A 110474-nucleotide genomic window follows, 5' to 3' on the forward strand; every position below is an offset into this window, starting at 1 on the left:
GCGCTGACGGCGCCGGCCAGGAGCAGGGCAAGAATCAGTTGTGATGGCCTATGCATGGTGGTTAGTCCCCTGTCTGAGTTGGCGCGTGATTTCAGCATAGGTGATGCTGCGCACTTCGCCCGCATTTCTTCCCTTGTCGCCGGGCGGATGGGGATTCTCCGTGAGGGCTTGCTCACTTGCCCGTTGATCGGCTACAAGAATCGAAACGGACATGAGGCTGGCTGCGATGATGGGGTGGATGCGTTACTGGTGGGGCGTGGTGAAGGCGACGGTGCGGATCTGGCTTGATGCGCAGGTGTTCATTCATGCGGCGGCGCTTGCCTTCTTCACGGTCTTTTCGGTAGCGCCGGTGGTGATCGTTGCGGTCAGCATCGTCGGGCTGGTGCTGGGCGAGAGCGCTGCGCAAGGACAGATCGCCCAGCAGCTCGAAGCGGCCATCGGGGCGGAAGCCGCCGCCGCGGTTCAGACCGCGGTGGAGGGCAGCCGGGTGGAGCGCAGCGGCATCCTGCCCACGCTGGCAGGCATTGGTGCCATGCTGTTTGGCGCAACGACGGTGTTCGCGCAGATGCAGAACTCACTCAATGCGATCTGGGGTGTTGCGCCGCGCCCGTCACGCAGCAGTTTGCGGGTATTCATCAAGGGGAGGCTGTTGTCGCTGACGGTGGTGCTCGGGATCGGATTCGTGCTGCTGGTGTCGTTGCTGCTCAGCGTCATCGTGCGTGCGGTGGTTGTGTTTGCCCAGGACTGGCTGCCAATCCCCCCCCCGTTGTTGCTCGGTGTCGATGGCGTAGTGTCCCTGGTGGTCGTCACGCTGTTGTTTGCGACGATTTTTCGCGTCTTGCCCGACGTGGTGCTGGCATGGCGGGATGTCTGGCTGGGCGCGGTGGTCACGGCGCTGCTGTTCGGCTTCGGACGGATGCTGATCGCGCTCTATCTGTCGACGACTGCCACAGCCTCTACCTATGGCGCTGCGGGCTCACTGGTTTTGCTGCTGATGTGGGTCAACTACTCGTCCCTGATCCTGCTTCTGGGCGCTGCTTTCACGAGGGCAAACCTGCAGGCACGAGGGTTTCCGGTGCGGCCCCGCATGACCGCTGTGTGCGTGGAACGTGCGGTCGTCGAGTAGAGGGAGCGAGCCGCAGGGGGCGCGCTGGCCGCATTGGCGAAGCCGATATACCATGCGAGCAGGATGGGGCAAATAATATTTGCACAAAAATTTGTGTTACAATTACAGCTTCAAAACTATTTATGCTGGCCTTCCAGGTACATATGACAAACCATGTGTGCCTGCCTGCGACCCGGCGTTACCGGTTGCCCTGAAGCCCCTCATATCGGACTTCCTCTCTGGCTTCAAGCAGAGGTAGAGCGCCACCGGTTACCCCCTGTATCCAAGTACCGTGTCGTGGCGCCAGCGCCCATTCGATGCAGGCAAAACTCGTTGTCAAGAATTTATACAAGGTTTTCGGGGAAAATCCCCGCGATGCCATGAAGCTGGTGGAGGAGGGGCTCGACAAAGCCGAGATCTTCTCCCGTACCGGTCAGACGCTCGGCGTCAACGATGCTTCGTTTGAAGTCTATGAGGGCGAGATTTTCGTCGTCATGGGCCTTTCCGGTTCCGGCAAGTCTACGCTTGTCCGTTTGTTGAACCGTTTGATCGAACCCACGGCTGGCCAGGTGGTGGTCGATGGGCAGGACATCGCCAAGATGTCCGATGTCGAATTGCGCGAATTCCGGCGCAAGCACATGAGCATGGTGTTTCAGTCCTTTGCGCTGATGCCCCATCTCTCGGTGCTCGACAACACTGCATTTGGCCTGATGCTGGCCGGCGAACCCGAGGTCAAGCGCAACGAACGCGCCATGGTCGCGCTGGAGCAGGTCGGTCTGGCGCAGTGGGCCGCAAGCTATCCCGACGAACTGTCGGGCGGCATGCAGCAGCGTGTGGGTCTGGCGCGCGCGCTGACCAACGATCCTTCGGTACTGCTGATGGACGAGGCCTTCTCGGCACTCGACCCGCTGATCCGTGCCGAAATGCAGGACGAACTGGTCAAGCTGCAGGCGGGTCAGAAGCGCACCATCATATTCATCTCGCACGACCTTGATGAAGCCATCCGTATCGGCGACCGCATTGCGATCATGGAAGGCGGGAACGTGGTGCAGGTGGGCACGGCAGAAGAGATCCTGCGCAATCCGGCCAACGATTACGTGAAGTCCTTCTTCCGCGGCGTCGACGCAACCTCGATCCTGTCGGCCGCAGACATCGCGCGCCGCACCCAGATCAACATCATCGACCATGCCGGCATGGGTGTGCGCAGCGCGCTGGAGCGACTGCGCACCCACGATCGCGAATTCGGCTACGTGGTGAGCCACGATCAGCGCCTGATGGGTGTGGTGTCGATCGATTCACTGAAGAAGGCTGCGCGCGAGAGCGAGAACCCGAAGCTGCGCGACGCGTTCCTGTCCGATGTGCAGGTTGTCGCACAGGATCAGTCGATTGCCGAACTCTATGAGCCGCTGACCAAGTACCCCTACGGTCTGCCTGTGGTGGACGAGAAGGGGCGCTATCGCGGTTCGATCACCCGCAACATGATGCTTGAGTTCCTGCATCAGCAAACCTCGGAGGCGACTCAATGAGTGAGCAGAACAGCGCCAATCCGTGGGCCGCGACAACGGAAACGCCGGCCGAAGCGCCGGCAGCAAACCCCTGGGCCGCCACGTCTGAAACCCCGGCTGCCGCACCTGCCGACAATCCCTGGGCCGGTGCCGCACCTGCGGACGCGCCTGCTGCGCCTGCCGGCGGAGAGGCCGCGAACGACTGGCTTGCGCAGTCGGTGCCAGCCTCGGATGTACCCGACAAGCCATTTGACTGGTTGCGTCCCTTCGACAATGCGGTCATTCCTCTCGACGACTGGGTCGACTCCGGTCTGACCTGGGTGGTCGATCACTTCCGTCCTGCGTTTCAGGCGATCCGGGTGCCGATCGACGCCACGCTGACCGGCATCGAGCATGGCCTGCTCGCCGTGCCCCCGCTGCTGATGATTGCCTTGATCGGTCTCATCGCCTGGCAGGCCAGCGGACGGCGGCTGGCGATCGGTTCGGTCCTGTCGCTGCTGATGATCGGCTTCATCGGTGCCTGGAGCGAAGCCATGGTGACGCTGTCGCTGGTGCTGACCTCGGTTGCGTTCTGCATGGTCATTGGCTTGCCGTTGGGCATCGCCATGGCGCGCAGCGATCGTTTGGAGTCGGTTGCAAGACCACTGCTGGATGCGATGCAGACCACCCCCGCGTTCGTGTACCTGGTTCCGGTAGTGATGCTGTTCGGTATCGGCAACGTGCCCGGCGTGGTGGTGACCATCGTGTTTGCGCTGCCGCCGCTGATCCGTCTCACCAACCTCGGCATCAGGCAGGTACGTGCCGACCTGATCGAAGCCTCGCGCGCATTTGGTGCATCGCCGTGGCAACTGCTGACAAAAGTGCAACTGCCGCTGGCCATGCCCACCATCATGGCCGGTATCAACCAGACCCTGATGCTCGCGCTGTCGATGGTGGTGATCGCCTCGATGATCGCAGTGGGTGGTCTGGGGCAGATGGTGCTGCGCGGCATTGGCCGCCTCGATATGGGACTGGCGACAGTTGGCGGTCTCGGCATCGTGATTCTGGCCATCATGCTTGATCGCATCACGCAGGCAATGGCAAGTCCGGGTCGCAAAACCGGGCGCTGGTATCAATCAGGTCCGCTCGGTCTGTTCTTTGCGCCCCGGCGCACCAACAGCACCGGCAATGCGGCGAAGAGTGCGTAATTTCGCGTCTCAATTCGTCACTGACCATTCACAAAGGAGTTACATATGCAAAAGAGAAATTTCCTGAAGCAGATTCTGGGCGGTGCAGCCCTCGTTCTCGCCACTGCCGTTCCGGTCCACGCCATTGCTGCGGAGATGCCGGGCAAGGGCGTCAAGGTCCAGCCGATCAAGAGCTCGATCGCCGAGGAAACCTTCCAGACCGAACTGGTAATGCGTGCGCTGACCGATCTTGGCTATGAAGTCGAGCCGATCAAGGAGATCGAATACGCAGCCGGTCATATCGCACTCGGCAATGGCGACGCGACCTTCATGGCCGACCACTGGAACCCGCTCCACGTCGATTTCTACGAGAAGGCCGGTGGCGACGCCAAGCTGTATCGTGAAGGCGTGTATTCCGGTGGTGCGCTGCAGGGCTACCTGATCGACAAGGCCACTGCTGACAAGTACAACATCACCAGCATCGACCAGCTCAAGGATCCGAAGATCGCGAAGCTGTTCGATACCGACGGTGACGGAAAGGCTGACCTGGCCGGTTGCAACCCGGGCTGGGGCTGCGAAAAGGTGATCGAGCATCACCTCGATGCTTACGGTCTGCGTGATCGCATCACCCACAAGCAGGGCTCCTACGCAGCCATCATCGCTGACACCATCGCCCGTCAGAATCAGGGTGAGTCCGTTCTGTACTACACCTGGACGCCGTACTGGGTGAGCGGGGTGCTGGTTCCGGGCAAGGACGTGACCTGGCTCAAGGTTCCGTTCTCCGCACTGCCGGGTGAGCGCAAGAACGTTGATACCGCGCTGCCTGATGGTTCGAACTACGGCTTCCAGGCCAACAACCAGCACATCGTGGCCAACCGCGCCTTTACTGATGCCAACCCGGCAGCGGCCAAGCTGTTTGCCATCATGAAGCTGTCGAACAACGACATCAGCGCTCAGAACAAGCGCATGCGCGACGGTGAGAACAAGGCGGCCGACATCACGCGTCACGTCGACGCCTGGGTGAAAGGCCATGCCGACACCTACAAGAGCTGGCTTGATCAGGCTCGCGCCGCTGCCAAGTAAGCGGCAAACGGCAAAATGAAAAAGGCGACCCGCGGGTCGCCTTTTTTGTCGCTGCTGCCCTGATCAGGCGGCCCGGCCGCTTTCGTCGAAGAGGCCGTCGAACAGCACCGTGCTGAGGTAGCGCTCGCCCGAATCGGGCAGCACGACCACGATGGTCTTGCCGGCATGCTGCGGGTCGCGGGCGAGGCGGGCGGCAACTGCGGTTGCTGCGCCGCAGGAGATGCCGCACAGGATGCCTTCCTCGCGCGCCAGACGGCGGGCGTATTCGACCGCGTCCTCGTTGCTGACGGTTTCGACCTGGTCGATCAGCGACATGTCGAGCACGTCGGGGATGAAGCCGGCGCCGATGCCCTGGATCTTGTGCGGTCCGGGTTTCAGTTCATCGCCGGCGAGCTTCTGCGTCATGATCGGGCTGGCCGAGGGTTCCACGGCCACGCTCAGGATAGCCTTGCCGCGGGTTTTCTTGATGAAACGCGAAACACCGGTAATGGTGCCGCCGGTGCCCACGCCCGACACCAGGATGTCGATCTCGCCGTCGGTATCGTTCCAGATTTCCGGGCCGGTGGTGGCTTCGTGGATGGCGGGGTTGGCCGGGTTCTTGAACTGCTGCAGCAGGACATAGCGATCGGGGTCAGCGGCGGCGATTTCTTCCGCCTTCGCGATGGCGCCGGCCATGCCGCGCGCGCCTTCTGTCAGCACCAGCTTGGCACCGTAGGCCACCAGCAGCTTGCGGCGTTCGATGCTCATCGTCTCAGGCATGGTCAGCGTCAGCGGAATGCCACGTGCCGCGGCGACGAAGGCGAGCGCGATGCCGGTGTTGCCGCTGGTCGGCTCGACCAGTTCCTTGCCCGGGCCGAGCAGGCCACGGCGGTCTGCGTCCTCGATCATCGCGGCGCCAATGCGGCACTTGACCGAATAGGCCGGGTTGCGCCCCTCGATCTTGGCCAGCACGGTTGCCTGTGCGCCATCAATGACGCGGTTGAGCCGCACCAGCGGGGTGCGACCAATCGACTTTGCGTTGTCGGAATACCAGTTCGACATTCTCGTGACTCCAGTTCTTCAGTGTTGATTTTTGGTCGTCGTGCATGCCCGCGCGCTCAGCCAGCGTCCGGGGTACAGCGCAGCTGCCTGCGGGACGCCATTGCGGGCAATCGCACATAGGTTAGCGAATCCAGCGGGTATATCGAAGCAAGAAAATCGAATAACGATCGGAGTTGCTGCGCTGAACTTACCTGGGAGCGAGATACTCCGAATACAGAAGCACATCAAGGTTTTCCGTTTCCGGTACGCGCAAGATCGGGAGGTGGCTGAATGATGCGAAGGTGGTTCTCGAGGGTTTTTCAGGCGGGGCTGTTGCTGTTGGCAGCACTCGTTCTTCCTGCCGGCAGCGCTGCTCAAAGCGCTGCGCCCGGTGGTGAGGTGCTGGTGCTCAGGATCGACGGCGTGATCGGGCCGGCGACGGCCGACTATGTGCAAGCCGGGCTCGCCCGCGCGGCTGAACGCAAGTCGGGGCTGGTCGTGCTGGAGATGGATACGCCCGGTGGTCTCGATACCGCAATGCGCTCGATTATCAAGGACATTCTTGCCTCACCGGTTCCGGTTGCAGGCTTCGTGTCTCCCGAGGGCGCACGCGCAGCCAGCGCGGGGACCTACATCCTTTACGCCAGCCATATTGCTGCGATGGCGCCAGCCACCAACCTGGGGGCGGCGACGCCGGTCGCGATCGGCTTTGGCGGCGCGCGTCCGGGAAGCGGTTCTCCGGACGAAGACGGCGAGTCCGCGCGTGGAGAGAAGGCCCTTGCCGAAGCAGCGAAGTCGATTCTGTCGTCCGCGTCGGACAAGGATGCCCCCGACGAGGCAACAGGGCAGGGTAGTGCTGTGCCGGGCGACGACGAAACCAAGGCGCCGGCCGCAAAGCCTGCAGCCAAACCAGCCGCCGGCGGCGACGCGATGGCGGCCAAGTCGGTGGCGGATGCGAGCGCGTACATTCGCAGCCTGGCCCAGCTGCGTGGTCGAAACGTTGAGTTCGCCGAGCGTGCGGTGCGCGATGCAGAGAGCATGAGCGCGGCGGAAGCGCTCGAGCAGGGGGTGATCGAGTTCGTCGCGACCGATCTGTCTGACCTGCTGGCTCAGGTCGACGGTCACGAGGTGAAGTTGGGTGAGCGCACGGTCGTCCTTTCTACCGCACAGGTCGCCATCGAGCGTGTTGCGCCCGACTGGCGCAATCGCATTCTCGGCACACTCGCCAATCCGCAGGTTGCGCTGATCCTGATGATGATCGGCATCTACGGTCTGTTCTTCGAGTTCACGTCGCCAGGCTTCGGGGTGCCCGGTGTGGCCGGCGCAATCTCGCTGATGATCGCGCTCTACGCCTTCCAGCTGTTGCCGGTCAATTGGGCCGGCGTGCTGCTGGTGGCGATCGGTGCGGGCCTGATGCTGGCCGAGGCCTTCGTGCCGAGCTTCGGTGTGCTCGGGGTCGGGGGCATCGTCGCCTTCGTGGTGGGCGGACTGTTCCTGATGGATACCGAGGTCCCGGGCTTCGGGGTGCCGCTGGCGCTGGTGGCCGGACTGGCGCTTGCGAGCGCGGCCGTGCTGCTCGCCATCGGCAGCTTTGCGGCACGCAGTTTCAAACGGCCGGTCGTCAGCGGGCGCGAGGAGATGGCCGGTGCGCAGGGTACCGTCATCGGCGATGCCGGAGGCGGCGAGTGGTGGGTGAGGGTGCATGGCGAGAACTGGCGCGCGCACTCGGATGTGCCACTGGTGCCGGGCGCCCGGGTCCGGGTAGACCGTCTGGACGGACTCATCGTGAACGTGTCGCCCGCCGGCACCTCACAAAACTAGGGGGAACATCATGATTGACCTGCAACTGGGCCTTGGCCCGCTCATCCTGCTTCTCATCTTCCTGATCGTCGCGTCGATCAAGATTCTGCGCGAGTACGAACGCGGCGTCATCTTCATGCTCGGGCGCTTCTGGAAGGTGAAAGGCCCGGGTCTGGTGATCGTGATTCCGGGCATCCAGCAGATCGTGAAGGTCGATCTGCGGGTGGTCACCATGGACGTACCCTCGCAGGACGTGATCTCGCGCGACAACGTTTCGGTGAAGGTGAATGCGATCGTGTTCTTCCGCGTGGTCGACGCCGAGAAGGCGATCATCCAGGTCGAGAATTTCCTCGTCGCTACCAGTCAGCTGGCGCAGACCACCTTGCGCGCGGTGCTGGGCAAGCATGAACTCGACGAGATGCTGGCCGAGCGCGAACGGCTCAATCTCGATGTGCAGCAGATCCTCGATGCGCAGACCGACTCCTGGGGCATCAAGGTGACGAATGTCGAGATCAAGCACATCGACCTCAACGAGAACATGGTGCGTGCCATTGCTCGGCAGGCAGAAGCCGAGCGCGAACGGCGCGCAAAGGTGATCCATGCCGAAGGCGAGCGCCAGGCAGCAGAGGCGCTGAAGGATGCGGCCGAGATGCTGTCACGCGAGCCGGCGGCAATGCAGCTGAGATACTTGCAGACGCTTACGCAGGTGGCGGGTGACAAGAGTTCGACGCTGGTGTTTCCGGTGCCGGTCGACCTGATCGGGCAGTTGTTCAATCAGAGAGAGAATCGTGCAGCGCCGGTCAAAGCCGAGTAAGGCGGGGATGCGCCGGCGTCTTCCGTACAAAAAGACGCCGGCACTTAAAGGTCAGCGCTTGTCGAGGCGGTAGACCGTTTCCGGATTCATCTTTGTGCTCCACGGCAGGCCGCTGTTCTGCCAGCCGTTCTGCAGGCGGAAGCCCGCCTGAGCGCCTTCCTTGATCGCTGCGCCCTGAAAGCCGTTGATCACGTACCTTGCATTCGGGAACCCGTTTTCGCGCAGGAATGCTGCACTCGGTTCGCCACGCTCACTGCCGGAACGGCACATGGTGATGATTTCGGAGTCTGCGCCGAGGCCTCGCTTCTCCAGTTCTGCCTTGATCTGTGCGACGAAGTCGGGGTTCTGGTACAGGCGGAACACACCGCGCTTCTCGTTCCACTGCGTACGGTCGACGAGCATGAAGGGCACGTTAACATGCACTTCATCGGTGAAGCCGATGAACATGATTTCAACCGGGTCGCGGACGTCGACGAACAGCAGGTTCTTTTCCTGGGCCTGAACCCGGGTATGGGTTTCTTCCGCGCTGATGCCGATGTCAAGTGCGTGTGCGCCCAGGCTCAGCAGGCTGAGCGAGCAGGCCAGCAATAGTTTTTTCATGTTGATTTCCTCCTGGTTGATGAGGCAGGCGGTCAGCGCTGGCGGCGCAGGGTTGCGGCCAGCGGCAGCGTGAGCGCCGCAGCGACAGCACCAAAGCCTGCGGAAATGGCGAACAGGTTTGCCCAGTCCACCCAGTAACCCATGTTTTCGAATGAGGATTTCGTCATCCCCGGGGTGAGCAGAAAGGCGCCGATGAGTGCGATCAGGCCGACCCCAATCGCAGGCTTTACCGCGCCACACCACGCCGGGCGACCGCGCACGATCGCAATACCGAAGAGGATGATCAGAAGGGCTGCGACGCTGATGACGACGGGCAGATACATCAAGCCAAGCTCGAAGACGATATTCATTGCAAGCCAGATTTCATACATGGTGCGTTCTCCTTATACCCGGCCTTTGGCGACCGCCATGTAGGCGGGCTTGAGCAGGCGGTATTTCATCAGCCAGGCAAAATAGCTGTCCTGCAGCGGGTCGATCATTGGCAGCGAGGGGGTCAGCCGGTTTTCGTAGTCAAACTCGACCAGCAGGGCCGCGCCTTCTCGAAGCAGCAGCGGGCAGGAGGTGTAACCGTCAAAGCGCTGCGACGGCTCGCGCCCGGCGATCACGTCCAGCAGGTTCTGGGCGACGAGTGGTGCGCTCTTCTTGATTGTTGCGGCGGTTTTCCCCTTGGGGGTGCCGTTGATGTCGCCAAGCCCGAACACGTTGGGGAAGCGACGATGACGCAGCGTCTCGCGATCGACTTCGAGCCAGCCGCCGGCGGCGAAACCCCCTTCTTTCCACGACAGGGGGCTGTTCCTGACGACGTCGGGCGCGCTCATCGGCGGTACAACGTGAATGAAGTCGTAGTCGACTTCGGTGCGCTCGCCCTCCGGACTGGCGAAGGTGGCGCGCTGGGCGCCGATATCAACCGCGACCAGCTTGCTGTTGAACGTCACCGGGATGTCGAGCGCAGCCCAGCGTTTCAGCACTTCCTCGTTGATGCTGGGAACGCTGAAGACGTTACCGAGCGCGGAGTGAAACAGCACCTTCGAGCTGCTGCGCGTTCCAGACTGCTTTAGGCGGTCGGCTACCATGAAGGTCATCTTCAAAGGCGCGCCGGCGCACTTGAGTGCAGTGGCAGGCAGGGTCATCAGCGCGGTTCCGCCTTTCTGGCGGAAGGCATCCATCGTTTTCCAGGTGGTCTGAGCTGCGTCCGGGCTGGGGTAGACGCTGGTCAGCCCGTTCTGGCCAATGGCCTTCACGTCCATGCCCTCGATCTGTTCAAAGTTCAGCTGCAGACCGGTGGCGACAACGAGATAGTCATAGCCGATGCGTTTTCCGCTCTCGGTCACCACTTCGTTGGCCTCGGGGTCAAACTCGGCGACCATCTCACGCACCCACTCGACGCCTGCCGGGATCAGGTCGGCATTGCGATCGCTGACTTTATCGACCGGCCAGATGCCTGTTGCGACAAGCGTGTAGCCGGGCTGGTAGTTGTGAATTTCCTTGCGGTCGACGATGGTGATGCTCGCACCCTCAAGCTCGCGTGCAAGCCGGTTGGCGATTGCCAGACCGCCGAGGCCGCTCCCTGCAATGACGACGCGCGCAGATGTCTGCAGCGCAGCCTTCGACTCCGGTGATACGACCGACAACCCGACACCCGATGCAAGAGGCAGGCCGGTCATGCCCAGCAGCAGACGACGCCGTCCTGCGTCATGCTCATCTGCGGGTACCTGAATGGGGTGGTTCTTTGTGTTCATACGTCCTCTCCTCCTGTCCGGAAAACCAGCTTCATGCAGGACACAGGATCAGCCACGCACTGAAGTTGTTTATTATTATATAAGTAAATAATTATTAAACGCCTTATGCCGGATGCTTGTGTAACTTTGGTTACATGAACGCGGCGAACTGGAGATGCAGATTGAAGCGCCCGATCCTTGAAACGGCACCGGATTTCGAGGGCGTCCTTCTTGCGCAGGCTTGATGCGGTTGGGACGGGCGCTTGCAAGTGCCGTCGGGATGCCACGGAGCGGACAGAACGCGTCCGCGGTGGGGCGCTCCTCAGGGCGAGGTCAGGCCATTGCGAATCGCGTATTTCGTGAGCTCGGCAACGCTGTGAAGTTCAAGCTTGCGCATGATGTTGCGGCGGTGAACGTCCACCGTGCTCGTTGCAATGCACAGGTGGTCCGCGATCTCGGGCGAGGTGTGACCTTCGGCAAGCAGCTGCAGCACTTCGCGTTCGCGGCGCCCGAGTTTCTCGTTGTTGCGGAGATCCGCGGGCGCCTGGGTACGCACGCTGTCGACCAGGGTCGCGGCGGCTTCATTGCACAGGTAGGTGCGGCCCATTGATACCGCGCGGATAGCGCGCAGGAGTTCGTCCCGGCCCGCTGACTTGACCACATAGCCCGACGCGCCGGCGTCGAGCATCTGCAGCACGATTCGTCGATCCGAGTAGGTCGACAGGGCGACGACCCGGATCTTCGGCTGTTCGGCCAACATGCTGCGTGTCGCCTCGATGCCGCCCATCACGGGCAGGCCAATGTCCATCAGCACGACGTCCGGGTGCAACTCACGGGCGAGCGTCAGTGCGTCCAGCCCGTCGCTGCATTCACCGACCAGTGCAATGTCGAGCTCGCGCTCAAGGACGACCTTGAGCGCTTCACGCAGTATCTTGTGATCGTCTACCAGCAGGACTCGAATCGTCATCCTGTTGCCCCTCCCTGAGTGTCTGCCTTTTTCTTGCGGGGAATATGATCCTGATCGTGGCGCCAGCCCCCGGTCTGCTGCTGACTTCCATCTCGCCACCGATGAATTCAATGCGCTCCCTGACGCTGATGAGCCCGAAACCACTTTCGCCTGCCGGACAGGACACCGCCTTCTCGTAGTCGAAGCCCCGGCCCTGATCGGTTACCGTAATGGAGAGCCGGTCGCCCTCCTGGCGATGGCAGTCGATGCTGGCGAGGTTGGTGTCGGCGTGCTTGGACACGTTGATCAGCAACTCCCTGATGGCTCGGAAGATGGTCGTGCGTGCGGGCTCTTCCAGAACGGGCAGGTCGTCCTCGCGCTCGATGTGGACCGCCAGTCCGTACAGACGCTCCATCTCCTCGCTCAGCCATTCGAGTGCCGGTACCAGACCCAGGGTGCCCAGAATCGGTGGGCTGAGGTGCAGCATCAGGGAGCGAACCGAGCGATGCGCCTGGTCGATGAGCTCCTCCATCTCCGACAGTGCTGCCTTGAGTACGCCCCGTCGCTCGCTGCCCTCGAGGGATGTGAGCTTGATCTTCACGATGGCCAGGGTCTGGGCAAGGTCGTCGTGCAGGTCCCGCGCCAGCAGCCGGCGTTCCCGCTCTTCACTCAATGCCAGCTCGGCCATCAGGGTCCGCAACTGCGCAGTGCGCTCGCGAACACGCCTCTCGAGCGAGGTCGCCATCGTGCGCATCGCAGCGGTGGCCTGTTCGGAGGAAATCCTGGCCTCGGTCACGTCGCTGTACGTCATCACGACGCCCTCGATGTGATGGCTCTCGGTGCGGTAGGGAATGATGCGACGCAGGTACCAGTGCTCGTCACGCGATCTGAACTCGGTCTGAACCGGCTGCAGGGTTTTCAGCACCTGCTGGGCTTCTTCGACAATGCCGGTGCCGAGCCCGTCAGAAGAAAAATCCGTTATCGGGCGGCCAACGTCGGTCGCGATGATGTTGCCGACGGCCTCCATGCCCGGGGTCAGCCACTTGATGCGAAATCCATGGTCGAGGCAGATGGTGGCGATCTCACTGCTGGCCAGCAGATTGCGAATGTCGGCGTTGCTCGTCTGAAGCTCTGTGACCTTTTCCTGCAGTGTGCGGTTGGTGGCGTTCAGCGTGTCGTTGAGCGACTTCAGTCCGTCCCTTGATATCTCGAGTTCTTCATTCGCGGACTGCAGTTCCGCGTTCATCGCGGCAACTTCCTCGTTGGAGACCTGCAGCTCATGGTTGGACGTTGTCAGTTGCTCGATCACGCTCTGCAGGTCATCGCGGGTGGCGCGCAGTTCGTCTTCCAGCTGTTTTACCTGCGGGTCGCCAGTCTTTTTGCCGCTCGCCGGTGGATTGCCCGCGTTCTCGAACACGACCAGCAGATACCGGCAGTCGCCTCCGTCGGGCTCCGTAACCGGGACGACGCTGAAACGCACCTGCCGGTAGCCGTGGGCCTCGCGTATGCGCGCATCGTCGACAGTGACCGTCGTTCTCTGCTTGAGCGCCTGCCTGAGCGCGCATCCAAGCCGTGACCGAAGGCCTTCACGGGCTTGAGCGAGCAGGTCGAGGGTTGGTGCGCCGCGGGGCATCTGCAGGAAGTGCTCTGTCGGGCCGCAGAAATAGCATGTTTCGAAGCTGGTGCTGACCAGCACGGCCGTGGGCGGAAAATGCGCCTGCAGCAGTCTGCGGGTCAGGCTCGCCACGTCATCGTCCCGCGACGCGGACGGCCTGGCGTCGGGTACGGTCACAGACCAGCTGTCCGGTTTAGTGGGCATGGGCACACCTGAAGTCTTGCAGCGATCCCGGTGACGGTAGATGCGCCATTTTCTGGAAACCGGCACGAACAGATCCGTGTGCCGGCCAGGGGTTTCTGCGCAGCCGAGAAAGAGATGGCCGCCTGGGTTCAAGGCAAAGTCAAACGATGAAAAGAGCGCCTGCCGGGTGCTGTCATCAAGGTAGATCAGCAGGTTGCGACAACAGATCAGGTCCACCCTGGATATGGGCGGATCGCTGATGACATTCTGCACGCCGAAGACCACGCAGTCGCGCACTTCCGTGCGCAGCTGATAACGGCCATCCGGGTCGCACGGGACGAAGTAGCGCGCCAGGTACGCTGCGGCGACATGATCCTTTATCTCGTCAGGATAGATCCCGCGGCGCCCATATTGCAGGGCTGCATCGTTGATGTCGGTGGCGAACACCTGAAGCGGGCAGTGTTTCTTCGCACGACGCAGCGCGTCGAGGATCAGGATCGCGACCGAATAGGCTTCTTCACCCGTAGAACAGGCGGGCACCCAGACCCGGATCGCTTTGCCTGCCACCGCGGCCTCGATCATTGGCGCAAGGACGTCGGTGTCGAGCACCTTCCATGCTTCGGGGTCGCGGAAGAACACGGAGACTCCGATCAGCAGCACCTTGAACAGCGCTTCCGCTTCACCCGGGTCCGAATCGAGCATGCGTACATAGTCCGGGAGCGCATGCAGGGCATGCAGCGCCATGCGGTGGCGGATATGGCTGATCAGCATGTCCTGCCTGAACTGGCCGAAATTGCAGTCATGACGCCGGCGGATCAGATCGAGAATCCGATCCAGACATGCGCGATCATCCCAACCGGGCGGGACGGAGGGGGATCCCGTTTGAGCGGACTGTGCTGTGCGCGCAGCCTGGGCGTTCGCGGCAGAGCGGGCGCTGGTCGAAATGGTGAACGAAGGTGCAAACGGCGGTCTGCCGTCCCCATCCTGCCGGCGTCGTGCGGATGTGACGCCATCGTGCGCTGCCTTTGCTGTGGGTAGCGAGGCGGCAGAGGGCGCTGTGTTGTTGTTTGTCACCCGGAGTCCCTTCCTGCGCTGGTCTGTTATGCGCATGAATCGCGACGCGGGCGATGCATGTGCTTGCGCTTATTCAACGAAAGTAACAAATCCAGACAAATAGCGCAGTACCTGAAATCAGGTAGCGCTTTTTCGGCCGGATTCGGACGTGCGCAGAGCCGCGTGCAGCAATCCGTGCTGCGATTTTCGCCTTGGGCTGGATGAGAGGCAGCTCGTCCCGCAACGCAGGTTTGGCGCGTGGGGACCGGGTTTGAGCACACTGCCGGTTGCCGTTGCAGATGATTTCGGCATGGCTTGCGGTCTCATGCCATGCAGGCATTGCCGCGGCGAGGACGAGGCGCAGCGCTTGAAGGGGCTGGCGCTCACTACCATCGTCCCGGTAGCCCGTATTCGACGATTCAGGTATTACCCGGGTCGGCAATGCACCGTAAGGTGAAGCTGACGGCGAGCCTGCGGGCGAGCACGCGCCACGGGGCGCCAAGCCTGCAAGGATGGGAGAGATCGGCCTGAGACCGGTTCATGTCCCATATGGGTCCGTCCGCGGACAATGGGAGGTGAGCTCATGCGTTACGGAAAACGGTTGTTGAGGCTGCTGAAGGCGGGGCCCGCTCAGGTACTTGAGGCAGGGTGTCTGATGCGCGACAGTTCGCGTGTCGATGGTGCTGATCATGTGGCATCCGGACGGACTTCGATCAGGCAGGGCTTGGTGGTGCTGACATGCAGTTTCGCTCTCCTGGCAGGGCAGGCTGGTGCAGTGATCGCCAGCCTTGACGTGCCGCCCGCCGAGTCGTGTGGGCCGGAACATGCGGCGGATGACCCCACGCGTGAGAAGGCGCCCGGGAGCGGGACGCAATGCCCGGCCCAGACTGCGGAGCCAATACCAGCGCCGACGCAAACTCCGAAAGATGTTGAGGAAGGGCGGCGCGTGGGCATGCTGATGCTCTTCCTGCACATGATCGGCGGCAGCAGGACGCAATGAGCTTCAGTGACGTCTTGCGGTGAGCGTTACTCCCACGCCCAGCTGTCTGCGGGAATCTTGAGAAAGACCTCTTCATCGGCGGCTGTGCTTGCCGAGAGCTCAAGCACGCCGCCTTCCTTGACACGCGCCCGCGTGCCGACCGCGTCGAGCAGTCCGGTCATTGTCGATGGACGCCGCACTGTCGTCGGCAGCCACCCGAAGTGCTCGCCCAGCAGCCCCAGCCAGGCGTCGAGCGATGGTTCGGACAGGCGGACGAGCTTGATGTCGATCTCACTGGTCATGGTGTTCAAGGCAGGTGACAGGCGTTCGATGCCCGCGCAGGTGTGCGGGCTGAAAACAGCGGCTAGTTGGTTGGCTGTAAAAAAATACAGTATTTCGCTGTCGACTGCAATTCCCGGCATCTTCAGTCCGATGCCGGGCGTGAAAGCGCACTCGCCCCGGCGGAAAGACGAAGCTTCTGCCGGGGCGAGTGCGCTTGCGCGGGAATGGCTGCCGCCACAGGGTCAATGTGGCTGGTCGGACTCCTCCCATCCCGTGATCATGGCCTTGATGTGGGCGAAGACCGTATGTCCGGTGGTGGTGAGATAGACGTGGATGAAGAAGAAGGCCGTGATCATGAAGGCCCCGATCGTATGCGCCAGCGCAACCGACTCGAGCGACAGGTATTGCGCCAGACCAAGCTGCCCCCAGTTGCCGTAGAACAGATACAGCAGGCCCGACACCCAGATCAGCGGTGAGATGAAGGCCAGCAAGGCCAGGTAGGCCAGGCGCTGCAAGGGGTTGTGCTTGTGGCGCGCCGTCTTGTGGAAGGGGTGCGGGCTGTTTCTGAAGATCCCGATGGTGTAGTAGTTGACCATCGCCAGCACGTTCTTCATCGATGGAAGGTACTGCCGCCATTCGCCCGTCGTGAACTGCCAGAAGATGGTGAAGGCCCACAGTAACAGCAGCGACCATGCGGCCACGGTGTGCACGCTCACGGCCTTGCCAAAGCCGAGCAGCGCGTAGCTGCCGTGTATCTCGAAACCGGTGATCATCATGATGATGATCAGCGCAGCCTGCGACCAGTGCCAGAACCGTTCATAGCGCTTGTAGATGTAGATGCGTCCGGTGCTCATTGTTCATGCCTCCTGCGACGGGTGACGATGCGGATCAGGCCATGCAGCAGGCCTGCTCCGATGGAGCCGGCGATGAGCATGCCGCCCAGCATGTCGATCCATTTGTTGTGATCACGACCCGGAATGTAGATGTCCGTGATCTCGGCAAGGCGGCCGTCAGCGGAGCGGGTGTGGCATTCCTGGCACGGAACGGCTTTCTCCTTGGGCGCGACCATGTGGGTGATGAACCAGTTCATGCGGGTTTCGATGAAACCGAACTCGCCGCTGTAGGGAAGCTCCGCGTAATCCATGCCGGCCTTGATTGACTTGGCGTAATCGAAGTTGCCCCAGAAGGCAGTGTCGTCCTTGCCGTAGACATGATTGACGACCAGGGTCTTGTTGATCTTGTCGTAGGGCTGCTTGCCGTGCATGACCTTGAACGGCCAGATGCGGGCATTGGGGTCCTTCGCCGAGCCCTCGACCGCGTTGAGCTCAAGGACTTTCGTGTCGTCGATCGTGTCGGTGATCGCGATCTGATGAACCACGCCGTTGTACCACTTGTATACCGGGCGCACGTTCTCGCCGTACTCGAAGTCGCCTTTCTCGGCAGAGTAGATCAGGTGTCCATGGTCGTTCTTGATGAACAACGGCTTGCCGTCTGGCCCCCGCTTGCCGGCAGTCGACCAGTCCCAGAGCATCTTGGTCCCCAGGCCACCACGTGCGAACTCTGGAATGTGGCAGGTCTGGCAGGCGAGTCTGTCGGCATGCCTGTTGATCCGGTCCTCCATGTGCGGCGTCACGCCATGGCAGGATTCGCATGTTGCGCGGTTGTGGTCGTCGACGGGCAGATCGAGCCCGTGCGTATCCTTCGGGTTGGCCGCGTAACGACTGCCCGAGGGCTGGTGTGCATTGAAGGTGTGGCAGTCAGCACAGGTCATGCTGGCGCCATCGACCGCCATGTGCACATCGAGCTCGCGGCTTGGCTTGATCAGTGAGCTGTCCAGGTCCCCGTGTTTCACCGCGTCTCCGCCACCGCCGTTGAAGTGGCAGGCTCCGCAGTTTTCGCGCCCGGGCTGCCCGACATGCTGGGCGATCTTCGCCAGATCCGGTGGTTGCACGATATTGCCACTGCCCTTGGGCATTTCGCGCGGTTCGTACAGCGGGTGCCCGGCGTCGGTGGCAATCTTCTTGTAGGTGCCCGTCGTATCGTGACAGGCGAGACAATCGACGTTCTCCTGATTGGTGAAGTCGAAGTCCTTGTCCTCCCAGCCATAACCGGCGTGGCAGCTGGTACAGCGTGGCTCATTGGAGATCGGCGAACCGCAGAAATTGTTCGCGGCGAACTTCTTGCCGAGCTTCTTGCCGGTGGTCGGGCTCACCGCTTCCCAGGTCCAGTGAATGCTCTTCATCACCTGGTGCCCTGCCTTGTTGTGACAGCTGAGGCAGGCGCGGGTGACATCCGGGCCCGTCGCGAAAGGGCCCTTCAACGCTTCGAGCTGGCTATGGTCCGTGGTAACAGTCGAGGTCGAGGCGGACTTCGCTGGGTGCGCAAGCGGCGCTGTCGTCGCGAGTGCGGGTGTCGGGCCGTGGAGCAGGGTGACCAGCAGACCCGCTCCGAACAGTTTTTTCCAGTGGAAGTTCACGATGTCTCCTTTGTTCCAGCGGCGTGTGCGCGTTGCGCATGTGCCCATCCCTCTACCGTCGTACAGAGGGTCCCGCGGGGGCGGTCAGCTCGCAGTGCCGGGCGGTCTGCAAAGCAGTAAATCGATCATTTCTGATTCATTGTTGAGCAGCAGGGCCTGAAACCGGAGGGCTGAGGCTTGCTGCAGTCTGAAAATGCTGGCGCTGTCGCACGATGCGGCAAGGCCAGCGCGGAAATCAGCCGAGGGTGTACAGCCTTATGGCCGCCAGCGCGACGCCGCCCAGACACGCAAGCCCGGAAAACAGCCAGCGCCAGGCGAAAAAGCGCGGTCTGAAACCGACGCCCGTCACGAAACCGGCACTCATCGCCCAGAACAGCGCCATCGCGGCCCAATGGTCGGCTCCACCGCCGGGTGCGGCGAGCGCCCCCGGCCAGATGGTGATGCCGAGCATGATGGCGATGGCGGCGAGCAGCGGCAGCAACTGAATGCTGCTGCCGGGCTGGACAACCGCCGGGTCAGTTTGCCGGTCGGTCATTGTCGGCGCCCGTCGGGCGGGATCCGCCGCCCCGGGCCTCCTCGCGTGCGGCTTCGTTCTCGCCCCACATGGCGTTCAGAATTGCCAGCAGGACGGCAAAGCCAATGCCCAGTACCCATGCGAAATACCACATCGTGTGCTCCTTTCTCTATTGGCTCAGTAGGCCGAGTGTTCGTTTTCGCGGATGTAGGCGGTCGTGACCTTGCCCGACATCACCTTGTAGGCCCAGCTCGTGTAGATGATGATCAGGGGCATGAAGATGATCGTGGCCCAGAACATGATGCCCAGTGTGCGATGGCTGGAGACGCTGTCCCACACCGTCAGGCTGGCGGCCGGCATGGTCGAGGACGGCATCAGGAAGGGGAACATCGACACCCCGGCCGTACCGATCACGCCCACGATGGCGAACGACGATGCGACGAATGCGGTGAGCGTGCGGCCACGCGCCACCATCAGCATGCCAACGGCGGTGCCGAGGTAGGCGATTGCCGGCACGATCAGGGTCAGTGGCATGTCGCGGTAGTTCGCAAACCAGGCGCCGCTTTGCTGCACAACGGTCTTCGACATCGGGTTGGGCTGGGCTGCGGCATCAACGGCAGAGGTGATCACGTAGCCGAAGTTGCCTTGCGCCAGCCAGATGCCGGCACCAGTGAAGCCCACCAGCATCAGCGCACCGAATACCAGTGCGGCGGTGCGCGCCCGGTTCTGTATTTCACCCTCCGTACGGTGCGCCAGATAGATCGCGCCATGGAAGGTGATCATCGCCGTGCTCACCACGCCGGCAAGCAGCGCAAACGGATTCAGCAGGCCCCAGAACGACCCGGTGTAGTACGACACCAAGTTGTTGTCGAAGTGGAAGGGCACGCCTTGCAGCAGGTTGCCGAATGCGACGCCAAAGATCAGCGGCGGCACCGCACCGCCGACGAACAGGCCCCAGTCCCAGGTCGTCCGCCACGTGGCGTTGTGGATCTTGCTGCGGTAGTCGAAGCCGACGGGCCGGAAGAACAGGGCCCACAGCACGGCCAGCATGGCCCAGTAGAAGCCGGAGAAGGCGGTGGCATACACCAGCGGCCAGGCGGCAAAGATGGCGCCGCCGCCGGTGATGAACCACACCTGGTTGCCATCCCAGTGCGGTCCTACAGTGTTGATCACGACTCGACGCTCTTCGTCGTTCTTGCCGACGAAGGGCAGCAGCGTGCCGACGCCCATGTCGTGACCGTCCATGATGGCAAAGCCCACGAGCAGTACGCCCACGAGAATCCACCAGATGAGTTTCAGGGTCGGGTAATCGAAGATCATGGTCTTGGCTCCTGATCAGGCTTTGGCAGCAGCGTGGTGGGTTTCGTTGAGATAACGGCCAGTACCGAGGCTGCCCGGCCCCTGGCGGGCAAAGCGAACCATCAGGTACATCTCGACCACGAGCAGCAGGGTGTAGAAGCCGATGAAACCGGCGAGCGAGCCATACAGACTTTCCACGGTCAGCGTCGACACCGAAAGGTGGGTCGGCAGTACGCCGTAGATGGTCCAGGGCTGCCGGCCATACTCGGCGACAAACCAGCCCATCTCACAGGCCAGCCAGGGAACGGGCAGGAACCACAGCGACCACTTCAGCAGCCAGGTGCGGGTGGCGAAATCGCCCTTGATCGAATACCACAGCGCAAGACCGAACAGCGCGAGCATGGCAAAGCCCATCGCCACCATGATGCGGAAGGTCCAGAACAGCGGCGCGACGCGGGGCAGGGTGTCGCGGGTGGCGCGGTCGATGATCTCCGGGGTGACATCATCCATCGACACGACGTACTTCTTGAGCAGCAGGCCGAAGCCGAGATCGGCTTTCACCTTGTCAAAGGCAGCACGGGTCGCGTCGTCGGCCGGCGCCTGACGCAGCTTCTCAAGCAGGCGAACAGCTTCGATGCCGGTGACGATGCGCTCGCGATTCTTGACCAGGATCTCCTTGATGCCGGGCAGTTCCTTGTCGAGCGAACGGGTGCCGATGATGCCCATCGCCCAGGGGATATGAATGGCAAAGTCGTTCTTCATCTCCTCCTGGTTGGGGATGGCGATCACGTTGAAGCTGGCGGGCGCCGGTTCGGTTTCCCACATGGCTTCCATCGCGGCGAGCTTGGTCTGCTGGGCTTCGCCGAGTGCGTAGCCGGACTCGTCGCCGAGCACGATCACCGAGCACACCGACGCAAAGCCAAAAGCGGCCGCAATGCGGAAGCTGCGCTTGGCAAACTCGATATCACGCCCCTTCAGCAGGTACCAGGCCGAGATCGACAGCACGAACATTGCGCCGGTGACATAGCCTGCCGACACCGTATGCACGAACTTGCCCTGTGCGACCGGATTGAACAGCACCGCCCAGAAGTCGGTGAGTTCCATGCGCATGGTTTCATAGCTGAACTCGGCCCCGACCGGGTTCTGCATCCAGCCGTTGGCGATCAGAATCCACAGGGCAGACAGGTTTGTCCCCACCGCCATCAGAATCGTCACCAGCAGATGCTGGCGGCGCGAGAGCCGGTCCCAGCCGAAGAAGAACAGACCGATCATGGTCGATTCGAGGAAGAAGGCCATCAGGCCCTCGATGGCAAGCGGGGCGCCGAAGATGTCGCCCACGTAGTGCGAGTAGTACGCCCAGTTGGTGCCGAACTGAAACTCGAGCGTAATGCCGGTGGTGACGCCAAGTGCAAAGTTGATGCCGAACAGCTTGCCCCAGAATTTGGTCATGTCCTTGTAGACGGTCTTGCCCGTCATTACATAGACACTCTCCATGATGACCAGCATCCAGACCATGCCAAGCGTAAGCGGCACAAACAGGAAGTGGTACATCGCTGTTGCGGCAAACTGCAGCCGCGACAGGTCTACGAGTTGTTCACTGACCATCGTGTTCTCCATCAATCGAGATTTGTTGTTTTGCAGATGCTGACGGTGCAAACCTGGCTGCAACGCTGTCGGGCGCCACGGGCACCTTCTCCTCGCGAACGAAAACCCACCACAGGGCGGTGATCAGAACAAGCTTGATCAGGACGACCAGGACGAGTTCACGAACGAGTTTGCGATCGGATGTGGCAGCTTGTGGCATAGGAAACTCCAGGTTTGCTTGAATCCTATCAAGATCCGTACCACACATAAAAGCAATAAAAAGTTGATTAAAATCAAATTGTTGGTTAAGTAATTGAATATTTTGATTGACCTGTTTGTGCCATAGTGGCAGATTGGTTGCGCCAACATGTCAAGAGTGACAGTCCATGTCTGCCGACCCGCGACCACTGCCAGAACTCGTTTCATTCATAGAAACGCTGCCGGAACCCCACATCCTGTGCGACCGTGACTACCGGATCATCGCGGCCAATGCGGCGTACCGAAGTTCGTGCGCCGACGGTCGCAGCGTGGTCGGTCGCACCTGCTACGACGTGTCGCATCACTACAGCGTCCCCTGCGACCGGGCAGGAGAGTCCTGTCCGCTGTCGCGAAGCCTGCAGTCCGGGCAGCGTGAGCGGGTGCTGCATCTGCATCACACACCGCGTGGCGAGGAGTACGTCAACATCGAGCTTTCGCCGGTCCGTGACGGCAGCGGGGAGATCGCCTGGTTCATCGAGAAGATGGAGCCGATGCCGGTTGCGCGCGGGGTGTCCGACAACCATGGCCTGATCGGCCGTGCGCCCGCCTTTCAGCGCATGCTGGAACTGGTGGTGCGGGTTGCGCCATCGGAGGCCAGCGTCCTGCTGCAGGGCGAGTCCGGCACCGGCAAGGAACTTGTCGCCAGTGCGGTGCATGAAGCCAGCCGGCGTGCGGATCGGCCCTTCGTGGTGGTGGATTGCTCCGGGCTCCCCGATACCCTGTTCGAGAGTGAAGTCTTCGGCCATGAGCGTGGCGCCTTCACCGGCGCGGTGGCGCGCAAGCCGGGGCTCGTCGAGGCCGCCAGCGGCGGCACGCTCTTCCTCGACGAGGTCGGCGACATTCCGCTGAGCATGCAGGTCAAGCTGCTGCGCCTGCTCGAAACCGGCACCTATCGTCGCGTCGGCTCAACCGAGTTGCGCCGCGCCGATATTCGTCTGGTGTCGGCGACCCACCGCCCCCTGCAGGAGATGATCGGCGACGGGTCGTTCCGGCAGGACCTGTACTTTCGCCTGAATACCTTTCCGATCATTGTTCCACCCTTGCGCGAGCGGCTTGAAGACTTGCCCCTGCTGGTCACTTCCTTGCTCGAACGTGTCGCGCCGAACCGCAAGCTTGAACTGTCCGCCGATGCCATGCAGGTACTCGCGGCCTATCCGTTTCCGGGCAATGTGCGTGAGCTTCGCAATGTGCTGGAGCGTGCGAGCCTGATGTGTGACGGCGACATGATTCATCCTGAACATCTGGCTGAAGAGATCAGGCAGGGGGCTGCCGCCATGCCCCCACCGGGTCGGTCTGTGCATGAGAGCGCAGCGATTGCCTTGGGCGGGCATGCCGTGCCGGATCTTGGCGAACTCGAACACCAGGTGCTGCGACAGGCGGTGATCAGCCATCGGGGGAGCCGGCGTGAGCTCGCTGCCAGACTGGGGTTGAGCGAACGCACGCTCTACCGGCGCCTGAAAGCGCTCGGGCTGGACAAGGCGCTGGACTGACGGCTGCCAGATCGATTGGCAGGTACTGCCATCATGGCAGCCGTGGCAGCGCGGTGGAATCGGGGCTGTTTTGCATCTATCTGAAAAATATAGGTTTCCTGTTTGGCACGCAGATTGCTAATTCGAATGTGAAGCGAGGCTGTATCGCAATCGTCGTCCGGTCTTCACCTCTGAGACCCCCCAACCCCTTGGTGCTGCGATTGCGTATGACAAGTGCCTGAATGGCACGACATCCGGCCTCGCTTCCTTTTTTCGAACGCATTTCAATCGCAAGAACCGAACGAGGGAGCGTCCATGTCTGACTGCCTTAAGGACCGTCGTAAACTGCTCATTGCCACAGGCGGAGCTGGTGCCGTTGCAGCCGCAGCGAGTGCCGTCCCCTTTGTGGCCAGCCTGACGCCGTCCCAGCGTGCGCGCGCCGCAGGTGCGCCTGTCGAGGCGGATGTCAGCAAACTGGCCGCCGGCGAGATGATGACCGTCGAATGGCGCGGAAAGCCGGTGTGGATTCTCCGTCGCACGCCGGAAATGCTGGCTGCGCTGGAAGGGCATGACCAGGATCTCGCCGATCCCGGCTCCAGTGAAAACCAGCAGCCGGCGTATGCGGCAAACCGGCACCGCTCGATCAACCCCGAGTTTCTGGTGGTTGTCGGCATCTGTACCCACCTGGGCTGCTCGCCCTCCGAGAAGTTCGCGCCGGGTGCGGAAAGCGGTGTCCGGGCCGACTGGCCGGGCGGCTTTCTGTGCCCGTGTCACGGTTCCACCTTCGATCTGGCCGGCCGTGTCTTCCTGAGCCAGCCGGCGCCGACCAATCTTGAAGTGCCCCCGTACATGTGGCTGTCCGATGCGGTTGTCCGCATCGGCGAGGACGAGAGCGGAACGGCCTGATCGGTCAGGTCCGCACCCTTTCCCCGGCGCCGGCGTGTGGCGCAATCGGCAAGGCGGGAGCGACCGCCTCATGTTTGAGGCAATGCACAGCAGGAGTACCCATCATGAGAGTTGCAGTCACAAGCCAGAACTTCAGCACCGTCACCGCCCATGCAGGCAAGGCGAGGCGCTTTCTGATCTACGACATCAGCAATCCGTGTTCGCCACGTGAAGTAGAGCGACTGGATCTGCCCAGGGAAATGTCATTCCACGAGTTTCACGGCGATCACCATCCGATCGACGGTGTTGACGCACTGGTGACCGGCGGCGCGGGTGAGGGCTTTGTCGCGCGTCTGGGACAGCGTGGTATCGAGGTCGTGATGTGTGGCGAGACGGATCCGCTGCAGGCGGTAAAGGACTACATCCAGGGCACAGTCAAGCCTGTTACGCCCGGCGAACAAGAGCATGGCCACCATCACCACCATCACCACCATCACCACCACAGCCACGGCAATCATCAGCACTGATCCTGATTGAACACCGCGAAGAAATACGGCGGCCTGCACAGACAGGTCGCCGTATTTACTTGTGTGGCGGTGGCGTCGGGCTCAGCTGAGCCATTCGGGTCTGAGCAGCATGATCAGGCCCAGGCCAAGCATGGCGATGCCGCTGAGCAGCTTGAGCGCCCGGCCACCCCTTTCGCCGAGTTTCGCACTGCCCAGCGCAATGACGGCCAGCGTGACCATCAGGGCATCGTCCGCGATGTAGCCGACGATGTAGAGCCCGAGATAGGCATAGTGTGCGAGGGGGCCGAGTTGCTGCTGGGTGAGGACTGCCGTGTACAGGGCAGGCAGACCGGCAGTGCACAGGAGCTCGACGAAGTTGACGATGACGGCCAGCACCGCAACGCCCACCAGCGAGGCGCCAAGACGCTCTGCCTTGAGGATGTCGCGGATCCGGGCATAAAGCCCGGGCTTCACCGAGTCGGGGATCGAAAGCGATATGCCGCGGCCCGCCGCGACAAAGTCCTTTACATTGATGATGCCGATCAGAATGGCCACGCAGGCAAGGGCGGCCCGAATCGCTGCCGACATGCCCACGAACAGAAATATGTTCAGCCACGCGGCCATGAACGCGTAGTACACCGCGCCGCTCACCAGCACGAAGGTGCCAGCGACCAGCGCCATGCGTCTGCGGCTCTTCAGACGCACCAGCAGCGACAGCAGGAACAGCAGCAACCACATTGCGCAGGGGTTGAAGCCGTCCAGCAGGCCCATGCTCAGCGTGAACAGGGGCAGGCCCAGCTCCGAGGCGCTCAGGGTGCCGAACTGCCGGGTCTCGATTGCGTCGTTTATCGGTCGGTCTCCGATCAGCGCGCGCAGTTCGGCGCCCATGTGCTCGGCATCGTCGAAGCCAACCAGAATGCGGTCTCCGATCACGAACATGGGCACACCCGGCGGCCAGATCCCGGCGCTGCGGCTCAGCTCAATCAGCGCGTCGCGCGCCGTTTCGTCGCGATCGACTTCGCGGAAGACGATGCGGAGATCAGGACGCTCGGCAGCCAGTTGCCTGAGGAAGTCCTTTGCAGCGGTGCAATGCGGGCAGCCCTCGCGTACAAAGACCGACAGCGCCGCAGGAGAGGCGTTTGTCTCCACGGTCTGATCGGCCACGCTGGCGGCGCTGGCAGAAACGGCAATGGCGGCCAGCACAAGAAGGAGCAGCACGTGTGCCATCCGGAAGAGCGCGTGCCACTGAAATACGCCGCGCCGCTTCAGGGACGTGGCGCGATTTTCGTGGGGCGCGGATGGGGCGGCTCGACTCGTCGATTGCATGGGGGGTTCACCTCCGGCCGCCCTCCAGCTTGCAGACACCTGCTGCGCTTCCCGCTGGCCCGGCGGCGGGCCGCATTTACTCGGGTACGCAGATCTGCTCCCGTTTCGCGGCGATCAGTGTTTTCCAGCTCAGCACGATCACCACCGCTGACAGCAAGGCGAGCAGGGCCCACCCAAGGCCGGCATAGAAAGCGAGGCCGCTGCGCACATGCATTTCGAAGGTGGCGATCGCCATCGCAGCCAGAGGGAAAGAGTAGGCCCAGGCCGAGATGAAGAAAGGCAGGCGCAGGAAGCGCAGGGCGTTGCTTGCCAGCAGCAGGGTGAGGAAGAGCGCAACGAAGTACAGCACGCGCGCCGCGCCATCGAGCGAATCGGTCAGCGCGAGGTAGGAGATGAAACCCACTGCCGGCGGTGCGATGAGGATGAACAGGGTGGGTGTGAGGCGTGCCGGAAGCGCTTCATGGAAGAACAGGCGATAGAGCACGATGGTCAGGAGCACCAGCCAGAACACCAGCCCGATGCTGAAGAAGAACCAGCTGATGTCGGGCGGTGCGTAGCGCACGCCGGCAATCGGCACCAGGATATTGCCCACCACCGGAATGAACCACGCGGGGTTGGCGTGCTTGATGTCGTAATGCGTATGGTGAATCCAGCTGCTCATCGCGGACAGCGTGAACAGCAGGTGGGCGATCACTCCCATGCCCCACATGTACCGCGCAACGCCGGGCGCAGTCGATGTCCAGGCGATCGACAGCAGGATGAGGCCGATGGATATGGCGGGAAAGAAGTTCAGCCGCACCGGGTGTGAGTGTTCGGCGGCGACGGCGTCCGGATGGCGGAGCAGCTTCATCGCGTACACGATGAGCAGAAAGACGTACAGACCGCTTGTGAGCAGGCGCAGCGATTCGCCGATCACCGCGGGGGCGCCGCCGACATGGGCGGCCTTGATCCAGGCAATGCTCAGTCCGGCCATCCCCATTACGGTGGAAAAAAGGGCAATCGGGAAGTGCTCAAGCCTTGATTCAGCGCCCGGATGTGGCTTGGCTGATGCAGAGGCGGTCACGGTTCAATACTCCGATTCAATGTTGACGTTCGACCCCCGGCCGGTTCGCACACGGGGGCATGCGAACCGGCTTTCAGGGCTTACAAGGACTTGGTCGAGTAGTACCAGTCGACCGTGTCGTAACCTTCGGAAGCCCGTTTGTTCGCCGCATCTGCAGTCTTTGGCGGCGGCACGATGACGGGTTTGCCCGGACACCAGTTCTCGGGTGTGGCAACACCGTTTGCATCGGAGGTCTGCAGTGCCTGCAGCAGGCGGACGAACTCGTCGATGCTGCGACCATTGCTCATCGGATAGTAGACCATTGCCCGCAGAATGCCATTGGGATCAATGAAGAAGGTCGCGCGCACGGCCTGCGTGTCGGCTGCGCCCGGATGCACCATGCCGTAGGCCCGGGCGACGTCCATCTTGATGTCTTCGATGATCGGGAAGGGGATCTCGACGCCGAATTTTTCCTTGATGTTGCGGGTCCATGCCAGGTGCGAGAACAGGCTGTCGATCGACAGGCCAAGCAGTTCGCAACCCATTTCGTCGAACTTCGGCGCGGCATTGGCGAAGCCGATGAATTCCGTCGTGCATACCGGAGTGAAGTCAGCCGGATGCGAGAACAGGATCAGCCACTTGCCACGGTAATCCTCCAGCTTGCGGTCGCCGTGCGTGGTCTTGGCTTTGAAGGCGGGCGCGGGGGCGTTCAGTTGCGGGAAGCTGGCTTGTTGTTCGTTTTCCATGATCATTCTCCTCTAGGGGCAATGCCGGCTGTCTCATCTTCCGTGCCGGCGCCTTGCGATGGCCAGGGCACACGCGATGTGCTGTGCCTCCGTCATTCCAACAGCAAGGCATGTGCCTGAATCCCCGAACCACGGCGGGGGTGCCAGAGCGCTTTGTTTCTGTGGGGAAATTCCTGAGACAGCTGACGCGCAACCCTTCGCGAGAACCGCCATCGCGCCTGATTTTCTGCCATTCGCTGCCGAAATGGCAGTGACAGCTTTCTGGTCTGTTTGCCCCTGGATTCTGCAAGTGTCTGTCGAAGAACATCTTTATCGATGACGAAGGATTGGCACGAGACTTGTTAGAAGCCTGTTGCCTGGCCGATTTACGCCGGTCTCTTTGACAGGAACCCAGCCATGAAGAACACGCTCCTCGCAGACAAATACCCCATCCACGTTCTGGAGCTCGAAAAGGCCGAAACGCCTCGCGCCCACCTCGATGAACTGTTGCGAGCCCTGAAAGCAAAGGCGGAGGCGGATCCGGGCGTCGCGATGATTGCGATCTTCGATCACTTCGCCCACACCACGGTGCAGGGAGGCGAGATCCGTTCGGACATCCTTGCTGCGAAGAACCTGATCTTCTGTTTTGGCCCCAGGTTGCCCGATCCGGCAATGATGGCGGTCCGGCCGCGCTCGATCGGTATCGCCGAACTGCCGGACCGCTTCGTCATCAGCTTCCTCGAAGCGCCGATGCCGGAAGCCAATCGCAAGATGACGGAGTGGGTCCTCGGTCTGCGCGGTGCAGCCTGAGCCAGACGACCATGATCGCGCACGGTGTTCCCGTGATCTTCAGGCCGGTCGAGGGGCACGCGACCGGCCAGATTGGCTATGTGCTGGGTGATTCCGCTGACGGAGTTGCTGTCGTTATCGACCCGCCTGCAGGCGAAACCGAACTGATCCTCGCGCTGCTCACCGAGAGCGGCCTGCGTCTGGTCATGGTGTTGCGCACCCATGTGCATGCGAACGACACCGGAAACTGTGCCGCCTTGTGCGAGCGAACCGGTGCTGTGCTGGTGAGCGGTGAAACCGCCCGGAATGGATCAGATGCGGTGCGTCGGGTGGGTCACGGCGATGTGCTGACATTCGGGGGGCAGGTCATACGTGTGCTTGCCACCCCGGGCCACACGCCGGATTGTGTCAGCTACCTGTGGCACGACCGGCTCATGTGTGGTGACACCTTCGACCTTGGCAGTTGTTCCGCTGAGGGTAGCGAGGCGAATCCGGCCGAGCTTTACGACAGCCTGACCCGACACATCTTCCCTTTGCCCGATCAGGTTCTGGTTTTTCCGGCCCACGCGATGAAGGCCCGCCGTGTTGCAATGCTGGCGGAACTGAGGGCGCGCCTGACGCCAGTGCTCGCCAGAGGGCGCGATGCCTTCATTACCGAAATGGCGTCGCGGCAGCGGAGCGGGTCGGCAGGGTCGGGATCGTCGCGCGCGTACTAGTGCAGTACGCCGCTACCAGTATTTCTCGAATGCCATCTGGCCGGGGGCGCCGCGACGGCTGGTGGCGAACCCGCGTGTGGCAAGCAATTGACGCAGCTCACGCGCCATCTCCGGGTTTCCGCACACCATCACGCGGCTGTCCTCCACCCGTATCGGTCGCTGCGCGTGCGCCTCGAGCCGACCGTCGGCAAGCAGGCGCGGAATGCGATCACTGAGTTCCGTGGCGTCGGCGTCCCGGGTCACAATGGGGATGTAGATGAGCGTTGCTCGCGCATCGGTACACAGGGCTTCGTCCGGCATCGCCGCGATCTCGTCACGATAGGTGAGTTCGTCGGCATGGCGCACGCTGTGAACGACGATCAGGCGCTCGAAGGCCTCCCACTGTGCCGGGTCGCGCAGGATTGAGATGAAGGGACCGAGCCCGGTCCCTGAGGCCAGCATCCACAGGTCGCGCCCCGGCGCGAGTTGCGGGGTGGTCAGGAAACCGAAGCAGGCCTTCTCGACGGCGATCTCGTCGCCGACTCGAAGCTGTGCCAGACGCGCCGAAAATTCGCCGCCGGGCACCAGCACCGCGACGAACTCCAGGTAGTCGTGATAATGGGCCGACACCAGCGAGTAGGGGCGCCAGACGAGGTTGTCCGCTGTGCCGAGTCCAAGCCGGGCATAGTGCCCGGGCGTGAAGCGGAAAGCGCGGTACCGGGTCGTGCGAAAAGACAGCAAGGTCGGCGTCCAGTAGTGAATCCACGTGACCCGCTCGTTTGTCCATTTGTCGGTTGCGTCTTGGCCCGTGGGTCTCGTTTCGGGCTCTGCGATGGTAATCATGTCGCGCCTCCTCACAATACCGCCCAGCGGCCCCTGTCGGGCGGCGCCGCTGCCGCGCCACCATGCCTCGCGCATCTGCGCTGGAACGAGGGTCGAGCCGGGTCTGACGATGCACACTCAAGGTGTGCATGGAATGTGGCTTTATGGTAAAGCGCTGCCGGGAATAAAGCAATATTTTACATGCAGCTTTAGGGGTGCAACGTCACCGGCCTTGAAGCCGTGTCGCTATCGATACGGATCGGGTGCGGCAGATTGCTGGCTTGTGCGGGTGCTCAGTGCCGATTCATCCGCAACGCGGATGCCGTGCAGCTGTGGCTGGTGTCAGGCGGCTTGCAGGGAAAGGTGGGAGAGAGACGAAAGGCGAGCAGGTGTTTGCTCGCCTGACTGTCGGTGCGGACCAACTGGGGTCACCCCGGACTATTTGCTCCTGGAAATCCCGAACAGGCCAAGAACGCCTTCGAACGCCTGCGCGCTGGCTTTGGGATCGTAGCGATCCAGCAGTTTTTGCTGACTGGCCCGGTTCTGAGGCGGCGTTGCATCGAGTATTGCCCTGCGCTCGAGCAAGATGGCCTGATGCATCTGCTCGGTGACGAATGCAAAAGCAATGGGCTGAAAAAGCCCGTCGCCACGCGGCAAATGAAACCGCGGATTGGCTGGAAGAATGTTTTCGTTTGTATGGCTCTTCATGGCGCCTTGATGTTGTTTGTCCCGTACAAGTTTTTATCCCTGCCGGATTCTAATTGCTTTGATGCAGGTCACGTTTCATGTAATTATAAATATTATGTATCCGCCATCCAAGTTCGCGTTGTGCGCCCGGGATGCTCATCGTATTCAAACAGACCCGTTCCGGCCTGTGCTGCCTCACAGCAGTCGCCTTGCCCCGATCTGCACTGACCACTTCTGTCGCGAGCGTGGGCCGTTTCATCGCCCCTTGCGCGCCCATTTGGCGCCTTAACGCATGCGAAGGGGGGATTCTGTCCTGACCACGACTGCACTGCGGCCCACCATGAACGTGGGCCGCAGTGCAGCAACGCGAGGCAGCTTCCCGGCGTACTCAGCCGTCCAGGCTGATACGCCGAAAATCGCCGAGTATGCGTTGCAGATGCACGAGGAAGCGCGCGGCGAGCACCCCGTCGACGACGCGGTGATCCCATGACAGGCACAGGGGCAGGATCAGGCGCGGCACGAACTGCTTGCCGTCCCAGACCGGTTTCGTCTGCGCACGCGTGACGCCGAGAATTGCGACTTCGGGGGCATTGATGATGGGCGTGAATCCGGTCCCGCCGATGCCGCCGAGGCTCGATACGGTGAAGCATCCGCCCGACATGTCTGCGGGGCCGAGCTTGCCGTCGCGTGCCTTCTTCGCAAGCGCGGCAGCCTCTGCCGCGATGTCGTGGAGGCCCTTGCGGTCGGCGTCGCGGATCACCGGCACGACGAGGCCGTTGGGCGTATCGGCCGCGAAGGCGATATGGAAGTAGCGCTTGTAGACGAGGTTCTCGCCGTCGAGGCTGGCATTGAACTCGGGGAATGCCTTCAGGGCCGAAACGCAGGCCTTGATCAGGAAGGCGAGCATGGTGAGCTTCTTGCCGCTTTTCTCGTTTTCCGAGTTGAGGGCGATGCGGAAGGCCTCGAGGTCGGTGATGTCGGCCTCGTCGAAGTTGGTTACGTGAGGGATGACGATGGCGTTGCGCGATAGGTTGGCGCCCGAGATCTTCTTGATGCGCGACAGCGGCATCGATTCCACGGGGCCGAACTTCGCGAAATCGACCTTGGGCCAGGGCAGCAGGTCGAGCCCACTGCCTGCGCTGGCTGCTGCCGGTGTCTTGCCCGGCACGATGCCGGACTGCATCGAGGCCTTGATGTGAGCGCTCACATCTTCCCGCGTGATCCGGCCGTTGCGCCCGCTGGGGCGCACTGTTGCGAGGTCGACGCCAAGCTCGCGCGCGTAGTGACGAATCGAGGGGCTGGCGTGTACCTTGCCGCCCGCCGGAAGGGCCGGCGCGGGCACGGCGGCTGGCGCTGATGACGAGACCGGCACGGCTGGCGCTGATGACGAGACCGGCACGGCTGGCGAGGACGGCGCGGACGGCGCTGCGACCACGGGCGCTGGCGCTGCGGGTGTGCTCGCCGGCGCTGTGGGGGCGTCCGTTTGCGCGGGCGCGGCGGCCGCGTCAGCGGAGGCGTCCATCGTGATCAGCAAGCTGCCTTTGGACAGGCGGTCGCCCACCTTTACCCGCACTTCGCGCACGATGCCGGTATGCGGAGACGGCACGTCCATCGTGGCCTTGTCCGACTCCAGGGTGACGATGGGTTCGTCGGCCCTGATCGAATCGCCAGCTTGCACCAGCACTTCGATCACCGGCACGTCGTTGTAGTCGCCGATGTCCGGGACAAATATTTCCAGGGCTTGGGTCATAACGGTTTCCTGATGTCGAATTGCGGCTTAGTAGCCGAGCGGGCTGGGTTTGTCGGCGTCGATGCCAAGGCGCTCGAGCAGCCCCTTCAGGCTGTCCGCGGGCAGGGCGCCTTCGGCGACCAGGCTCTGGATCGTGGCGAGGGCGATGTAGCGTGCATCGATTTCAAAGAAGTCGCGCAGGGCCACCCGGGTGTCCGAGCGACCGAAGCCGTCGGTGCCGAGCACGGTGTAGCGGCCAGGAACCCAGTTGCGAACCAGGTCGGCATAGCTGCGAACGAAGTCCGTGGCAGCCACCACCGGGCCACCACCGGCGAGCTGGGTCGTGACCCAGGGTTCGCGCGGCGTTGCCTCGGGGTGCAGCAGGTTCCAGCGGTCGCAGTCGATGCCGTCCTTGCGCAGTTCGCCAAAGCTGGTTGCACTCCACACGTCGGTGGCGATGCCGAATTCCTGCTCGAGGAGATCGGACGCAGCGATGACCTGACGCAGGATGCTGCCGCTGCCAATGAGCTGGGCACGCGGCCGGTCGTCGGCCGCGCTGCCGCGCAGGCGATAGAGGCCGCGACGGATGCCTTCTTCGGCACCGACCGGCATGGCCGGCTGGGGGTAGTTCTCGTTGTAAAGGGTGATGTAGTAGAAGCCGTTGTCGGCCTCGCTCATCATCTTGCGCACGCCGTCTTCGACGATCACCGCCACCTCGTAGCCGTAGGCCGGATCGTAGGCGCGGCAGGTCGGAATCGTCGCCGCGTAGATGTGGCTCTGGCCGTCCTCGTGCTGCAGGCCTTCGCCCGACAGCGTGGTGCGTCCGGCGGTGGCGCCGAGCAGGAAACCGCGCGCCTGCGAATCGGCTGCGTTCCAGATCAGGTCGGCGACGCGCTGGAAGCCGAACATCGAGTAGAAGATGTAGAACGGCAGCATCGGCTCGTTGCTGTGCGAGTAGGCCGTGCCGGCGGCGATCCAGGAGGCCATCGAGCCCGCCTCGGAGATGCCTTCCTCCAGGATCTGGCCCTTGACGTCCTCACGGTAGAACGCGAGCTGATCGCTGTCCTGCGGCGTGTACTGCTGCCCCCAGGGCGAGTAGATGCCGAACTGGCGGAACATGTCCTGCATGCCGAAGGTGCGGGCCTCGTCGGCGACCACCGGCACGATGCGCGGGCCGAGCTGGCTGTCGCGCATCAGCTTGTTGAGCAGGCGCACCAGCGTCATCGTGGTCGAGATTTCCCGCTCGCCCGAGTCGGTATGGAAGGGCACGTAGATATCGGGTTGTGACAGGGCGATCGGCTGCGCCTCCCGGCTGCGCGAAGGCACGTAGCCGCCGAGCGCAGCACGGCACGCTTGCAGATACTTCACCTCAGGGCTGTTCTCGCCCGGATGGAAGTAGCGCAGCTCGTCTAGATCCTGGTCGGACAGCGGCAGCCCGAAGCGCTCGCGGAAGCGTTCGAGGTCGGCGCGGGCGAGCTTCTTGGTCTGGTGCGAGGTATTGGCGCCCTGACCTGAGGCCCCCATGCCGTAGCCCTTGGTGGTCTGCGCAAGAATCACCGTCGGCTGGCCGCGATGGGCCACGGCCGCGGCGTAGGCAGCGTAGACCTTGCTGGGGTCGTGACCGCCGCGCTTGAGCGCGTCAATCTCGTGGTCGGACATGTTCGCGACCAGCGCTGCCAGCTCGGGATAGCGCGAGAAGAAATGCTCGCGGTTGTAGTGACCGTCCGTGGCGGAGAGCTTCTGGAACTCGCCATCCACGGCTTCGGCCATGCGCTTCAGAATCCAGCCCTCGCGGTCGCGGGCAAAGAGCACGTCCCAGTTGCTGCCCCACAGGCACTTGATCACGTTCCAGCCCGCGCCGGCAAACAGCGTCTCGAGTTCCTGCACCACGTTGCCGTTGCCGCGCACCGGGCCGTCGAGGCGCTGCAGGTTGCAGTTGACCACCAGCACCATGTTGTCGAGCTGCTCGCGTGCGGCCAGCGAAATGCCTGCCAGCGACTCGGGCTCGTCCATCTCGCCATCGCCGACGAAGGCCCACACCCTGCGATCGCTCGGCGCGGCAATGCCGCGGTGTTCCTGGTAGCGCTGGAAGCGCGCCTGGTATATCGCGCTGATCAGGCCGAGTCCCATCGAGCCGGTCGGGAACTGCCAGAAATCAGGCATCAGCGTCGGGTGCGGATAGGACGACAGGCCGCGGCCGATGCCGCCTGAGACTTCACGGCGGAAGTGTTCGAGGCGGTCCTCGGACAGGCGCCCTTCGAGGAAGGCGCGTGCATACACACCCGGTGAGGCGTGCGCCTGAAAATAGACCAGATCGCCCGGATGGGTGTCGGTGCGGCCGCGGAAGAAGTGGTTGAAGCCGACCTCGAAAAGATCCGCAATTGAAGCATAGGTCGCGATATGGCCGCCAAGCTCGGCATGCGCCTTGTTGGCGCGCGACACCATGGCCAGCGCATTCCAGCGGTGGATGGCCGTGATCCGGGCTTCCATGTCGATATCGCCGGGGTAGGGCGGCTGCGCATCCACGCCAATGGTGTTGCGGTACGGCGTGGTGTGCCGGGTGTGGAAGCGTCCGCCCGCGCGGCGGCCGGATTCGATCAGGCGATCAAGCAGGTATTCGGCGCGACCGAGTCCGTCGCGTTCGACCACTTCAGCGAGGCTGTCGAGCCAGTCCTGGGTCTCATCGGCATCGGCGTCGGGACCGAAGGTCTTGTTCGTGTGCGACGGGTGGTGTGACATGGGCGCGCTTCCTTTGGTGTTAACTCGGGCATCGCGATGCGGGGCTGGCCGTTTGCGCGATCGTTGATGAAATGCAGTTTAGGGGGGGTGGGATAGCCGGGCGAATGACCTAGGACACTGTGTTCAGTGTTCTTTGACGTGCGGTGGCAGTGGCTGTGGAGTGTCCCGGTACAGCGTGCCGGGATCGGCGTGGCGCAGCGCGTGCTGCGCCTGGGCCTTGCCCGGAAGGTCGCGTGTGCGCCTGTAAGGAAAAGGGGCGCCGCGGCGCCCCCTTCGGGATGACTGCCTGCAGCCTTACTTCTTGCGCATTGGCGGCAGGTCGGTACAGCTGCCGTGGGCCACTTCCGCTGCCATGCCTATCGTCTCGCCCAAGGTCGGGTGCGGGTGGATGGTCTTGCCGATATCGACGGCGTCCGCGCCCATCTCGATGGCCAGGCAGACTTCACCGATCATGTCGCCGGCCGAGGGGCCGACGATGGTGCCGCCGATCACACGGTGCGTGTCGGCATCGAAGATCAGCTTGGTGAAGCCGTAGTCGGCGCCGTTTGCGATCGCCCGTCCCGAGGCCGCCCACGGGAATCTGGCGGTCTCGACCTTCCTGCCCTCGGCCTTGGCCTGAGCTTCGGTGTAGCCGACCCAGGCCACTTCCGGGTGGGTGTAGGCCACGCCCGGGATCACCGCCGCATCGAATGACGATTTCTCGCCCGCGGCCACTTCGGCGGCCACGTGTGCCTCGTGCACCGCCTTGTGGGCGAGCATCGGCTGTCCGACGATATCGCCGATGGCGAAGATGTGCGGCACGTTGGTGCGCATCTGTGCATCGACCGGAATGAAACCGCGTTCGCCGACGATCACTCCCGCCTTGTCGGCACTGATCCTGTTGCCGTTGGGCGCTCGCCCGGCCGACTGCAGGATCATGTCGTAGCGCTGTGGGCCCTGCGGTGCGTTGTCACCCTCGAAGCTCACGTACAGGCCATCCTCCCTGGCCTCGACCGCGACCGTCCGGGTCTTGAGCATGACCGCGTCGAAGCGCTGGGCGTTCTGCTTCTCCCACACCTTGGCCGCGTCACGGTCCGGCCCCTGCATCAGGCCGTCGAGCATCTCGACCACGTCGATCCGGGCGCCGAGCGAAGAATAGACCGTCGCCATCTCGAGCCCGATGATGCCGCCGCCGATGACCAGCATCTTCTTCGGCACGAAGCGCAGTTCGAGCGCACCGGTCGAGTCGACGATGCGCGGATCCTCCGGAATGAAGGGCAGGTGCACTGCCGACGAACCGGCTGCGATGATGCACTGCCTGAAGCGGATGACCTTCTTCTCGCCGGTTTTCTCCTGACCGTCGCCGGTGGTGAGTTCCACTTCCACGTGGTTGGGGTCGAGGAAGTGGCCGTAGCCGCGCACGGTATCGACCTTGCGGGCCTTGGCCATGCCCGCGAGGCCGCCGGTGAGCTTGCCGATCACGCTGTCCTTGTGTTTTCGAAGCGCATCCACATCGACCACGGGCCTGGCGAAGCTGACCCCCGTGCTGCCCAGATGCCCGGCCTCGTCCATCACCTCGGCGACATGCAGCAAGGCCTTGGATGGGATGCAGCCGACGTTCAGGCACACGCCGCCGAGCGTCGCGTAGCGTTCCACGATCACCGTCCTGAGGCCGAGGTCGGCGGCGCGGAAGGCACCCGAGTAGCCGCCGGGGCCGGCGCCGAGCACCAGCATGTCGCACTCGATGTCGGCGGCGCCAGCATGGCTTGCCGCTGCCGGTGTGGCCGGTGCCGCTGTGTCTGGCGCTGCCGCCGCGGCGGACGCAGCCTCAGTTGCAGTCGCGGCAGCTGCCTCGACCGTGATCAGCACGCTGCCTTCGGCCACCTTGTCTCCGACGGCGACCCTGACTTCCCTGACCACGCCGGTCGCGCTCGAGGGCACGTCCATGGTCGCCTTGTCGGATTCCAGCGTGCAGATGGCGTCATCGACATTGATGCTGTCGCCGGTCTTCACGAACAACTCGATTACCGGCACGGCATCGTAGTCGCCGATGTCGGGCACTTTCACTTCAACTGTCTGACTCATTGCAAGATCTCCATGCGGACGAACGGGCGCCGCCCGGCGTGTGGGGGAGGTTGGAAGCGCCCGCGGCGCCCGCCTGCCTTGGGGGCAGTGGGCGCCGCGGGGCTCGAAGCGATTGGGAACGCTGTGGCGTGCGCCTCAGATCTTCGCCAGCGCCTGCTCGAGGTCGGCCAGCAGGTCCTCGCTGTTCTCGATACCGGCCGAGTAGCGGATGAGGCTCTCGGGGATCCCGGCGTTGGCACGTTCCTGCTCGGTCAGCTCGACGTGGCTGGTGGTGCGCGGCGGGCCGACGAGCGTGCCGACCGAACCCAGGCTGGCGGCCTTGTGCGCGTACTTGAGGTTCTCCAGCAGGGTCACCACGTTCTCGAAGCCGCCCTTCAGGGAGAAGCTCAGCATGCCGCCGAAGCCGCGCATCTGCTTCTTGGCGATGTCGTGGTTGAGGTGCGTTTCCAGACCCGGGTAGAAGACCTGATCGACCTTCGGGTGCTGCGACAGGAAGGTGGCGACCTTCATCGCGTTTTCATTGTGGCGCGCGATGCGCAGTTCCAGCGTCTTCATGCCGCGCAGGATCATGTACGCCGACTGCGGGTGCAGGGTGGCGCCGGTGATCTCGCGATAATGGAAGATCTGGTCGATCAGTTCCTTCTTGCCCACGGCCAGTCCGCCCATGACGTCGGAGTGGCCGTTGAGGTACTTGGTGGCGCTGTAGACGACGATGTCGGCACCCAGGCCGATCGGGCGCTGGTTGATCGGGGTGGCGAAGGTGTTGTCGACGACGACGATGGCACCGTGTTCGTGCGCCATCTTCGCCAGGCGCTCGATGTCGACGATCTTCAGCGTCGGGTTGGTCGGCGTCTCGAGGTAGAGCACCTTGCAGCCCTTCTTCACTTCGCGTTCGATGGCCTCGAAATCGCTGGTGTCGACCAGGCATACGTCGACCTTGAGGCGGGGCAGGAACTTGATGAAGATCTTGTTCGAACCGCCGTAGGTGTCCTTGATCGCGACCACGCGATCACCCGGCGCGAGCAGCGCGAACAGGGTGTTGCTGATCGCGGCCATGCCGGTGGAGAAGCTGGTGGCTTCCTCGCCGCCGTCCATGATGCGGATCTTCTCTTCGAGCGGACGCACCGTGGGGTTGGTGTTGCGCGAGTAGATGTGACCCTTCTTCTTGCCCATGCCGACCTGGTGCCATTCGTCCATGTCGTCATAGCCGAAGGTGACCGAGTTATAGACCGGCAGGCAGATGGCGCCCTCGGCGAAAAGGTGTTCTTCGCCAGCCCATACCGAGCCAGTACCTGCATTCTTGAATTCGTTCATGTTTCTTTCTCCTTGGGGGTGTGTTTCGGGTGCAGTTGCGGATGGGTCAGGCAACGATTTCGGCGACCACCGCGAGTGTGTCGCCGCGGGTGATCAGCCCGGGGAAGTGGCGTGCGGCAAGGATGCCGCTGCGGCGCGCGCGGTACTCGACAGGGGGTTCGCCGGTGCGGGTCACGTCATGCACACGCGCGACCACTTCGTCCTGTTCGATGCGGTCGCCGAGGTCGCGGCACATCTCGAGCAGGCCGTCGTGCAGACTGGTCACGTAGCAGTCGCCGTCGGGCATGTCGAGGGTGATGGTGTCGCGATGCTCGACGCGGCCTGCGCAGATGCCGGCGTGAATCAGGAACTGGCGCACGCCGCGGTCGGCGACGGCGGTGCTCCTGGCCGTCGCGCTGCCGCCGCCGCCGAGTTCGGTCGAGACGAAGACCTTGCCGGCGGATTCCGCTGCGGTGTCGAACATGCCGACGCTGTCGAGTTCGAGCAGGCGCATCGAGTAGGGCGCATTGAAGGCCTGCATTGCGGTCTCGCAGCGCGCCTGCTGGCCCTTGTCGTCGAGTACGTGGATGGCGGCGAAGGGCAGGAAATCCAGCGTCTTGCCGCCGGAGTGGATGTCCAGTACGTAGTCGGCGAGCGGCAGCAGATGGCGCTGCACGTAGTCGGCGATCTTCTCGGTGACCGTGCCGTCCGGCCTGCCCGGAAAGCTGCGGTTGAGGTTGCCGCGGTCGATCGGCGACGTACGCGTGCCGGCGCGGAAGGCCGGATAGTTCATGTAGGGAACGATGATCACGCGGCCACGCACGTCGTCGGCAGAGAGCGTCGCCGCGAGCTTGGTGAGTGCGATCGGGCCTTCGTATTCGTCGCCATGGTTGCCGCCGGTCAGGAGCGCAGTGGGACCGTCGCCATTGCGGACCACCGTGACCGGAATCATTACCGCGCCCCATGCGGCGTCGTCGCGCGAATAGGGCAGCTTCAGGAAGCCGTGCTGCACGCCGTCGCGCTCGAAGTCGACCGAGGCACTGATCGGGGAGGGTTTCATTGCGCTCATTCCTTGATGAAGAGTTTGCGCGGCGTGTTGCACAGGGTCTCGACGCCGGTTTCGGTGATGAGGATGCTTTCGGTGATCTCGAGGCCCCAGTCGTCTTCCCAGATGCCGGGCATGAAGTGGAAGGTCATGCCGGGGCGCAGTTCGGTACGGTCGCCGGGTCTGAGGCTCATCGTGCGCTCGCCCCAGTCGGGCGGGTAGCTCGCGCCGATCGGGTAGCCGCAGCGGCTGTTCTTCTCGATGCCGTAGCTTTGCAGCACCTTGAAGAAGGCGTTGGCGATGTGCTCGCAGGTGTTGCCGGGGCGGGCGGCATCGAGGCCGGCGTGGATGCCTTCGACCACGGCCTTTTCTGCTTCGATGAAGTGCTTGGGCGGGCGGCCGAGAAAGACGGTGCGCGACTGCGGGCAGTGGTAGCGGCGGTAGCAGCCGGCGATCTCGAAGAAGGTGCCGGCGCCCGAGCGCATCGGGCTGTCGTCCCAGGTCAGGTGCGGTGCGGCGGCGTCGGCCCCGGTGGGCAGCAGCGGCACGATGGCCGGATAGTCGCCGCCGTGGCCGTCAGCGCCTTCGATGCCGGCGGCGTAGATGCGGGCGACAAGCTCGTTCTTGCGCATGCCGGGCTCGATGGTGTCGACGATGGTCTGGTGCATGCGCTCGACGATCTTCGCGGCGATGCGCATGTACTCGATCTCGCGCGGCGACTTCACGGCGCGCTGCCAGTTCACCAGTGCGGTGGCGTCGACAAGGCTGGCCTGCGGCAGGTTCTTCGCCAGCGACAGGTAGGCGGCGGCGGAGAAGTAGTAGTTGTCGAGCTCGACCCCGATGCGCTTGCCGGCCCAGCCGCGTGCGGCGATGAGCTCGCTGGCGAGGTAGTCCATCGGGTGGCGTTCGGTCGACTGCACGTACTGGTCGGGGTAGCGCACGATGTCTGCGGCCGACATATAGACGGTGCGGTCGGCGCCGTTACCGTCCATGCCGCGGCCGAACCACACCGGGTCGCCCTCAGGGCCGACGATCACGCACTGGTGCACATAGAAGGACCAGCCGTCGTAACCGGTGAGCCAGTACATGTTGGTCGGGTCGGTGACGATCAGCACCTCGATGCCGCGTGCCTCCATCGCGGCGCGGGTCTTGGCGAGACGGGCCGTGTATTCGGCACGCTCAAACGGCAGGTTTACGTCTTGCGGCATGGGTTTCTCCTTTTCCTGGTCGCAGCGGGGTCTCCCGCGCTCATTCCTTGATGAAGAGTTTGCGTGGCGTGTTGCACAGGGTCTCGACGCCGGTTTCGGTGATGAGGATGCTTTCGGTGATCTCGAGGCCCCAGTCGTCCTCCCAGATGCCGGGCATGAAGTGGAAGGTCATGCCGGGGCGCAGTTCGGTACGGTCGCCGGGTCTGAGGCTCATGGTGCGCTCGCCCCAGTCGGGCGGGTAGCTCGCGCCGATCGGGTAGCCGCAGCGGCTGTTCTTCTCGATGCCGTAGCTCTGCAGCACCTTGAAGAAGGCGTTGGCGATGTGTTCGCAGGTGTTGCCCGGGCGGGCAGCGTCGAGGCCGGCGTGGATGCCTTCGACCACGGCTTTCTCGGCCTCGATGAAGTGCTTGGGCGGGCGGCCGAGAAAGACGGTGCGCGACTGCGGGCAGTGGTAGCGGCGGTAGCAGCCGGCGATTTCGAAGAAGGTGCCGGCGCCGCTGAGCATGGGGCTGTCGTCCCAGGTCAGGTGGGGCGCTGCGGCGTCGGCCCCGGTGGGCAGCAGCGGCACGATGGCCGGGTAGTCGCCGCCGTGGCCGTCGGCGCCTTCGATGCCAGCCGAATAGATGCGGGCGACGAGCTCGTTCTTGCGCATGCCGGGCTCGATGGTGTCGACGATGGTCTGGTGCATGCGCTCGACGATGCGTGCGGCGATGCGCATGTACTCGATCTCGCGCGGCGACTTCACGGCGCGCTGCCAGTTCACGAGCGCGGTGGCGTCGACAAGGCTGGCCTGCGGCAGGTGCTTCTCCAAGGACAGGTAGGCGGCAGCGGAGAAGTAATAGTTGTCGAGCTCGACCCCGATGCGCTTGCCGGCCCAGCCGCGTGCGGCGATGAGCTCGCTGGCGAGGTAGTCCATCGGGTGGCGCTCGGGTGACTGCACGTAGTGGTCCGGGTAGCCGACGATGTTGGCTTCGGCGATCCAGGCGGTGCGGCGTGCGCCGTTGGCATCCTGCCCGCGACCGAACCACACCGGCTCGCCCTCGGGGCCGACGATGACGCACTGGTGCACATAGAAGGACCAGCCGTCGTAACCGGTGAGCCAGTTCATGTTGGTCGGGTCGGTGACGATCAGCACCTCGATGCCGCGTGCGTCCATCGCTGCACGGGTTCTGGCGAGACGGCTGGCGTACTCGGTGCGTTCGAAAGGCAGGTTGATGTGGTCGGGCATGGGCGCTCTCCGGTCTGGCGCGGTATCAGGATTCGAATGCGGTGCCATACCCGCCGGCGACGGCCCGCGAGAAGGCCATGGTCGCAATGGCGGTGTCCTGGGCGCCGGTGCCGGTGAGGTCGCAGATCGTCACTTCGTCGCGGTGCGTGCGGCCCGGTCGCTGGCCGGCGATGATCTGGCCCAGTTCGGGAAAGTCGGTATCGGCGGCAAGCAGTCCGGCGTCGATTGCGTGGTGAAGTTCGCCGAGCACGCGCACCTGACTCAGGCGGTCGCAGACGTAGCGTGCGGCAGCCAGCGCGGCCGGGGCGATCTCGTTCTTGTGCTCTGCATCAGATCCCATTGCCGTGATGTGCAGGCCGGAATGCAGGTGGTGCGCCTCAATCAGCGGTGCATGGCTGGGGGTGGTCGTGACGGCGATGTCGGCGCCGTCGAGCGCGGCGGCGATGTCTGCGCAGGCGCTCACATGCAGGCCGAGTGCGCGGCTCATCTCATCTGCGAAGCGCCGTGCCGCTTCGATGCGCGGGGCCCACACCGTGGCCGACTCGATCCCGCGTACCAGCGTCAGTGCCTTGAGCTGCAGACGCGCCTGTTCGCCGGCGCCGATCACGGCGACGCGACTTGCATCCTCGCGGGCAAGCCAGCGTGCCGCCACCGCGCCGGCAGCGGCCGTGCGCACCGCCGTAAGGTAGCCGTTGTCCAGCAGCAAGGCCTCGGGCACGCCAGTGCGGGCGGAGAGCAGCACCATCATGCCGTTCAGGCTTGGCAGACCCAGGCTGGGATTGTCGAAGAAGCCCGGGCTTACCTTGATCGCAAAGCTGTCGATCCCTGGCAGGTAGGCCGTCTTGACGTCGACTTCGCCGTTGTGTTCCTTGATGTCGAGCCGCAGGATCGCCGGCATGACGACTTTCTCGGTGGCGAGCAGGCGGAACGCGTGTTCGACGCAGTCTATTGTGCTTGCGTCGAGCGTGACGCAGGCGCGCAGATCGGATTCGCTCAACAGGATGACTTTCGACATGAAGCCCTCTTCGGTCCGGAACGCCCCACGCAGATGCGTCGGGGATTGCGGATCAGTGTAGGAGGGCGGGTCAGGTGTTCTGCTTGTCCTAGTGCAATGACTGCCGTTTTTGCGGAATTGCCGCAGCAATGTTCAGCGGCGGCCTCGGTGCGATGGCCGCCGCGGTGCGGCGGTCGTTCACAGGTAGTGGTGCACCTGGGGATACTGGCGGAAGACGTTGGCGATCGTCGCCAGCGCGCCATTGATGCGGACATCGCTGCCATCTGCCCCGAGGCAGATCCGGATGGCGCTTGGGCGCGGCGTGCCGGGTGTCAGGAAGGGGTCGGGCGCCGTGACTGCGACCAGGCGATGGCGCAGCTGTTCGACCAGGCTGTCGAGTTGCCAGTGCTTCGGCACGCCGACCCATGCGGACAGCGCCGACGGATGGTTCGATAGCGTGAATTCGCCCAGGTGCTCCTCGACGCTACGGTGCCGCATTGCCAGGCGCTCGCGTTGCAGTTCGACCAGCCGGATGGCGGTGCCGTCGGCGATCCAGCGCGTTGCGACTTCGGCGAGCAGCGGGGTCGCCATCCAGCTATTGACGCGCAGGATGCTCTCGACCCGCAGTGCGAGTCGCCGCGGCATGCTGAGGTAGCCTGTGCGCAAGCCGGTCAGCACCGACTTGGTGAAGCTCGTCAGATAGAAACCGAGTTCGGGAAGATGACTGGTGATGGGGGGCGGACGCTGCGCGAGCAATGCTCCGAACACATCGTCCTCGATCACGTACACGCCGTAGCGTTCCGCAATTCGGGAAATTGCGCGCCGACGCGAATCCGGCATCACCGCGCCGGTAGGATTGTTCAGATTCGGGGTGCACACCAGCGCGGTGATCCGCTCATTTGCACACATGTCTTCGAAGTGGTCGGGCTGGATGCCGTATTCATCGGAATCCAGCCCCTTGAGTGTGAAGCCGAGCACCTGGGCGGAGCCGATCACGCCATGGTCGGTGAGGCTGTCGGTCAGGACCACGTCGCCGGGGTTGACCAGCGAGGCGAGGGCGAGGAATTGCGCATGCGAGGCACCGTTGGTGATCAGCAGGGTCTCGATCGAAGCCGTCATGCCCAGACCCGCAAGCCACTCCACTCCTGCCGCGCGGTGGTGCTCGAAGCCGGCAATCGGCCGGCACGCGCGCATCCACGGCTGGTCCGCCTGCGCGGCCAGGGCGCCACAGGCGCTGCGCCATGCCTCATCATGCGCATCGGTATAGACCAGGCGCGCGATGGAAAAATCGATCAGCGAACGTTCTGCTCGATCGAGCATGTAACTTGCGACCTTTTCGGTGACGCGCTTTGCCACGAAGCTGCCGCGCCCGACCTCGCAGCGGATCGCCCCATGCTGCTCGAGTTCCTTGTACGCATTGGTGACGGTCTGCACGCTGATGCCCAGCTTGTGCCCGACTTCGCGCTGCGGTGGCAGGCGGGTGCCCTCGGCAAGCGTGCCGTCGTCGATGTCGGCGGCAATCGCCTGGACGAGGATCTTGTATTTCGATTCTCCGCCGCGTGCTGCGTCCAGTGCCTTTCGCCAATGTTCCATCATGGGGTGCTCCTGGCTCTATGCCCGCGCCCGATGTCGGTTTCGGGGCAGGAGGGTTGCGGACTCAGGGCTGCGTGGCGCACTCCTCGACCTGTTCGCAGACGAGGCGACGATGCAGCGCCATGTCGATGTTTGCGCCGCTGGCGAGAACGACCGTCGTGCCGGGCGCCCGCACTCGACCAGAGAGCAGTGCGGCAATGCCGACCGCGCCACTGCCTTCCAGAATGAGCTGTTCTTCGCGATAGGCGTGCCTGATGGCCTGCGCGATGTCTTCCTCCGAGACTAGCATCGTTTCGTCGACCAGTTCGCGGGCCATGCCGAAGGTGTAGCGATTGTCGAGACCGATACCGCCGCCGAGCGAGTCGGCAAGCGTTTCCAGTTCTTCGACCTGCACCGGGTGGCCGGCGGCGAGGCTGGCGTGCATCGCGCACCCGCGCTCCATGGTGATGCCGATGACGCGGATGTCGCGCGAGGCACTCTTCATTGCGAGCGCGACACCGGCGAGCAGGCCGCCACCCGACAGTGGCACCAGCACGGTGTCGACAGCGGGAAGGTCGTCGAGAATCTCCAGTCCGACCGTGCCCTGGCCAGCGATCACGTCGCGGTGATCGAATGGTGGAAGCAGGGTGAGTCCCTCGGTTCGGACGAGCCGGGCAACCTCGTGCTCGGCTTCGTCCTGGCTTGCGCCGACGATATGGACTTCGGCGCCGAGCGCGCGGATCGCGTCGACCTTGTTCGACGGCACCAGGCGCGACATGCAGATCACTGCGCGCACGCCAGCCTGTTTTGCCGCATGGGCGAGTGCACGGCCGTGGTTGCCCGTGGATACGCCGATCACGCCGCGCGCGCGCGCGGCATCGTCGAGTGCGAGCAGGGCATTGGTTGCGCCGCGCAGTTTGAAACTGCCGGTGATCTGGTGACATTCGAGTTTGAGGTGCACCGGGGTGCCGATGTGGCCCGACAGGCTCGCGGAGGCGACGAGCGGGGTATGCAGCACGCGGCCACGGATGCGGTGGCGGGCGCGGTAGAGGTCGATCAGACGGATGTCCCAGTTCATTGCGGCGTGTGCTCCTGAAGGGTATCGAACAGCTGGCCGGGCGCGGTCGGCGCGGTGAGACCGACGAGATCCAGCGCATGCCAGACGATGGCCTGGTTGCTGGTGACCACCGGGCGGCCGAGCGCCTTCTCGAGCGCCTCCACCGCGAGACTCGCGCGCAGCGCCGTGCACGAGATGAACAGCGCGTCGGCATCGGGTGCCATTGCACGAAGACCCGCCTCGACGATCGTTTCCGGCGGGATCGCAGTCATCGCGTAATCATCGTCCATGTCGAGGCCGGACACGTTCAGCACCTCCAGGCCGCGGCTTGCGTAGTATTCGCCGAGCGCGCGGTTCACGTCCGCGCGGTAGGGTGTCAGGATCGATACCCGGCGCGCGCCGAGCCGTTTCAGGGCGGCGAGGCTGGCGGTGACCGGCGTAGTCTGGTAGTGCGACGGCTTGGAGCGGGCGATCAGCGCCAGCGTCTCGGCCTCGCCCAGCGCGAGCGTGCCCGAGGTGCAGCCGTAGACGACGACGTCGAGCGTCAGACCCGGCAGCAGATCGCGCCCGGCGCGCGGCAGGTCGTCGGCGACGCTGCGCAGGGTCTCCAGCGTCATCGGGTTGGCGTGCCTGACACGGTTGCAGTACAGCCCGATATCGGCCGGCAGCATACGGCGCAGGTCCGCTTCGCTGTTGAGATCGGTGGCCAGACCGAGCAGGCCGATGCGGGCGCGGTCCGATGCGGGCGTGAGTGTGGCGGTAATGAGCGTATCGATGCGCAAGGCAATCTCCGGGTCAGCGGTAGGCGAGTGTGGGCAGGGTCAGGGCGATCTCGGGGATGAAGATCAGCAGCAACGATGCGAACAGCAGGATGGCGATGAAGGGCGGTGTGCCGCGGATCACTTCCAGGTAGGGTTTGCGGAAGATTGCGCAGGCGGTGAAGATGTCGCAGCCGAAGGGTGGTGTGCACGAGCCGATGGCCATCTGCATGGTGACGATGGTGCCGACGAGCACCGGGTCGATACCGGCCGACTGCACCAGCGGCATGAAGATCGGCGTCATGATCAGGGTGACGACGATCGGGTCGACAAACATGCAGCCGATGAAGAATGCAATCGAGATTGCGAACAGGATGGTGTAGGGCCCGGCCTCGGCGAGTCCCAGCGCGCCGATCAGTTGTTGCGGAATCTGGGCGAAGGAAATGATCCACGAGAAGGCGGCGCCGGTGCCCACGAGGACGAACACGATGCCGGTAATCAGTCCCGTCGAGTAGGCGATGCTGGGGATGTCGGAGAGCTTCACCGCGCGGTAGATGAATACCTCCAGCACGAAGGCGTAGAGCACCGCGATGGCGGCGACTTCGGTCGGGCTGAAGAAACCGCCGTACAGCCCGCCCACGATCAGCACCGGGAAGAACGTCGCGAGCGCGGCCTTGCGCACCGCAAGCAGGCGTTCGCCCCAGCTCGCGCGCGGCAGCAGCGGAATGTTCTTCCTCCACGCGTACCAGACCGAGAACATGGTGAACAGCACGAGAATCAGCAGCCCGGGGCCAATACCGGCGAGGAAGAGCTCGGCGATCGATACCTTGCCGACGATCCCGAATACGATCATGCCGATGCTGGGCGGGATCAGGAAGGCGATGTCCGAGGCGTTGATGATCAGCGCAGTCGTGAACTTGTCGTCGTAGCCGGCCTTCAGCATGCGCGGGCGCAGCGGGCCGCCGATGGCGACCACGGTTGCCTGCGTGGACCCCGAGATCGCGCCGAACAGCGTGCACGCGACTGCTGCCGTTACCGCCAGGCCGCCGCGGATGTGACCGAAGAAGGTCATTGCGAGATCGAGCAGTCTGTTCGCGGTACGTCCTCGGGTGACGATGTCTGCAGCGAGGATGAACATCGGTACCGTGATCAGCGCCACCGGGCTGATGCCGCTGATCATCTGCTGCACCATGATGTCGGTCTTGAGACTCGGGAAGTACACGAAGAAGGCCACGAAGGTCGCGGTCAACATCGGCACCATCATCGGGAAGCCCGTCAGCATCATGAAAACCATGATGAGCAGGATTGTGAGCGCCATGATGTCGTCTCCTCAGATCGTCGGCATGTCGATTTCGTCATGCTCACGGATGCCCGGCGCGACATGGACGCTGCCGGGGGTGCGCATGTTGACGAGGGCGGTGAGCCAGAATTGCAGCGTCGCGATGGCCAGACCCAACGGAATCCAAAGCAAGGTGATCCACATCGGGAACTGCAGCGCGGGGGTGACGCGGCCCATGGCCTGGGTGCGCAGGATGTAGGTTGTCGCGTACCAGGCGAGCAGCGCGAGCACAACAGCCGTAAACGCCTGGATCGCGGCGAGCGCCCAGCGGCGGTATTCGACCGGAAGCATGTCGGTGAATGCCGACATCCGGATGTGGCGCCCCTGACGAGCCGCCGCACTGGTGCCGACGAAGGTAATCAGCACAATCAGGAACTGATTGAGCTCCTCGGAGAAGAACAAACTGCTGTTGAAGCCGACGCGCGCCACGACATTGCCCAAAGTGTTGACCGCCATCAGAATGATGGCCCAGGCAAGAAGCTGCTTTTCCAGTACGGCCAGTCCATGGTCGATGCGGCGTAATATTTGCAGGATCAAGCCCTGCTTGGGCGCTTCGTCCATCGGTATCTCCTCCATCTGCAGGAGTCATCCTGCGCAGGCGTTGCGTGCATGAATGTGGTCCCGGCCATGATTAGCCTAGTTCGATCGTCGCGTGAGTTGGTCTTTTTCGACGGGACCAGTCTATGGTGGCGCGCATGGCCGGTCGAATGCACTAGAACAATCTTGACATCGCACTATTAATGTGCACATGCACCATCGTGGGATTCCATTTTGGTGCATTCGAAAAATGTTCTAGTGCAATTGTCGAGGGACATCTTCGGCGTAGGCTCGGATCCGTGTCGAGTTGCCGCAGGGGCGGCGCCAGGCCCATTAAACCATTCAGGACGGAGAACGAAACAATGGCCATTACGAAGACCCTCAAGCAATTGCTTGCCGGTGCGGCGATCAGTCTTGCAGCCGTCGGTGTCGCAAGCGCCGAAGATTGGAAGTTCGCGGTCGAAGAGGGGCCGGGCGATGTGCAGACCCTCTACGCCGAGCAGTTCAAGAAGCTGATCGAGAAGCGCACGGACGGCAAGGTCAAGGTCACGATCTACACCTACGGCCAGCTCGGTAACGAGAATGACCTGACTGAGCTTACCGCCGCCGGCGCAGTGCAGTTTTCAAACGCCTCGCCGGGCCATCTCGGCACTTTCGTGCCCGAGGTCCAGGTGCTGAGCCTCCCCTTCCTTTTGCCCGAGGCGGACGCGCCCAAGGCGGCCGTGCTGTCGAACAGCAAGGCGCTGTACGGCTCGCTGGCGAAGGACTTCGCAGCCAAGGGGCTGAAGCTGTTCACGATCTACCCCGAAGGCGAGATGATCTGGACAACCAAGAAGGAGGTCCGCAAACCGGCTGATCTTGGCGACGTGAAGTTCCGCGTGATGACGTCGCCTATCCTCATCGAGCAGTTCAAACTGTACGGCGCGAACCCGGTGGCCTTGCCATGGGGCGAGATCTACGGTGGTTTGCAGATGAACGTTATCCAGGCGCAGGTCAATCCGGCCTTCTTCATCGAGAGCGCGAAGTTCCACGAGGTTACGGACCATCTGATCTACGTGGGCGATGTCGAATACACGACCACGGTGGTGGCCAATGCGGATTTCTACGCCGGGCTGTCACCCGAGCGCAAGAAGATGCTTGCTGAGGTTCGGGACGAGTTGCAGCAGTACATCCTGAAGACTGAGCGGGAGAAGAACGCCGCTGCGGTCGACAAGATGCGCAAGGACAATCCGAAGTTGAAGATCGTCAGACTGACCGACGCCGAGCGCGATGTCTTCCGCAAGCGGGCCGAGCCGCTGGGACAGAAGCTCGTCGACATGGTGGGTGGGCGTACCGACGTCATCCTGAAGGAACTCAAGGCTGATATCGATGCAGCGGTAAAGACGATGGCTACCAACTGATCGAGCCTCTGCGCCACGCGCGCGGATGAGATGAAAACGGAGCGGGCCTGGAAGGGCCTGCTCCGTTTTTTCAGGCAGGGGGCGCTGGACTGTTGCGTCGTGAAGGCAGGTCTTGCTGGTGCGAACGGGGCTTGATCCGGGCGAGATCGGTGAGCTGAAAACAAAAAAGCCAACCACCGTGAAGTGATTGGCTTTGATGCTGAAGCTTGGTTGCGGGGGCAGGATTTGAACCTGCGACCTTCGGGTTATGAGCCCGACGAGCTGCCAGACTGCTCCACCCCGCGTCGGAGATCGTGCACTGCTTGCGCAGCTTGAAGCTGAATCAAAAAGGCCAGTCAGGAAACGGCGACTGGCCTTTTCGTGAATCTTGGTTGCGGGGGCAGGATTTGAACCTGCGACCTTCGGGTTATGAGCCCGACGAGCTGCCAGACTGCTCCACCCCGCGTCGGAGAAGCAGCACTATAAACAACGCGGGGCTGAAAATCAAGGTAAACCTGAAAAAACCGTTTCGAAGGGATTACTTCGAGACCGTATCGAGGGCTGCCATCAGCTCGGCATCGCGGCTGTAGATGTCGGGGCGGTAGGTGATGCGACCTTCGGCGTCCGGGGCGGCGGTGAGGTAGGCGATGATGATCGGGACGGAGCCCGCGAGGCTCAGATTGCCGGTCTTTCCGCTGGCCAGCACCGACTCGAAACGCGCCACATGGGCGTCGCCGCCGTTGCCCTCGATCAGCAGCCTGGCCAGGTCGAGTGCGTCCTCAACCCGCACACAGCCAGAGCTGAATGCGCGCGTGCTGCGCTTGAACTGGCGCTGGTTGGGGGTGTCGTGCAGGTAGATCGCGTAGGGGTTGGAGAAGCGGATCGCGACCTTGCCCAAGGCTGCGCCATCGCCGGCATCCTGGCGCAGGGTCAGGCCGGACGTGTTGCTCCAGTCGACGGTGGCGGGGTCGACCTCGTCGCCGTCGCGGTCGAGAACACGGATATTGCGGCTGGCCAGGTACGCCGGGTCGGTGCTGGCCTTGGGGATGATGTCCTTCCTGAGGATGGTCGGCGGTACGGTCCAGGTCGGGTTGATGGTGAAGTGGGTGATGCGCGAGAACAGTTCCGGTGTTTCCCGCGCCGCTGTTCCGACCTGGGTTCTGGCCGACCACAGGGGGGCGCCGTCGCGGAAGTAGGTGAGGCGATAGCCCGCTATATCCACCAGCACGTATTCGCCCTGCTGGCGGGCAGCGAGCCAGCGCGAACGCTCGAGATTGATGCGGAGCATGGCCTGACGTTCCGCGAGGCTGCGGTTCAGTGCGCCGAGCGTGATCGGGCCGACCGCACCATCCGCCTCCAGACCCTGGTCGCGCTGAAATGCCCGCACGGCCTCGACCAGCGTGTCGTCCATCTGCGGGCTGAAGCTGTCCTGTGCGTCGAGATAGGCACTGGCAATGAGTCTTGCCCGCAGTTCGATGACGCGGGCGCTGCTCACGCCGGACTTGAGCGTCGGGCCGGGTGACACCTGAGGCAGGCCGGCCCCGGCCTGCTCCCGACGGGCTTCAGCCATGGCCTTGCGCAGCGCGGTATAGAGCTCCGTCTTTGGGCGAAACCGGTTGAACAGGGCCGCAAGGTCGGCGTCACCGGGCTTGCCGAGCTGGGCCGCCGGGGAGGGCAGATTCGGTGCAGGCAGCGAGGAGGTGTGCCAGTAGTGGCCTGCGCGGGCCGGGTCGAGCACGCCGCGCTGCAGATGATTCAGGGCTGCGGTACACGCTTCGCTGATCCGGATGTCGTCCTGCGCGCGCTGCACGGCAGTGCCTGACGCCGCAAGCGGTTTGCGCAGGAGCTCAGCCAGGTAGTGATCTGGGTTCAGGCCGTCATCCGCGAGGGCCTCGATCTCGGCGAGCAACTGCTGGCGCTTTGCAGGCGCTTGCCACAATGGTGCGAAGTCTCGTGCGGCATACGCGCGGGCAAGTTCTGCGCGCACCTTGCTGTCATGGGCGCGGCCCTCGATCACGGGCTGCAACTGCGCGCGCAGTTCGGCGCTGACCGCGTTGTCGTTCGCCGCTGCGACGCCGGGTAGCAGGGCGGCAATAAACAGCGGGAATAACAGGACTGCCCGGATTGGGGAGTTAATACGATTTTTCATCTGCGTTTTCTGCAACTGCCTGATAAGATGCGGTCTGTTTGTGCAAAATAAAGCGTTTTGCCGGGCTTCAGGGACGATATTGACATACAAGAAGAGCAGGGCGCTTGCTTATACCGCCTTAGTTCTAGTCAAGCCGGACGGATTTCACACAATGAACGTTTTGCTTCGAAAGGCAGCCCTCGTGCTGGGCCTGCCTCTGTTTGTGCTGTCTTCAAATGCGTCGGCGGGCTCGTCGGACGCACTTCTCGAGGCGCAGCTTTCCGCTGCTGCGCCAAATCTTGCACCCAAGGTGCTCAAACTTGCCTTGTCCGCCATGCAGTGCGCGACGGCGTCAGGGGTTGAATCGTCGAGTCGTCTGGCGGTAATCGACTACTCGCTGTCTGCCAACGTGCCGCGCATGTGGGTGTTCGATCTCGACAAGCGGCAGGTGCTGCACGAGGAACTGGTCGCACACGGTCGCAACTCCGGTGATGAGCTCGCCACCAGCTTCTCCAATCGCGTCGGCAGCAACCAGAGCAGTATCGGCCTGTTTCGCACTGGCGAAACCTACGACGGTCGCAACGGCTACTCCCTGCGCATGCAGGGACTCGAGCCCGGTGTGAACGACAACGCTTACGAGCGTGCGATCGTGATCCACGGGGCCTCGTATGTCGATCCGAACTTCATCGAGGAAAACGGCCGCCTTGGTCGCAGCCAGGGCTGTCCTGCCGTGGCGGACGGCGTTGCCCGCAGGGTGATAGACCATCTGAAGGAAGGGCAGTTCGTTTTCTCCTACTACCCTGACCGCAAGTGGCTGGCCTCATCGCGCTACCTGCGTTGCAACGAGTCTGCCGTGGCGGCCGCCCGCGCGACGATGCAGGATCTGGGTAGCTGAGCGCGGGCTTGACTCCGCTCGATCATGAAACGGCGCCGCGTGCGCCGTTTTTTTCTGGCGACGGCTTCGCGCGCCGGATGTGCTGGCTGTCGCCTTGGCGCTGCGCGCAGGCGGGCCGATATCCATCGCCGCATTCCTTGCCGTTTGCATGATCGCCGTCTATGTTCCCGGTAACCAATGCCTTGCACAGAGGGGACAGGAATGGCGGTTGAGAGAAGGTGGCGGCTACGGACAGGGATCGTGGCGATGCTGGCGGCAAGTTCGCTGGTGGTGCTGGCGCCCGCCATGGCAGAGGATCTGCCCGCATACGTGCTCGACTTGCCGCAAACGACGGTGTCCGGCATTTCTTCGGGCGCCTTCATGGCGGTGCAGTTCGGTACCGCGCATGCGGCCACCATCAGCGGGGTTGCTGCCACAGCGGGCGGTCCGTACTTTTGCGCCGGACGCGATTCATGGGCAGGCAGCGGGGTGGGCAAGGTGATGGCGCGTTGCATGCAGGGCGACCCGTCCTACCCGGCGCAGCCGATTACCGATATCAACCTGAGTGACATGCATGCCGCTGCCCGCGCATGGTCTGCCCGTGGCCTGAACGACGACGTGAGCAATCTGCAGCGTCAGCGGGTGTGGATCTTTCACGGTTACAACGACGGCATCGTCAAGCGTCCTGTCAGCGATGCCTTGCACACCTGGTACGCAGGTCTTGTTCCAGAAACCCAGATCTTCTACAAGAACGAACTGCGTGCGGCGCATGCGCAGGTCTCGGCGAGCTGTGCGGACGTCAGTGGCGCGGCGTGCAATCCGTGTGCGACGACGGGCGGGATATTCATCAACAGCTGCCCCGACGGCGATGCCGGGGCGCCCACTTACGACGCCGCAGGCGCTGCGCTGCAGCTGTTCTACGGGCCACTGGCACGCAGCGCATCTGCCAGTCTCAAGGGGCAGGTACGCGAGTTCGACCAGCGCCCCTTCATCCAGCGTGGTGGCCAGCCGCTGAACCCGATCCGGGCGTCGATGGCGGACACGGGCTATCTGTATGTGCCGGCCGAATGCGCTGCTGGTGAAGCCTGCCGCTTGCATGTGGCTTTCCACGGTTGCGAGCAGCAGGCCGGACTGATCGGGAAAGACTTTGTGACCCGCGCTGGCTTCAACGAATGGGCCGATGCCAACCGTATCGTCGTGCTCTATCCGCAGACCGCCGCCACCAGCGCGGTACCGATTACGCCCTTCAATCCGAAGGGGTGCTGGGACTGGTGGGGTTACACCGATTTCGGCTACGACATGCCCGGCCACTATGCGACCCGCGACGGGGTGCAGATTTCCGCGATCTGGCGCATGGTGGAAAAGCTCGCCAGCGGTGGCGCAGGACGCGTTGCGCCCGTCGCGACGCAGATGCCCGACTTGAGGGTGGTCGACCGTTCTGCGGATCAGGTTGCGCTGGCATGGACGCCGGTTGCCGGTGCTGCCGGCTACCGGATCTATCGTGGGGAAGGCGCGGACGCGGGCGTCGGCAGCGTCATGCATGCGGTGACGGCGGTGACGCTCGATGGACCGTCCTGGGTGGATCGCGGGCTGCAGCCGCAGACCACGTATCGTTATCTCGTGCGTGCGGTCGATGCCAGCGGCACCGAGGGGCTGTCTTCCGCGCAGCTCATGGTCAGCACCGGCGCGACGCCACCTGCCTGCGATCCGTATTTTTCGCTGGCGAAGGATCGTGTGGTGGGGCGCAACAACAGGCCGACGAGTGCGGTTTGCCCGTGATCAACTGAGACGGCCCCGCGATATTTCGCGGGGCCGTCCTCACTTCAAGGCACTCACTTGAGGGCTGAGCCGATCAGTCCATTGCCTCGTACAGCGGCAGGGTCAGGAACTCGGGGAAGTCGGGCGTGAGGCTCATCTTCTCGAAGATGCCTGCGGCCTGATCGTAGGTCGCGGTCTGTTCGCCCTGCGCCGACACCGTGGCCTTCACCTTGGCCAGCTCTTCCGGAATCATGCTGCGGATCAGCTCGGCCGTCACTTCACGGCCATCGTCCATGCGTCCCTTGGGCGACACCACCCACTGCCAGATCTGCGAGCGTGCGATCTCGGCGGTAGCCGCGTCCTCCATCAGGTTGTGGATGGGCACGCAGCCGTTGCCGGCCAGCCAGCTGCCGAGATAGTGGATGCCGACGTTGATGTTGTTGCGCACGCCAGCCTCGGTGATCGGCTGCTCGGGCTGGAAGTCGAGCCAGTCGCTGGGGCCGTAGTTGCCGCCGACCTGCTTGTCCCACTGGTTGGGGCGGTCGCCCAGCACCTTGGTGAAGGCTTCCATCGCGATCGGCACCAGGCCCGGATGTGCCACCCAGCCGCCGTCATAGCCGTCGTTGGCGTCGCGATTCTTGTCGTGACGGATGCCAGCCATGGCTTTTTCGTTGGCTTCCGGATCGCTCTTGATCGGGATCAGCGCGCTCATGCCGCCGATGGCCGGGGCGCCGCGCTTGTGGCAGGCCTGCACCAGGGCGAGCGCATAGCTGCGCATGAAGGGCACTTCCATGTTGATCGTGGCGCGGTTGGCGAGGCAGAAGTCGGTGTTCTTCTTGAACTTCTTGATGCACGAGAAGATGTAGTCCCAGCGCCCGGCGTTGAGGCCGGCGGAGTGTTCGCGCAGTTCGTACAGGATCTCTTCCATCTCGAAGGTGGCGAGAATGGTTTCGAGCAGCACGGTGGCCTTGATCGTGCCGCGCGGCAGGCCGATCTCGTCCTGCGCCATGCAGAAGATGTCGTTCCACAGACGGGCTTCGAGGTGGCTCTCGAGCTTGGGCAGGTAGAAGAAGGGGCCGAAGCCGCGCGACAGTTGCTCGCGGGCGTTGTGGAAGAAGAACAGGGCGAAGTCGAACAGGCCGCCGGACACGCGCTCGCCATCGACCAGCACATGCTTTTCGTCCAGATGCCAGCCGCGCGGGCGCACCTGCATGGTGGCGATCTTGTCGTTGAGGCGGTACTCCTTGCCGGCTTCATTGGTGTAGCTGATCTTGCGGCGCACCGCGTCGAACAGGTTGACCTGACCCTGGATCTGGTTGGACCAGTTGGGGCTGTTCGAGTCTTCGAAGTCGGTCATGTAGGAGTCAGCGCCCGAGTTGAAGGCGTTGATGATCATCTTGCGCTCGACCGGACCGGTGATCTCCACCCGGCGGCATTCCAGCGCCTTCGGCAGCGGGGCAACCTGCCAGTCGCCATCGCGGATGTGCTGCGTTTCGGGGAGGAAGTCGGGCATCTCGCCGGCGTCGATGCGGGCCTGGCGGTCGATACGTGCCTGCAGCAGTTCGCGGCGGCGGGGCTCGAAGGCACGATGCAGCTTGGCGACGAAGGCGAGGGCTTCGGGGGTGAGGATTTCGTCGAAACGGGCTTCGATCGGGGCGTTGATCTGCATGCCCTGGGGCAGGTTGAGGCTCATGTGGAATCCTTCAGTTAAGTGAGCAGAAATCGGTAAAGGGTTTCAGGCGGTTTTGCCGAAGTAGTAAATGGTCAGCACGGCGCCGATCAGGATGACGAAGCTGCGGATCAGGGCGGCAGGCAGTTGCCGAGCCACACGGGCGCCGAGGTATCCGCCCAGCGTGCCGGTGACCAGCATCACCACGGTGTGCGGCCAGGACACCGCGCCGGCGATGGTGAAGGTGGCGACGGCCACGCTGTAGATCACCGTGGAGAGCCAGTTCTTCAGCGCGTTGATCTCATGCATGTCTTCAAAGCCCTGGATTGCAAGCGCTGCAATCATCAGGATGCCCATGCCCGCACCGAAGAACCCGCCATAGATCGACACGGCCAGCTGGAACACAAAGCCGCCACGGCCGATGCGGTGTGTGTTGCCCGCAGTCGGCAGCGGGCGAAACCGTTTCAGTGCGCTGGAAATCTGCCGGCTGAAGGCGAACAGCAGGGTGGCGAGCAGCAGCAGCCACGGAATCAGCCGTGCGAAGGCTGCGTTGGAGGTGGCGAGCAGGAGCAGGCCACCGACGATTCCGCCGGCGAAGGCCACCACGGTCAGCATCGGCAGGCAGCGGGAGAAACGTGCCAGCTCCCGTCGAAAAGCCCACGCACTCGCGAGGCTGGCCGGCCACAGCGAAACCGAGTTGCTTGCATTCGCGACAACTGGCGGCACGCCGATGGCGAGCAGGGCCGGAAAGGAGAAGAAGGTCCCGCCACCGGCAACGGAGTTCACCGCGCCCGCAGCGAGTGCGGCGAAGGCAATGATTGCGATATCGGTGAGTTCCATTGCTGTCCTGTGAAACGGCTTGCTGCAGGGTGTGTGGTGCGCTGGCTGCTCCGGGGGAGGGGTGCCCCCGGGGCGCAGCGTCCTGGATCGGGTTTGTCTCCTCCCCGAATGAGCTGCAGTCTATGGAACTCTTATATAAAACTGAATAAGCGGTATGATCACTTTATCTTTTACTAAAAGTATCAAATGGACCAGCTCAAGCAGATTGAAAGCTTCGTAAGTGTCTCGAGTCGAGGCAGCCTTTCGGCTGCTGCGCGCGCCGAGGGTGTGACCCCCGCGGTGATCGGACGCCGGCTTGATGCGCTGGAGCAGCGTCTCGGCGTCAAGCTGCTGGTGCGCACCACGCGCAGCATCACGCTCACCTTCGAAGGCAGTGCCTTTCTCGAAGACTGCCAGCGCATCCTCAATGACCTCTCCAACGCCGAAGCCTCGGTCAGTCTGGGTGGGGTGAAGCCGAGCGGACATCTGCGCATCTCGGCGCCAGCGGGTTTCGGGCGTCGCCATGTGGCACCGCTGGTGCGCAACTATCTGCACGACAATCCGGACGTAAGCTGCACGCTGGACCTGACCGACCGCCTGGTCGACCTCGTCAATGAAGGCATCGACTGTGCGATCCGCATCGGTGAGCTGGCCGATTCCAGTCTGGTGTCGGTGCGGCTGGCAGAGAACCGCCGGGTGGTGGTCGCCAGCCCGGACTATCTGGTCCGGCACGGTGTTCCGGCTTCACCTGACGATCTGGACAATCACGTCTGCCTGTCGCTGGGGCAGCAGCGCGGGTGGCTGTTCTCCGACGGCAGCGGGAACACCACGATGATGAAGGTCGACGGTCGTCTGGACTGCAACGACGGCGCCGTGCTTCACGAGTGGGCGCTGGCGGGCGAGGGTCTTGCGTGGCGCTCGCTATGGGAAGTGGCGGCAGATCTGCGTGCTGGCAGGCTGGTGTCGGTGCTGGACGACTTTGCCGCGCCTGCCAATGGGGTGTACGCCGTGTTTCCGCACCGCCGTAATCTGGCGCTGCGGGTGCGGGCTTTTATCGATTATCTGAAGGCGTGCTACGGCAGCGCCGGCTACTGGCTGGGCGCAGGCACGGGGGACGTCACGATGACCTGGTAAGGTCAGGCCGGGCGCCAGACTCGGCGCGCAGCCTCCGCTCAGAGTGCTGCGACACCCGCGCGCGCGACGATCGCATCTTCGCCTGCCTTCACGCCGGACACGCCGACAGCGCCGATCACCGTGCCATCGACAATGATCGGCTCGCCGCCTTCGAGCGGCACGACTGGCAGTCGCAGTGCAGCGTAGCGCCCGTTATTCACCATGTCCTCATAAACCTTGCTGGGCTTGCCGGTAAGCACGCAGGTGCGGGCCTTGTCCGGTGCGATCGTCGTGCTCATCAGCGGGGCGCCGTCCATGCGTTGCAGCCACAGCGGGTGTCCGCCGGCATCGCAGATCGCGATGGTCACGGCCCAGCTTTTTGCGACGGCCTCGGCCTCGGCCGCAGCGGCAATGCGCTTTACGTCTTCAAGTGTGAGTTGTTGAATTGTTCTCATGGTCTCGTCCTCTGTTTGGGTGTTGTTGGGCGCGTCAGGTGATCAGGATGGCGCGGAAGTCATTCACGTTGGTGAGTGTGGGGCCGGTGACGAGTGCATCGCCAAGCGCCTCGAAGAAACCGTGGCCGTCGTTGTTGTCGAGGCTGTCGCGCGGACGGATGCCTTTCTCCCACGCCCGGGCGAGGGTGTCGGGGCCGATGAAGGCGCCGGCAACTTCTTCCTGCCCATCGACACCGTCGGTGTCGCCCGCCACTGCGTCGATACCGGGTGCCGCATCGAGCGCAATCGCCAGCGCCAGCAGAAACTCGACGTTGCGCCCGCCACGGCCGTTACCGCGCACGGTGACGGTGGTTTCGCCGCCGGAGAGCAGCACGCAGGGCGGCGGTACGGGCTGGCCGTGGGTGCGCACCTGCAGCGCGACTCCGGCCAGCACCTTGCCCACGTCCCGCGCTTCGCCTTCAAGACGGTCGCCGAGCAGCACAGGGGTGATGCCGGCCGCGCGTGCCACGTCAGCTGCCGCCTCGAGCGCCTGTTGCGGCGTCGCGATCAGGTGCGTACTGACACTGGCCAGGCGTTCATCCGCGGGTTTGATGGTCTCGCCCGCGCCGGTTTCGAGCAGGGCTCGCGCCGCATCCGGCAGTTCGATGCCATAGCGCCGCACGATTTCAAGCGCATCCGCGCAGCTGCTCGAGTCGGCCACGGTCGGGCCGGACGCGATGTCCATCGGGTTGTCGCCCGGCACATCCGAGATCAGCAGATTCACCACGCGTGCAGGGTGGCAGGCTGCCGCAAGTCTGCCGCCCTTGATGGCGGAGAGGTGGCGTCGCACGCAGTTCATCTCGGTGATGCTTGCGCCCGATCTGAGCAAGGCGCGACTGATGGCCTGCTTGTCCTCGAGCGTGACGCCTGCGCCGGGCAAGGGGAGCAGGGCCGAGCCGCCACCCGAGATCAGGCAGATCACCAGGTCGTCGGCACTCAGCCCATCCACCATGGCGAGCATGCGGCTGGCGGCCTCGCGACCGGCGGCATCCGGCACCGGATGCGCGGCTTCGACGATCTCGATGCGCTCGCAGGGCACGGCATAGCCGTAGCGGGTGACGACCAGCCCTTCGAGTGGACCCGTCCAGTGCTGCTCCAGTGTGCGTGCCATCGCCGCCGATGCCTTGCCGGCGCCGATGACGAGGGTGCGTCCCTTCGGGGGGGCGGGCAGGTGAGGCGGAATGCAGTGTTCGGGCTGGGCGGAATTGACGGCGGCGGCAAACATGGCCGCGAGCACTTCACGGGGCGTGGCGTTCATGCGGGCGGGTCCGGTCGCAGGCTCAGCGCTCGCCGAGATCGGTGAAGGTGATCTCCTGCGCGCCCTTCCACAGCACGGTACGGCCCATCTCCATGAGCAGTTCGTTGCCCTCGATGACGGTCAGGAAGTGGTTGCCGGCCAGCTGCCCCATCTTGCTGGCGAACTGGCTGCTGCCATAGGCGAACAGGATCTCGGTTTCGGAGAAGCCGCCGGGGTAGAACAGCACATCGCCGCGCGAAGGGTGGTTGGTGTGGTTCTCGAAGTCGAGTCCGGTGTCGAACTCGCCCATTGGTACCCAGACCGCCTCGCCGCTCCAGCGCGAATGGATGACCTTGCTGGTGAAAGGCAGCAGCTTGAGGAAGGCTGCGCTGGTGAGCGGCGCTGCGGCCTCTTCGAGGCGGGCGACAAAGTGAAAAGAACCGACATCAATGGCAATGTGACGCATGAAAATTCCCCGAGTGTTGGATTGGCGAGCCCGCTTTCGGTCGGCTCACCGTGAATCCGCGAGAATACGCGACTGAACGGATTCGCCCATCAGGGCTTGCCGCAGTCAGTCAGCAAGCGCCTTCATCCAGCCCAGCCCTTCGACCGTACCGGCAGCCGGTTTGTATTCGCAGCCGATCCAGCCCTGATAGCCAAGCTGGTCGATATGCCGGAACAGCCATGCGAAATTGATCTCTCCGCTGCCCGGTTCGTGCCGCCCCGGTGTGTCGGCAAGCTGCATGTGGGCGATCTTCGGGAGATGACGGGCGATCGTGTTGCCCAGTTCGCCCTCCATGCGCTGCGCGTGATAGATGTCGTACTGCAGGTACAGGTTGTCGGAACCGACCGTTTCGATGATGTCTATTGCCTGCGCGGTGCGGCAAAGATGAAAGCCGGGGATGTCCCAGGTATTCACCGGTTCGATCAGCAGGCGGATACCCGCCCGCTTCAGCGCCTCGGCGGCAAAGCGCAGGTTGTCGACGAAGGTCTGGTGCACCGTCTCGGCGGGCACGCCTGCCGGCGCAATGCCGGCGAGGCAGTTCAGCTGCTGGCAGCGGAGGGCCTGAGCGTATTCGATTGCGCGACCGACACCGTCCTGAAACTCGCCAACCCGCGCCGGATCGCAGGCAATGCCGCGCTCACCCGCGTCCCAGTCGCCTGCGGGCAGGTTGTGCAGCACCAGCGGAAGCCCGCTGCGATCCAGTCGCTCCGCGACCGTGTCCTTGTCGAAGGCATACGGAAACTGGAGTTCGATCCCTTCAAATCCCGCACTGGCAGCAGCCTGGAAGCGGTCGAGAAAATCGTGCTCGTTGAACAGCAGGGTGATGTTGGCGGTGAACCTGGGCATGGTCTCGTAATCTCGTTCAAGCACGTGCGGGGCTGACGTGCGTATTCCGGTTGTATCGACAGGCAGTTCGGGCATGTGCCGGCAGGGGTTTTCAGCACGTGACCGCAAGGAGCGATACGCAGCATAAGCGTTCGTACATTGTCAGGTCACTGCTTTGTGGGCAAGCTCGGCCTCATCGGCGGTTGAGCATGATGCGTCATCTGGCTCGGCGCTTCGCAGCCAAAGTGTCATGGGTGCTGCCGGCCTGTTTTCGATATGCTACAGGCGATGTTTCCTGCGCCGGCCGTGTGCCGGCGTTCCTTTTTCGGCGGACCCGGCCCGCATGCTGTATGCGGGTGTCTGCCGCTTTCGCGAGTAATGCAATGCTTTCGGTTCGTCCTGCCAGGCTGGCAGTCTTGGCGCTGCTGTTGATGTCGCTGATCTGGGGCTACAACTGGGTGGTGATGAAGCAGGTGATCAGCTACGTCGATCCCTTCGACTTTTCCGCCATTCGCACGCTGCTTGCCGCGGCGGTGCTGTTCATCGTGGTGGTGATTGCGCGCCGGCCGCTGCGTCCGGTGGCGCCGCGCCAGCTGCTCCTGCTCGGCCTGTTGCAGACGGCGACGTTTACGGCGCTGATTCAGTGGGCGCTGGTCAGTGGCGGCGCGGGCAAGACCGCCATCCTCGTCTACACCATGCCGTTCTGGCTGATGCCGCTGGCGTGGTGGCTGCTTGGCGAGCGCGTGCGCGGCGTGCAGTGGATTGCGACTGCGGTGGCGGCCTTCGGGCTGTTGCTCATCCTCGACCCGTGGTCGATGACCGGCAGCGTGATGGGCAATGTGCTGGCGGTGGGCGGCGGTCTGACCTGGGCGCTGTCGACGGTAGTGGCAAAGCGCATGCGGCGCGACCATGACTTCGACCTGCTGTCGATGACCGCGTGGCAGATGCTGTTCGGCGCGCTTGCGCTGTGCGTGGTGGCCTTGCTGGTGCCGTCGCGGCCGATCGACCCGACACCGTATTTCTTCGGCGCGCTGTTCTTCAACGCGGTGTTCGCAACAGGCCTCGCATGGCTGCTGTGGCTGTACGTGCTGCAGAAGCTGCCTGCCGGCGTAGCCGGTCTGTCAGCGCTTGGCATCCCGCTGATCGGCGCGCTTGCGGGCTGGATCGAACTGGGCGAGCGGCCGAGCACGAACGAGTTTTCCGGCATGGCGCTGATCGTGGTGGCGCTGGCGCTGACCAGCCTGTGGCCCTTGCTGCAGGCCAGGCGAAAGGCTTGATGTCCGAGTGAGTGCATTCCGCCACGCGCCCGGAGCGTGTCCGGCGCGCGGCGATGCTGCCTAGCTTGACGCGACCGCGCTGTCGATCAGACCGACGGTGTCGAGCGTGATCTCGTCGCAGTTTTGGCCCGGTCCGGCGCGGTCGACCACGAGGAAGTCGCACACCCCACCCAGCGCGAGCAGCGGGTGGTGCCAGACGCCGGTGGCGTAGTTCACGCCCTGGTCGCCACGGGCCAGGAACACCTGCAGCTGCGCAGCCGTCGGCGCCTCGCCCGCAGGCGCCACCACCACCAGGTAGGGCTTGCCCGACATCGGGATGAAGGCCTGGCTCGCCAGCGGGTGGCGCTCCATCATCTCGACGCGGAAGGGCAGGGCGCGTGGCTGGCCGCGGAAAATGGACACGATCACCCGGCCGTCTGCGCCGGGTTCGATGTTCGCCAGATCGTGGTAACGCTCAGTGTTACCGGCGTTGATGGTGAAGTGCTTTACCGCATCGCTGGCTTCGATGACCTCGCCGAAAGGCGCGAAGGCCTCGCGGCTCAGCGGCTCGACCCGAAGCGGCTGCACTGCAAGGGCAGTGGTCATGAACCAGTCCGCGCCGAGCTCGCGGCGACCTTGCCCCACAGACGCAGACGCGACACGCCACCGTCGGGAAAGATGTTGAAGCGCACGTGGCTCACCGTGCCGAGCTTCGCCAGCTCCTCGACATAGGTGTGGATCGAATCCGCCGCCAGCTTCTGCTCGGGCAGCAGGGTGTGCCAGAACATGCTCTCGGTGGTGATCGAGCGATCGGTGCCGCCACTGACGAATGCAGCCTGTACCGAGCAGCGGTCGGGGAAGTTGCCCTTGAAGAAGGCGGTGTCGACCTCGATCTTCTCGATCGTGCCGGGCGCGCCCAACTCAAGCACGCACCAGTCGTTGCCGGGCTCACGGCGGCGGCGGGTCTCCCAGCCGTCGCCCATGTTCTTGCCGGGGCCGGGCAGCATCAGCGCCGCAGCCGACGAACCAAAGCTCGCGTCGTTCCACGACACTGCACGACCGCCGTTCTCCATCGCCACCAGATCGACCAGCGCATCCGGTGCGGCATTCTCCAGTCCGCCCACGGGACGCCCATACACACGCAGACGGGCAATGCCGCCATCGGGAAAGATGTTGACGCGCAGATGCGTCCACGCGGAGTCGTTCGCGCATTCCAGCAGATGGTGTGCGCTCGGGCCGAGCGGCGTCGCCGGCAGGATCTCAGTCCAGCTTGCCGCCTTGAGCACCTCGACCTCGTCGGACTCGGACACGCAGGCCTCGATCGAGACCGCCGGCGGATAGTTGCCGGTGAAGTGGCTGGTATCGACGTCGAAGCCGCGGATCACGCCCTTCACGCCGAGCCTGACCAGCGCCCAGTCGTAGCCTGCGACGCGCTTGCGGCGCGACTCCCAGCCATCCATCCACTTGCCGTTGGTGTCGAACTTGCCGGGCACGAACTGCGCCGGCTCCGGATTGAGCATGCGGGCGACTTCGGCAAAGAAGTCGTCGGACGCGAACAGCGCCTTCGCACCCAGACGGGTGCTGGCGAGATCGACCGAGCGCAGTGCCCATTCGGGCAGATCGGCGGGCTGGGCAAAGACGGGGGCGCCGGGGGTGTGACTGGCCATCGATGAAATCTCCTCTGTTGGGGTCCGCGGACCGCCTGTGTGTCTGATCGGGTCGTCCCCGGCCGCAGCTTCCCGACGCTGCCCGTCATGGTCAGCGGTTCGGCGCGCAGTGTGTGAGTCGGTTCTGCTTGGAAGCGGGGGCAGGGGATTGCTGCTGCATTGTATTTTCAGATTGTAAAAATCGTATACAAAAAATATTTGATACCAGCGGGTGGTTCGCATGAGCAGCCCGCTGCACCCGCAAAAAGCCTTTTCCTGTCTGCGCCTCAATATTGTTTCTCCATCTTGCGGCGGTCGCGAAAGATGCTCCGGATTGGTGCCGACGCACTATAACTGGGCGTTCTGTGACTCGCTGTTGTGCATGTGAGGCGTGAGTCGGCGGGAGCTGATCGCAATACCATTGATTGTTTTTATGGGTACAAGTTTCGATTGTTTTGTACACAAACAGGTCCTACACTTTGTCCGAAGAAGAGGTCCTCTGAGGACTTCAGCGTGCATGGCGGAGAGGCAAAGTTGAGCAAGAAACGATCACCCATTGATCTGGGCTCGCTCCAGAGCGAAGAGACCATGACGGGTAGCGGACGTGACGAAGCGATCTACCGCAATCTTTACGCGGCCATCGTGGAGAACCACCTCGAGCCCGGAACCAAGCTGCCCGAAGACACGCTGGCCGAGGCCTTTGGCGTCAGCCGCACGAGTATCCGCAAGGTGCTGCAGCGCCTGGCCTACGAGCGCCTGGTCGACATCCGCATGAACCGCGGCGCCACTGTGGCCCAGCCTACAGTCAAGGAGGCACGGGATGTGTTCGCTGCGCGTCGCATCGTCGAGTGCGGTGCGATTGCACAGGTGGTGGCGCGGGCCACGCCTGCGAAGCTCGACGAGTTGCGCGACATCGTGCGGCGTGAGCAGGACGCCGAAGCGCGGGGCGACCGCCGCGAATCCATCTATCTGTCGGGCGAGTTCCATGTCGCGCTGAGCCGTCTGTCCGAAAACGACACGATCAGCGACATCCTCGCCGGACTGGTGTCGCGCTCCTCGCTGGTGATCGCCACCTATGGCTCGCCGATGTCGGGCAGTTGCCGTCACACCGAGCACCACGACGTGCTCGACCTGATCGCAGCAGGCGATGCCGAGGGCGCGCGCGAGTGGATGGAGCGCCACCTGCGAGAGGTGGAGCGCAGCGTTGTTCTGCTCGAAGAGAACCCCTCGGCGCCAGACCTGCGCCGGATCCTCGACGACGTGGCGCAGCGCCAGCGCCGCCAGCCCTGATCAAACGCCATGGCCGTCCGGCGGACGGGTGGCAACCAGGAGAACAGCAGCAGATGCATATCAGGCTCATCAACCCCAACACCACCGCGAGCATGACCGCGAAGATCGGCGAGGCGGCCGCGCGGGTCGCCGCAGCCGGCACGCAGACCTCGGCCTGCAATCCGCTCGCGGGTCCGGTTTCGATCGAAAGCCATTTCGACGAGGCGATCAGCGCAATCGGCGTGCTCGAAGAGATCCGTCGCGGCGAGACGGAGAACATCGACGCCTACATCATCGCGTGCTTCGGCGACCCCGGCCTGCTCGCCGCCCGTGAGCTGAGCCCTGCGCCGGTGATCGGCATTGCCGAGGCCGCCTTTCATCTCGCCACCCTGATCAGCACACGCTTCTCGATCGTGACCACGCTCGGTCGCACCTGCATCATCGCCGAGCACCTGCTGCAGAGCTATGGTTTTGCCCACCACTGCCGGCGCGTGCGCGCCGCGGAAATTCCGGTGCTCGACCTCGAGGACGATGGCGCCTGCGCGCTCGACCGCATCATCGAAGAGTGTCGCCGGGCTCGGGACGAAGACGGTGTAGGTGCGATTGTGCTCGGCTGTGGCGGCATGGCCGACCTCACCGCGCAGATCCGCGACGCGGTCGGTCTGCCGATCGTCGAGGGCGTGACCGCTGCGGTGAAACTGGCCGAATCCCTCGTCAGCCTGGGGCTGCAAACCAGCAAGCATGGCGATCTCGCCTTTCCGCGCCCGAAGCAGTTCACCGGGCACTTCGATTATCTGAGTGCATGAGCAATCGCGACAGCCACTTCACAGAACAGTGGCGCCGCAAGCGTGAGACCGCGCGGTGCGCGCACCGTATCCCCAAACGAAAAGGAGCGTCACCATGACGACTAACACCGAGGCAATTCGTACCCCCGGCCTGCAGCCGGGCAGCGAGCACACGGCCACAACCGGCCACGGCAAGGGGCTGGGTGAAGAATCCCTGGCGCCGCAGCAGACCCGCATCATGGGCAAGTGGTCCTATCTGCTGGCGTGGTTCGGCGGTTGCGTGTCGATCGGCACTTTCGCCATGGGCTCGAGCATCGTCGGTACGCTCAATCTGTTGCAGGCCACGGTTGCCATCGCGGTGGGCTGCTTCGTGATCGGTATCGCGCTGGCCATCAACGGCGCTGCGGGCTACAAGTACGGCATTCCCTTTGTGGTTCAGGCGCGCTCGGCGTTCGGGTTTGCCGGAACCAAGTTTCCGGGGCTGGTACGGGCGGTGCCGGCCATCGTCTGGTATGGCTTCCAGAGCTGGGTGGGGGCAGGGGCGCTCAACGCGGTGTCGGCCTCATTGTTTGGCTTCGACAACCTGGTGTTCTGGTTCATCGTGTTCCAGTTCCTGCAGATCGGCCTGTCGGTGCTCGGCTTCCAGGGCATCAAGTGGCTGGAGAACATCGGCAGCGGCTTCATCCTGGTGTCGCTGACCTACATGTTCTTCAGCGTCATCGACAAGTACGGCGATGTCATCACCGAGCGGCTGGTCAACATCGAAGGCACCTGGGGCATGCCATTCTGGGGCGCGACCATGCTCTTCCTCGGCATCTACAGCACCATGATGCTCAACGTCAGCGACTATGCACGAGAACTCGAGAAAGGCGTGCGCCGTGCGCCGCTGACGACGATTTACGCCATGTCCATCCTCCCGTGCACGCTGTTCATGGGCCTGATCGGGCTGATGGTGTCGGGTGCGACCGGTGTGGCCGATCCGATCCAGGTGTTTTCCAGCGCGGTAGACAACAAGCCGCTGCTGATCGCGACGCTGCTCTTCATTACCTTTGCGCAGGTCACCACCAACGTGCTCAACAACGTGGTACCGCCAACCTATGTGCTGATGGACGTGTTCAAGCTGTCGTTCCGCAGCTCGGCGATCATCGTCGGCCTGCTCGCCTTCTGCACCTTTCCGTGGGAACTGGTCAAGGACGAGTCCGCTGCCGGCCTGCAGTTTTTTGTGCAGACCTATTCGGCATTCCTGGGGCCGATCTTCGCGGTGCTGGTCGTGGATTACTACATCATCCGCCGCCGCACGCTCGATCTGGGCAAACTGTATGACGAGAACGGCCCTTATCGCGGTGTGAACTACGCCGGTATCGTGGCTTCGCTCATCGGTGCCGGCGTCGCGCTGAGCTTTTCCTCGGTGTCCTGGTATGCCAGCCTGTTGCCGGCCGGCCTCAGCTACTGGCTGTTGATGAAGAACTGGAGCGCTTGCAAGCGCTTTTGCGAAAACTGATCTGCCGACGCGCAGCCGGCCTGAGGTGGCCGCTGCCATCCGTGCGCATGGAGAGCCCGTCATGAAGCCTGATTCGAACTACCCCCGCGACCTCATCGGCTACGGCCGCAACCCCCCGCATGCCAACTGGCCGGGCAAGGCCCGCGTGGCGGTGCAGTTCGTACTGAACTACGAGGAGGGTGGCGAGAACTGCGTGCTCCACGGCGACCCGGGCAGCGAACAGTTTCTGTCTGAGCTGTTCAACGCCGCCAGCTACCCCGAGCGCCACATGTCGATGGAAGGCATCTACGAGTACGGCTCGCGGGTCGGCGCATGGCGCATCCTGCGCGAGTTCGAGCGTCGGGGGCTGCCGCTGACCATCTTCGGTGTGTCGACTGCGCTCGAGCGTCACCCTGAAATGACCGCGGCCTTCCGCGAGTTCGGCCACGAGATCGCCTGTCATGGCTGGAAGTGGATTCACTATCAGGGCGTGGATGAGGAGATCGAGCGAGAACACATGCGCATCGGCATGGAGATCATCGAGCGCCTCACCGGCGAACGTGCGCTGGGCTGGTACACCGGACGCGACTCCCCCAACACCCGGCGCCTGGTCGCGGACTACGGCGGTTTTCTGTATGACTCCGACTACTACGGCGACGATCTGCCGTTCTGGACCCAGGTCGAGAAAACCGACGGCAGCACCACGCCGCACCTGATCGTGCCTTACACGCTCGACACCAACGACATGCGCTTCGCGCTGCCGCAGGGCTTCTCCCACGGAGACGAGTTCTTCGAGTATCTGCGCGACGCGTTCGACGTGATGTATGCCGAAGGCGAAGAGCGTCCGGCCATGATGAGCGTCGGCATGCACTGCCGCCTGCTCGGAAGGCCGGGGCGTTTCCGCGCGCTGCAGCGCTTCCTCGACCATATCGAGAAGCACGATCGCGTGTGGGTGTGCCGCCGCGTGGACGTCGCGCGTCACTGGATCGAACACCACCCGCATCCCTGAGTGGACTGAGCTGCTTTGGGCGGCCCGCCGGTTTCAGCCGGCGGGCCGCCCATTTCGTTTATTGCGTGCTCAGTGACTCAAAGCGGGGCGCAGTCGATTACGCCGACGGTGTCGAGCGTGATCTCGTCGCAGTTTTGGCGCGGCCCTGCGCGGTCGACCACGAGGAAGTCGCACACCCCACCCAGCGCGAGCAGCGGGTGGTGCCAGACGCCGGTGGCGTAGTTCACGCCCTGATCGCCACGGGCCAGGAACACCCGCAGCTGCGCAGCCGTCGGCGCCTCGCCCGCAGGCGCCACCACCACCAGGTAGGGCTTGCCCGACATCGGGATGAAGGCCTGGCTCGCCAGCGGATGGCGCTCCATCATCTCGACGCGGAAGGGCAGGGCGCGTGGCTGGCCGCGAAAGATGGACACGATCACCCGGCCGTCTGCGCCGGGTTCGATGTTCGCCAGATCGTGGTAACGCTCAGTGTTACCGGCGTTGATGGTGAAGTGCTTTACCGCATCGCTGGCCTCGATGACCTCGCCGAAAGGCGCGAAGGCCTCGCGGCTCAGCGGCTCGACCCGAAGCGGCTGCACTGCAAGGGCAGTGGTCATGAACCAGTCCGCGCCGAGCTCGCGGCGACCTTGCCCCACAGACGCAGACGCGACACGCCACCGTCGGGAAAGATGTTGAAGCGCACGTGGCTCACCGTGCCGAGCTTCGCCAGCTCCTCGACATAGGTGTGGATCGAATCCGCCGCCAGCTTCTGCTCGGGCAGCAGGGTGTGCCAGAACATGCTCTCGGTGGTGATCGAGCGATCAGTGCCGCCGCTCACGAACGCGGCCTGTACCGAGCAGCGGTCGGGGAAATTGCCCTTGAAGAAGGCGGTGTCGACCTCGATCTTCTCGATCGTGCCGGGCGCGCCCAACTCAAGCACGCACCAGTCGTTGCCGGGCTCGCGGCGGCGGCGGGTCTCCCAGCCATCGCCCATGTTCTTGCCGGGGCCGGGCAGCATCAGCGCCGCGGCCGATGAACCAAAGCTCGCGTCGTTCCACGACACTGCACGACCGCCGTTTTCCATCGCCACCAGATCGACCAGCGCATCCGGTGCGGCATTCTCCAGTCCGCCCACCGGGCGGCCATACACCCGCAGACGGGCAATGCCGCCGTCGGGAAAGATGTTGACGCGCAGGTGCGTCCACGCCGCGTCGCTCGCGCATTCGAGCAGGTGGTGTGCGCTCGGGCCGAGCGGCGTCGCCGGCAGGATCTCAGTCCAGCTTGCCGCCTTGAGCACCTCGACCTCGTCGGACTCGGACACGCAGGCCTCGATCGAGACCGCCGGCGGATAGTTGCCGGTGAAGTGGCTGGTATCGACGTCGAAACCACGGATCACGCCCTTCACGCCGAGCCTGACCAGCGCCCAGTCGTAGCCTGCGACGCGCTTGCGGCGCGACTCCCAGCCATCCATCCACTTGCCGTTGGTGTCGAACTTGCCGGGCACGAACTGCGCCGGCTCCGGATTGAGCATGCGGGCGACTTCGGCAAAGAAGTCATCGGACGCGAACAGCGCCTTCGCACCCAGACGGGTGCTGGCGAGATCGACCGAGCGCAGTGCCCATTCGGGCAGATCGGCGGGCTGGGCAAAGACGGGGGCGCCGGGGGTGTGACTGGCCATGCTGTGATTCCTTTTGTTCTTTCAGGTATTCGGTGCCGGGGATTGAAGGCAGGATATTCCATGCAGTGCGCCGCAGTGTCTACCGTGCAACACCGCCCGCTTCACGCCAAAAGTGCGTACAGACGGAAGCGGGCGATCTGTGCAATCTCGCCGAGGCAGGTGGCGAATTCCTTCTGCGCGTCGTTCTGCAGCCGTGCTTCGATGGCATCCATGATCTGGTAGCGGGAGCGGCCCTTCACTGCGATCACGAAGGGAAAGCCGAAGCGCTCTTGATAGGCTGCATTAAGCGAGCGCAGACGCTGGAGTTCCTCGGCGCTGCACTGGTCGAGACCGGCACCGCGCTGCTCGCCGGTGGAGGCCGCCGTGAGGGTGCCGGAGGCCGCTTCCTTGCCGGCAAGTTCGGGGTGGGCGCGAATCAGTGCGAGCTGTTCGGCCTCGCTGGCTTCGGTCATCGCTGTGACCATTGCGGCATGCAGCGCGTCGATGCTGGGAAAGGGGCGGGCATGCCAGCTGCGCTCGGCAACCCAGGGCGAATGCTCGAAGATGTCGCCGAGGCGGGCAACGAAATCCGGCTGAGAAAGTTCGGAGAGAGTGCTCAGGGCGGCGTCGGCAGAGGGTGTCATGGTCGCTTGCGTCCGGATCAATGTTGCGTGCATCGGGTTCTCAGTCGGGAGGGAGTGTTCAGATTCTCTTGGTTTGTTTGCCAATGTTCAGTCGACCAGTCGGGCGCCTTGGGCGAACCAGGTGGCGATCAGGGCGCGCTCGTCGTCAGTGAGCTGAGTAAGGTTGCCCAGCGGCATGTAGCCGCTTGCAACGGTTTCAGCGATTTTTACTGCATGCTGACTGATTTGCTCGGGCGTTTCCAGCATCACGCCCTTGGGAGCCTGCGCAAAGCCGTCCCAGGTGGGCTGTGCGGCGTGACAGGTGACGCAGCGCTTTTCGGCGATCTGCTCGATCGCGGCAAAGCTGACCTTGTCGCCATCGGCATTGACCGGCTTGGGCGCCATCAGCACGATCAGCAGTCCGATGAGCGCCGCGCCGGCAGCGGGCAGCCACCACTTCACCTGGCCGCGGTGACGCAGCACGAAGAACTGGCGGATCAGCACGCCGGCGATCATTATCACCGCGAGCACCAGCCACCCGTACTTGTTGGCATAGGTCATCGGGTAATGGTTGCTGATCATGATGAACAGCACCGGCAGGGTGAAATAGGTGTTGTGCACCGAACGCTGCTTGCCCACCATGCCCGGGCGCGGATCGACCGGTTGGCCGGCGCGGATCTGCGCCACCATCCGCTTCTGGCCCGGAATGATGTGGAAGAACACGTTGGCCGCCATCATGGTGCCGAGCATCGCGCCAACGTGGATGTATGCGCCACGGGCCGAGAACAGCTCATGCAGCACCCAGTTGCACACCATCACCAGCACGAATACCAGCGCGGCCAGCAGCGTGTCGCGCCCCATCAGCGTGCGGCACATCAGGTCGTATACCGCCCAGCCGCCGCCAAGAAAGGCGATCGAGATCAGGATGGCGGCGGCCGGTTCGAGCGCCATCACCTGGTTGTCGATGAGGTAGCTCGAGGCACCGATCCAGTACACGATGGCGAGCATGCCCATGCCCGACAGCCAGGTGGTGTAGGCCTCCCATTTCGACCAGTGCAGGTCTTCGGTCAGGGGCTCGTCCTTGGGGCCGGTAAGGAACTTCTGGCTGCAGTAAAAACCGCCCCCATGCACGCCCCACAACTCGCCGAATACGCCGCGCTTTGCATCCTGCGGCTTCTTGGGCGGCTGCAGCGAGGTGTCCAGCATGACGAAGTAAAAGGACGCGCCAATCCATGCCACGCCTGCGATGAGGTGGAGCCAGCGCATCAGCAGGTTGGCCCAGTCGAGAAGGTAAGCTTCCATCGTTGTGATTTTCCGTGTGCCGGCAATCGCCGGGTCAGCTGCCGCGGTAGGTCGAGTAGCTCCACGGCGAGACCAGGAGCGGGACGTGGTAGTGCGCGGTGGGGTCGGCGACACCGAAGCGCAGTACCACCTCATCCACGAAAGGGGGTTCAGGCAGTGTGGTGTCGAAGCGGCGGAAGTAGTCGCCGGCGCCGAACACGATCTCGTAGCGACCGGCTTCCAATGCCGCGCCTTCCAGCAGCGGCTGATCGCAGCGACCGTCGTCATTGGTGACGGCGCGAGCCACTTCGCGGCGCTCGCCGTCGAGGCGGAAAACCGCGACCGCAATGCCCTTGCCGGGCCTGCCATTTGCCGTGTCGAGCACGTGTGTGGTGAGTCGTCCCATGTCGGAATCTCCTGAAGCCGTCGTTAACCGGAGTTTAAGGGGGCTGGCGCACGGCGAAACCCGAAAATTGCAATAAGCGATATGCGCTGCAGCAAATGTCGCAGGCCGAAACCCGTGGCAGCGCCCAAATCCCTTCAACGGCAAGGCTCTGCATCAAACCGGGGACTTGCGCAACGCGGCGCCGGCTGGACGAGCCGGCAAAAAGCGGCAGATGTTGCCGGTGCTGGCGCAAAAGGTCTGCGCGCCAAGGAGGGCTCGGTAGGTAGGCGCACGTGATCAATGTGCGTAAAAACAGTCACTTGAACGGTATTCTGTCGGGTATTCATCCAAGTCGAATGCGCACCGCAGCCCTGGCACGAAACTCGCAGTGTTGTGTCTGAAAACAGACCGTTGTGGTCTGCCGGCATCAAACGGAGGTTTGCGATGGATGACTCGATACTGCGCCCGGTGACGCTCGCGCCCGGACTGGTCGGGAAGCCCGCACCCTGCGACCTTTTCGACGTGCGCGGCACGCTGCTGCTGCGTGAAGGGGTGGAGATCAGCCCGTCGATGAGTGTGGGCCCGAGCGAACGCCGCCTGTATTGTCGTGCGTCGCAAGCCCCGCGCGTCTCCGATGCCGAGCCGCTCAAGGTTCTGCGCGACATCGGCACTGCACTTGCCATGCTCGACGAACTCATCATCAGCGGGCAGCAGGTGACTGGCGGAGAGTTTCTGTCGCTTGCGAGCGAAACCTACGCCACCTGGATGATCGACCCCGACGCCTGCATCGGCTTCGCAAGAATGGAGCAGTACGACCGTCCGAGTGTCTGCCACGCCATCCTTGCCGCGCTTTTCGCGGCCGAACTCGCTGCTGCGCACGGCTTCACCCGGCACGAGAGCATCGACCTGATCGGCGCAGCCCTCACCATGAATCTCGGCAGTCTGCGTCTGCACGACCGCATGTTCGCTCACGTCGGCCAGCCCGACCCCGAAGCCCGCGCCGACATCGATTCACACCCGGCGCTGGCCGCACACTTGCTCGAGCGCATCGGTGGCATCCCTGAAACCTGGCGCACTGCCGTCCTGCAGCACCACGAAACTTTCGACGGCAGCGGCTACCCCTTGGGCCTGATCCGCACCGAGGTCTCGTTGCAGGGCCGCATGCTGCGCGTGACCGACGTGCTCGCCGCCCGCTTGCGCGAACGCAAACGCCGCGGTCCGCTGTTCTGGAGTCTGCACCAGGCACGCGACCCGCAGCGCCTGCTGCAGCACGTGTTCGGCCCCGACCTCGAACGCCTCGATCACATCCTCGCGCGCCTGCTCATGGGCCGCCTCAGCAACTTCCCGCCGGGCAGCGTGGTGCGCCTGTCGAATGGCGAGATGGGCATCATCAGCCGCCGCACCGCCGAAGCCGACGGCACTCCGCGCGAAGTGCTTGCCTTCCTCGACCCCAGCGGCCGCCCGCAGCACGTACCGCGTCCGCGTCGCATCGGGCCGCGCGACTGCCGCATCCAGGGCTACGCCCACGACGATCAGCCCCGCCTTCCGCCCTACGACTGGCAGTCGATCTGGGGCTATCAGCAGGCGGCCGCCAGCACCAGACTCATGTAAAACCGGGCACGAATGTCACGGAGTACGTTTTTGCGGCCTCAAAGGCTTGAACACAGCCGCGAGCTGTTGTATATTCCGCGCTCTTCGCTGCTGTAGCTCAGTTGGTAGAGCAACTGATTCGTAATCAGTAGGTCACCAGTTCGATTCCGGTCAGCAGCACCAAAAATCAAGGGCTTAGAGGTTTTCCTCTAAGCCCTTGTTCATTTTTCGACTCCGTGCGGATCTCCGGTTCGTCGAAACTTCATTCACAGGTGGCGTAGAAGTTGGTCCAGCAGAGTGGGCCGACCTATCACCTGAACAGCCGTTCGGCATTGCGGTAGGCGATCTTTTCTGCTGCCTCGGCGGGTAACTGCTTCAACCAGCCCCGGTAAGCCGCCATGATGCTGGCGTAGTTGTCCCAGCGTTCTTTTACCCATGTATCCGAGCCGATCAGGAAGCGGTCCGGGTACTTTTCAAACAGGCGTCGCCATTCCGGCGTCAGTTGCCCGCCTTCGGTGATGCCGTAGCGGTAGGACAGTTCGCACCAAAGCCCGGGATAACGTTGAAGATAGGCTTCGACCTTGGCCGGGTCGGTGGAAAAACCGGTGTGTGCCCAGATGATCTGTGCCTCTGGACTGTGGCGGTAGAGAATCTCCAGCGCTTCGTCGTCGGCGTGAGCGTGCAGATAGAGCTTGTGCTCCACTGCGAACGCGACGGTCTTTTTGACCTGGGGCGCTTTGGCGGCAGGGCCGGTGAGATGAAACTCGCCGATGCCGCGGTAATAGCCGCGCTTGAACTCGGTGGCAATCAGTTCTTCGGTCTGCGGATCGCTCATCCACGTCTGGATGTCCGGACGCACGCGGTAGGGGCGGATGAATGGCACTACCCACAGGTCCTTCGACTGTGCCTCATAGAGCGCACGGGTGCCGTCATTCGGGCGACTGGTCGCGAGGATGCCCGTAACCCCGTTTTCCCGGAACAAGGCCAGCACACCCTCGAGCGGCAGATGCGGCGCCGGTTCCCAGTTGTAGTGCAGGTGCGCATCAAAAACGGGGAGGGTGGTTTCCGCGGTCACAAGGTCGGCGCCGTATGTTGGCGCCGCAATTCCCAGTGCAAGACAGAACGGCAGAAAGCACAGGCAACGAATCCGCATCATGATGATCTCCCGCTCGTAATGATGGCGTGGTTTCAGTTGAATAATCAGCATGAGTCCTTGTGCAGGGCGTTGATTCCTGCCGTCGGATGAATGTCTTCATTCGCGAGCAATGAAGGGCTGAGTTCGACGGATGGCGGAAGCTGGAGGATTCTTCATCGATCGATCGATTGACTCTGACCCCTTTGATCCGGATCAGTGCTCGTCCCGGGGGCCGATCGCTCAGTTCACCCGGACCTCGACCTCCATCCCTGCGAATGCGTCAGGCGCGCCAAGGTAGCTGCCCGACACCGGCATCAACTGCCTGATGTCGCGGGCGACGGCGACCGGAACCAGATTGAATCCGCCGATACTGCGGTTGGTCGGGTCGAAGTTGATCCAGCCCGCGCCGGGCACATAGACCTCGGCCCACGCATGGGTGGAGCCGGAGCCCGAGGAGCCTGTCGCCGTGCTTTGCGGGTCGTACAGGTAGCCGGACACGATGCGGGCGCCCATGTCGAGGCTGCGCACTGCTTCGGCAAACAGTACGGCGAAGTCGCGGCACGACCCCCTCCCGCGGTCGAGCGATTCGTTCGGCGTCTGGGTGCCTTCGCTTTCGCGCACCTCGTATTGCAGGGCTTCGGATACACCGTGGCTGATCGCCTTCAGCAGTTCCAGCGTGTCGGGCGCGGGACCCCGCACGAATGATCGGGCCCACTTCTGGAGGCGCCCCATCGGGTCAAGGTATTGCTGGATCGCGAGGGCGCCGAGGTCGGCGCGATCATCGTTCGAATAGAAGAAGGGAAAGTTGATGGCCGTCGCCGCAATATTGAAGATCGGCCAGGGGTTGCCGGTGAGGTTCAGTTCGATGTTGCTTTCGATCTGCAACGTGTCTGTCATGCCGGAGAAGGACGCCGTCGCAACCGCATTGCCCGACACATCGTGCGCCCAGGTGATCGTCGCGTTGGGCGATACCTTCAAGGTGTGCGACATGAGCTGCAGCTCGCGACTTTCTCTTGGGCGCAGCATCAGCCGATGCGGGTTCAGGCTGACCGCGGTGCGATAGTGATAGACCGTTGTATGACTGATTCGAATTTGAGTCACGGCGGTGCGGCCTCCTGAAGAACTTCCAGACTAACACTTTAAGCGGACGCGAACCGGAGGCAAACGGCCACCGGCGGCTCAGCGATAGAGGCGCTCGATGTCGTCGAAACGGTCGGTGCCCCAGAACGGTTCGCCGTCGATCAGGATGAAGGGCGAGCCGAACACGCCGCGCGCAAGGGCATTCTCGGTTTCGTGCCTCAGGCGATCCTTGATGTCCTGCTCTTGCGCGCCGGCTGCAGCCGCGTCGCGGTCGAATCCGAGGCTTGCCGCGACATCCAGCGCGACGTTTGCGTCGGAGGTGTCCTTGCCGTCGATCCAGTAGGCCCGGTAGGCGGCCTCGACGAAGGCACCCATCTTTTCCGGGGCTTCGCGTTCAACCCAGTAGGCCAGGCGCGACGGGGGGATCGGGTTGGCGGGGAAGTTGGTAGGGACCCTGACCTCGGCAATGCCGTCCAGTTTTGCGCGCCTGAAGAAGTCCTTGAAGACGTAGTCCTTCTTCAGCGGATGGTCGAGCGGCAGGCCGCCGTGTGCCTTGTATACGGCGCCGATCAGGAACGGGCGCCAGTTCACGTCCCGCCCGATGGCTTTGGCCAGGGCGGTGACCCTGCGGCTGCCAAGGAAGCCAAAGGGCGAGGCGAAGTCGAAATAGAAATCGAAGGATTTGCTCATGATCTGTCTCCTGTGATCGGGGTCACCATTGTTCTTTATAGGGACGCAGGTCCATTTCGAAGGTCCATGCGCTGCGTGGCTGCCTGTGCAGTTGCCAATAGGCTTCGGCGATATCGTCGGGACGAAGGATCCCGTCCGGCATGCGCGCCTCGAACATGTCGGGGAACAGGGCCTTGGTTGATGGGTTGTCGATCAGGCCATCAATGATGATGTGGGCGACATGTACGCCCTCGGGGCCGAGTTCACGCGCCATGCTTTGTGCGAGCGCGCGCAAGGCATGCTTGCCGCCGGCGAAGGCGGCGAACCCGGTGTTTCCGCGCAGACTGGCCGAGGCGCCGGTGAAGAGGAGGGTGCCCCGGCCGCGTTTTCGCATGGGTTCGACGACCTCGCGTCCGACCAGAAATGCCGCGAAGGCGCACATCTCCCAGACCTTGCGGTAAACCTGAGCGCTTGTTTCCGCGATCGGGAACCGCACATTGCCGCCGATGTTGAAGATGCAGGCCGTGATCGGGCCGATCTGTTCGGCCTTTGCCACCAGCGCCCTGACCGAATCCTCATCGCGCGCGTCCGAGTGCACCGCGGTTGCGCTGCCGCCGGCGGCTTCGATGTCTGCCACAAACCGGGAGAGATCCCCACGCCTGCGGCTTGCCACCACGTGCAGGCCTTCTCGTGCGAAGCGTCTCGCGATCGCACCGCCGGTGGCATCGCCTGCGCCGACAACCAGGCAGACTTCGGTGGGGGTGGGGTGAGGGTTCATGGCTGGGCTCCGTTCCGTGTGTCATGCATCGAAGCGTGCGTTTCACCTGAGGTCGCAGGCCGCGCACTGCGCCGCCCTTTGACGGGGCAATCGCTGTTCATGGGCCATTTCACCCGAGGTCATGCCGTATCAGGCGAAAGGCGGTGTCTATTGCCGCGGTGATCTGATCCGGCGGGAGATTGCGACGACTGGACACGCGCACGCCTTCATTGAGCAGCATCAGAAGATTGGCCAGGTCCGACGCGCGCTTCGGCTCGCAATGCGCGTCGATCAGGCAGCCTTCGAAGGCTGCCTTGAATGCATCGAGATGGGTGCTTGCGCGGGCGCTGAGTTCGTCGTCCACGTCGGCCATTTCCAGAACGGTGTTCACCAGCATGCAGCCCCATTGCGATCTGTTGCCCCGAGGGGCAGTGAAATTGCGCACGAAAAAACTGTGCAAGGCCTCGAGTGGCGGCATCTCGGTGCGTGACTGGGCAATCATGTCGATCGAGCGCTGGGCAAACAGGTCCAGACAGGCCAGAAACAGGCTGCGCTTATCGACAAACGTGGCGTAGAAACTACTGCGGCTGATCGCCATGGCGTCGAGCAGGTCTGCCAGCGACGTTGCCTGATAACCCTTGCGCCAGAACAGCACAAGCGCACTGTTACGCGCTGTCGCCGGATTGAATTCGATCGTGCGGGCCATGCGTTCATAGTGGAACGACCGGTACAAAATGTCAAACGCAGAGGGGATCTGCGGCCCCGGCCAGCGCCCCGCTCACCCTTTGAGAGGAAGGGTGAGCGGTGGGGCGTTGTGCGACCTTGAGCGCCAGCGCGGCCGACCCACGTCCGTAGCGCTCATTGCACTCCGCCTGCGATCAGCTAGATTGAGATGCTGGGGTGCGACGATCGTGCGCGCGCCTGATCTGTTCGTTGACCTCAATCGGGAGGACATCATGAAGGGGACAAGCAAACGATTTCCGGGGCTGATCATTGCGATCGCCCTCGTGTCGGCATTGGGCCTGAGACCGGCATTCGGGCAGGTAGGCACCCATGCCGGACCGGCGGTGCCGATTGGCAAGGGCGAGGCATACGCCATGGTCCGGACCGGCGCGGACGGCGCGGTGACCTCGATCGGCGTGGTGATGACGGCAGCAGCGCTAGACGGTTTGCCGACGAGGGCGCCAGGCGAGCGTTCTGACGTTCCCTACCTGTTGCCAATGCCGGCGAGCGGGCCGAAAACGGTTGTCGATCACGTGGTGGTGAATTGGGAGCCGGCCGGTCATGCGCCGTCTAAGGTCTACGATGTCCCGCACTTTGACTTCCATTTCTACGTGGTCGATCGCGGAGAGGTGGAAAAGGTTGTGTTTGCCAGCCCGGATGCGTCGGGAGCCCCGGATCAGCAACCGCCCGCTGAGTTGATGGCGGCCGGTTACATTCTGCCGCCCGGTACGGCGAAGTCGAAGATGGGGGCGCATGCGGTCAACCCGGCAGGCGGGGAGTTTCAGCAGCAGCCATTCAACGCGGCGTTCATCTACGGCTATTACAACAAACGGCTGACCTTCATCGAGCCGATGGTCTCGCTGGCGTATCTGAAATCGAAACCGTCAGTTTCGCTGCCGGTGTCACGGCCGGCGAAGTATTCCTGGCCTGGTGCCTATCCGTCGTCGTATCGGGTTGCGTTTGACGAAGCGCACCAGGTGTATGAGATCGCGCTGGAGGATCTGCGGTAGATTGCCTGCGCGGCGCCCCGAGCGTCAGCACGATCCGGTGAACAGACCACGACCTGCTGCGCCGTCGCGTCGCTGGGGAGGCCTCTCAGGCGCTGAGCTTCAGGCCGGTCATGTTGGCTGCGCCGCCTGTACTGTGGCGGGGGCCTGGCCACCAGTGGAGATCGACGTCCTCCGGAATCTGTTGAGTCTGTGCAAGCCGGAAATTGCCGAATCGCGGGTCGGAGGTGACCTCCCTGTCGATCCAGTGGGGCAGCACGATCGGCGCGCCCTCGTGCGGCAGTTCGATCTCTGCGACGACGAGACCGGCATGCTTGCCCTCGAAGACGTCGACCTCGAAGGTCTGGGTATGAAAATGAACCAGGTAGCGTGTCTTGCGAACGATGCGATCGTTGCAGTAGGCCGACAGCATGCGGACAGCATCGGCGATGGGAATGGGGTACTCAAACTCGTCACGCGTGATGCCGGTGCGTGGCCCCTTGATGGTCAGAAAGGCACGGTCTGCGCGAATCCTGACACGCGTACTCATTGCTCCTTGTTCTTTGGCGACATAGCCCTGAACGATGTTTTCGCCCTGAGCATCCTGCAAGAACCTGATGTCGCGCACGAGGAACTTGCGTTCAATCTCGATTGCCATTTGGGGGCTGCCGCTTTTTCCTTTTGAGTAAATGGATTCTAGCAGATGACGGGTCGCCAAAATTGACCTTGATCAGAGAGGCGCGCCTCCGGCTTTTTCGCCGGGGGCGCGCCTGCCAACGGAGCATGTTCTGGTCAGGTTCGCCGTTCGACCAGCTCCCGAACCGGTGCGGGCAGCAGGGCACGCAGGCGATTGCTGATGGCGGTTTCGTGGCGCTGCCAGACGACCCCCAGATAGACGACGCCGAGACCGATGAGGGTGAGGACGACCGGAAACAGCATGCTGTCCTTGAACACTTCGTTTGCCAGGTGTGCGAGGTATCCCGCCGCGCCGAGTCCGCCGAACACGGCAAAGACTCTGCGCGAGAGGGTGGCGCCGACGGCGATCATGATCACGTTGATGCACAGGTAGATGAACTTGCTGAGCTCGCTGTCGGAGTTCATCGACGACAGTCCGCCCCAGAACGCGATGACGCCAAACAGGTAGAGCCAGAAGGCGTAGTCCCTGACGTGTCGGGTTCGTACGTCCACCCAGAATGCAAGCAGGACCATGAGCAGGCCAAACCAGAGCGAAACCAGTTTGCGCAACGCCCATCCGTGGTCGGCGTCGGCCGCGAGGAAGGGGGCGAGGTCCATGCTCATGTACCAGAGCGTGACGGCAACCGGCATCACGAGGAAGGGAAGGCGATAGCGCCATAGCATGATCACTCCGCTCGCCAGGGTGGCGAACTCCATGAGCATCCAGCGCCAGTCGATGTGCGTATGGTATTCGCGGAAGACGCGGCCATCGGCCCAGAAGCCGAGGGCGGATTGCAGTCCATAGACTGCCAGCGGTGTCAGGGCGACAGCAAAGGTCGCCGTGATGCCGGCGGGGATCGGCAGGCGGTGGCGCTTGAGGAAGGACTCGGTGAGCCACAGGCCTGCACCGGCATAGGCCAGCGCGATGAAGAACAGGCCCCATCCACCGAAGCGCTCCCAGCCGATGTTCATGAACAGACTCATCGCACCGATCGCGATCAGTCCGCCAAGGTAGTAAAGGATGTGGGTGGCACGAAAACTCGGGGTATTGCTGTCCTGCGCGAGCAGGAAGGTCCAGAGCTGCTCCGCTTGCTGCTCGGTAATCAGGCCCTTCGTGGTTGCATCCTTGAGGTGGCCCCGGTTCAATTCCATGCTGACTCCCGGAAAACAAAAACGTCATTGCGCACTAGTTTGTCATACATGGGCCCGATTCTTCGAGCCGTCGGGCCGCGCGCATTCCATTCATCGAGCGCGCCCGCATCGGTCACTTTTGGTGCTGCGCAAGGAACGCGCGTATGCCCGTTTGCCTGGGGGCGCTGCCGGAGCATGCGGACTGAGATTGACACGCGGTGTGAGGTGTCACGATAATCCACGCCTTCTGCGGGAGAGAGAGCTGCGAACATGCAGTCTCCGCCGAAGGCGCAAGCTCCCATAATCGCTCAGGCATACGGAACCGCAGAGATCATTCGCCGGCTGGAGAGCAGTCGAGAGTCACCCCGGTGGCTTTCGTCTCACCGAAGGGGCTGGTCCTGAAAAGGGCTGAAACTCTCAGGTAAAAGGACAGGGGGAGAGGCGCAACGGACCACGCACGCGTGCGTGATTCGTCTTCCAATGGAGTCCCCCCTGATGTACCCGAGCCTTGCAAGCCTTTTCCAGCCCCTGGCTGCGCAAAAGGTCGACCTTCTGCTTTTAATCTATCTGATTGCCATCGCCGCCGAAGCCATGTCAGGTGCCCTTGCTGCGGGCCGCCGCAACATGGACATATTCGGTGTTGCCGTGATTGCCTTCGTGACCGCGCTTGGTGGCGGCACCATCCGGGATGTCGTGCTGGGCAATTACCCGATTGGCTGGACGCAACACCCCGCTTACGTCTATCTGGTGATCTCGGCGGGGCTGCTCACGACCTTGATCGCGCCCTACATCCACCGCATGAAGCGTGCTTTCCTGATCTTCGATGCAATGGGCCTGATTGCCTTCTCGCTGATTGGTTGCAATGTCGCCCTCAACCTTGATTACCCGATCGTGGTCGTTGTGATGTCCGGCATGTTGACCGGGATCTGCGGTGGCATTCTGCGCGACGTGCTGTGCAACCAGGTGCCGGTCGTGTTCCGGCGCGAACTCTACGCGAGCGTATCGCTCAGTGTGTGCGCCTTGTTCCTCGTGCTGCGCGCAGCGGGTGTCGATTCCGACCTCAATACCGCGATCTGCTTTGTTGGTGGCTTCATGTTCCGCATGCTTGCGATCCAGTTCAGCTGGCGCCTGCCCACCTTCTCCTACCAGCAGCGCTGGGACTAGCGCGGGCGCGTTTCCGAATGCCTGCAGGGACATGGCCACCTTGACCCCGCACCTTCCGCAAACTAGCCTTAGTAGTGTGTGTTCGATGAACTTTCAGCAAATTTGCTGAAACTCGGGCAGGTGCCAGACCTGTCGTAAGTATCGGGTCGAAAAGGCATTGTCGCATTTGATCACACTGAATCTGGTATGGCCGGTCGAGCCTGCAGGCTGACTTTCTGGCTGTCAATTGCCGCTTGATAACCCAAACCTGCAAAGGAGGACATCATGGCAAACTGGCAGATCGAAGGGCAGTACATGGAGACATGCAACTGTACCTATCTGTGCCCCTGCGCAGCGTCGAACCTGACCGCGCAGCCCACTGAAGGCGACTGCAAGGCCGCTATTGCGATGCACATCACCAAAGGGCAGAAGGACGGGCTCAAGCTCGACGGACTGTCCTTCGTCGTGATGCTGCATTCGCCGCACGCAATGGCAGAGGGCAACATCGTGGTGGGCCTGATCGTCGATGAGAGTGCGTCGGACGCGCAGGTCGAAGCGATCAGCGCTATCGCAACCGGCGCCGCCGGTGGGCCGATGGCAAATCTGGCGCCCCTGGTCGGCAGCTTGGCGGGGGTCGAGCGACGGCCGGTTACTTTTGACGTCGATGGCATGAACTTTGCCGTCAAGGCTGGTGAGTTGGTCGACCAGGCCTGCGAAGGGGTCGCCAGCGGCGTGCGTCCAGACGAGCCGCTCTTCCTCGAGAACACCGTGCATCCGGTCAACGGCCGGCTGGCGCTGGCCAAGGCGACACGCTCCATCTTCAACGTGTTCGGAATCCACTGGTCGGATACCTCCGGGACGCGTAACGCCCACTTTGCGCCCTTCGCATGGGCAGCCTGAGCGCTGTCAGCCACGGTGACGGCATCGAAGTCGTGTTGCGCAAGGATCGCTGGCTGGCGATTCTTGGGCTGGGCGCGGTGGTGTTGCTGTCGTGGCTCTACCTCTGGCACAGCGCAGCGGGAATGGATCACGCAGGTATGGCGATGGAGGGCATGCCGCGCGCCACGGACGCCACTGCGCTGCTGCTCACCTTTGTAATGTGGACGGTGATGATGGCCGGCATGATGCTTCCCAGCGCAGCCCCTGCCATCCTCATGTACGGCACCCTGGTTCGAAAGAACGGGGCGGTGGGCAAGGTCCTGCCGGGGGTGTGGGTCTTCGCGGCAGGCTATCTGCTGATGTGGACCCTGTTCAGCATCGCGGCCACGCTGCTGCAGGCGGGGCTCGAATACGCTGCGCTGCTCACGCCCGAGATGGCAACTGCGAGCGCAGGGCGTGGCGCAGCGGCCTTGATCGCAGCAGGGGTCTATCAACTGACACCGTTCAAGGAGGCCTGTCTCGGCAAGTGCCGCAACCCGCTCCAGTTTTTCATGACGCGCTGGCGTAACGGGGCGGGCGGTGCTTTCAGAATGGGGCTCGAACACGGCGCCTGGTGCGTCGGCTGTTGCTGGGCGCTGATGCTGTTGCTCTTCGTGGCCGGCGTCATGAATCTGATCTGGGTCGCCCTGATCGCCGCCTTCGTCTTCGTCGAGAAGGTGTTCCCCGGCGCGCGCATGCTTACGCGTGCCTCCAGTGCCGCACTGATCCTGGCAGGATTGTTCCTGCTTACGAGGATCTAGTTCGCAAGCTTTCCACCGTGCAGCGATGTGTCACTAAGGCGGCGTGCCTATCGCGCCCAGAACAGTCGAGGTGTCTCCATGCGCCCGACGGGGGGGCGTTCATGTGCAAATGGAACGGCCATGTCAGTCCGGATGAGTCAGTGAGTGGGCGCTTTTCGCCGGATTGTGATCGTGCTCTAAAGTGCGAATGTCATAAAGCTTATATCAATATGCCGTTAGAAAGTCAATGTGTTATTTGCATAATATTGTTTGAACCAATGATACGTTTCTGGTAGGTTCCAAATCGCTATGACATAGCCAAATTGATTGAATCTGGCATTGCTTGGCAAGATCACAGCACATGCAAGCGATGTGAATGGTTACTTACCGTGCCAGTCAGGGCGCCTGCGCTATCCCATGTTCAGGAGAAACGAGAAGATGAATAAGCAGTTGGTCGGCCTTTTTGCCGTGGCCGCGCTGATGACAGGGTGCGCCACACCGTATTCCGAAGCTCCGATATCGAGCAACTTTCCGACGACCAAGCAACTCCAGCTCAGAACTGCTGGGCATTGGACGACGATCGCGCAGGACGTCGCGAACCAGCTGACCGCCCGTCTTCCTGAGAAGGCAAAGGTCTATGTAGAGGTGCCCGCAAAGAGCACACCGTTCGAACAGGCGTTTTCTGGCCAACTGACGACTTCGCTGACCAACGCCGGTTATGCAGTGATGAAGTACCCGGACGGTGCTCTGCTGGTCGAGGTGGACACGCAGGCCGTGAAGTTCTCTGCAGAGCGGCCCCGTCACCAGTATGCCGGTACCGCGACGACGCTTGGTGCCGGTCTCTGGGCTATTCATGATGTCGTGATCAACACCTCGCCGGGTGCTGGTGCGATGCTCGGCTTTGCGGCCATCGATGCAATGACCTGGTTCAGGTCAGAGGTATCGTCCGGTGCAGCGCCGCGGACCGAGATCATTGTCAGCGCGAGCGTTTCCAACGCGAATCAGTACCTTGCACGCACGACCAGCGTCTATTACATCGCCGAGGATGATCACGGCGCGCACAGTTCGCTGTACGGTGCTGGTAGTGATAATGCAGCCCGGATGAAGACCTTTGAAGTGAAGGGGGCTGAATGATGGCGCTACGAACAATCCTCAAGGCTGCATGTGTTGCGGCGTTGAGCCTGGCAATTGCCGGCTGTGCAACGGAAACGTCGGTTGCACGAAAGGCCGCGACCTACGAGGAGGCTGCAAACAATCCGTTCGTTCCGGCCAACTACCGCGCGGCAGAAGCGCTTCTGGGGCAATTGCAGGGCAAGCTTTCGCCCGATCAGCCAATGATCATCGCGACGGTGGTCAGTATCGATGCGCTTGAGCGTTCTTCGACGCTTGGTCGTCTCGTGTCGGAGCACGTCTCGGCGCGCTTCTCGCAGGGCGGGCACAAGATGGTGGAGATGAAGTTCCGCAACAACGTCTACATGGTGCGGGACCAGGGCGAGATGATGCTGACGCGTGAGATCCGCGATATCGCAAAGTCACATGACGCCCAAGCCGTGATCGTCGGTACGTATGGCGAGAGCAGCGATTTCATTTTCGTCAATCTGAAGGTGATTGACCCCGGTACGAACGTCGCGCTCGCGGTGCACGACTATGCACTCCCGGTCGACGCCAATACGAAGGCGATGCTGCGCGCCGCGCGCTGAGTTGGCTGCGGCAGAATGCCGATCCGCAACAAACCTGGTCGCGTTTGCGGCGCCCAGGTTTGTTGCGGATTCTTCGTTTCAGGAGCGCTCCAGCAAGGGCTTCCTGCCTCAAGTCACTGCTGGATGGACTGGATGTAGTAGGCGAGTTCGAGGATTCTGCCGCGTACGACTTTTTCGTACTCGCCAGCATAGCCACGGGGCGTGCCCGGTTGGTCCATCAGGTAGCGATTGCCCCATACGGGCATGGCTCTATCACCGTGCACTTCGATGGCCGCTCTGCCGTCGATGACCTGGAAGACTCTCAGGAAAGGAAACTCGCCGGCTTTGCGACTTGGGCGGAGCGCTGTGCTGTTCCTCGAAATCGCCGTGAGATCTGTCGGCTTCGGCGTCAGAAACTTTGCCAGTGGACCGTCCCCCCGGCCGCCTACGCCGTGGCACGAAAGACAGGACATGCGGTATCCGTCAGAACCAATGGTTTCTTCTTCCGCCATGACGTTGCCTGCACCAAGCGCCAGCAGGGCAATCAGCCCGACTCCGCATGACGTCGCAATGTTCTTTGCCGAATTGAATTGAGTCGCCGTTCATCCTCCCCCGCACGGCCGACCGTTGCGGAATGCAGCGTCCGACACTATCGCGATAGGGAATGTCGCCGGTGAGCTTCATACCGCGACCAGTGTATTCGCCGGCCCGGTCGGCGAATGGCTGGACGCGGCTTTGCCGGTGTCGGGCGCAACAGGCCGGGTTCAATGCCTGTGGCCGTGGCCGTGCTTGTGGTCGGGCTTTGCTGCAGGCTGTTCGGGTTCCGCCTTGGGGTAGCGGATGACGGTGACGGTTTCGTCGGGCTCGAACCAGAACTCGTTGTTGGGCGGGTCGAAACGGCCGATGGTCAGCACGATCAGTCCATCGACCTGATTGACGCGGGTGATGGTTTCCCATGCAAACGTGGGGTGGGGGTTGGTACCCGGACCGTCGTAGATGTGGTCCTCGGGCTGGACTTCGGATGCTGGGATCGAAATTCTGTTCGTCATGGCTCCTCGCTTTCCGGCGCAACGGTGTTCAGGCCCCGGCTATCAGCAGCCCATGATGCGCTTTCCGGTGCGCTTGCGCCGGACTATCGGAGCGCGGCCGAGGCGGCAGCCAATCCCGGAGCTGCAGTGTCCGCTGGCGCTTCATTATGTGTGCAATGCAGCATCAGCCTTGATTGCGCGGGGAACGGTGGTTAAAATTTCACCCCCTTGCTGACGCTTGCGGGTTCCCGTGGGCGCAACGTGTTTTCGTGGTCAGCAACAGAGCATGCACACAGGCCAGTCCAGCGGACTGGCCTGTGTGCTTTTGCAGGTTTCGCCCAAGGAGGCGCCTTGCCCGTACTGATAAGGCCGGAACTGTTCGTGTGCTTCTTCGCTGGCGATTGCCAATCGACCTGCCGGAGAGATGGTGTAGCCGGAGAAATGGCGATCACGCGTTTCGCCACGGGTAGCCAGGCTTGAGCATGAACTCGGCGCCGTCTCTGCAGGGGGGCCGGACCTGGCCCTCTTCGATGCGGGCACTGGGTCACCGCAACTACCGCTACTACTTCTTCGGTCAGGCGGTGTCGGTGCTGGGCTCGTGGGTTCAGCAGGTGGCGCTGTCGTGGCTGATCTACCGCCTGACGGGGTCCGTTGCCCTGCTCGGGGTGACAACCTTCGCGGCGCTGCTGCCCATGCTGCTGGTGGGGCCGCTCGCGGGTGCGTGGATCGACCGTCGCGACAAGCGGCGTCTACTCATCCTGGTGCAGGGGCTGCTCGGCCTGCAGGCGGCTGCGCTCTCGGTGCTCACCGCGATGGACGCAATCGGTCCGAACCTGATCGTGGCCATGTCGGCGACGCTCGGGCTGCTGAACGCGTTTGATGCGCCGCTGCGTCAATCGCAGATCGGGGTATTCGTCGCCAACCGCGCCGACTTGCCCAATGCGCTGGCGCTCAACGCAATGCTGTTCAACTCCGGTCGCTTTCTCGGGCCACCGCTCGCTGGTCTCGTGCTCGGTTTGACCTCGGAAGCGGTCTGCTTTGCGATTAACGCGGTGTCGTTTTCGGCGCTCGCCTTTGGCGTCAGTCGCATTCGGGTGCCGGAAGTGCCGCGCGCGGTGGGTTCGATGAGCCAGGTGTTTCGCGAAGGGTTGAGCTATGTGTGGGCCGAATATCCGGTGCGCATGCTGATTTTCGTGCTGGCAACGGTGAACCTCACCGCGTCGAGCTATGCCGTGCTGCTGCCGGTGTTTGCCAAGGATGTGTTCGGCGGCGACGCACGCATGCTGGGCTGGCTGTGGGGTGCAGCCGGGGCGGGGGCGTTTCTGGGAACGGTGTTTCTGGCTACACGCAAACACATGCTCGGCTTGATCAAGGTGGTGCTCGGCGGGGCCTGCATCAGCGCGCTCGGCTTGCTCGTGTTCTCCCACAACCAGACCTTGCTGATTGCACTGCCTTCGATGGCTGCGGTGGGTTTCGGTATCTCCGTGTGCAACGTGGGTGTGAACATGCTGCTGCAGAGCATGGCGCCCGATCACCTGCGCGGGCGGGTGGTGTCCTTCTTCAGTTCGACCCGTTTCGGCCTCGACGCCATCGGCGGCCTGCTGGCCGGTCTGCTCGCGGCGCGCACGGGCGTGCAGATGGCGATGCTGATCGAGGGGGCCGTGCTCGTGCTGTTTTTCATCTGGACGCTGCGAATCTTCGGGCGCTTGCGCACCGAAGTGAGCCTGCGTGCGGGCGATGGTCATTGATGTGCAAGGCAGGCGTGGCAGGGTGTGCTGCGTCTTTCCATCAACCGGTTCAGTTTGCGGAGTTGCTGCATGAAGTACGGTGAGTTTGATTCGGATGCCCTGATGTTCATCACTCAGCGTCCCGAGATTCTGTTTGAGCGTGGCGAAGGGTCGTGGCTGTTCGATTCGACCGGCAAGGCCTATCTGGACTTCATTCAGGGCTGGGCGGTGAACTGCCTTGGGCATTCGCCAGTCGAGATTCGCGACGCGCTGGTCGCGCAATCGGCAAAACTGATCAACCCCAGTCCGGCCTTCTTCAATGGGCCGATGATTGAACTGGCGGGGATGCTCACGGCGCATTCGACGTTGGACCGGGTGTTCTTTGCCAACTCGGGCGCCGAGGCCAACGAGGGCGCGATCAAGCTGGCACGCAAATGGGGGCGGCTCAAGCGCAATGGCGCGTGGCAGATCATCACCTTCGATCATTCCTTCCACGGCCGCACGCTCGCGACCATGTCGGCGTCGGGCAAGCCGGGCTGGGATACGCTCTACGCGCCGCAGGTGCCGGGCTTCCCCAAGGCCGAGCTCAATGACCTGGCTTCGGTCGAGACGCTGATCTGCCCCGAAACCGCGGCAGTGATGCTGGAGCCGGTGCAGGGCGAGGGTGGTGTGATTCCGGCTGATCCGGCCTTCCTCAAAGGTCTGCGCGAGCTGACGGAAAAGCACGGCATCCTGCTGATCGTCGACGAAGTCCAGTCCGGCATGGGGCGCACTGGGCGCCTGTTTGCGCACCAGCACGCCGGCATTGAGCCCGACATCATGACCCTGGGCAAGGGCATCGGCGGCGGGGTGCCGCTGGCGGCGCTGATGGCGACCGAACCGGTGAGCTGCTTCGAGCCCGGTGATCAGGGCGGTACCTACAATGGCAACCCGCTGATCAGCGCGGTTGGTGTGGCCGTGATGCGGCGGCTGACGTCAGCCGGTTTCATGGAGGCGGTGGTCGCGCGCGGAGACTACCTGTCGCGGCGCCTCAATGAACTGTCGCAGGCGCACTCGCTGGGGGGCGAGCGCGGAGTGGGACTGCTTCGTGCCCTGGTGCTTGATCGCGATCGCGGTCCGGATCTGGTGAAGGCGGCGCTCCATGCGGCGCCGACCGGGCTGCTGCTCAACGCACCGCGTCCGAACCTGCTGCGCTTCATGCCTTCGCTGACGGTGTCCGAGGCCGAAATCGATCAGATGATCGAGATGCTCGACGGTTTGCTGAAAGCCTGATTCAGCGCGCTCAGCCGAAAAAACGCCGGGTCCTGCCCGGCGTTTTCCTGTGCGGACATCCGTGCGGTCAGCGCAGCAGTGCGGCGGCGTGGTGACGCAGGTGGTCTTCGATGAAGCTGGCAATGAAGTAGTAGCTGTGATCGTAGCCGGGCTGCAGTCGAAGGGTGAGCGGGTGGCCTGCGGCGGCGCAGGCTGCGCGCAGGGCTTCGGGCTTGAGTTGCTCGGCGAGGAATCCATCGGCTTCGCCCTGATCGACCAGGATCGGCAGGCGCTCGCCGGCCGTGGCAATCAGCTCCACTGCATCCCAGGCTTTCCATTGCGCAGGGTCGGCGCCGAGGTAGCCGGTGAAGGCCTTCTGGCCCCAAGGACAGTCCACCGGGTGGCTGATCGGTGCGAAGGCGGACACCGAGCGATAACGCCCGGGGTTCTTGAGCGCGCAGATCAGGGCGCCATGTCCACCCATCGAGTGCCCAGCAACACCCCGCACGGCCGTGACAGGCAGGTGCGCCTCCACCAGCGCCGGCAGTTCGCTCACCACATAGTCGTACATCCGGTAGTGGCGGTCGTAGGGGGCTGCGGTGGCATTCACATAGAAGCCGGCGCCGTGGCCGAAGTCCCACGCGCCATCCGGGTCGCCCGGTACATCGGCGCCGCGCGGACTGGTGTCGGGGGCGACGATGGCAACGCCCAGTTCGGCTGCAATCCGGTGCGCGCCGGCCTTCTGCATGAAGTTCTCGTCGCTGCAGGTCAGGCCCGACAGCCAGTACAGCACTGGCACCGGGCCGTGCTCGGCCTGCGGTGGCAGGTACACGGCAAACACCATGTCGCAGCCTAGCGTGGCCGAGGCGTGACGGAAGCGCTTGTGCCAACCGCCGAAGCTGCGGTTGGCACCAATCTGCTCGAGGGCTGTGCTCATCGTCAGAACCGGATCACGGTGCGGATGCTCTTGCCTTCATGCATCAGGTCGAAGGCCTTGTTGATGTCCTCCAGCCCCATGGTGTGGGTGATGAAAGTATCGAGCGGAATCTCGCCCGCCTGCGCCCTGGCGACATAGCCCGGCAGTTCGGTCCGGCCGCGCACACCGCCAAAGGCCGAGCCGCGCCACACGCGACCGGTGACGAGCTGAAAGGGGCGGGTGGAGATTTCTTCGCCGGCACCGGCCACGCCGATGATGATCGATTCGCCCCAGCCCTTGTGGCAGCACTCGAGCGCAGAGCGCATGACCTTGGTGTTGCCGATGCACTCGAAGGAGTAGTCGACGCCGCCATCGGTGAGGTCGACGATCACTTCCTGGATCGGGCGGTCGTAGTCGAGCGGGTTGATGCAGTCGGTGGCGCCGAGTTGCCTGGCGATCTCGAACTTGGACGGGTTGATGTCCACTGCGACGATGCGCGAGGCCTTGGCCATGACGGCGCCGATGATCGCCGACAGGCCGATGCCGCCGAGGCCGAACACTGCGACGGTGGCGCCGGCTTCAACCTTGGCGGTGTTGAGCACTGCGCCGATGCCGGTGGTGACGCCGCAGCCGAGCAGGCAGACTTTTTCCAGCGGTGCGTCCTTCTGGATCTTGGCGACCGAGATTTCGGGCAGCACGGTGTACTCGGAGAAGGTCGAGGTACCCATGTAATGGAAGATGGGTTTGCCGTTCTTGCTGAAACGGCTGGTGCCGTCCGGCATCAGACCCTTGCCCTGGGTGGCGCGGATGGCCTGACACAGGTTGGTCTTGCCCGACAGGCAGAACTTGCACTTGCCGCATTCCGGCGTGTACAGCGGAATCACGTGATCGCCGACGGCGACCGAGGTGACGCCTTCGCCGATGGCTTCGACGATGCCGCCGCCTTCATGACCGAGGATGGACGGGAAGATGCCCTCCGGATCTGCGCCCGACAGGGTGAAGGCGTCGGTGTGGCAGACGCCGGTGGCCACGATCCGCACCAGCACCTCACCGGCTTTCGGCGGGGCGACGTCGACCTCGGTGATTTCGAGCGGCTGCTTGGCAGCCCAGGCTACGGCGGCGCGGGACTTGATCATGGTGTGTTCTCCACTGGTGACTTAACCCGCTATTGTAGGAAACAGGGCGTCGGGGATAATCCCCATTTTGGCAATTGATTGTTGTTCATGGTCAACAATGACCGGAGTGTGTCTGTGAGTCGATGGGAGGGGGTGGATGCGTTCGTGGCCGTGGCCGAAGCGGGCCACTTTGCTGCAGCGGCAGAGCGGCTGGGGGTGTCGACCTCGCACGTGAGCCGTGTCGTGGCGCGACTGGAGGAGCGGCTGCAGACGCGGCTTTTTTACCGCAGCACGCGACGGGTGAGTCTGACCGAAAGCGGGCATACCTTTCTGCAGCACTGCCGTCGCCTGCAGGACGGTTTCGACGAGGCCCTGCATGCGGTTCAGGATCTCGGCGGCACGCCCAAGGGGCTGCTGCGCATGACCTGCGCGCTGACCTATGGCGAGCGCTTCATCGTGCCGCTGGTCAACGACTTCATCGAGCGCTATCCGCAGGTAAAGGTCGATATTGAGCTGACCAACCGCACGCTGGACATCGTGCAGGAGGGGTTCGATCTGGCGGTTCGGCTTGGGCGTCTGGCCGATTCACGGCTGGTCGCGACCCGGCTTGCGCCGCGCAGGATGTATCTGTGCGCCGCGCCGTCCTATCTCGAACGCAGAGGCGCGCCGCAGCGGCTGGAGGACATCGCCGACCATGACTGCCTGCTTGGCACCTCTGACAACTGGGTGTTCCAGGCGGGCGGTGAAGCGCTGACCATGAAGGTCCGCGGCAACTGGCGCTGCAACAGCGGCGAGGCCGTGCTTGACGCGGCCTTGCGTGGCTTCGGCCTGTGTCAGCTGCCCGACTACTATGTGCTTTCCCACTTGCAGGACGGGCGCCTGCGGGCCTTGCTGCCCGAGAATCAGCCGCCGCACACGGCCGTGTGGGCCGTGTTTCCGCAGCAGCGGCATCTGTCGCCCAAGGTGCGCCTGCTGGTGGACTATCTGCGTGATGCACTTGCAATGCGTCCGGAATACCGTGCGTCGGCGCCGGGTTGAGCAGTGGTCGGGGCCGGTCTGTCAGGTTGACGTTTACGTTAACTGGAACTATGTTTCGGGGCTGGATATTCCGGTTCAGGCCGATTAGAGAGGGAGCAGACAATGAAGATCGAGAATGGCGTGTTCGTGGTTACTGGCGGTGGTTCGGGTCTGGGTGCGGCAACGGCCCGCATGCTGGTCGAGGCGGGTGCCAAGGTGGTGCTGGCCGACGTCAATCGCGAAGCGGGCGATGCGGTGGCAGCGGAACTCGGCGCGGCTGCAACTTTCGTGACCACCGACGTGACCGACGAGGCGAGCGCAAAGGCTGCGATCGATCTGGCGGTGTCGGCGTACGGCGGCCTGAACGGCCTGATCAACTGCGCTGGTGTGGCGCCGGCCGAAAAGGTGGTGGGCCGCGAGGGGCCGCATCGTCTGGAGTCGTTCTCGCGTACGGTTGCCATCAACCTGATCGGTTCGTTCAACATGATCCGTCTGGCTGCTGATGTCATGAGCAAGGCCGAGCCCGATGCGGGCGGCGAGCGTGGCGTAATCGTCAGCACCGCCTCGGTGGCTGCATTCGACGGTCAGGTGGGGCAGGCCGGTTATGCCGCGTCGAAGGCCGGCGTTGTGGGCATGACCCTGCCGGTGGCCCGCGAACTGTCGCGTTTCGGCATCCGGGTGATGACCGTCGCACCGGGCATCATGGAAACGCCGATGCTGATGGGGATGCCGCAGGAGGTGCAGGACTCGCTGGGCAAGATGGTTCCCTTCCCCTCGCGTCTGGGCAGGCCGGCCGAGTTTGCCAGCCTCGTGCGCCACATCATCGAGAATGCCTATCTCAACGGTGAGGTGATTCGCCTCGACGGCGCCATCCGCATGGCGGCCAAGTAAGCTGCATTGTTGCGCCAGGGCTGGTGCGGCGCCGGAGTTGCGCCAGCCTCAATTCACTTTCCTCTGCGCGAGCGCATTGGTGGAGCAGGGCAAATGTGCTAAAAGAGCGCTTCTCTTTAGCGTACCCCGGGCTTGCCGGGGCCGTCACCGGCGTTCCCGCTGTTCATGAATTCAGATCAAGCATCTCCCGTCGCGGTGGAAGAAGATCGCGACTGCTACCATTGCGGCCTGCCGATCCCGCCAGAGACCAGTCACTACGTGCGTATCAACGGCAAGAACCGGCGCATGTGCTGCATTGGCTGCGAGGCGGTCGCCGAATCCATTGTCGATAACGGTCTGGTCGACTACTACCGTCATCGCGATGCGATGCCCGAGACCCGGCGCGAGGCGATGCCCTCGGAGCTGCAGGAGCTCGGCCTGTTCGATCACCCCGAGTTCCAGAAAAGCTTCGTTCGACCCATCGGTGAGCACGAGCGAGAGGCTTCGCTGATCCTCGAAGGCATTACCTGCGCGGCCTGCGTCTGGCTCAACGAGCAGCATGTGGCGCACCAGAAAGGGGTGTCGGCGGTCGAGATCAACTACGCCACGCGTCGTGCGCGAGTGCGCTGGGACGAGCGCGAGATCCATCTTTCCGACATCCTCGCCGCGATCCAGGCGATCGGCTACCGCGCCTATCCCTACGATGCGACACGTTCCGAGCAGATCGCCAACAAGGAGCGGCGCTCCATGCTGTGGCGGGTGTTCGTGGCCGGTTTCGGCATGATGCAGGTGATGATGTACGCGCTGCCGGCCTACATCGCCACCGAAGGCGACATGACGGCGGATATCGATCTGCTGATGCGCTGGGCAAGCCTGCTGCTGACACTCCCGGTGGTGCTCTATTCGGCTGCGCCATTCTTCCAGCGTGCGCTCAGGGACATCAAGCTGCGCCGCCTCGGGATGGACGTGCCGGTTGCGCTGGGGGTTGGCAGCGCCTTTCTCGCCAGTGTCTGGGCCACGCTCTCCGATGGGCCGGAGGTGTATTTCGATTCGGTGACGATGTTCGTGTTCTTCCTGCTCGGTGGCCGCTACCTGGAGATGCTGGCGCGACAGAAGGCGGTGCGCGGGGTCGAGGAACTGGGCAAGGTGCTGCCGGTGTTTGCCGAGCGCTTGCCGGACTGGCCAGCGCCGGCCGCCGAGCGGGTGCCGGTGTCGCAGTTGGTGCCGGGTGATCGCATCAGGGTGCGCCCGGGCGAAGTGATTCCGGCCGATGGTGTCGTGATCGACGGGCAGGGCGAAGCAAATGAAGCCTTGCTGACCGGCGAGAGCCGACCGGTATCCAAGCACTTGGGTGATCTCGTCACCGGGGGCAGTATCAACATCTCCAGCCCGCTGGTGGTGAAGGTGGAGCACGTGGGCGACGAAACCCGCCTTGCCGCCATCTGTCGCCTGATGGAGCGGGCAGCGATCGAAAAACCTGCGATCGCCGCCCAGTCTGACCGGGTTGCGGTGTATTTCATCGTCACCCTGCTCGTGCTCGCGGGAGCGACCGGCGTGGCGTGGTATTTCATCGATCCGCAGCGCGCGCTGTGGGTGTTTGTTTCCGTGCTGGTGGTGGCCTGTCCGTGTGCGCTATCGCTTGCGACCCCGACCGCACTGACAGTGGCAACCGATTCCATGGCACGAATGGGGGTGCTGGTGACCCGAGGGCATGCGATTGAGACGCTTGCCCGCGCCAACCATTATCTGTTCGACAAGACCGGTACGCTCACCCAGGGCAAGATGAGTCTGGAGGAGGTCGTTCCGCTGTCGTCCATGTCGACGCTCGAGCTCTGTGCGCTCGGTGCGGCGCTGGAGCAGGGGTCTGAGCACCCGATCGCGGCCGGCGTACGCGATGGCGCAGCCGAGGCCGTGTTGCCGGCGGTCAGCGACGTTGTGGCGATAACGGGGCAGGGGCTTTCCGGCCGGTACGCGCAGGGCGAAGCGTGGATCGGACGCCCTGATTACGTTGCCGGTTGTCTCGGCTTGCCCGTGCCTGCTGCACTCGATGGGCTTGAGCAGAAGGGCGGTACTGTCATTGCACTGGGGGGGAGCAGCGGCTGGCTGGGCCTTTTCCGCCTCGCCGATGTTCCGCGTGCAGAGGCCGCAACACTGACCCGCAAGCTCAACGACGCGCACGTTCCGATGACCGTACTGTCTGGCGATGCACCTCAGGTGGTCCGCGCGGTGGCGCATGATCTCGAGATTGGCGAGGCGCATGGCGGCATGACGCCGCAGGACAAGCAGGCCTTCATTGCCGACCTGCAGTCGCGCCCGGGTGTGGTCGTGGCCATGGTGGGTGACGGCGTCAATGATGCGCCGGTGCTGGCACAGGCGCACGTCTCGGTGGCGATGGGCGGGGGGACCGATCTGGCCCGCAACCAGGCGGACATCGTGCTGTTGAGCGAAAATCTGGCCGATCTCGGCGAGGGCGCCGATCTTGCACGCCGCACGCTGAGCATCATCCGTCAGAACCTGTGGTGGTCGTTCGCGTACAACTTCACCTCTGTTCCACTGGCCATGGCCGGACTGGTGACGCCGTGGATGGCGGGCATCGGCATGGCTGGCAGCTCGCTGCTCGTGGTACTCAACGCATTGCGGCTGCAGCGACGGCCGCACAAGAGCAAAGGCAGGTAAGCGTGGAAAGTCTCTACATCCTGATTCCGCTGTCGGTGGTGCTGGTCTTTGTCATCGGCATGCTGTTCTGGTGGTCTCTGCGCAACGGACAGTACGACGATCTTGAAGGGCCGGCCTATCGACTCCTGATGGACGACAAGGACGAACTTCCTGATGAGCGTTGCAATGCAGCAACTGAGGGACAGACCCGCACTGATGGCAAGATCGAAAAAACCGACAGCAATCAGGGGCATTAAGCGTTACCCGTTTGATCTAGGTCAACGGACGCTTTGAGGCAGTAGGCATAATGCCGACATGGTTTTCGGATGTGCGCAGTGACGAACTGCGGTGATCTGAAAGGGTATTTTTGTCTCTCTGTTGGGGTTGGGGGTGCGTTCAAGACGCACCCTTTTTTTTCGCCTGTACCCGATCGGTGCGCAGTATTCTGCCGTATACCGCTGAAATGCCCCGATCCGGTGCCTGCGTGCTTTCCCCGACCCGTGCGGTGCAATACAATGTTGATCTGTGTCAAATTGTAGATCCGGTCGAGCGGTATCCTTGCCGCGGATGACGAGTTACATGCCGTGATCTGAACAGTTGTACCAAGGGGTTTTTAATCAAAGAGGTGATTTCACATGCAATCGCAAGCGACTTATAACTACAAAGTCGTGCGCCAGTTCACCATCATGACGGTGGTGTGGGGCATCGTGGGCATGCTGGTCGGTGTCATTGCCGCAGCACAGCTCGTGTGGCCTGAACTGAACGTGCACGAGTTCCTGCACTTTGGCAGGTTGCGTCCGCTGCATACCAACGCGGTCATTTTCGCTTTTGGCGGATGCGCGTTGTTTGCAACGTCCTACTACGTTGTGCAGCGTACCTGTCATACCAAGTTGTTTGCGCCTGCACTCGCCGGTTTCACCTTCTGGGGCTGGCAGCTGGTCATCGTTCTGGCCGCAATCACCCTGCCACTGGGTTACACCCAGGGTAAGGAGTACGCCGAGCTCGAGTGGCCGATCGACCTGCTGATCGCCGTGGTGTGGGTGTCCTACGCCGTTGTGTTCTTCGGCACGATCGCCAAGCGCAAGATCAGCCACATTTACGTGGCGAACTGGTTCTTCGGCGCCTTCATCCTGACCGTCGCGCTGCTGCACATCGTCAATAGCGCTGCCATCCCGGTGTCCTTCATGGGCATGAAGTCCTACTCGGCCTATGCCGGTGTCCAGGATGCGATGATCCAGTGGTGGTACGGCCACAACGCGGTGGGCTTCTTCCTGACCGCCGGCTTCCTCGGCATGATGTACTACTTCGTGCCCAAGCAGGCTGAGCGTCCGGTCTATTCCTATCGCCTCTCCGTGGTTCACTTCTGGGCACTGATCTTCACCTACATGTGGGCGGGTCCGCACCACCTGCACTACACCGCGCTGCCTGACTGGACCCAGTCTGTCGGCATGGTGTTCTCGCTCATCCTGCTGGCTCCGTCCTGGGGTGGCATGATCAACGGCATCATGACCCTGTCGGGCGCCTGGCATAAGCTGCGTACCGACCCGATCCTGAAGTTCCTGGTCACCTCGCTGTCGTTCTACGGCATGTCCACGTTCGAAGGTCCGATGATGTCGGTCAAGACCGTGAATGCGCTGTCGCACTACACCGACTGGACCGTTGGTCACGTGCATTCCGGCGCACTGGGCTGGGTTGCGATGATCTCGATCGGTGCGGTGTACTTCCTGTTGCCGCGTCTGTACGGCAAGACCGAGATGTACAGCACCAAGCTGATCAACACCCACTTCTGGATTGCGACCATCGGTATCGTGCTGTACATCGCCTCGCTGTGGGTTGCCGGTGTGATGCAGGGCCTGATGTGGCGTGCAACCAACGCGGACGGCACCCTGACCTACTCGTTTGTTGAGAGCGTCAAGGCCAGCTACCCGTTCTGGACGATCCGTCTGGTGGGTGGCGCCCTGTTCCTGGCTGGCATGGTGATCATGTTCTACAACATGGTGAAGACCATCGCCGGTGAGAAGGCATACAACGCGCCCGTGATTGCACCTGCGGCTGCACACGCCTAAGCGGAGAACAAGAACATGGCTCAATCGAAACACGAAAAGATCGAACGTAACGTATTCCTGATGATCGTCCTTACGCTGATGACTGTCAGCGTGGGTGGTCTGGTGGAAATCGTTCCGCTCTTCTTCCAGCACACCACCACGTCACCGATCGATTACAAGGGCAACGAGCTCAATGTAAAGCCGTACGATCCGGTGCGCCTGGTCGGTCGTGACATCTACATCCGCGAAGGCTGCTACAACTGCCACTCGCAGATGATCCGTCCCTTCCGTGCAGAGACCGAGCGTTATGGTCACTACTCGGTCGCGGGTGAGTACATCTACGACCATCCTTTCCAGTGGGGCTCCAAGCGTACCGGTCCTGACTTGGCTCGCGTCGGCGGTCGTTATTCCGACGAATGGCAGAAGGTTCACCTGCTGAACCCGCGCGACGTCGTGCCCGAGTCGAACATGCCAGCCTTCCCATGGCTTGATCGCCCGGTCAAGGGTGACGATATCCAGGACAAGATGCGTGCTCTGAACAAGGTCGGCCTGCACAAGTACAGCGACGAGGAAATCGCCGCCGCGCCTGCCGCCCTCGAGGGCAAAACCGAGCTTGATGCGGTGGTTGCCTACCTTCAGGGTATGGGTACCGCACTTAAGAACGTAAGGTAAGGAAAGAGGACGCGCCGTGGAAATCAACGACCTGAGAATCATCGTAACAGTCCTGGGCTTTGTCTGTTTTCTGGGGATTTGTGCCTGGGCATACAGCCGTCACGCCAAGACTGGTTTCGATGAGGCGGCGCGCCTGCCCCTGACCGATGACGATCTGCCGGTTTCGAATGACCGGCTGGAAAAGGAAGGAAAAACAAATGGCTGACTTTATCAGCGGTTTCTGGAACATGTACGTGATGGGTCTCGTGGCCCTGAGCATCCTGTTCTGTATTTTCGTGCTGGTCTCGAACATGACCAAGCGCGAGCCGGGCGAAGTCAAACTGCACGGTCACGTGTGGGATGAGACCCTCGCGGAATACAACAACCCGCTTCCGCGCTGGTGGTTGTATCTGTTCTGGATCACCATCGTTTTCGGCATCGTGTACCTCGTGATCTACCCCGGCTTCGGCAATCACAACGCCGATCGCGGTGAGCACAGCCAGTACTATGCAGAAATGAAGGCCGCCGACGAGAAGTACGGCCCCATCTTTGCCAAGTACCAGGACATGGATCTCATGGCCGTTGCGGCGGATCCCGAAGCCAACGCGATGGGCAAGCGCATGTTCCTGACCTACTGTGCGCAGTGTCACGGCTCTGCTGCTCAGGGTGCCAAGGGCTTCCCGAACCTGACCGACGACGAATGGAACTGGGGCGGTGAGCCCGACACCGTCAAGACCACCATTATGGGTGGGCGCATGGGCGTGATGCCGGCTTTCGGTGCCGCGCTTGGCGGTGAGGGTGTCAAGGACGTTGCAAACTACGTCCGCTCGCTCTCGAACCTGGCTCACGATTCTCTGCGCGCCCAGCGTGGCAAGGAAGTCTTCGATACGAACTGCGTGGCGTGTCACGGTGCGGATGGCAAGGGCAACCCGATGCTGGGTGCGGTCAACCTGACCAACAAATCATGGCTGTATGGTTCGTCCGAAGCGACGATCATCGAAACCGTGACCAACGGTCGTCAAAACCAGATGCCTGCATTCCAGGAGTTCCTTGGCGATGCCAAAGTTCATCTCCTCGCAGCATATGTGTTGAGTCTTAGCAAGGAACAGAAGTAAGTAGTGCGCTCCGGGGGCTTATGCCCCCGGAGCTGTTTTCAATCATAAAAATAAGAATCCACTAATAAAGCGATCATGAACAGCACAGCCCCGAACTCTCAAGCCAAGGTCCCACCTCCACCACCTGAACAGGATTCCCTGTACGCGGTACGACAGAAGGTCTACATGCGCGCGGTTACGGGCATCTTTGCAAACTGGCGATGGGCGCTCGTCTGGTTTACCCAGATCCTCTTTTACGGATTGCCCTGGTTGATGTGGAACGATCGGCAGGCTGTTCTGCTGCATCTGACAGAGCGAAAGTTCTATATCTTCGGCTGGGTGTTCTGGCCGCAGGACGTGTTCTTCCTGGCAATCCTGCTGATCATTTCCGCTTACGGTCTGTTCTTCTTCACTGCGATTGCCGGTCGCCTCTGGTGTGGCTACGCGTGCCCGCAGACGGTGTACACCGAAATCTTCATGTGGATCGAGCAGAAGATCGAGGGTGACCGCAACAAGCGAATCAAGCTCGACAAGGCGCCGCTGAGCGCGAAAAAGGTCGGGATCAAGCTGGCCAAGTACGGTGCGTGGGCCGCGGTCTCGATCTGGACCGGATTTACCTTTGTCGCCTATTTCTCGCCGCTCAGCGAGTTGCTGCAGTCGGCCACGACCTTGAGCTTCGGCCCGTGGGAGCTGTTCTGGATCCTGTTCTACGGTGGTTTCACCTACCTGTTTGCAGGGGTCATGCGTGAACAGGTGTGCAAGTACATGTGCCCGTACGCCCGTTTCCAGAGCGTGATGTTCGACCCCGATACACTGGTCATTACCTATGACGACGCACGTGGCGAACCGCGTGGTCCGCGCAAGAAAGGTGCTGATCCGAAAACACTCGACAAGGGCGATTGCGTCGATTGCGGTATCTGTGTCCAGGTCTGTCCGACGGGTATCGACATTCGTCAGGGCATGCAGTACGAGTGCATCGGTTGTGCTGCCTGTATCGACGCCTGTGATCAGGTCATGGACAAGATGGAGTATCCGCGGGGGCTGATTCGCTATTCGACCGAGAATGCGATCAAGAAGGGCTGGGGCAACAAGGAAATCATTGCCCACGTGTTCCGGCCGCGCACGCTGATCTACGGTTCGGTCCTGATCCTCATCAGTCTCGCCTTCGTCTGGGCGCTCGCTACGCGTGACCCCTTGCGAGTCGATGTGATCCGCGATCGCGCGTCGCTTGCCCGTGAAATCGAAGGCGGCATGATCGAAAACGTGTACCAGCTCCAGGTGATGAACATGACGGAGAAGGCGCGTACCTTCGTGTTTTCGGCCGCGGGACTGGAAGGTATCGCCATTGGTGGCGAGCATCGCATGGAAGTTGGCTCTGCCGGCACGCAAGCGGTGACCCTGCAGGTCCATGTCCCGTATGATTCGGGCAAGCCCGGCGCGAACGAAGTCTTCTTCGAGGTCTACCCTGAAGATGAACCGAGTCTCAAGCTGCGCGAGAAGACAACATTCCTGTTCCCTCGCTGAGACTTCCTGACAATGAGTGTATTTGTGTCCGACAAGAAACCCGACCCCTGGTACAAGCAGGGCTGGCCCTGGTTCCTGATCGCGTTGCCGGCAACCGCAGTTGTCGCCGGTACCATCACCATGGTGATCGCAGTCAGAACCTGGGACGGGCTGGTCGTTGATGATTACTACAAAGAGGGCAAGGCGATCGTTCAGACGATCGGCCGCACCGAGCGGGCACGTGAGCTGGGGCTGAAGGCCCTGGTTCAGGTGCGCAGCGAATCGGTACGCATCGAGGTGGCGGCTGCCGACATCGACAACGTACCCGGTGTCATTCACCTCACGATTGCGCATCCGACCCAGGGCGGGTCCGATCAGGAACTGGTCCTGAACGGGCAGGGTGGCGTGTTCGAGGGCGCTGTGGCGCCCCTGAGTACGGGCCGCTGGTTGTTTCAAATCGAAAATGAGTCCCGCAGCTGGCGCATGAACGGGGCCGCTTACCTCCCGACAGAGACGGAAATCAGGATTGATCCATCTGGTTCTTAACCCGTCGAAGAAGGAGTCTCATCATGGCCTGGAATGAATTGTTCAGCACCGATATCGGTCTGCTCAGTCTGTTTACCATCGGTTTTGTACTGGCGATGGCGGTGTACATTTATCGTTTTGCAAAACGGCATATTGCCGAGGATGAGCAAAAAGAGAGAACATTGGGGCACCATTCGTAATTCAATGAGTTGGCTGGCTGTAGTCGCCAAACGCAGGCTGGCACAAATCGATTCCTGCTGGCTTGCGTAGTGCTGCTACCAGTGCGTGTCAGACGCTGGAGCAGGTCCCGTTTCATGGCACGGTAAGGAGGAGTTTCCATGCAGAAATTGATTCAGGTTCTGTGGCCGTCTTTTCTGGTGGCCGGCGTGGTGGAGGCGATATTCTTTACCGTGATCAACCCTCGGGAGCTGTATTTTTTCGGGTCGCCGGTTCATCTCGACATGCTGGCGACCTATTCCATCGGGTTCTTCGCGTTCTGGCTGATCTGTGCGGCATCGAGCCTGACAACGGTCTATTTTCAACGCACTGCGGCGGAAATCAATCACCTCGAGTCAAAGCAGTAGCCGGTCTGCGCTGGCCGTGACCTGAGCCGCGCCCGGTTGGAGCGCTTCATGGTTTCCGCAGGAAAGCGTGGAGCAAAAAGGGAACGGCCCGCACAGCGGGCCGTTCCCTTTTTTGCTGGATAGCTGCTTTCAGCGGTAGACCAGTACCGGCGTCGTACCGTGTGTCAGCACTTTCTGTGTTTCGCTTCCGAGCAGCAGGCCCGCGATGCCTTTGCGCCCGTGAGAAGCCATGAAAATCAGATCGCAGCCGTGGCGTTCCGCTGCGTCGATGATTGCCTCATAGGGCACCTCATTGACCAGCGTGTCGGTTGCGGCGAGAACACCGGATGCATCCGCCACTGCTTTCGCGCTCGCCAGAATGCGTTCGGCTTCCTGTTGTGCCGACTTGGCGAACTGCTCGGGCGTGGTGGGGTCTATGAGAGCACCTTCGCCGTAAATCGGCATCGGGAAATCCGGTTGGGCGTAGAAAAAGGTGATTCGTGCGCCCGCATCTTTGGCGAAGGACACAGCACGTGATACGGTGCCTTCAGAAAGGGGCGAGCCGTCGGTAGGTACGAGAATATGTTTGAACATGTAAGTACTCCATGGGTCGCGGTGTGTATCCAATTATAGCCACCGATGCATCGCTCCCGGGCTTGATCAGGGTCAACCCCGCATCAGACGGGAAGGTTGATGCTGTTATCGGAGGTGCATCATGGACATCACGTTTTATGGCGCGGCCGGTGAAGTCACCGGTTCCTGCGCAGTGGTCCGACATGACGGCGGTGCCTTCATGGTCGACTGCGGCATGTTTCAGGGGGGGCGCGAGGCCGGGCTCAAGAATCTCCGGGCGCTCGATTTCGACCTCGATTCCATCGACTTCGTCCTCCTCACGCATGCGCATCTCGATCATACGGGGCTGGTTCCGCGGCTGATCGCCCTTGGGTACAAGGGACGGCTCCATGCGACGGATGCAACGGTCGATCTGCTCGGCGTCATGCTGCTTGATTCGGCATACATCCAGGAAAAGGAGTTCGAGTGGGCGAGTCGTCGCAACCGCTCGCGTCACGGACGTCGGAGTTCCGCCGCGGCGCCGCTGTACACGGTCGAACAGGCGCGGGCCAGTCTGCACCGGCTTCAACGCGTCCAGTACGATGCACTCATTCACCCCGGGAAGGGGGTTTCCTGCCGCTTTCGCGACGCAGGGCACATCCTGGGGTCTGCGATCATTGAAGTGGATGTGATGGAGGGCGGCGCCACCCGACGGCTGGTGTTCTCAGGTGACCTCGGTCAGCCCGATCGCCCGGTGTTGCGTGATCCCTATCAGGTCCGCGCCGCGGATTACCTGTTTATTGAAACGACGTACGGCAATCGCGCTCACCGCCCCTTGAACGAGACCGAGGACGAACTCGTTCACGCCCTCAATGACACGCTTCAGCGCAAGGGCGGCAACGTCATCATTCCGGCCTTTGCGGTCGGGCGTACCCAGGAGGTGCTGTTCATCCTTGCAAAGCTGGTACGGGCGGAGAAGGTGGCGCGACTCGAGGTCATCGTCGATTCGCCAATGGCGACGGCGGTCACTGATCTCACGATGCAGCACGAGGCGCTGTGGGATGACGAGACCCGTGAGCTTTCTTCCTGGATGACGGCGAATTCAGACCGCTTTCACCTGCGGTTTGTCGCCGACGTCGAAGAGTCGATCGCGCTCAACCATCAGCGCGGCGGGCTGGTGATCATCTCGGCGAGCGGCATGTGTGATGCCGGGCGGGTGAAGCACCATCTGCGATACAACATTGACCGCAAGGAGTGCTCAGTCATCATCGCCGGTTTTCAGGCCGCTGGCACGCTGGGGCGGCGACTGGTGGACAAGGCACGCGTCGTCACGCTTCTTGGCGACAAGGTGCCGGTGAGGGCGGATGTTTATACGATAGGCGGCTTGTCCGCGCACGCGGACAAACCTGCGCTGCTCGAATGGATGCATCATATTGAAACGCAGCCGCGGCAGACTTTTCTGGTGCATGGCGAAACCGAGGCACGTGCGGCGTTTGGCGCCGCCGTGGCCGAGCAGCTGGGCTGGTCCGGCTTGACCGAGCCGGTCGCCGGAGAAACCTATCATCTGAGTTGAGGTGACAGCCCAGTCTGTTTACCGCTTGAGATTCAAGGAGCAAGAAATGGCCAGAGCAAGCAAGAGCACAGGCAAACGGCCTGCATCGGGCAGGACCGGAAGGCGTGCCGAAGATTTCAACCCGGGACAGGTCGTCAAGCGCGCCATGCGCGAACTCCATGACGGCGTGGAAGGTACGGTGGATCCACTTGGAATGGCCGCGCCGCTCGTCCATGCCCAGCTTGCATGGCTGGCGCATCCACAGGAACTGGCGGAGCGCTTCACCCGACTGTCGACGGACCTGTGGAAACTGCAGCTGCACTCGGTCAATCGCATGCTCGGGCTGGCGAGTTCGGACCCGATACGTCCTCACTCCGACGACGCGCGTTTTGCCGATCCCGTATGGACGGAGTATCCGACCTGGGATTTGAGCAAGGAGTGGTACCTCGCTTTCACCCGCAACATGCAGGACATGCTTTACGACACCCCCGGGCTGGCGAGCAAGGAGCGCAGGCGGGCGGCATTCTGGTGGCGTAATCTGCTCAACGCGATGGCCCCCACGAATTTCTTGTGGACCAATCCGGTAGCGATGCGCAAGGCCGTCGAAACCAACGGTGAAAGCCTGACCAATGGCTTCAAGAATTTCCTCGAGGACCTCAAGGCCGGTAATGTCCGGATGACCGACCCGGACGATTTCCATGTTGGCGAGAATCTCGCCACGACGCCAGGCGAGGTGGTCTTTCGCAATAACCTGCTGGAGGTGATCCACTACGCGCCGACGCAGCCAAAGGTGCATGCGAAGCCGATCGTGATCGTCACGCCGTGGATCAACAAGTTCTACATTCTTGACCTGGTGCCGCGCAAGAGCATGATCCGCTTCCTCCTCGATCAGGGGATGGATGTCTTCATTACGAGCTGGAAGAACCCCGGCGCGTCCATGCGCGATTGCAGTTTCGACGATTACCTCACCGAAGGCGTGCATGCCATCATCGAGTGCGCGCGAAGCTTCACCAGGCAGGACAAGGTGCATGCAGTTGGCTACTGCATCGGAGGCACTGCACTGTCGATGTACATGGCATGGGCAAACCGCCATTTCCCTGAGGACCAGGTGCCGGTTGCGGACTGGACCCTGTTGACCACGCTCGTCGATTTTCACAAGCCGGGCGACATCGAGGTGTTCATCGACGAAGCCAGCATCCGCTACATCATCGACAACATGGCCAGCAAGGGCTATCTCGATGGCAAGGAAATGGCTTCCGCATTCCGCCTGCTGCGCTCGAACGGCCTGATCTGGCATTACGTTGTGCAAGGCTGGCTGTACGGCGAAACGCCGCCGCCATTCGACGTGCTGTACTGGAACATGGATACCACGCGTATGCCGTACGCGATGCATTCGTGGTACCTGCGCGAGCTTTACCTGAACAACAAGCTGATCCATCCCGACGCACTCGAGGTGGCGGGTGAGCCGCTCGATCTCGGCCGTATCACGCAGCCGCTCTACGTCGTTTCCGCAGAGGACGATCACATCGCGCCGTGGCTGCAGACTTTCCGTGTGATTAACCATGTCACCGGTCCCAAGCGCTATGTGCTCTCGAGCTCAGGCCACATTCTTGGCATCGTCAATCCGGTCGTCACGCCGCCCAAGCGCAAGTTCTGGGCCGGTGAAGCGCATCGCTCGGATACGGCCGAGCAGTGGCGCAATCGCACTGAAGAGCAGGCGGGCAGCTGGTGGACCGACTGGATGGACTGGGTCAAACCCCACGCCGGAGAGCTGATCGAGGCGAGGCCGGCGGCAAGCGAGCAGTTTCCTTCGCTCGCACCGGCGCCGGGAACCTATGTGCTTGAGTCCTGAGTGCGCTGGCGCGTGAAGGCTTCGGCTTTCAGCACCCGGGTATCGTGAAAGACGGCCTCTTGTTCGTTCAAGAGGCCGTTGCTTTTCGGGGGACGGCAAGGACTTGAGCGGGCGAAGTGCTACCCGCTGTAGCGCGACAGTGCCTGCGGATTGTGAAGCGTGATGCGCTTGCCGTGAACGGTGATGAGACCATGGTCTGCCAGGTCGTGAAAGATCCGCGAAAGGGTCTCGGGCGTCAGGTTCAGCCGTGACGCGATGACCTGCTTGCTCGTGGGCAGGGAGATGTCGCAAGCCTTGGTGCCATCCTCTTCGGTTTGCTGGAGGAGGTAACCGATCACGCGCTGTGTGCTCGAGCGCAGGGAATAGGTTTCTACGTCGCGCACCATGTTATGCAGGCGGACCGCCATGCCTGCCAGAAGCTTGCGTGCAAACTGCGGATCCTGATCGATCAGGTCGGATACGACGTTCTGGCCGATATGAAGCAGCGACATGTCGGTAAGCGCTTCGGCAAAAACGGGGTAGGGGCGGTTCATGAACATCACCGCTTCGCCAAAGCTTTGCTGCGGGCCGACGATCTCGACCACTTTCTCGTTGCCCTGAGCTGACGAGAAGCCGAGCTTGAGCTGCCCTTCGGTGACGAAATAGAAACCGTGGGCAACGTCGCCGCGCTGAAACAGCAGTTCACCCTTGCCCAGGCGGCGTTCGCGGGTATAGCGTGCAACACGTTCCAGCTCACTCTCCGACAGCTCCCCGAACAGGGAGATCTGACGGAGCTGGGTAAGGATGTCTGCGGCGGTCTGGTTCATTCCGTGCTCCTGCATTTCACTTTCGATTCTAGCCTGCGTGGCTGAATCCTGTTTGTTCTGTCATTGTTCGGCGCCCGACCAGGGCGCACCGGTCAGCATTTTCCCCGAGGAGGAACGAAAGATGTATCAGGCGATCAAGCACATCCACGTCACCTGTGTGATTCTGAGCCTTGCCGGCTTCGCGCTCAGGGGAGTGTGGATGCTTGTTGACAGCCGTCTGCTCACACATCGTCTGACGCGCGTCCTGCCGCATGTGGTCGATACCGTGTTGCTTGGCAGTGCGATCACGCTGGCGGTGATGATCGAACAGTACCCGTTGCAGGCACCGTGGGTGACGGCCAAGGTCATTGGCCTGATCGTCTACATCCTGCTGGGCGCCGTTGCCCTGAAACGTGGCCGAACGCGCACCGTGCGCGGGGCTGCGTTTGTTGCTGCGCTGCTCGTGTTCAGCTGGATCGTGTCGGTCGCGCTCAGCAAGAACGTCGGCGGCTGGTTCGCCGTCTTTGCCTGAGCGCGACAGTCCGGCGCTCAGCGCGCGCCGGGCTGGTGCTGAATGAGTTTCTTGAGACCGTCGTTGTCGAGAATGCGGATATGTTTCTGCTGCACCGCGACGAGGCCGTCTTCCTGAAAGCGGGAGAAGGCACGCGAGACCGTTTCCAGCTTCAGGCCCAGATAGGAGCCGATCTCTTCGCGGGTCATGCGCAGGTGAAACTCGGCGGCCGAGAAGCCACGAGCGGTGAAGCGCTGCGACATGTTGAGCAGGAAGGCCGCCAGACGCTCTTCCGCGCGCATGGAGCCCAGCAGCATCATCACGCCGTGATCGCGCACGATCTCGCGGCTCATGACCTTGTGGAACTGGTGCTGAAGGCCTTCGATCTCGCGGGACAGTTCTTCCAGCTTGGCGTAGGGAATGACGCAGACCTCGCTGTCTTCGAGCGCAACCGCATTGCACGAGTGGAACTCGGTGCTGATGCCGTCGAGCCCGATGATCTCGCCGGTCATCTGGAATCCGGTGACCTGCTCGCGACCATCTTCGAGCAGAACGTCGGTCTTGAAGGAGCCTGCACGGATCGCATAGATGGCTTCGAAGAGTTCGCCTGCGCGATAGAGCGGCTGCTGACGCTTGATCTTCCGACGCCCGCCGACAAGTTCGTCGAGGCGGTTGAGTTCAGTGTCAGTCATGCCGAACGGCAGGCACAGCTCCAGCAGATTGCATTGTGAGCATGCGGTTTTGAGCCCCGCCGCGGTGATCGGCACCGTCGCCTTCATTTGCACTGTAAACTTGCTCCGATTCCGGATTGGGGGTAGTCAGAATGTTGCCGTTGATCCAAGTCAACCACAAAACGCCGGCTTTCTGCCATTGTTAAGTAACACATCGACGCAGCCAGACCATGACCAGCCAGACAGACCTAATCTTTGATCCCCAGTTGATTCGACGATTCGACATCAACGGGCCTCGCTATACGTCGTATCCCACCGCAGACAGGTTTGTGGAGGCATTCGATGCACAAGCACTGACAGACTGGCTGGGAAAACGTGCCGTTGGCGGTGTGAGCCGACCGCTGTCATTATACTTCCACATCCCCTTTTGTAACACGATCTGCTATTACTGCGCCTGTAACAAGATCATCACCAAGGATCATGGCAGGTCTGCCAAGTATCTGAATTACCTGGAAAAAGAGATCGAAATGCAGGCGGCGGCCCTGGGGGGGACACGTCAGGTCACGCAGTTACATCTCGGGGGTGGAACGCCGACCTTCCTCTCGCACGCGGAGATGCATCAGTTGATGGATGCGGTCCGCAAGCACTTCAACCTGGTGCCGAATGGCGAGTACTCGATCGAGGTCGATCCGCGCAAGGTGGATTTCGACACCGTCGAAATGCTGGCCAACCTCGGCTTCAATCGCATGAGCGTCGGCGTGCAGGACTTCGCCGAGGACGTGCAGATTGCGACCAACCGCGTGCAAAGCGTCGAAGAGACGAAGCTCGTCATCGACGCGGCGCGGGCAACCGGCTTCAAGTCGATCAGCATGGACCTGATCTATGGTCTGCCCAAGCAGAATGTGATCAGCTTCAACCGCACGCTGGAGCAGGTGCTCGAACTCTCGCCCGATCGAATCTCGCTGTACAGCTACGCGCACCTGCCGGGACTGTTCAAGCCCCAGCGCAGGATCATTCCGATCGACCTGCCGTCAGCGGACTCCAAGCTTCAGATTCTGCAGCTTGCCATCCGTCGCCTGACCGACGCCGGCTACGTCTATATCGGCATGGACCATTTCGCGAAGCCGGATGACGAACTGACCGTGGCGCAGCGGCAGGGGCGCCTGCACCGCAATTTCCAGGGCTATTCGACCCAGGCCGAGTGCGACCTGCTTGCCTTCGGTGTGTCGGCGATCGGCAAGATCGGTCCGGTCTACGCGCAGAACGTCAAGACGCTCGACGAGTACTACGATGCCCTCGATCGCGACGAGCTGCCCGTACTGCGCGGCATTGAGCTCACCGCCGACGATCTCCTCCGGCGCTCGATCATCCAGGCGCTGATGTGCCATTTCGAGCTGTCGATCGAGTCGATCGAGATTGCACACCTCATCAAGTTCCATGAGTACTTTGCTGACGAGATCGCCGACCTCAAGGAAATGGAAGAGGCTGGGCTGGTGAAGATCGACAAGGACTGGATCAGCGTGCTGCCCGCGGGCCGTCTGCTGGTGCGCGGGATTGCGATGTTCTTCGATCGCTATCTGCGCTCGGATCGCGAGCGCGCCCGTTACTCCCGGGTGATCTGACCGGGCGGGGAGGCGCGGTGCAGCGTAGAATGCGCGCACCGCATCAAACGCTTCATAGCTGAT

Annotated in this window: 106 protein-coding genes, 3 tRNA genes and 1 riboswitch (1 of these 110 cut by a window edge); of the genes, 46 read left to right on the plus strand and 63 right to left on the minus strand. The window is 62.7% G+C overall.

Features of this window, described 5'->3' with window-relative positions:
- A protein-coding gene (locus CEW83_RS01655; protein WP_108947794.1) for a superoxide dismutase family protein crosses the window boundary here: on the minus strand, positions 1-56 show its 5' end (the start). The gene continues 475 nt to the left of window position 1, outside the view; only the first 56 of its 531 coding nucleotides appear in the window; it begins with the start codon at positions 54-56; its stop codon lies off the left edge, out of view.
- A gap of 170 nt (positions 57-226) precedes the next feature.
- On the opposite strand from CEW83_RS01655, the gene CEW83_RS01660 reads away from it, so the two are divergent.
- The 4 genes from CEW83_RS01660 (at position 227) to proX (ending at position 4859) form a co-directional block, all read left to right on the plus strand.
- Positions 227-1126, plus strand: a complete 900-nt coding sequence (locus tag CEW83_RS01660; protein ID WP_199915266.1) for a YihY/virulence factor BrkB family protein — start codon at positions 227-229, stop codon at positions 1124-1126.
- Positions 1127-1422: 296 nt separating this feature from the next.
- The gene (proV, locus tag CEW83_RS01665) at positions 1423-2631 is read left to right on the plus strand and encodes a glycine betaine/L-proline ABC transporter ATP-binding protein ProV (RefSeq protein WP_108947795.1); all 1209 of its coding nucleotides are present in this window, start codon (positions 1423-1425) and stop codon (positions 2629-2631) included.
- Positions 2628-3797 (plus strand): glycine betaine/L-proline ABC transporter permease ProW, encoded by a 1170-nt coding sequence (proW, locus tag CEW83_RS01670; protein WP_108947796.1) that lies wholly within the window; start codon positions 2628-2630, stop codon positions 3795-3797. Before proV ends, proW begins: the two co-directional genes overlap by 4 nt.
- 45 nt (positions 3798-3842) lie before the next feature.
- Positions 3843-4859: a glycine betaine/L-proline ABC transporter substrate-binding protein ProX gene (proX, locus tag CEW83_RS01675; RefSeq protein WP_108947797.1), complete on the plus strand. Its 1017-nt coding sequence runs from the start codon at positions 3843-3845 to the stop codon at positions 4857-4859.
- A gap of 63 nt (positions 4860-4922) precedes the next feature.
- Here proX and cysK read toward each other — a convergent pair whose 3' ends face one another.
- The gene (gene cysK / locus CEW83_RS01680) at positions 4923-5900 is read right to left on the minus strand and encodes a cysteine synthase A (RefSeq protein WP_108947798.1); all 978 of its coding nucleotides are present in this window, start codon (positions 5898-5900) and stop codon (positions 4923-4925) included.
- Between the two features lie 273 nt (positions 5901-6173).
- Between cysK and CEW83_RS01685 the strand changes: the two genes are divergently transcribed.
- Together CEW83_RS01685 and CEW83_RS01690 are read left to right on the plus strand one after the other, a co-directional pair.
- The gene (locus CEW83_RS01685) at positions 6174-7700 is read left to right on the plus strand and encodes an NfeD family protein (protein WP_420094113.1); all 1527 of its coding nucleotides are present in this window, start codon (positions 6174-6176) and stop codon (positions 7698-7700) included.
- A gap of 10 nt (positions 7701-7710) precedes the next feature.
- Positions 7711-8493: a slipin family protein gene (locus CEW83_RS01690; protein WP_108947800.1), complete on the plus strand. Its 783-nt coding sequence runs from the start codon at positions 7711-7713 to the stop codon at positions 8491-8493.
- 51 nt (positions 8494-8544) lie between these two features.
- Here the strand turns inward: CEW83_RS01690 and CEW83_RS01695 are convergent, their stop codons facing one another.
- From CEW83_RS01695 to cydP, 13 genes are all read right to left on the minus strand, one after another.
- Positions 8545-9093, minus strand: a complete 549-nt coding sequence (locus tag CEW83_RS01695) for a rhodanese-like domain-containing protein (RefSeq protein WP_108947801.1) — start codon at positions 9091-9093, stop codon at positions 8545-8547.
- A 32-nt stretch (positions 9094-9125) separates the two neighbouring features.
- Positions 9126-9464: a hypothetical protein gene (locus CEW83_RS01700; RefSeq protein WP_108947802.1), complete on the minus strand. Its 339-nt coding sequence runs from the start codon at positions 9462-9464 to the stop codon at positions 9126-9128.
- A gap of 12 nt (positions 9465-9476) precedes the next feature.
- Complete coding sequence (locus tag CEW83_RS01705; protein WP_108947803.1) at positions 9477-10832, minus strand: NAD(P)/FAD-dependent oxidoreductase; 1356 nt, start codon at positions 10830-10832, stop codon at positions 9477-9479.
- 301 nt (positions 10833-11133) lie between these two features.
- On the minus strand, positions 11134-11778 hold the full coding sequence (locus CEW83_RS01710; RefSeq protein ID WP_108947804.1) for a response regulator: 645 nt from the start codon (positions 11776-11778) through the stop codon (positions 11134-11136).
- Positions 11732-14326, minus strand: coding sequence for a CheR family methyltransferase (locus tag CEW83_RS01715; protein WP_159099356.1), 2595 nt, complete (start codon positions 14324-14326; stop codon positions 11732-11734). The genes CEW83_RS01710 and CEW83_RS01715 overlap by 47 nt, the downstream gene beginning before the upstream one ends.
- A 1308-nt stretch (positions 14327-15634) precedes the next feature.
- A complete protein-coding gene (locus CEW83_RS01725) occupies positions 15635-15889 on the minus strand; it encodes a hypothetical protein (protein WP_159099358.1) in 255 nt (84 codons plus the stop codon).
- Positions 15890-16111: 222 nt separating this feature from the next.
- A complete protein-coding gene (locus tag CEW83_RS01730) occupies positions 16112-16723 on the minus strand; it encodes a cytochrome b/b6 domain-containing protein (protein ID WP_108947808.1) in 612 nt (203 codons plus the stop codon).
- Positions 16720-18345: a tetrathionate reductase family octaheme c-type cytochrome gene (locus CEW83_RS01735; protein WP_234418952.1), complete on the minus strand. Its 1626-nt coding sequence runs from the start codon at positions 18343-18345 to the stop codon at positions 16720-16722. The genes CEW83_RS01730 and CEW83_RS01735 overlap by 4 nt, the downstream gene beginning before the upstream one ends.
- Positions 18346-18580: 235 nt before the next feature.
- Positions 18581-18880 carry a cyd operon YbgE family protein gene (locus CEW83_RS01740; RefSeq protein WP_108947810.1) on the minus strand — a complete coding sequence of 100 codons (300 nt, stop codon included), beginning with the start codon at positions 18878-18880 and terminating at the stop codon, positions 18581-18583.
- Complete coding sequence (cydX, locus tag CEW83_RS21680; protein WP_108947811.1) at positions 18861-19013, minus strand: cytochrome bd-I oxidase subunit CydX; 153 nt, start codon at positions 19011-19013, stop codon at positions 18861-18863. The genes CEW83_RS01740 and cydX overlap by 20 nt, the downstream gene beginning before the upstream one ends.
- A 23-nt stretch (positions 19014-19036) precedes the next feature.
- The gene (gene cydB / locus CEW83_RS01750; protein WP_108947812.1) at positions 19037-20179 is read right to left on the minus strand and encodes a cytochrome d ubiquinol oxidase subunit II; all 1143 of its coding nucleotides are present in this window, start codon (positions 20177-20179) and stop codon (positions 19037-19039) included.
- 15 nt (positions 20180-20194) lie between these two features.
- Positions 20195-21763, minus strand: a complete 1569-nt coding sequence (locus CEW83_RS01755; protein WP_108947813.1) for a cytochrome ubiquinol oxidase subunit I — start codon at positions 21761-21763, stop codon at positions 20195-20197.
- A complete protein-coding gene (cydP, locus tag CEW83_RS01760) occupies positions 21753-21962 on the minus strand; it encodes a cytochrome oxidase putative small subunit CydP (RefSeq protein WP_108947814.1) in 210 nt (69 codons plus the stop codon). The genes CEW83_RS01755 and cydP overlap by 11 nt, the downstream gene beginning before the upstream one ends.
- 166 nt (positions 21963-22128) lie before the next feature.
- Here cydP and CEW83_RS01765 point away from each other — a divergent pair, with 166 nt between their 5' ends.
- The 3 genes from CEW83_RS01765 to CEW83_RS01775 all read left to right on the plus strand — a co-directional run bounded on the left by CEW83_RS01765 (position 22129) and on the right by CEW83_RS01775 (position 24881).
- Complete coding sequence (locus tag CEW83_RS01765; RefSeq protein ID WP_108947815.1) at positions 22129-23490, plus strand: sigma-54 interaction domain-containing protein; 1362 nt, start codon at positions 22129-22131, stop codon at positions 23488-23490.
- Positions 23491-23784: 294 nt separating this feature from the next.
- Positions 23785-24375, plus strand: coding sequence for a ubiquinol-cytochrome c reductase iron-sulfur subunit (gene petA / locus CEW83_RS01770; protein WP_108947816.1), 591 nt, complete (start codon positions 23785-23787; stop codon positions 24373-24375).
- Between the two features lie 104 nt (positions 24376-24479).
- Positions 24480-24881, plus strand: coding sequence for a NifB/NifX family molybdenum-iron cluster-binding protein (locus CEW83_RS01775; protein WP_108947817.1), 402 nt, complete (start codon positions 24480-24482; stop codon positions 24879-24881).
- 81 nt (positions 24882-24962) lie between these two features.
- Here CEW83_RS01775 and CEW83_RS01780 read toward each other — a convergent pair whose 3' ends face one another.
- The 3 genes from CEW83_RS01780 to CEW83_RS01790 all read right to left on the minus strand — a co-directional run bounded on the left by CEW83_RS01780 (position 24963) and on the right by CEW83_RS01790 (position 27974).
- Positions 24963-26078 carry a glutaredoxin family protein gene (locus tag CEW83_RS01780; RefSeq protein WP_420094088.1) on the minus strand — a complete coding sequence of 372 codons (1116 nt, stop codon included), beginning with the start codon at positions 26076-26078 and terminating at the stop codon, positions 24963-24965.
- Positions 26079-26262: 184 nt separating this feature from the next.
- Entirely contained in the window at positions 26263-27249 is a 987-nt protein-coding gene (locus tag CEW83_RS01785; protein ID WP_234418953.1) for an SLAC1 anion channel family protein, read from the minus strand.
- A gap of 80 nt (positions 27250-27329) precedes the next feature.
- Positions 27330-27974, minus strand: a complete 645-nt coding sequence (locus CEW83_RS01790) for a peroxiredoxin (protein WP_108951127.1) — start codon at positions 27972-27974, stop codon at positions 27330-27332.
- Positions 27975-28370: 396 nt separating this feature from the next.
- Here CEW83_RS01790 and CEW83_RS01795 point away from each other — a divergent pair, with 396 nt between their 5' ends.
- Both CEW83_RS01795 and CEW83_RS01800 read left to right on the plus strand, forming a co-directional pair.
- Positions 28371-28763 carry a DUF6858 family protein gene (locus CEW83_RS01795; protein WP_108947820.1) on the plus strand — a complete coding sequence of 131 codons (393 nt, stop codon included), beginning with the start codon at positions 28371-28373 and terminating at the stop codon, positions 28761-28763.
- An 11-nt stretch (positions 28764-28774) separates the two neighbouring features.
- Positions 28775-29458, plus strand: coding sequence for an MBL fold metallo-hydrolase (locus tag CEW83_RS01800; RefSeq protein WP_108947821.1), 684 nt, complete (start codon positions 28775-28777; stop codon positions 29456-29458).
- Positions 29459-29470: 12 nt separating this feature from the next.
- Here CEW83_RS01800 and CEW83_RS01805 read toward each other — a convergent pair whose 3' ends face one another.
- From CEW83_RS01805 to CEW83_RS01875, 15 genes are all read right to left on the minus strand, one after another.
- Complete coding sequence (locus tag CEW83_RS01805; RefSeq protein WP_108951128.1) at positions 29471-30280, minus strand: ferredoxin--NADP reductase; 810 nt, start codon at positions 30278-30280, stop codon at positions 29471-29473.
- 417 nt (positions 30281-30697) lie between these two features.
- Positions 30698-30967: a hypothetical protein gene (locus CEW83_RS01810; RefSeq protein ID WP_108947822.1), complete on the minus strand. Its 270-nt coding sequence runs from the start codon at positions 30965-30967 to the stop codon at positions 30698-30700.
- 367 nt (positions 30968-31334) lie between these two features.
- Positions 31335-32696: a dihydrolipoyllysine-residue acetyltransferase gene (gene aceF / locus CEW83_RS01815; RefSeq protein WP_108947823.1), complete on the minus strand. Its 1362-nt coding sequence runs from the start codon at positions 32694-32696 to the stop codon at positions 31335-31337.
- 27 nt (positions 32697-32723) lie between these two features.
- Complete coding sequence (gene aceE / locus CEW83_RS01820; RefSeq protein ID WP_108947824.1) at positions 32724-35414, minus strand: pyruvate dehydrogenase (acetyl-transferring), homodimeric type; 2691 nt, start codon at positions 35412-35414, stop codon at positions 32724-32726.
- Between the two features lie 294 nt (positions 35415-35708).
- On the minus strand, positions 35709-37478 hold the full coding sequence (gene lpdA, locus CEW83_RS01825; protein WP_108947825.1) for a dihydrolipoyl dehydrogenase: 1770 nt from the start codon (positions 37476-37478) through the stop codon (positions 35709-35711).
- 135 nt (positions 37479-37613) lie between these two features.
- Positions 37614-38792, minus strand: coding sequence for a cystathionine gamma-synthase family protein (locus tag CEW83_RS01830; protein ID WP_108947826.1), 1179 nt, complete (start codon positions 38790-38792; stop codon positions 37614-37616).
- 46 nt (positions 38793-38838) lie between these two features.
- Entirely contained in the window at positions 38839-39831 is a 993-nt protein-coding gene (doeB, locus tag CEW83_RS01835; protein ID WP_108947827.1) for a N(2)-acetyl-L-2,4-diaminobutanoate deacetylase DoeB, read from the minus strand.
- A gap of 5 nt (positions 39832-39836) precedes the next feature.
- A complete protein-coding gene (doeA, locus tag CEW83_RS01840) occupies positions 39837-41024 on the minus strand; it encodes an ectoine hydrolase DoeA (protein WP_108947828.1) in 1188 nt (395 codons plus the stop codon).
- Positions 41025-41064: 40 nt separating this feature from the next.
- Entirely contained in the window at positions 41065-42252 is a 1188-nt protein-coding gene (gene doeA, locus CEW83_RS01845; RefSeq protein WP_108947829.1) for an ectoine hydrolase DoeA, read from the minus strand.
- 25 nt (positions 42253-42277) lie between these two features.
- Positions 42278-43267: a cyclodeaminase gene (locus CEW83_RS01850; RefSeq protein WP_108947830.1), complete on the minus strand. Its 990-nt coding sequence runs from the start codon at positions 43265-43267 to the stop codon at positions 42278-42280.
- 177 nt (positions 43268-43444) lie between these two features.
- Positions 43445-44842: a PLP-dependent aminotransferase family protein gene (locus tag CEW83_RS01855; protein ID WP_108947831.1), complete on the minus strand. Its 1398-nt coding sequence runs from the start codon at positions 44840-44842 to the stop codon at positions 43445-43447.
- A gap of 61 nt (positions 44843-44903) precedes the next feature.
- Positions 44904-45896, minus strand: a complete 993-nt coding sequence (eutB, locus tag CEW83_RS01860; protein WP_108947832.1) for a hydroxyectoine utilization dehydratase EutB — start codon at positions 45894-45896, stop codon at positions 44904-44906.
- A complete protein-coding gene (locus CEW83_RS01865; protein WP_108947833.1) occupies positions 45893-46657 on the minus strand; it encodes an Asp/Glu racemase in 765 nt (254 codons plus the stop codon). The genes eutB and CEW83_RS01865 overlap by 4 nt, the downstream gene beginning before the upstream one ends.
- A 13-nt stretch (positions 46658-46670) precedes the next feature.
- A complete protein-coding gene (locus CEW83_RS01870) occupies positions 46671-47951 on the minus strand; it encodes a TRAP transporter large permease (protein WP_108947834.1) in 1281 nt (426 codons plus the stop codon).
- Positions 47952-47963: 12 nt separating this feature from the next.
- Positions 47964-48533 carry a TRAP transporter small permease gene (locus tag CEW83_RS01875; protein WP_108947835.1) on the minus strand — a complete coding sequence of 190 codons (570 nt, stop codon included), beginning with the start codon at positions 48531-48533 and terminating at the stop codon, positions 47964-47966.
- Positions 48534-48871: 338 nt separating this feature from the next.
- On the opposite strand from CEW83_RS01875, the gene dctP reads away from it, so the two are divergent.
- Positions 48872-49909: a TRAP transporter substrate-binding protein DctP gene (dctP, locus tag CEW83_RS01880; RefSeq protein WP_108947836.1), complete on the plus strand. Its 1038-nt coding sequence runs from the start codon at positions 48872-48874 to the stop codon at positions 49907-49909.
- A 207-nt stretch (positions 49910-50116) separates the two neighbouring features.
- Here the strand turns inward: dctP and CEW83_RS01885 are convergent.
- From CEW83_RS01885 to CEW83_RS01895, 3 genes are all read right to left on the minus strand, one after another.
- Positions 50117-50193: transfer RNA gene (locus tag CEW83_RS01885), tRNA-Met, on the minus strand.
- An 84-nt stretch (positions 50194-50277) separates the two neighbouring features.
- Positions 50278-50354 (minus strand) — tRNA-Met (locus tag CEW83_RS01890).
- Between the two features lie 72 nt (positions 50355-50426).
- Entirely contained in the window at positions 50427-52037 is a 1611-nt protein-coding gene (locus CEW83_RS01895; RefSeq protein ID WP_108947837.1) for a L,D-transpeptidase family protein, read from the minus strand.
- A 151-nt stretch (positions 52038-52188) separates the two neighbouring features.
- On the opposite strand from CEW83_RS01895, the gene CEW83_RS01900 reads away from it, so the two are divergent.
- A complete protein-coding gene (locus tag CEW83_RS01900; protein ID WP_108947838.1) occupies positions 52189-52911 on the plus strand; it encodes a murein L,D-transpeptidase catalytic domain family protein in 723 nt (240 codons plus the stop codon).
- A 240-nt stretch (positions 52912-53151) separates the two neighbouring features.
- Complete coding sequence (locus CEW83_RS01905; protein WP_159099359.1) at positions 53152-54669, plus strand: PHB depolymerase family esterase; 1518 nt, start codon at positions 53152-53154, stop codon at positions 54667-54669.
- 73 nt (positions 54670-54742) lie between these two features.
- On the opposite strand, the gene aceB is transcribed toward CEW83_RS01905, so the two are convergent.
- Both aceB and CEW83_RS01915 read right to left on the minus strand, forming a co-directional pair.
- A complete protein-coding gene (gene aceB / locus CEW83_RS01910) occupies positions 54743-56341 on the minus strand; it encodes a malate synthase A (RefSeq protein WP_108947840.1) in 1599 nt (532 codons plus the stop codon).
- 42 nt (positions 56342-56383) lie between these two features.
- The gene (locus CEW83_RS01915) at positions 56384-57157 is read right to left on the minus strand and encodes a sulfite exporter TauE/SafE family protein (RefSeq protein WP_108947841.1); all 774 of its coding nucleotides are present in this window, start codon (positions 57155-57157) and stop codon (positions 56384-56386) included.
- Between the two features lie 186 nt (positions 57158-57343).
- On the opposite strand from CEW83_RS01915, the gene CEW83_RS01920 reads away from it, so the two are divergent.
- Positions 57344-58270 carry a LysR family transcriptional regulator gene (locus CEW83_RS01920; protein ID WP_108947842.1) on the plus strand — a complete coding sequence of 309 codons (927 nt, stop codon included), beginning with the start codon at positions 57344-57346 and terminating at the stop codon, positions 58268-58270.
- A 38-nt stretch (positions 58271-58308) separates the two neighbouring features.
- Here CEW83_RS01920 and CEW83_RS01925 read toward each other — a convergent pair whose 3' ends face one another.
- From CEW83_RS01925 to hyi, 4 genes are all read right to left on the minus strand, one after another.
- Positions 58309-58704, minus strand: coding sequence for a GlcG/HbpS family heme-binding protein (locus CEW83_RS01925; RefSeq protein WP_108947843.1), 396 nt, complete (start codon positions 58702-58704; stop codon positions 58309-58311).
- Positions 58705-58738: 34 nt separating this feature from the next.
- Positions 58739-60001 carry a glycerate kinase type-2 family protein gene (locus tag CEW83_RS01930; protein ID WP_108947844.1) on the minus strand — a complete coding sequence of 421 codons (1263 nt, stop codon included), beginning with the start codon at positions 59999-60001 and terminating at the stop codon, positions 58739-58741.
- Positions 60002-60023: 22 nt separating this feature from the next.
- Complete coding sequence (locus tag CEW83_RS01935) at positions 60024-60446, minus strand: DUF3830 family protein (protein ID WP_108947845.1); 423 nt, start codon at positions 60444-60446, stop codon at positions 60024-60026.
- A gap of 105 nt (positions 60447-60551) precedes the next feature.
- A complete protein-coding gene (hyi, locus tag CEW83_RS01940; protein WP_108947846.1) occupies positions 60552-61331 on the minus strand; it encodes a hydroxypyruvate isomerase in 780 nt (259 codons plus the stop codon).
- 362 nt (positions 61332-61693) lie between these two features.
- Between hyi and CEW83_RS01945 the strand changes: the two genes are divergently transcribed.
- The gene (locus CEW83_RS01945; RefSeq protein WP_108947847.1) at positions 61694-62587 is read left to right on the plus strand and encodes a DMT family transporter; all 894 of its coding nucleotides are present in this window, start codon (positions 61694-61696) and stop codon (positions 62585-62587) included.
- Positions 62588-62647: 60 nt separating this feature from the next.
- Here CEW83_RS01945 and CEW83_RS01950 read toward each other — a convergent pair whose 3' ends face one another.
- Together CEW83_RS01950 and alc (CEW83_RS01955) are read right to left on the minus strand one after the other, a co-directional pair.
- A complete protein-coding gene (locus tag CEW83_RS01950) occupies positions 62648-63172 on the minus strand; it encodes an ureidoglycolate lyase (protein WP_108951129.1) in 525 nt (174 codons plus the stop codon).
- Positions 63169-64233, minus strand: coding sequence for an allantoicase (gene alc, locus CEW83_RS01955; RefSeq protein ID WP_108947848.1), 1065 nt, complete (start codon positions 64231-64233; stop codon positions 63169-63171). The genes CEW83_RS01950 and alc (CEW83_RS01955) overlap by 4 nt, the downstream gene beginning before the upstream one ends.
- Positions 64234-64746: 513 nt before the next feature.
- Here alc (CEW83_RS01955) and CEW83_RS01960 point away from each other — a divergent pair.
- The 4 genes from CEW83_RS01960 to puuE all read left to right on the plus strand — a co-directional run bounded on the left by CEW83_RS01960 (position 64747) and on the right by puuE (position 68755).
- Positions 64747-65502, plus strand: coding sequence for a GntR family transcriptional regulator (locus CEW83_RS01960; RefSeq protein ID WP_199915185.1), 756 nt, complete (start codon positions 64747-64749; stop codon positions 65500-65502).
- A gap of 53 nt (positions 65503-65555) precedes the next feature.
- A complete protein-coding gene (locus tag CEW83_RS01965) occupies positions 65556-66287 on the plus strand; it encodes an aspartate/glutamate racemase family protein (RefSeq protein ID WP_108947849.1) in 732 nt (243 codons plus the stop codon).
- Between the two features lie 94 nt (positions 66288-66381).
- Positions 66382-67767 (plus strand): NCS1 family transporter, encoded by a 1386-nt coding sequence (locus CEW83_RS01970; RefSeq protein ID WP_234418954.1) that lies wholly within the window; start codon positions 66382-66384, stop codon positions 67765-67767.
- A 61-nt stretch (positions 67768-67828) separates the two neighbouring features.
- Positions 67829-68755, plus strand: coding sequence for an allantoinase PuuE (gene puuE / locus CEW83_RS01975; protein ID WP_108947850.1), 927 nt, complete (start codon positions 67829-67831; stop codon positions 68753-68755).
- Between the two features lie 77 nt (positions 68756-68832).
- Here the strand turns inward: puuE and CEW83_RS01980 are convergent, their stop codons facing one another.
- The 5 genes from CEW83_RS01980 to uraH form a co-directional block, all read right to left on the minus strand.
- Positions 68833-69351: an ureidoglycolate lyase gene (locus tag CEW83_RS01980; RefSeq protein WP_108951132.1), complete on the minus strand. Its 519-nt coding sequence runs from the start codon at positions 69349-69351 to the stop codon at positions 68833-68835.
- A complete protein-coding gene (gene alc / locus CEW83_RS01985) occupies positions 69348-70412 on the minus strand; it encodes an allantoicase (protein WP_108947851.1) in 1065 nt (354 codons plus the stop codon). Before alc (CEW83_RS01985) ends, CEW83_RS01980 begins: the two co-directional genes overlap by 4 nt.
- A 101-nt stretch (positions 70413-70513) precedes the next feature.
- Positions 70514-71035, minus strand: coding sequence for a 2-oxo-4-hydroxy-4-carboxy-5-ureidoimidazoline decarboxylase (gene uraD / locus CEW83_RS01990; protein WP_108947852.1), 522 nt, complete (start codon positions 71033-71035; stop codon positions 70514-70516).
- Between the two features lie 87 nt (positions 71036-71122).
- Positions 71123-72316 (minus strand): urate hydroxylase PuuD, encoded by a 1194-nt coding sequence (locus tag CEW83_RS01995; protein ID WP_108947853.1) that lies wholly within the window; start codon positions 72314-72316, stop codon positions 71123-71125.
- Between the two features lie 34 nt (positions 72317-72350).
- Positions 72351-72701, minus strand: coding sequence for a hydroxyisourate hydrolase (gene uraH, locus CEW83_RS02000; RefSeq protein ID WP_108947854.1), 351 nt, complete (start codon positions 72699-72701; stop codon positions 72351-72353).
- 423 nt (positions 72702-73124) lie between these two features.
- Between uraH and CEW83_RS02005 the strand changes: the two genes are divergently transcribed.
- The gene (locus CEW83_RS02005) at positions 73125-74291 is read left to right on the plus strand and encodes an HD-GYP domain-containing protein (RefSeq protein WP_108947855.1); all 1167 of its coding nucleotides are present in this window, start codon (positions 73125-73127) and stop codon (positions 74289-74291) included.
- 86 nt (positions 74292-74377) lie between these two features.
- Positions 74378-74453 (plus strand) — tRNA-Thr (locus CEW83_RS02010).
- Positions 74454-74580: 127 nt separating this feature from the next.
- Here the strand turns inward: CEW83_RS02010 and CEW83_RS02015 are convergent.
- The 5 genes from CEW83_RS02015 to CEW83_RS02035 all read right to left on the minus strand — a co-directional run bounded on the left by CEW83_RS02015 (position 74581) and on the right by CEW83_RS02035 (position 78617).
- Positions 74581-75426, minus strand: a complete 846-nt coding sequence (locus CEW83_RS02015; RefSeq protein WP_199915186.1) for an amidohydrolase family protein — start codon at positions 75424-75426, stop codon at positions 74581-74583.
- 219 nt (positions 75427-75645) lie between these two features.
- Complete coding sequence (locus CEW83_RS02020) at positions 75646-76506, minus strand: transglutaminase family protein (protein ID WP_108947856.1); 861 nt, start codon at positions 76504-76506, stop codon at positions 75646-75648.
- A 78-nt stretch (positions 76507-76584) separates the two neighbouring features.
- A complete protein-coding gene (locus CEW83_RS02025) occupies positions 76585-77175 on the minus strand; it encodes a 2-hydroxychromene-2-carboxylate isomerase (protein ID WP_108947857.1) in 591 nt (196 codons plus the stop codon).
- A gap of 22 nt (positions 77176-77197) precedes the next feature.
- Complete coding sequence (locus CEW83_RS02030) at positions 77198-77932, minus strand: SDR family NAD(P)-dependent oxidoreductase (protein WP_108947858.1); 735 nt, start codon at positions 77930-77932, stop codon at positions 77198-77200.
- Between the two features lie 109 nt (positions 77933-78041).
- Positions 78042-78617, minus strand: coding sequence for a TetR/AcrR family transcriptional regulator (locus tag CEW83_RS02035; RefSeq protein WP_108947859.1), 576 nt, complete (start codon positions 78615-78617; stop codon positions 78042-78044).
- A gap of 205 nt (positions 78618-78822) precedes the next feature.
- Here CEW83_RS02035 and CEW83_RS02040 point away from each other — a divergent pair, with 205 nt between their 5' ends.
- A complete protein-coding gene (locus CEW83_RS02040; RefSeq protein WP_234418955.1) occupies positions 78823-79644 on the plus strand; it encodes a DUF5602 domain-containing protein in 822 nt (273 codons plus the stop codon).
- An 85-nt stretch (positions 79645-79729) separates the two neighbouring features.
- Here CEW83_RS02040 and CEW83_RS02045 read toward each other — a convergent pair whose 3' ends face one another.
- A complete protein-coding gene (locus CEW83_RS02045; protein ID WP_108947860.1) occupies positions 79730-80278 on the minus strand; it encodes a CYTH domain-containing protein in 549 nt (182 codons plus the stop codon).
- Positions 80279-80412: 134 nt separating this feature from the next.
- Positions 80413-81447: a DUF2157 domain-containing protein gene (locus CEW83_RS02050; RefSeq protein ID WP_108947861.1), complete on the minus strand. Its 1035-nt coding sequence runs from the start codon at positions 81445-81447 to the stop codon at positions 80413-80415.
- A 219-nt stretch (positions 81448-81666) separates the two neighbouring features.
- Positions 81667-81761, plus strand: a riboswitch (glycine riboswitch).
- A 160-nt stretch (positions 81762-81921) separates the two neighbouring features.
- Here CEW83_RS02050 and CEW83_RS02055 point away from each other — a divergent pair.
- The 5 genes from CEW83_RS02055 (at position 81922) to CEW83_RS02075 (ending at position 85927) form a co-directional block, all read left to right on the plus strand.
- Complete coding sequence (locus tag CEW83_RS02055; protein WP_108951135.1) at positions 81922-82590, plus strand: trimeric intracellular cation channel family protein; 669 nt, start codon at positions 81922-81924, stop codon at positions 82588-82590.
- Positions 82591-82854: 264 nt separating this feature from the next.
- Positions 82855-83469, plus strand: coding sequence for a DUF1326 domain-containing protein (locus tag CEW83_RS02060; RefSeq protein WP_108947862.1), 615 nt, complete (start codon positions 82855-82857; stop codon positions 83467-83469).
- Positions 83457-84248 (plus strand): DUF2182 domain-containing protein, encoded by a 792-nt coding sequence (locus CEW83_RS02065; RefSeq protein WP_108947863.1) that lies wholly within the window; start codon positions 83457-83459, stop codon positions 84246-84248. The genes CEW83_RS02060 and CEW83_RS02065 overlap by 13 nt, the downstream gene beginning before the upstream one ends.
- 417 nt (positions 84249-84665) lie before the next feature.
- Positions 84666-85361 carry a hypothetical protein gene (locus CEW83_RS02070; RefSeq protein WP_159099360.1) on the plus strand — a complete coding sequence of 232 codons (696 nt, stop codon included), beginning with the start codon at positions 84666-84668 and terminating at the stop codon, positions 85359-85361.
- Positions 85358-85927, plus strand: a complete 570-nt coding sequence (locus tag CEW83_RS02075; RefSeq protein WP_234418956.1) for a FlgO family outer membrane protein — start codon at positions 85358-85360, stop codon at positions 85925-85927. Before CEW83_RS02070 ends, CEW83_RS02075 begins: the two co-directional genes overlap by 4 nt.
- A gap of 113 nt (positions 85928-86040) precedes the next feature.
- On the opposite strand, the gene CEW83_RS21570 is transcribed toward CEW83_RS02075, so the two are convergent.
- Both CEW83_RS21570 and CEW83_RS02085 read right to left on the minus strand, forming a co-directional pair.
- Entirely contained in the window at positions 86041-86172 is a 132-nt protein-coding gene (locus CEW83_RS21570; protein WP_267896497.1) for a hypothetical protein, read from the minus strand.
- Between the two features lie 498 nt (positions 86173-86670).
- Positions 86671-86955: a hypothetical protein gene (locus CEW83_RS02085; protein WP_108947866.1), complete on the minus strand. Its 285-nt coding sequence runs from the start codon at positions 86953-86955 to the stop codon at positions 86671-86673.
- Positions 86956-87416: 461 nt separating this feature from the next.
- Between CEW83_RS02085 and CEW83_RS02090 the strand changes: the two genes are divergently transcribed.
- Together CEW83_RS02090 and CEW83_RS02095 are read left to right on the plus strand one after the other, a co-directional pair.
- Complete coding sequence (locus CEW83_RS02090; RefSeq protein ID WP_234418957.1) at positions 87417-88682, plus strand: MFS transporter; 1266 nt, start codon at positions 87417-87419, stop codon at positions 88680-88682.
- A 69-nt stretch (positions 88683-88751) separates the two neighbouring features.
- Positions 88752-89933 carry an acetylornithine transaminase gene (locus tag CEW83_RS02095; protein ID WP_108947868.1) on the plus strand — a complete coding sequence of 394 codons (1182 nt, stop codon included), beginning with the start codon at positions 88752-88754 and terminating at the stop codon, positions 89931-89933.
- Positions 89934-90000: 67 nt separating this feature from the next.
- Here CEW83_RS02095 and fghA read toward each other — a convergent pair whose 3' ends face one another.
- Together fghA and CEW83_RS02105 are read right to left on the minus strand one after the other, a co-directional pair.
- Positions 90001-90849 (minus strand): S-formylglutathione hydrolase, encoded by an 849-nt coding sequence (gene fghA / locus CEW83_RS02100; RefSeq protein ID WP_108947869.1) that lies wholly within the window; start codon positions 90847-90849, stop codon positions 90001-90003.
- Positions 90850-90851: 2 nt separating this feature from the next.
- A complete protein-coding gene (locus CEW83_RS02105) occupies positions 90852-91964 on the minus strand; it encodes an S-(hydroxymethyl)glutathione dehydrogenase/class III alcohol dehydrogenase (protein WP_108947870.1) in 1113 nt (370 codons plus the stop codon).
- 114 nt (positions 91965-92078) lie between these two features.
- Here CEW83_RS02105 and CEW83_RS02110 point away from each other — a divergent pair, with 114 nt between their 5' ends.
- The 12 genes from CEW83_RS02110 to CEW83_RS02165 all read left to right on the plus strand — a co-directional run bounded on the left by CEW83_RS02110 (position 92079) and on the right by CEW83_RS02165 (position 102887).
- Positions 92079-92981 carry a LysR substrate-binding domain-containing protein gene (locus tag CEW83_RS02110; RefSeq protein WP_159099361.1) on the plus strand — a complete coding sequence of 301 codons (903 nt, stop codon included), beginning with the start codon at positions 92079-92081 and terminating at the stop codon, positions 92979-92981.
- A 102-nt stretch (positions 92982-93083) separates the two neighbouring features.
- Complete coding sequence (locus CEW83_RS02115) at positions 93084-93851, plus strand: 3-hydroxyacyl-CoA dehydrogenase (protein ID WP_108947871.1); 768 nt, start codon at positions 93084-93086, stop codon at positions 93849-93851.
- Between the two features lie 165 nt (positions 93852-94016).
- Entirely contained in the window at positions 94017-96506 is a 2490-nt protein-coding gene (locus CEW83_RS02120; protein ID WP_108947872.1) for a heavy metal translocating P-type ATPase, read from the plus strand.
- Positions 96507-96508: 2 nt separating this feature from the next.
- Positions 96509-96742 (plus strand): cbb3-type cytochrome oxidase assembly protein CcoS, encoded by a 234-nt coding sequence (gene ccoS / locus CEW83_RS02125; protein WP_108947873.1) that lies wholly within the window; start codon positions 96509-96511, stop codon positions 96740-96742.
- Positions 96743-97120: 378 nt separating this feature from the next.
- Positions 97121-98551, plus strand: a complete 1431-nt coding sequence (gene ccoN / locus CEW83_RS02130) for a cytochrome-c oxidase, cbb3-type subunit I (RefSeq protein WP_108947874.1) — start codon at positions 97121-97123, stop codon at positions 98549-98551.
- Between the two features lie 15 nt (positions 98552-98566).
- Positions 98567-99202, plus strand: coding sequence for a cytochrome-c oxidase, cbb3-type subunit II (ccoO, locus tag CEW83_RS02135; RefSeq protein WP_108947875.1), 636 nt, complete (start codon positions 98567-98569; stop codon positions 99200-99202).
- A 16-nt stretch (positions 99203-99218) separates the two neighbouring features.
- Positions 99219-99407 (plus strand): cbb3-type cytochrome oxidase subunit 3, encoded by a 189-nt coding sequence (locus tag CEW83_RS02140; RefSeq protein WP_108947876.1) that lies wholly within the window; start codon positions 99219-99221, stop codon positions 99405-99407.
- Entirely contained in the window at positions 99400-100296 is an 897-nt protein-coding gene (gene ccoP / locus CEW83_RS02145; protein ID WP_108947877.1) for a cytochrome-c oxidase, cbb3-type subunit III, read from the plus strand. The genes CEW83_RS02140 and ccoP overlap by 8 nt, the downstream gene beginning before the upstream one ends.
- Before the next feature lie 75 nt (positions 100297-100371).
- Positions 100372-101799 carry a cytochrome c oxidase accessory protein CcoG gene (gene ccoG / locus CEW83_RS02150; RefSeq protein WP_420094089.1) on the plus strand — a complete coding sequence of 476 codons (1428 nt, stop codon included), beginning with the start codon at positions 100372-100374 and terminating at the stop codon, positions 101797-101799.
- Between the two features lie 12 nt (positions 101800-101811).
- Positions 101812-102324: a FixH family protein gene (locus tag CEW83_RS02155; protein WP_108947879.1), complete on the plus strand. Its 513-nt coding sequence runs from the start codon at positions 101812-101814 to the stop codon at positions 102322-102324.
- Between the two features lie 23 nt (positions 102325-102347).
- Entirely contained in the window at positions 102348-102503 is a 156-nt protein-coding gene (locus tag CEW83_RS02160) for a DUF3149 domain-containing protein (protein ID WP_108947880.1), read from the plus strand.
- A gap of 138 nt (positions 102504-102641) precedes the next feature.
- Positions 102642-102887, plus strand: a complete 246-nt coding sequence (locus CEW83_RS02165) for a hypothetical protein (protein ID WP_108947881.1) — start codon at positions 102642-102644, stop codon at positions 102885-102887.
- Positions 102888-103016: 129 nt separating this feature from the next.
- Here CEW83_RS02165 and CEW83_RS02170 read toward each other — a convergent pair whose 3' ends face one another.
- Positions 103017-103460 carry a universal stress protein gene (locus CEW83_RS02170; protein ID WP_108947882.1) on the minus strand — a complete coding sequence of 148 codons (444 nt, stop codon included), beginning with the start codon at positions 103458-103460 and terminating at the stop codon, positions 103017-103019.
- Between the two features lie 121 nt (positions 103461-103581).
- Between CEW83_RS02170 and CEW83_RS02175 the strand changes: the two genes are divergently transcribed.
- Together CEW83_RS02175 and CEW83_RS02180 are read left to right on the plus strand one after the other, a co-directional pair.
- Positions 103582-104991, plus strand: a complete 1410-nt coding sequence (locus CEW83_RS02175) for an MBL fold metallo-hydrolase (RefSeq protein WP_108947883.1) — start codon at positions 103582-103584, stop codon at positions 104989-104991.
- Between the two features lie 145 nt (positions 104992-105136).
- Complete coding sequence (locus tag CEW83_RS02180; protein WP_108951138.1) at positions 105137-106822, plus strand: PHA/PHB synthase family protein; 1686 nt, start codon at positions 105137-105139, stop codon at positions 106820-106822.
- 119 nt (positions 106823-106941) lie between these two features.
- On the opposite strand, the gene CEW83_RS02185 is transcribed toward CEW83_RS02180, so the two are convergent.
- Positions 106942-107628, minus strand: coding sequence for a Crp/Fnr family transcriptional regulator (locus tag CEW83_RS02185; RefSeq protein ID WP_108951139.1), 687 nt, complete (start codon positions 107626-107628; stop codon positions 106942-106944).
- 121 nt (positions 107629-107749) lie between these two features.
- Here CEW83_RS02185 and CEW83_RS02190 point away from each other — a divergent pair, with 121 nt between their 5' ends.
- Entirely contained in the window at positions 107750-108139 is a 390-nt protein-coding gene (locus CEW83_RS02190) for a SirB2 family protein (protein ID WP_108947884.1), read from the plus strand.
- Positions 108140-108156: 17 nt separating this feature from the next.
- Here the strand turns inward: CEW83_RS02190 and fnr are convergent, their stop codons facing one another.
- Positions 108157-108897: a fumarate/nitrate reduction transcriptional regulator Fnr gene (gene fnr / locus CEW83_RS02195; protein WP_108947885.1), complete on the minus strand. Its 741-nt coding sequence runs from the start codon at positions 108895-108897 to the stop codon at positions 108157-108159.
- Between the two features lie 122 nt (positions 108898-109019).
- Here fnr and hemN point away from each other — a divergent pair, with 122 nt between their 5' ends.
- Entirely contained in the window at positions 109020-110411 is a 1392-nt protein-coding gene (gene hemN / locus CEW83_RS02200; RefSeq protein ID WP_108947886.1) for an oxygen-independent coproporphyrinogen III oxidase, read from the plus strand.
- The last annotated feature ends 63 nt before the right edge of the window (positions 110412-110474 follow it).

It is taken from the genome of Parazoarcus communis (assembly GCF_003111645.1).
Classification (GTDB): Bacteria; Pseudomonadota; Gammaproteobacteria; order Burkholderiales; family Rhodocyclaceae; genus Parazoarcus; species Parazoarcus communis_A.

What these genes read in the sequence shown, in the direction of transcription:
- CEW83_RS01995 (WP_108947853.1), bottom strand. Translation starts at nt 72,316, where the DNA reads ATGGAAGCTTACCTTCTCGACTGGGCCAACCTGCTGATGCGCTGGCTC.
- ccoG (WP_420094089.1), top strand. Translation starts at nt 100,372, where the DNA reads ATGAACAGCACAGCCCCGAACTCTCAAGCCAAGGTCCCACCTCCACCA.
- doeB (WP_108947827.1), bottom strand. Translation starts at nt 39,831, where the DNA reads ATGAAACCCTCCCCGATCAGTGCCTCGGTCGACTTCGAGCGCGACGGC.
- CEW83_RS01830 (WP_108947826.1), bottom strand. Translation starts at nt 38,792, where the DNA reads ATGAACGAATTCAAGAATGCAGGTACTGGCTCGGTATGGGCTGGCGAA.
- fnr (WP_108947885.1), bottom strand. Translation starts at nt 108,897, where the DNA reads ATGAAGGCGACGGTGCCGATCACCGCGGCGGGGCTCAAAACCGCATGC.
- CEW83_RS01980 (WP_108951132.1), bottom strand. Translation starts at nt 69,351, where the DNA reads ATGACCACTGCCCTTGCAGTGCAGCCGCTTCGGGTCGAGCCGCTGAGC.
- CEW83_RS01930 (WP_108947844.1), bottom strand. Translation starts at nt 60,001, where the DNA reads ATGAACGCCACGCCCCGTGAAGTGCTCGCGGCCATGTTTGCCGCCGCC.
- CEW83_RS01875 (WP_108947835.1), bottom strand. Translation starts at nt 48,533, where the DNA reads ATGGACGAAGCGCCCAAGCAGGGCTTGATCCTGCAAATATTACGCCGC.
- dctP (WP_108947836.1), top strand. Translation starts at nt 48,872, where the DNA reads ATGGCCATTACGAAGACCCTCAAGCAATTGCTTGCCGGTGCGGCGATC.
- lpdA (WP_108947825.1), bottom strand. Translation starts at nt 37,478, where the DNA reads ATGAGTCAGACAGTTGAAGTGAAAGTGCCCGACATCGGCGACTACGAT.
- CEW83_RS02085 (WP_108947866.1), bottom strand. Translation starts at nt 86,955, where the DNA reads ATGACGAACAGAATTTCGATCCCAGCATCCGAAGTCCAGCCCGAGGAC.
- CEW83_RS01850 (WP_108947830.1), bottom strand. Translation starts at nt 43,267, where the DNA reads ATGTCGAAAGTCATCCTGTTGAGCGAATCCGATCTGCGCGCCTGCGTC.
- CEW83_RS01920 (WP_108947842.1), top strand. Translation starts at nt 57,344, where the DNA reads ATGGACCAGCTCAAGCAGATTGAAAGCTTCGTAAGTGTCTCGAGTCGA.
- CEW83_RS01805 (WP_108951128.1), bottom strand. Translation starts at nt 30,280, where the DNA reads ATGATTACCATCGCAGAGCCCGAAACGAGACCCACGGGCCAAGACGCA.
- ccoO (WP_108947875.1), top strand. Translation starts at nt 98,567, where the DNA reads ATGGCTCAATCGAAACACGAAAAGATCGAACGTAACGTATTCCTGATG.
- proV (WP_108947795.1), top strand. Translation starts at nt 1,423, where the DNA reads ATGCAGGCAAAACTCGTTGTCAAGAATTTATACAAGGTTTTCGGGGAA.
- CEW83_RS02115 (WP_108947871.1), top strand. Translation starts at nt 93,084, where the DNA reads ATGAAGATCGAGAATGGCGTGTTCGTGGTTACTGGCGGTGGTTCGGGT.
- CEW83_RS01895 (WP_108947837.1), bottom strand. Translation starts at nt 52,037, where the DNA reads ATGAAAAATCGTATTAACTCCCCAATCCGGGCAGTCCTGTTATTCCCG.
- cydB (WP_108947812.1), bottom strand. Translation starts at nt 20,179, where the DNA reads ATGATCTTCGATTACCCGACCCTGAAACTCATCTGGTGGATTCTCGTG.
- CEW83_RS01730 (WP_108947808.1), bottom strand. Translation starts at nt 16,723, where the DNA reads ATGAGCACCGGACGCATCTACATCTACAAGCGCTATGAACGGTTCTGG.
- aceF (WP_108947823.1), bottom strand. Translation starts at nt 32,696, where the DNA reads ATGACCCAAGCCCTGGAAATATTTGTCCCGGACATCGGCGACTACAAC.
- CEW83_RS01945 (WP_108947847.1), top strand. Translation starts at nt 61,694, where the DNA reads ATGCTTTCGGTTCGTCCTGCCAGGCTGGCAGTCTTGGCGCTGCTGTTG.
- CEW83_RS02030 (WP_108947858.1), bottom strand. Translation starts at nt 77,932, where the DNA reads ATGAACCCTCACCCCACCCCCACCGAAGTCTGCCTGGTTGTCGGCGCA.
- doeA (WP_108947828.1), bottom strand. Translation starts at nt 41,024, where the DNA reads ATGCCGCAAGACGTAAACCTGCCGTTTGAGCGTGCCGAATACACGGCC.
- CEW83_RS01790 (WP_108951127.1), bottom strand. Translation starts at nt 27,974, where the DNA reads ATGGAAAACGAACAACAAGCCAGCTTCCCGCAACTGAACGCCCCCGCG.
- CEW83_RS01765 (WP_108947815.1), top strand. Translation starts at nt 22,129, where the DNA reads ATGTCTGCCGACCCGCGACCACTGCCAGAACTCGTTTCATTCATAGAA.
- CEW83_RS01700 (WP_108947802.1), bottom strand. Translation starts at nt 9,464, where the DNA reads ATGTATGAAATCTGGCTTGCAATGAATATCGTCTTCGAGCTTGGCTTG.
- CEW83_RS01740 (WP_108947810.1), bottom strand. Translation starts at nt 18,880, where the DNA reads ATGACCGACCGGCAAACTGACCCGGCGGTTGTCCAGCCCGGCAGCAGC.
- CEW83_RS01710 (WP_108947804.1), bottom strand. Translation starts at nt 11,778, where the DNA reads ATGACGATTCGAGTCCTGCTGGTAGACGATCACAAGATACTGCGTGAA.
- CEW83_RS01965 (WP_108947849.1), top strand. Translation starts at nt 65,556, where the DNA reads ATGCATATCAGGCTCATCAACCCCAACACCACCGCGAGCATGACCGCG.
- CEW83_RS01970 (WP_234418954.1), top strand. Translation starts at nt 66,382, where the DNA reads ATGACGACTAACACCGAGGCAATTCGTACCCCCGGCCTGCAGCCGGGC.
- CEW83_RS01810 (WP_108947822.1), bottom strand. Translation starts at nt 30,967, where the DNA reads ATGAAGAGCCATACAAACGAAAACATTCTTCCAGCCAATCCGCGGTTT.
- aceB (WP_108947840.1), bottom strand. Translation starts at nt 56,341, where the DNA reads ATGAGCCTCAACCTGCCCCAGGGCATGCAGATCAACGCCCCGATCGAA.
- aceE (WP_108947824.1), bottom strand. Translation starts at nt 35,414, where the DNA reads ATGTCACACCACCCGTCGCACACGAACAAGACCTTCGGTCCCGACGCC.
- CEW83_RS02180 (WP_108951138.1), top strand. Translation starts at nt 105,137, where the DNA reads ATGCGCGAACTCCATGACGGCGTGGAAGGTACGGTGGATCCACTTGGA.
- CEW83_RS01725 (WP_159099358.1), bottom strand. Translation starts at nt 15,889, where the DNA reads ATGACCAGTGAGATCGACATCAAGCTCGTCCGCCTGTCCGAACCATCG.
- doeA (WP_108947829.1), bottom strand. Translation starts at nt 42,252, where the DNA reads ATGCCCGACCACATCAACCTGCCTTTCGAACGCACCGAGTACGCCAGC.
- CEW83_RS02065 (WP_108947863.1), top strand. Translation starts at nt 83,457, where the DNA reads ATGGGCAGCCTGAGCGCTGTCAGCCACGGTGACGGCATCGAAGTCGTG.
- cydP (WP_108947814.1), bottom strand. Translation starts at nt 21,962, where the DNA reads ATGCCACAAGCTGCCACATCCGATCGCAAACTCGTTCGTGAACTCGTC.
- uraH (WP_108947854.1), bottom strand. Translation starts at nt 72,701, where the DNA reads ATGGGACGACTCACCACACACGTGCTCGACACGGCAAATGGCAGGCCC.
- fghA (WP_108947869.1), bottom strand. Translation starts at nt 90,849, where the DNA reads ATGAGCACAGCCCTCGAGCAGATTGGTGCCAACCGCAGCTTCGGCGGT.
- CEW83_RS02035 (WP_108947859.1), bottom strand. Translation starts at nt 78,617, where the DNA reads ATGGCCCGCACGATCGAATTCAATCCGGCGACAGCGCGTAACAGTGCG.
- cydX (WP_108947811.1), bottom strand. Translation starts at nt 19,013, where the DNA reads ATGTGGTATTTCGCATGGGTACTGGGCATTGGCTTTGCCGTCCTGCTG.
- CEW83_RS02045 (WP_108947860.1), bottom strand. Translation starts at nt 80,278, where the DNA reads ATGGCAATCGAGATTGAACGCAAGTTCCTCGTGCGCGACATCAGGTTC.
- CEW83_RS02050 (WP_108947861.1), bottom strand. Translation starts at nt 81,447, where the DNA reads ATGGAATTGAACCGGGGCCACCTCAAGGATGCAACCACGAAGGGCCTG.
- CEW83_RS01690 (WP_108947800.1), top strand. Translation starts at nt 7,711, where the DNA reads ATGATTGACCTGCAACTGGGCCTTGGCCCGCTCATCCTGCTTCTCATC.
- CEW83_RS01870 (WP_108947834.1), bottom strand. Translation starts at nt 47,951, where the DNA reads ATGGCGCTCACAATCCTGCTCATCATGGTTTTCATGATGCTGACGGGC.
- CEW83_RS01950 (WP_108951129.1), bottom strand. Translation starts at nt 63,172, where the DNA reads ATGACCACTGCCCTTGCAGTGCAGCCGCTTCGGGTCGAGCCGCTGAGC.
- CEW83_RS01695 (WP_108947801.1), bottom strand. Translation starts at nt 9,093, where the DNA reads ATGAAAAAACTATTGCTGGCCTGCTCGCTCAGCCTGCTGAGCCTGGGC.
- ccoP (WP_108947877.1), top strand. Translation starts at nt 99,400, where the DNA reads ATGGCTGACTTTATCAGCGGTTTCTGGAACATGTACGTGATGGGTCTC.
- CEW83_RS01715 (WP_159099356.1), bottom strand. Translation starts at nt 14,326, where the DNA reads ATGCTGATCAGCCATATCCGCCACCGCATGGCGCTGCATGCCCTGCAT.
- proW (WP_108947796.1), top strand. Translation starts at nt 2,628, where the DNA reads ATGAGTGAGCAGAACAGCGCCAATCCGTGGGCCGCGACAACGGAAACG.
- uraD (WP_108947852.1), bottom strand. Translation starts at nt 71,035, where the DNA reads ATGACACCCTCTGCCGACGCCGCCCTGAGCACTCTCTCCGAACTTTCT.
- alc (WP_108947848.1), bottom strand. Translation starts at nt 64,233, where the DNA reads ATGGCCAGTCACACCCCCGGCGCCCCCGTCTTTGCCCAGCCCGCCGAT.
- alc (WP_108947851.1), bottom strand. Translation starts at nt 70,412, where the DNA reads ATGGCCAGTCACACCCCCGGCGCCCCCGTCTTTGCCCAGCCCGCCGAT.
- CEW83_RS01915 (WP_108947841.1), bottom strand. Translation starts at nt 57,157, where the DNA reads ATGGAACTCACCGATATCGCAATCATTGCCTTCGCCGCACTCGCTGCG.
- CEW83_RS02075 (WP_234418956.1), top strand. Translation starts at nt 85,358, where the DNA reads ATGATGGCGCTACGAACAATCCTCAAGGCTGCATGTGTTGCGGCGTTG.
- eutB (WP_108947832.1), bottom strand. Translation starts at nt 45,896, where the DNA reads ATGAACTGGGACATCCGTCTGATCGACCTCTACCGCGCCCGCCACCGC.
- hyi (WP_108947846.1), bottom strand. Translation starts at nt 61,331, where the DNA reads ATGCCCAGGTTCACCGCCAACATCACCCTGCTGTTCAACGAGCACGAT.
- CEW83_RS02170 (WP_108947882.1), bottom strand. Translation starts at nt 103,460, where the DNA reads ATGTTCAAACATATTCTCGTACCTACCGACGGCTCGCCCCTTTCTGAA.
- CEW83_RS02185 (WP_108951139.1), bottom strand. Translation starts at nt 107,628, where the DNA reads ATGAACCAGACCGCCGCAGACATCCTTACCCAGCTCCGTCAGATCTCC.
- CEW83_RS02005 (WP_108947855.1), top strand. Translation starts at nt 73,125, where the DNA reads ATGGATGACTCGATACTGCGCCCGGTGACGCTCGCGCCCGGACTGGTC.
- CEW83_RS01705 (WP_108947803.1), bottom strand. Translation starts at nt 10,832, where the DNA reads ATGAACACAAAGAACCACCCCATTCAGGTACCCGCAGATGAGCATGAC.
- CEW83_RS01935 (WP_108947845.1), bottom strand. Translation starts at nt 60,446, where the DNA reads ATGCGTCACATTGCCATTGATGTCGGTTCTTTTCACTTTGTCGCCCGC.
- CEW83_RS01755 (WP_108947813.1), bottom strand. Translation starts at nt 21,763, where the DNA reads ATGGTCAGTGAACAACTCGTAGACCTGTCGCGGCTGCAGTTTGCCGCA.
- CEW83_RS01925 (WP_108947843.1), bottom strand. Translation starts at nt 58,704, where the DNA reads ATGAGAACAATTCAACAACTCACACTTGAAGACGTAAAGCGCATTGCC.
- CEW83_RS02095 (WP_108947868.1), top strand. Translation starts at nt 88,752, where the DNA reads ATGAAGTACGGTGAGTTTGATTCGGATGCCCTGATGTTCATCACTCAG.
- CEW83_RS01800 (WP_108947821.1), top strand. Translation starts at nt 28,775, where the DNA reads ATGATCGCGCACGGTGTTCCCGTGATCTTCAGGCCGGTCGAGGGGCAC.
- CEW83_RS01855 (WP_108947831.1), bottom strand. Translation starts at nt 44,842, where the DNA reads ATGATGGAACATTGGCGAAAGGCACTGGACGCAGCACGCGGCGGAGAA.
- CEW83_RS02155 (WP_108947879.1), top strand. Translation starts at nt 101,812, where the DNA reads ATGAGTGTATTTGTGTCCGACAAGAAACCCGACCCCTGGTACAAGCAG.
- CEW83_RS01775 (WP_108947817.1), top strand. Translation starts at nt 24,480, where the DNA reads ATGAGAGTTGCAGTCACAAGCCAGAACTTCAGCACCGTCACCGCCCAT.
- CEW83_RS01685 (WP_420094113.1), top strand. Translation starts at nt 6,174, where the DNA reads ATGCGAAGGTGGTTCTCGAGGGTTTTTCAGGCGGGGCTGTTGCTGTTG.
- CEW83_RS01900 (WP_108947838.1), top strand. Translation starts at nt 52,189, where the DNA reads ATGAACGTTTTGCTTCGAAAGGCAGCCCTCGTGCTGGGCCTGCCTCTG.
- CEW83_RS02025 (WP_108947857.1), bottom strand. Translation starts at nt 77,175, where the DNA reads ATGAGCAAATCCTTCGATTTCTATTTCGACTTCGCCTCGCCCTTTGGC.
- CEW83_RS02120 (WP_108947872.1), top strand. Translation starts at nt 94,017, where the DNA reads ATGAATTCAGATCAAGCATCTCCCGTCGCGGTGGAAGAAGATCGCGAC.
- CEW83_RS02160 (WP_108947880.1), top strand. Translation starts at nt 102,348, where the DNA reads ATGGCCTGGAATGAATTGTTCAGCACCGATATCGGTCTGCTCAGTCTG.
- CEW83_RS02175 (WP_108947883.1), top strand. Translation starts at nt 103,582, where the DNA reads ATGGACATCACGTTTTATGGCGCGGCCGGTGAAGTCACCGGTTCCTGC.
- CEW83_RS02090 (WP_234418957.1), top strand. Translation starts at nt 87,417, where the DNA reads ATGAACTCGGCGCCGTCTCTGCAGGGGGGCCGGACCTGGCCCTCTTCG.
- CEW83_RS01660 (WP_199915266.1), top strand. Translation starts at nt 227, where the DNA reads ATGATGGGGTGGATGCGTTACTGGTGGGGCGTGGTGAAGGCGACGGTG.
- CEW83_RS02165 (WP_108947881.1), top strand. Translation starts at nt 102,642, where the DNA reads ATGCAGAAATTGATTCAGGTTCTGTGGCCGTCTTTTCTGGTGGCCGGC.
- ccoN (WP_108947874.1), top strand. Translation starts at nt 97,121, where the DNA reads ATGCAATCGCAAGCGACTTATAACTACAAAGTCGTGCGCCAGTTCACC.
- CEW83_RS02105 (WP_108947870.1), bottom strand. Translation starts at nt 91,964, where the DNA reads ATGATCAAGTCCCGCGCCGCCGTAGCCTGGGCTGCCAAGCAGCCGCTC.
- CEW83_RS01795 (WP_108947820.1), top strand. Translation starts at nt 28,371, where the DNA reads ATGAAGAACACGCTCCTCGCAGACAAATACCCCATCCACGTTCTGGAG.
- CEW83_RS21570 (WP_267896497.1), bottom strand. Translation starts at nt 86,172, where the DNA reads ATGCCCGTATGGGGCAATCGCTACCTGATGGACCAACCGGGCACGCCC.
- proX (WP_108947797.1), top strand. Translation starts at nt 3,843, where the DNA reads ATGCAAAAGAGAAATTTCCTGAAGCAGATTCTGGGCGGTGCAGCCCTC.
- CEW83_RS02015 (WP_199915186.1), bottom strand. Translation starts at nt 75,426, where the DNA reads ATGATGCGGATTCGTTGCCTGTGCTTTCTGCCGTTCTGTCTTGCACTG.
- puuE (WP_108947850.1), top strand. Translation starts at nt 67,829, where the DNA reads ATGAAGCCTGATTCGAACTACCCCCGCGACCTCATCGGCTACGGCCGC.
- CEW83_RS02190 (WP_108947884.1), top strand. Translation starts at nt 107,750, where the DNA reads ATGTATCAGGCGATCAAGCACATCCACGTCACCTGTGTGATTCTGAGC.
- CEW83_RS02060 (WP_108947862.1), top strand. Translation starts at nt 82,855, where the DNA reads ATGGCAAACTGGCAGATCGAAGGGCAGTACATGGAGACATGCAACTGT.
- petA (WP_108947816.1), top strand. Translation starts at nt 23,785, where the DNA reads ATGTCTGACTGCCTTAAGGACCGTCGTAAACTGCTCATTGCCACAGGC.
- hemN (WP_108947886.1), top strand. Translation starts at nt 109,020, where the DNA reads ATGACCAGCCAGACAGACCTAATCTTTGATCCCCAGTTGATTCGACGA.
- CEW83_RS02055 (WP_108951135.1), top strand. Translation starts at nt 81,922, where the DNA reads ATGTACCCGAGCCTTGCAAGCCTTTTCCAGCCCCTGGCTGCGCAAAAG.
- cysK (WP_108947798.1), bottom strand. Translation starts at nt 5,900, where the DNA reads ATGTCGAACTGGTATTCCGACAACGCAAAGTCGATTGGTCGCACCCCG.
- CEW83_RS02070 (WP_159099360.1), top strand. Translation starts at nt 84,666, where the DNA reads ATGAATAAGCAGTTGGTCGGCCTTTTTGCCGTGGCCGCGCTGATGACA.